Consider the following 115343-nt stretch of genomic DNA (forward strand, 5'->3'; position numbering starts at 1 on the left):
GCCTGGACGCACTCGTTGAGGAAGACCGAGTTCAGCACGACGCGGGCGGCCGGGTTGAGGCCGAAGGAGATGTTGGACAGGCCCAGCGTGGTCTGGACATCCGGGTGGCGGCGCTTGAGCTCGCGGATGGCCTCGATGGTGTGGAGGCCGTCCTTGCGGGACTCTTCCTGGCCGGTGCAGATGGTGAAGGTCAGGCAGTCGATGAGGATGTCGGACTCCAGCACGCCCCAGTTGCCGGTGAGGTCGGCGATCAGCCGCTCGGCGATCGCGACCTTGTGCTCGGGGGTGCGGGCCTGGCCCTCCTCGTCGATGGTCAGGGCGATCAGCGCCGCGCCATGCTCGACGGCGAGGGAGGTGATGCGGGCGAAACGGGATTCGGGGCCGTCGCCGTCCTCGTAGTTCACCGAGTTGAGCACCGCGCGGCCGCCGAGCTTCTCCAGCCCGGCCTGCAGGACGGCCGGCTCGGTGGAGTCCAGCACGATCGGCAGGGTGGAGGCGGTGGCGAACCGCCCGGCGATCTCCCGCATGTCGGCGACACCGTCCCGGCCGACGTAGTCCACGCACAGGTCCAGCAGGTGGGCGCCCTCGCGGATCTGCTCGCGGGCCATCTCCACGCAATCGTCCCAGCGGCCGTCCAGCATGGCCTCACGGAACTTCTTGGAGCCGTTGGCGTTGGTGCGCTCGCCGATCGCCAGGTAGGAGGTGTCCTGCCGGAAGGGGACCGTCTGGTACAGCGAGGCGGCGCCCGGTTCGGGGCGCGGGCTGCGCGGCGTGATCTCCTGGCCCTGGACCCGCTCGACGACCTGGCGCAGGTGCTCCGGCGTCGTCCCGCAGCAGCCGCCGACCAGCGACAGCCCGTACTCGCGGACGAACACCTCGTGCGCGTCGGCCAGCTCGCCGGGGGACAGCGGGTAGTGCGCGCCGTCCTTCCCCAGCACCGGCAGGCCCGCGTTGGGCATACAGGACACCGCGACCCGCGCGTGCCGGGCGAGATAGCGCAGGTGCTCGCTCATCTCGGCCGGACCGGTGGCACAGTTCAGCCCGATCATGTCGATGCCCAGCGGCTCCAGCGCGGTCAGCGCGGCGCCGATCTCCGAGCCGAGCAGCATGGTGCCGGTGGTCTCCACCGTCACCTGGACGATCAGCGGCAGGTCGGCCCCCGCCGCCTTCAGCGCATGCCGCGCCCCGGTGACGGAGGCCTTGGTCTGCAGCAGGTCCTGGGAGGTCTCCACCAGGATCGCGTCGGCGCCGCCCGCGATGAGTCCGGCGACATTCCGCTCGTAGCCGTCACGCAGCGCCTCGTAGGGGGCGTGGCCCAGCGTCGGCAGCTTGGTGCCCGGACCCACCGAGCCCAGCACCCAGCGCGGCCGGCCGTCGGCGGCGAAGCCGTCGGCGACCTCGCGGGCCAGCCGGGCGCCGGCCTCGGCCAGCTCGTGGATCCGCTCGGGGATGTCGTACTCGCCCAGCGCCGCGAGATTCGCGCCGAAGGTATTGGTCTCCACACAGTCCACGCCGACCGAGAAGTACTCCTCGTGCACCGAGCGCACGATGTCCGGGCGGGTCACGTTCAGGACCTCGTTGCAGCCTTCGAGGTCCTGGAAGTCCTCCAGGGTCGGCTCGTGAGACTGGAGCATCGTGCCCATGGCTCCATCGGCCACCACGACGCGGGTGGCGAGGGCCTCCCGGAGTGCGGCGATCCGGGACGCGCTGGTGGATGCGGGGGACGGCAAGGCCATGGAGATGCTCCCTGGAGTGCGACGGCTGTCGGCTATACGGGCCCGGGCTGACCGGGCCGCACCTGGCCAGCGTAGCCGTCAGCCCGCACATGGACAGAAGGCATTCCGAGGGGCGGACGAAAAGTGCCACACTCGACTCTGGAATGATGTGGTCGGCATCGTCCAACATCGTTCAGCATTGCCGACTCGCTTCTGACGGAGGATTTGCCCCATGCCAGGACCCATCCAGTCGCTGACGCGTGCGGCTGCGATCCTGCGCCTGCTCGCCGGTGGTGACCGGCGAATCGGCCTGTCGGATGTCGCCTCCTCCCTCGGCCTCGCCAAGGGCACGGCGCACGGGATCCTGCGCACCCTGCAGCAGGAGGGGTTCGTCGAGCAGGACCCGGCCTCCGGCAAGTACCAGCTGGGCGCCGAACTGCTGCGGCTGGGCAACAGTTATCTGGATGTGCACGAGCTCCGGGCCCGGGCCCTGGTGTGGACCGACGACCTGGCCCGCTCCAGCGGTGAGGCGGTCTACCTCGGGGTGCTGCACCAGCAGGGTGTGCTCATCGTCCACCACGTCTTCCGGCCCGACGACAGCCGCCAGGTGCTGGAGGTCGGGGCGATGCACCCGCTGCACAGCACCGCCCTGGGCAAGGCGCTCTCGGCGTACGACCCGGTGGCGCACGGCCAGGTGACCGACATGGAGCGGGCCGCCCTCACGCCGCGCACCATCACCGGCGCGGCCGACTTCGAACGCGTACTGGAACTCGTACGGGCCCGGGGCTGGGCGTCCGACCTGGAGGAGACCTGGGACGGCGTGGCATCCGTCGCCGCTCCCATCCACGACCGGCGGCGGATCCCGGTGGGCGCGGTGGCCGTCACCGGCGCCGTGGAGCGGGTGTGCGAGGACGGCGATTTCCGCGCCCAGTTGGTGGCCTCGGTACGGGACTGCGCCCGTGCCGTCTCGCGTGATCTTGGCGCCGGACGTTTCTGAGGCGCGCCTCCCGACATGTCCCTTTGTGACAACGGGTGTTTCTGTGAGTTTTCGGACTTGTGAGAGTCGTAAGTCACACACCTCTTGACGAAGTGACCGCGTGGGGCGAAAACTGCCGTTCGGCGGTCGACATTGTCGAACAGATGCCGACGGAGTCGGTATGATGCGAGGCGCAGTGTGACCGCCGAGGCCCTCCCTGAAGGGCCCGGACCGCCGGACGGCAAACCCGGGGTTCGCCCTCCCCTGGACGAAGGACAAAGGAGTCGTGGGTGTCCAGCGCCAACATTTTTTTCGGTGAGACCATAGGTACCGCCGTCCTCATACTGCTCGGCGGTGGCGTCTGTGCCGCTGTCACCCTTAAAAGCTCCAAGGCCCGTGACGCCGGCTGGCTCGCCATCGCCTTCGGCTGGGGCTTCGCGGTACTGAGCGCGGTCTACATCTCTTCCAGCCTTTCCGGTGCGCACCTCAACCCCGCGGTCACCATCGGCATAGCCGTCGAGACCGGCGAGTGGGGCAAGGTCCCGGTCTACCTCGCCGGCCAGATGCTGGGCGCCATGATCGGCGCCGCACTCGTGTGGGTCGCCTACTACGGCCAGTTCCAGGCCCACATGACCGACCCCGAGCTGATCGCCGGCCTCGACGCCGACCCGGAGGGTCCGGTCACCGGCAAGGACGCCCAGCCCGCCCCCGGCGGACCCGTGCTCGGCATCTTCTCCACCGGCCCCGAGATCCGCGTCGTCTGGCAGAACCTGGCCACCGAGATCATCGGCACCATGGTGCTGGTCCTGGCGGTCCTCACCCAGGGACTCACCAAGGGCCTGGCGCTCTCCGGCACCGGCGCCCTGATGACGGCCCTCGTGGTCGTCAGCATCGGCCTCTCCCTCGGCGGTCCCACCGGTTACGCGATCAACCCGGCCCGCGACCTCGGCCCGCGAATCGTCCACGCCCTCCTGCCGCTGCCGAACAAGGGCGGTTCAGACTGGGGCTACGCCTGGATCCCCGTGGCCGGCCCGCTCGTCGGCGCCGTCCTCGCGGGCGGCCTGTACCGTCTCGCCTTCGCGTAACCCACCCGACCGAAGACTCAACGAGGAGCACACACCGTGACCGACGCTCACACCACTGGCACTTCCTCCCACGGGCCTGGCCCGTTCATCGCCGCGATCGACCAGGGCACCACCTCCAGCCGCTGCATCGTCTTCGACAAGGACGGCCGGATCGTCTCCGTCGACCAGAAGGAGCACGAGCAGATCTTCCCGAAGCCCGGCTGGGTCGAGCACGACGCCGCCGAGATCTGGACCAACGTCCAGGAAGTCGTCGACAGCGCCGTCGCCAAGGCGGGTATCACCTCGGCCGACGTCAAGGCGATCGGCATCACCAATCAGCGCGAGACCACCCTGCTGTGGGACAAGGCGACCGGCGAGCCCGTCCACAACGCCCTGGTCTGGCAGGACACCCGTACCGACGCCCTCTGCAAGGAGCTCGGCCGCAACGTCGGCCAGGACCGCTTCCGCCGCGAGACCGGGCTGCCGCTGGCCTCGTACTTCGCCGGCCCGAAGATTCGCTGGCTGCTCGACAACGTCGAGGGCCTGCGGGAGCGCGCCGAGCGCGGCGAGATCCTCTTCGGCACCATGGACAGCTGGGTGATCTGGAACCTCACCGGCGGCCCGGACGGAGGCGTCCACGTCACCGACGTCACCAACGCCTCGCGCACCCTGCTGATGAACCTGCAGACCCTCGACTGGGACGAGAAGATCCTCGCCTCCATCGGCGTCCCCGCCGCAGTGCTCCCGGAGATCCGCTCCTCCGCCGAGGTCTACGGCTACGCCAAGAGCGGTTCGCTGGCCGGCATCCCGGTCGCCTCCGCGCTCGGCGACCAGCAGGCCGCCCTGTTCGGCCAGACCTGTTTCGCCGAGGGCGAGGCCAAGTCGACGTACGGCACCGGCACCTTCCTGCTGATGAACACCGGCGACAAGCCGGTCAACTCCTACAACGGACTGCTGACCACGGTCGGCTACCGCATCGGCGACCAGAAGCCGGTCTACGCCCTCGAAGGCTCGATCGCGGTCACCGGCTCCCTCGTGCAGTGGATGCGCGACCAGATGGGCCTGATCAAGAGCGCCGCCGAGATCGAGACGCTGGCCAGCTCCGTAGAGGACAACGGCGGCGCCTACTTCGTGCCGGCCTTCTCCGGCCTGTTCGCCCCGTACTGGCGGGACGACGCCCGTGGTGTGATCGCCGGCCTGACCCGTTACGTCACCAAGGCGCACATCGCGCGTGCGGTGCTGGAGGCGACCGCCTGGCAGACCCGCGAGATCGTCGACGCCATGACCAAGGACTCCGGTGTCGAGCTTGCCGCGGTCAAGGTCGACGGCGGCATGACCAGCAACAACCTGCTGATGCAGACCCTCGCCGACTTCCTGGACGCCCCCGTGGTGCGCCCGATGGTCGCCGAGACCACCTGCCTCGGCGCCGCCTACGCCGCCGGCCTCGCCGTCGGCTTCTGGGCAGACACCGACGAGCTGCGCGCCAACTGGCGCCGGGCCGCCGAATGGACCCCCAACATGGACGCGGCCCAGCGTGACCGCGAGTACAAGAGCTGGCTCAAGGCCGTCGAGCGGACCATGGGCTGGATCGAGGACGAGGAGTAAACAAAAGTGAGCACCCTGCAGAGCGTTCCCACCCTCGGGACGCACCCGGCCGCCGGCCGTAACCCCAGTCGTTCCGAGACCCGGGAGCTGCTCAGCCACGCCACGTACGACCTACTGGTGATCGGCGGCGGCATACTCGGGACCTCGGTGGCCTGGCACGCCGCGCAGTCCGGGCTGCGGGTCGCCATGGTGGACGCCGGCGACTTCGCCGGCGCCACCTCCTCCGCATCGTCCAAGCTCGTCCACGGCGGTCTGCGCTACCTGCAGACCGGCGCGGTCAAGCTCGTCGCGGAGAACCACCAGGAGCGGCGGGCGCTGGCCAAGGACGTGGCCCCGCACCTCGTCAACCCGCTCACCTTCTACCTGCCGGTCTACAAGGGAGGCCCGGTCGGCGCCGCGAAGCTCGGCGCGGGCGTCTTCGCCTACACCGCCCTTTCCGCCTTCGGCGACGGCGTCGGCAAGGTCATCTCCCCGGCCAGGGCGCTGGCCGGCAACCCAGGGCTGCGTACGGAGAACCTCAAGGCCGTCGCGGTCTACTACGACCACCAGATGAACGACTCCCGGGTCGCTGTCATGACGGTCCGCGCAGCGGTCGAGGCCGGCGCCGTGGTCCTCAACCACGCCGAGGTCAAGGGCCTGCGCTTCACCCACGGCCGGGTCACCGGCGCCGACCTCTCGGACCGCGTCGACGGCACCGAGTTCGGCATCGACGCCCGGGTCGTCCTCAACGCCACCGGTCCCTGGGTCGACCACCTGCGCAAGCTGGAGGACGCCGCCTCCGACCCGAGCATCCGCCTGTCCAAGGGCGCCCACGTCGTGCTCAAGCGCAAGGCCCCCTGGAAGGCCGCCATGGCCACCCCCATCGACAAGTACCGCATCACCTTCGCGCTGCCGTGGGAGGACCAGCTCCTGCTCGGCACCACCGACGAGGAGTACACCGGCGACCCGGCCGACGTGCGGGCCACCGAAGCCGATATCCAGCAGATCCTCGACGAGGCCGCGCACTCCGTACGCGCCGAGCACCTCAGCCGGGACCTGATCACCTACGCCTTCGCCGGCCTCCGGGTGCTCCCTGGCGGCCCCGGCGGCGTCGAGAAGGCCAAGCGCGAGACCGTGGTCAGCGAGGGCCGCGGCGGCATGCTCTCCGTCGCGGGCGGGAAGTGGACCACCTACCGCCACATCGGCCGCACCGTGATGGCCAAGATCGCCAAGCTGCCCGGCGGCCCGCTGAACGACGACATGGTCGCTCTCTCCCAGCTGCCCAAGCGCCCCCCGCTGCCCGGTGTCGCCAACCCCAACGCCGTCGCCCACCGACTGCTCGTCGACCACGATCTGGGCAGCCGTCTCGACCCGCTCACCGCGCGGCACCTCGCCACCCACTACGGCTCGCTCTCCTTCGACATCGCCCGGCTGGCCAACGAGGACCCGGCCCTCGCGCTGCGCATCCACCCCGACGGCCCCGAGATCTGGGCCCAGGTCGTCTATGCCCGCGACTACGAGTGGGCTGAGACCGCCGACGACGTCCTGCGCCGCCGTACCACCCTGACGGTGCGCGGCCTCGACACGGACGAGGTACGCGCCGGGGTGGAGAAGATACTGGCCAAGCGCGCCTGAGGGCTGTCCTCAAACGCCGGGCACAATCCAGTGCCCCCAGCCTTCGGCCGGGAGGTGCCCCCAGTCCGGCGTTTGTGGGGCACCTCCCGGACGGAGTCCGGGGGAGGATCGTTACGCCGCACGCCGAGAGCCAGGCGGCCGACGGAGCCACGGCCGACCCATGTGTTACCCCGCCCCCGGCCGCACCAGGCCGCTCTCGTACGCGTACACCGCCGCCTGGACCCGGTCCCGAAGCGCCAGCTTCGTCAGCATGTGCCCCACGTGCGTCTTCACTGTCGTCTCACTGACGAAAAGCTCCGCCGCGATCTCCGCGTTCGACAAGCCCCGCGCCACCAGCTTCAACACCTCGACCTCCCGCTCGGTCAAGGTGTGCAGCACCTGCGGGACCTGATCCTCCTGGGACGGCAGCCGCCCCGCGTACTTGTCGAGCAGCCGGCGCGTGATGCTGGGCGCCAGCATCGCCTCACCGGCGGCCACCACGCGGATGGCCTGCACCAGTTCATGCGCCGGCGCGTCCTTCAGCAGAAAGCCGCTCGCCCCCGCCCGCAGCGCCTCCACCACATACTCGTCAAGGTCGAATGTGGTCAGCACCAGCACTTTCGCCGGCCCGTCCCGCCCGGGACCGGTGATCTGCCGGGTCGACTCGACGCCGTCCATCCGCGGCATCCGGACGTCCATCAGCACCACATCGGGCTGTAGCGCCCGAACCTGGTCCAGCGCTTGCTGCCCGTCCCCCGCCTCACCTACCACGACAAGATCCGGCTCGGCCTCCAGAATCATCCGGAAACCGGTACGCAGCAGCGGCTGGTCGTCCACCAGCAGCACGCGAATAGCCACAGGATCCCCTCCCCCTTCACCCGAGCGCTCTCGCTCAAGATCCCTCATTCTTCCCCAATCCGGCCAGCGGATAAGGCGGGGGAGTGCCCCCGAACGACGGACAGACCGCCTGGAAATCGCACCAGTCGCACAACCGGCTCGGCCGTGGCCGCCAGTCCCCGCTGTCCGTCGCCTCCCTGATGGCCTCCCACAGGGCCTGGAGCTTGCGCTCCACCCCGCGCAGATCCCCCTCCGAGGGGTCGTACGTCAGCACATCGCCGCTGCCCAGGTAGACCAGCTGGAGCCGCCGGGGAACCACCCCGCGCAGCCGCCAGAGCACCAGCGCGTAGAACTTCATCTGGAAGAGCGCCTCGTCCGCGTACTCCGGCCGCGGCGCCTTCCCGGTCTTGTAGTCGACCACCCGCAGGTCTCCCGTCGTGGGAGCCACGTCCAGCCGGTCGACGTACCCCCGAAGCGTCAGCCCCGACTCCAGCGCCGTCTCCACGTAGAGCTCACGCTCGGCCGGCTCCAGTCGCGTCGGGTCCTCCAGCGTGAACCACCGGTCCACCAGCCGCCGCGCGCTCTCCAGCCACTCCGCCAGCTGGGCGCCCGCCTCCGCCTCCCCGTGCGCACCCGGGAAGAGCCCCGCCAGCTCCGGCCGGGCCGCGAGCAGCTTCTCCCACTCGCCCGGCACCATCGCCCGTGCCCGGTCCGCCGTACGCTCCACAGCAGGGGCGTCGAAAAGCCGTTCCAGAACGGCGTGCACCACGGTGCCCCGGGTCGCCGCCTCGCTCGGCTTCTCCGGCAGCTTGTCGATCACCCGGAGGCGGTACAGCAGCGGACAGCGCATGAAGTCGGCCGCCCGCGACGGCGAGAGCGAGGACGGCGGCCTCGGAGGGATGCGGTCAGTGCTGGTAACCATGACAGGACCCTATGGGGTACCACTGACAGCCGGTGCCCGCTGTCCACACCCGGGCAATACCATCAACCCAGACGACAGGCGAACGATGGGGAATCAGTGAGCGACAGCGGGCGGCCGCCGACGGACGACGCGCAGACCCCGGGGCCCGGCGACGGTCCCGGCAAGGGCGCCAAGGAGAGCGGCGGCGGATTCCTCATGGGCCGCATCTTCGGCGTACCCGTCTACGTCGCGCCCAGTTGGTTCCTGGTCGCCGCCCTGATCACCTGGGTCTTCGGCGGTCAGCTCGACCGCGTACTGCCCGAGCTGGGCAACCTCCGCTACCTTGTCTCGCTCTTCTTCGCCATCGCTTTCTACGCCTCCGTACTCGTCCACGAGCTCGCCCACACCGTGGCCGCCCTCCGCTTCGACCTCCCGGTGCGCCGCATCCAGCTGCAGTTCTTCGGCGGCGTCTCCGAGATCGAAAAGGAGTCCGACACGCCCGGCCGTGAATTCGTTCTGGCGTTCGTCGGGCCACTGCTGTCGCTCATCCTCGCCGGGATCTTCTACCTCGGCATGCAGGGCGTGGAACCGGGCACCGTCCCGGGTGTGCTGCTCGGTGGCCTCATGATCAGCAATCTGATCGTCGCCGTCTTCAACCTCCTCCCCGGTCTGCCCCTCGACGGTGGCCGGATGCTCCGCGCCGTCGTCTGGAAGATCAGCGGCAAACCCATGACCGGCACCGCAGCCGCGGCCTGGACCGGCAGGGCGCTGGCCATCGCGGTCCTCGTCGGCCTTCCGCTGCTGTCCTACGCCGGCGGCCTCAACGACGGCTCCAACCAGACGTCCGGCTTCAACTCCCTCACCGACGCGTTGCTGGCCGCCATCCTGGCCGCCATCATCTGGACCGGCGCGGGCAACGCCCTGCGCATGGCCCGGCTCCGTGAACACCTTCCCGGCCTCCAGGCCCGCACCCTCACCCGCAGGGCCCTCCCCGTCTCCTCCGACACGCCCCTGTCCGAGGCACTCCGGCGCGCCAACGAGGCCGGCGCCCGCGCCCTCGTCGTCGTCGACGGCCACGGTGCCCCCACCGCCGTCGTCCGCGAGGCCGCCATCGTCGGCGTCCCCGAGCACCGCCGCCCATGGGTCGCCGTCAGCGGCCTCGCCCAGGACCTCAAGCCCGGCATGAAGGTTTCCGTCGAACTCGCCGGCGAAGACCTCCTCGACACCCTCCGCGCAACCCCCGCCACCGAATACCTCGTGGTCGAACCCACCGGCGAGATCTATGGAGTCCTCTCCACCGCCGACGTCGAACGCGCCTTCCTCGCGGCCATGGCGCGGCCGTCTTCCTAAGGGCTCGGTTCGCCTCCGGTCCGCTCAGCCACTGTCGACGCTCGACCGTGCACGGTCGTTCGTACCTCACGACCTGTGCGCGCTCTCCCTTTCGACAGTGGCCGCTCCCCTTCGGCTCACTCGCCTTTCTTCTGGGGCTCGGTTCGCCTCCGGGGCGCTTGGGTCTCCGTCGAGGGTCGACCGTGCTCGGTCGTTTGTACCTCACGACCTGCGCGTGTTCTCCCTTTCGACGGCGGCGCGCCCCTTCGGCTCACTCGCCTGGGCGAGCCGGGCATCCCAAGCCGGTAGGCTGGTCACATGTCCGAACCGACCGGTGCCGCCCGTCGCCGCGGCCCCTTCCAGGTCGGGGACCAGGTCCAGCTCACCGACCCCAAGGGACGCCACTACACCTTCACGCTCGAAGCCGGGAAGCAGTTCCACACCCACAAGGGTGCCTTCCCCCACGACGAGCTGATCGGTGCCCCCGAGGGCAGTGTTGTCCGTACCACGGGAAACGTCGCCTATCTCGCGCTGAGACCCCTGCTCCCCGACTATGTCCTGTCCATGCCCCGCGGCGCCGCGGTGGTCTATCCCAAGGACGCGGGGCAGATCCTGGCCATGGCCGACATCTTCCCCGGCGCCCGTGTCGTCGAGGCAGGCGTCGGCTCCGGCTCACTCAGCAGCTTCCTGCTGCGCGCCATCGGTGATCAGGGCATGCTGCACAGCTACGAGCGCCGGGCGGACTTCGCCGAGATCGCCACCCAGAACGTGGAACGCTACTTCGGCGGCCCCCACCCCGCATGGCAGCTCACCGTCGGCGACCTCCAGGACAACCTCTCCGACACCGAGGTCGACCGCGTCATCCTGGACATGCTCGCTCCCTGGGAGTGCCTGGACGCCGTCTCCAAGGCCCTGGTCCCCGGCGGCATCGTCTGCGCCTACGTGGCCACCACCACCCAGCTCGCCCGCACCGTCGAGGCCATCCGTGAGCACGGCACCTTCAACGAGCCGGCCGCCTGGGAGACCATGGTCCGCACCTGGCACGTCGAAGGCCTCGCAGTCCGCCCCGATCACCGCATGATCGGCCACACCGGCTTCCTCCTCACCGCCCGGCGGCTCGCCGACGGCGTCGAGCCGCCGCTGCGCCGCCGCCGGCCCGCCAAGGGCGCCTATGGCGAGGACTACACCGGTCCCGGCAGCGAAAGCGGCGGCAGTAACGCCACGTAATCACCCGAAAGCCGCGACACGCCACGACACAGGCCGCAGACACCCACCCCAGGGCGTCGGCGGCCTGTGACATATGGCACGATGCCAAAGCTTCGCAGCGCCAAAAAATTCGCATCCCCCAACAGGAGACAGCCGCGTGCAGCCCTCCGCAGGCACGGTTCTTCCGCACACCCGGGCCCGCTCCGTGCACTGGATCACGACAGCCGCCGCCGTCGCGGCCGTGGTAGGGGCCGGAACACTCGTGCCCACCGCCGATGCGACGCCCAGCAGCACCGCACACACCGCCTCTGTGAAGGCGCCGGACCCCAAGGCCGCCCACTATCCCCTGGACTGCGCGGGAGCCCCCGTGGACGTCGTGGACCACGTCTCCGGGGACCTGGACGAGGACGGCCGCCCCGAGACCGTTTCGGTCGTGCGCTGCCACTCCGAGACCGGCACCCCGCCCAGCGGCGTCTACGTGCTCTCCGCCGGGGCCACCACGGGCAGTGCCCCCCGGATCATCGAGACCCTCGTGAATCCCAAGGAGAAGCGGAGCATCAAGGACCTGAAGCTCGACGGCCGTATCGTGCGGGCCACAATCCTCGGCTACTCCAGCGACAATGTCCCCCGCTGCTGCCCGGACCAGCAGCGCTCCTACGGCTGGGAGTGGCGCGCCGGTACCTTCTATGTGATCCCCGGCCCACTCGCGAACAGTGTGTGACAGATCACTCCGCAGTGGGCCCGAAAACCTCTACCCTGTCCGAAACGCGCCGAACGTGGATGCACTCACCGGGGCACTCCTTGGCCGAGTCCACCACGTCGACCAGCAGCGGCAGCGGCACTGGAGCCGTGGCGCCCCGCGCCTGCCGAAGCTGGTCGTCACCACCCTTGACATAGGCAAGCCCGTCAATATCCAGCTCGAACACCTCGGGCGCATACTGCACACAGATCCCGTCACCGGTGCACAGGTCCTGGTCGATCCAGACTTCCAGATCCTCGCCGGCCGTCTCGTTCACGGGCACCTCGCCTGTCGTTCGTAGTCCGGGATGAAACCGGGATGGAACCGCCCCTGACGGGCGTTGACCGAATCGACGATACAACCGGCCGCTTTCCGATGCTGCTGGCTGGGTATCCCCTTGGCGGGAGGACGTACGCAAGGGTGAAGATCGGACACACCCCGACCGTCTTTCGTGATCTAGGGGTTTACACCCCTACCGGCACAGGTAGGGTCTGGAAACGTCCAGCTCCCCTTGGAGGAGGTGAGGACCGTGGCGGCCCACGACGACGACATCAACCGTGGCGGCCGACCCGCTCGTGGTTCGGAAGACCCCATGAGCCAGGTCGCCTTTCTTGAGCAGGAAATCGCCGTCCTGCGACGTAAGCTCGCCGACTCTCCGCGACACACGAGGATTCTCGAAGAGCGGATCGTCGAGCTGCAGACCAGCCTGGCAGGCGTGTCCGCTCAAAATGAGCGGCTGGCGAACACTCTCCGCGAGGCCCGCGACCAGATCGTGGCCCTCAAGGAGGAGGTCGACAGGCTCGCACAGCCTCCTGCAGGCTTCGGTGTGTATCTACAGGCGAACGAGGACGGAACAGCCGACATCTTCACCGGCGGCCGCAAGCTGCGGGTGAATGTCAGCCCATCCGTCGAACTGGAAGAGCTCCGGCGAGGCCAGGAGGTCATGCTCAACGAGGCGCTCAATGTGGTGGAAGCCATGGCTTATGAGCGCATCGGGGACATCGTCACCCTCAAGGAAGTCCTTGAGGACGGCGAGCGTGCCCTGGTCGTCGGGCACACCGACGAGGAGAGGGTGGTGCGGCTCGCCGAGCCGCTCCTGGACGGCCTCCTTCGCACTGGTGACGCCCTGCTGCTCGAACCCCGTTCCGGGTACGTCTACGAGCGGGTACCCAAGAGCGAGGTCGAAGAGCTCGTCCTCGAAGAGGTCCCCGACATCGACTACCGCCAGATTGGCGGTCTCACCAACCAGATCGAGCAGATCCGCGATGCGGTCGAACTGCCCTATCTGCACGCCGAGCTGTTCAAGGAGTACGAGCTGCGCCCGCCCAAGGGCGTACTCCTCTACGGCCCGCCGGGCTGCGGAAAGACCCTCATCGCCAAGGCAGTGGCCAACTCCCTTGCCAAGAAGGTCGCCGAAGTCACCGGACGACCGCAGGGCAAAAGCTACTTCCTGAACATCAAGGGTCCCGAGCTGCTCAACAAGTACGTCGGCGAGACCGAGCGGCAGATCCGCCTGGTCTTCCAGCGTGCGAGGGAGAAGGCCAGCGAGGGCACCCCCGTCATCGTCTTCTTCGACGAGATGGAATCCCTCTTCCGGACCCGTGGTTCCGGTGTCAGCTCGGACGTGGAGAACACCATCGTCCCGCAGCTGCTCGCCGAGATCGATGGTGTGGAGGGGCTGGAGAACGTCATCGTCATCGGCGCATCCAACCGCGAGGACATGATCGACCCCGCGATCCTGCGGCCCGGCCGCCTGGACGTGAAGATCAAGATCGAGCGGCCGGACGCGGAGGCGGCGAAGGACATCTTCTCGAAGTACCTCGTGCCGACACTCCCGCTCAACAGCGAGGACCTGTCGGAACACGGCGGATCCAAGGCGGGCACCGTGGACGCCATGATCCAGGCCGTGGTCGAGCGGATGTACACCGAGACCGAGGAGAACCGCTTCCTGGAGGTCACCTATGCCAATGGTGACAAGGAAGTCCTTTATTTCAAGGACTTCAACTCCGGCGCCATGATCCAGAACATCGTGGACCGGGCGAAGAAGATGGCGATCAAGGATTTCCTCGACCAGAACCAGAAGGGTCTGCGCGTCTCCCACCTGCTCGCCGCATGTGTGGACGAGTTCAAGGAGAACGAGGACCTGCCCAACACCACCAACCCGGACGACTGGGCCCGGATCTCCGGCAAGAAGGGCGAGCGGATCGTCTTCATCCGCACCCTTGTCACCGGAAAGCAGGGCGCGGACACCGGCCGCTCCATCGACACCGTCGCCAACACAGGGCAGTACCTGTAAGGGCAGCCGTCCGGCTGCGGGCGCCCCGAGCGGGCACCCGCAGCCGGACGCTGCTTTCGCTGGAAGCAATGAGGGAAATGATCTCCCCACCGCCGCAATCCCGCTCTAGGCTCTTGGGTACCGCGCCATGCAGTGCGGCGCCGCGTCAGGGGACAGCAGCCGCACTCGGGCCATATATGCAGCGGTACTTGAGCGTCCGGCCCAGCACGGGCCGGAGCCGGGCAAGGAGGGCCGCATGACCGTACGGCGAGTAATGGGAATCGAGACGGAGTACGGGATCTCCGTCCCCGGTCACCCGAACGCCAATGCCATGCTCACCTCGTCCCAGATCGTCAACGCCTATGCGTCGGCGATGCACCGGGCGCGCCGCGCCCGCTGGGATTTCGAGGAGGAGAACCCGCTGCGGGACGCCCGCGGCTTCGACCTTGCCCGTGAGACCGCTGACTCCACCCAGCTCACGGACGAGGACATCGGCCTGGCCAACGTGATCCTGACCAACGGAGCCAGGCTCTACGTCGACCACGCGCACCCCGAGTACTCCTCGCCCGAGATCACCAACCCCCGCGACGCCGTCCTGTGGGACAAGGCCGGCGAGCGGATCATGGCTGAGGCCGCCGAGCGCGCCGCCCAGATTCCCGGTGCGCTGCCCATCCATCTCTACAAGAACAACACGGACAACAAGGGCGCCTCCTACGGCACGCACGAAAATTATCTGATGAAGCGGGAGACCCCCTTCTCGGACATCGTGCGGCACCTCACGCCTTTCTTCGTCTCCCGGCAGGTGGTGACCGGCGCGGGGCGGGTCGGCATCGGCCAGGACGGCCGTGAGCACGGTTTCCAGATCAGCCAGCGCGCGGACTACTTCGAGGTCGAGGTAGGGCTGGAGACGACCCTCAAGCGGCCGATCATCAATACGAGGGACGAGCCGCACGCCGACGCCGAGAAATACCGGCGCCTGCACGTGATCATCGGTGACGCGAACCTCTCCGAGATCTCCACGTATCTCAAACTCGGCACCACCTCGCTCGTACTCTCGATGATCGAGGACAGCTTCATCAAGGTCGACCTCGCGGTCGACCAGCCGGTCCGCACCCTGCACCAGGTCAGCCACGATCCGACCCTCCAGCAGCTCGTCACACTCCGTAACGGGCGGACACTCACCGCTGTCCAGCTCCAGATGGAGTACTTCGACCTGGCCCGCAAGTATGTCGAGGAGCGGTACGGCACCGATGCCGACGAGCAGACCAAGGACGTGCTCGGACGTTGGGAGGATGTCCTCAACCGGCTGGAGACGAATCCCATGAGCCTGTCCGGCGAGCTGGACTGGGTCGCCAAGAAAGAGGTCATGGAGGGCTACCGCCGCCGCGACGGCCTCGGCTGGGACGCGGCCCGGCTGCAACTGGTCGACCTCCAGTACGCCGACGTGCGGCCCGACAAGGGCCTCTACAACCGCCTGGCGGAACGTGGGCGCATCCAGCGCCTCCTGGACGAGCAGGATGTCCAGCGGGCCCGGACCAAGCCGCCGGAGGACACCAGGGCGTACTTCCGCGGCCGCTGCCTCGAGCAGTACGCCGATGATGTCGCCGCGGCCTCCTGGGATTCGGTGATCTTCGACCTGCCCGGTCGCGACTCACTGCAGCGGGTGCCTACTCTGGAACCGCTCCGGGGGACCCGTAATCACGTCAAGGAGCTCCTGGACCGCTGCCGTACTGCGGAAGACCTGGTCCGGATCCTGTCCGGGGGCTGAAATGGTCCGGATACGGGAATCAACCCAGTGACCCCCGGACGTTGAAGAAACCGGGGGCCGATGTCGGACCCTCCGAGTAGGGTCTGATCTTGTAAGGGCTGTACCACAGCCAGTAGCTGAACCGAGCGGCGAGCGGGGTGAGGGACATGGCAACCAAGGACACCGACGGCGGACAGCAGAAGGCCACACGTTCTACCGAGGAGGTCGAGGAGACCGCGCAGGACGCACAGGCGTCCTCGGACCTCAAGGAGCGCCAGGAGAAGCTCTCGGACGATGTGGACGACGTCCTGGACGAAATCGATGACGTGCTCGAATCCAACGCGGAGGATTTCGTACGTTCGTTCGTGCAAAAGGGCGGAGAATAGCAGGGCATGTCCGGATTGCATCGAGGGGGAAGCACTCCGGATGCGAACGGACATCGCCGCAGGATGCCTTGGCATGTGACAAGCCCAGGCGGGACGGCCCCCAGGCTTACTGCCGGGAGTGCTCTCCGGAGTACTCCCGGCAGCGCCAGGGGGACGGAAGGCCGCACGGTCCGTGTGAATGTCGTCGTGCCCCCAGGCCGGCCACCTGTACTCCCGCCGCAAGTACGGCTTGCCGCGGGAGGAATTGACCGCACTGATCCGCTCGCGGGACTCTGCTCGCTCCGATCTGTCCAGCGGCTGGGGCAGAGCATGTGGATCACGACCATGAGACGGGTAGGGTCCGTGGCGTACTGTGCTTCAGCTGCGACGCGGCACTGGGGCAGTCCAAGGATCGGCCGGACGCCATAAGGCGCGCAGCCGACTATGTGGAAGGAAACGTGTGGAAGCCAACACTCGTAGCACTGGGCGTCTACCAGCTGCCTTCCTGACGCCTGGCTCGTCCTCGTTCATCGACTTCCTGGGCGATCACTCGCCCCAGCTGCTCCCGGGCAGTCGGAGCCTGCCGCCCCTCCAGGGCGCGGTCGAGCTCCCGCACGGAACGACGATCGTGGCCGCCACCTTCCCCGGCGGGGTGGTGCTGGCCGGTGACCGGCGGGCCACGATGGGGAATGTGATCGCCCAGCGGGACATCGAGAAGGTCTTTCCGGCCGACGAGTACTCGGCCGTCGGCATCGCCGGCACCGCCGGCCTCGCGGTGGAGATGGTCAAGCTGTTCCAGCTGGAGCTGGAGCACTACGAGAAGATCGAGGGGGCCGTGCTCTCCCTGGAGGGCAAGGCGAACCGTCTGTCCACCATGATCCGGAACAATCTCGGCATGGCCCTGCAGGGCCTCGCCGTGGTCCCGCTCTTCGCGGGGTACGACACGGACCGCGAGAAGGGCCGGATTTTCTCCTACGACGTCACCGGTGGCCGCGCCGAGGAGCACGGCTACGCGGCGACCGGCTCCGGCTCGGTGTTCGCCCGGGGTGCGCTGAAAAAGCTGTACCGCAAGGATCTGACGGAGCAGCAGACCACGACGCTCGTCGTCCAGGCACTGTACGACGCGGCCGACGACGACTCGGCGACCGGCGGCCCGGATGTGGCCCGTCGTATCTATCCGATCGTCACCGTCATCACCGACGAGGGCTTCCGGAAGCTTTCGGAGGCCGAATCCTCCGAGATCGCCCGTGCCATCATCGAGCGGCGTCTCGAAGAGCCTGACGGCCCGCGGGCCTCCATCCTCTGACGGGCTCCTGAGATGCATTCGCCACTGACTGCGCCCTTGACGGAAAGGCACGGATAGACCGGTGTCAACGCCATTTTATGTCTCACCCCAGCAGGCCATGGCGGACCGCGCCGAGTACGCCCGCAAGGGCATCGCGCGCGGCCGCAGCGTCGTCGTACTGCAGTACACCGACGGCATTGTCTTTGTCGCCGAGAACCCGTCCCGTGCCCTGCACAAGGTCAGCGAGATCTATGACCGCATCGCCTTCGCTGCGGTGGGCAAATACAACGAGTTCGAGAATCTGCGGATCGGCGGCGTTCGCTATGCCGATCTGCGCGGCTACACCTACGACCGCGACGATGTGACCGCCCGTGGGCTGGCCAATGTCTACGCCCAGACGCTGGGCACGATCTTTTCCAGCGTCGGCGAGAAGCCCTACGAAGTGGAACTGATCGTCGCGGAGGTCGGTTCGGCCCCCGAAGAGGACCAGATCTACCGGCTGCCGCACGACGGCTCGATCGTGGACGAGCACGGCGCGGTCGCTGTCGGCGGCAATTCCGACCAGATCGGCAGCTATCTCGACCAGCGGCACCGCGACGACTTCTCCCTCGCGGAGGCGCTGAAGCTGGCCGTGGAGTCGCTCAGCCGGGACACCAACGGTGGCGACCGGCAGCTCACCGCCGAGCAGCTGGAGGTCGCCGTGCTGGACCGCACCCGGCCGCAGCAGCGGAAGTTCAAGCGGATCCTCGGGCGGCAGCTCACCCGCCTGCTGGAGGCGGACGGGTCCTCGCTCGCCAAGACCGACGAGCCGTCGGACACGGAGGAGGAGGGCGAGTAGCCGCAAGCGGCGTCCTTACGAGCGCGGACGGACCCGGCCGGGTCCGTCCGCGCTCGTGTTCTGCCCATCTGCGCGCTGCGAGCGTGGGGGACCGGCGGTCCGCCGGGGGAGAAGGCTCAGCCGCGCCGCGGCGCCGCTGTGGAGCCGCGTACGACGAGCTGCACGGGCAGGTCGGTGTCCTGGACGGGGCGGCCGTCCAGGACGGAGAGGAGGGCGGCCATCCCGCGGGCTCCGACCTCGTCGGCGGGGAGCCGGACGGTGGTGAGCTCGGGTTCGACGGCAGTGGCGAGGGCAATGTCGTCGAACCCGGCGACGGAGAGGTCATCGGGCACCCGCAGGCCCAGCCTCCGGGCGGCTTTGCAGGCGCCCGCCGCGAGGATGTCTCCGTCGCAGACGATGGCGGTCGGCCGGTGGTCCGGGTCGGCCAGGAGGCGTGTAGCGGCGCGGCGGCCGTCGTCGACACCGAGAGCGGCGCTCTCGGTGCGCAGGGTGGTGCCGGGAAGCCCGGCGAGGGTGTCCGCCAGCGATTCGGCGCGGGCGCGGAAGGTCCAGGAGGCGATGTCGGCCGCGATGTGCGCGATGTCGCGGTGCCCGAGGCCGACCAGGTGCCGGGCGACCTGGCGGATGCCGTCGGCGATGTCGAGGTTGATGGTGGCTGTTACGGATCCGCCGGCCTCGGCGGGGCCGCTGTCGAGCATGACGAGCGGCAGCCCCTGTGCGTCCTCCTCGCGCCCGTCCCCACTTCCGCGCAGGGCCGCGAGGGCATCGGCGGCCATGGAGGAGGCGATGACGCCGTCGATGGCGGCGCGGGCGGAGCCGAAGGGGTCGCGGGCGGGGCCGACGCCCTCGGGGGACGGGTAGAGGACGACGCCGAAGCCGTGCTCGGCGGCGGTCCGGGCTGCGCCGGCGTAGACCCGGGCGAAGTACTCGTTGGTGAGCGCGGGGACGACCAGCAGCGCGGTGCGGGTGCGGCCGAGGCGCAGATTCCGGGCGGAGAGGTTGGGCCGGTAACCGATCTCCCGCGCGGCTTCGCGGACGGTTCCGGCGGTGCGCTCCGAGACCCGGCCGCGCCATTTGTCGCCGAGGACGAGTGACACTGTGGCCTGGGAGACGCCTGCGGCGCGCGCGACGTCATGTGACGTCGGCCGGGCTGTGTCGGTCACCCTGGTCCCCTTCTCGTGTCCCACGGGTGGACCCGTGGGCTTGGCACATGGTACGTATGAGGCGGAACGTTATACGTAAAACTACAGCGGGTCCGGGGGAGAGGGACACATATGGCGACGGGGTACCTGGATCTGCTGCGCGCACGCCACGCGATACGCCTGCTCACCGGCACCCTGATCGGCCGGCTGCCCACCGCGACCGCCTCGCTCTGCATCGTGGTGCTGACCCGGTCCGAGGGTGGCGCCTACACCCTGGCGGGCATCCTCTCCGCGGTTTACGGACTCGGCACCGCCGTCGGGCAGCCGCTGCTCGGCAGGGCCGTCGACCGGTACGGCCAGGGCGTCATGCTCCCCGCCGCGCTGCTGTCGGCGGCGGGGATGTCGCTGTTCGCCGGCAGCGGCCCCGAGCCGCTGCCGGTCGCCTACGCCGGGGTGCTGGTCGCCGGGGTGTTCATGCCGCCCCTGGAGGGCGGCCTGCGGGCGCTGTGGCCGAGCGTGCTGAAGGGTGACGACCAGGTGCACGCGGTGTACGCGCTGGATGCCGCCGCACAGGAGGTGATGTTCGCGGCCGGGCCCCTCCTGGTCACCCTGCTCGCCGCGGTGTTCTCCGCGACCGCCGCGCTGTTGTGGATCGCGGCACTGGGCGTGGCCGGCGCGCTCACTGTCGTCACCGCACCGCCGTCGCGCGCCTGGCGCGCGGAGCCGCGTACGCCGGACTGGCTCGGCCCGCTGCGGGCGCCGGGGTTGCGGGCACTGCTCGGCTCGCTGTTCTTCGTCGGTATCGCGCTCAATTCGACAGCGGTCGCGGCCGTCGCCTACGCCGATGGGCACGGCGGCGGAATGGTGTCCAGTTTTCTGCTGTCGGGGCTCAGCTTCGGTGCCCTGGTCGGGGGGATCGCTTACGGCGCCCGGACCTGGTCCGGAGTGCCGGAGCGAAGGCTGCGGGGGCTGGCGGCGGGCCTCGCGCTCTGTTTCTTGCCGCTTGCGCTCGTCCCCGGCGTTGCCGCGATGACGGCTCTGGCGGTCCTGTCCGGCCTGTTCCTCGCGCCCATGCTGGCCTGCTCGTTTGTCGTCGTCGACCGCCACGCGCCGGTCGGTACGGTCACCGAGGCGTTCTCCTGGATCGTCACCACCATGGGTGTCGGTGCAGCTGTCGGCGCGGCAGTCGCCGGCGCGGCCGCGCAGTACGGTGGCGCCTGCGCCGCCTTCTCGGTGGCGGGCGCCGGAGGCCTGGCCGCGCTTGGGGTCCTGCTGGCGACCGGCCGGTTCCTGGTGCTCCGGCCACCGGCCGGACTGGCCCCCTCCGGTCCGACGGCGCGAAGCGTCGCGACCTGACCACCGCGCTGATTTGTCCGCATGTATGAGGAACTCCTATCCGGGAGTGCCGGGCCGTCCCTCTCATGACCGTGATCGAATTGCCGACGCCATAACGGTTTCAGAGCGGGCCGGAAAGCGTAAGGTCTCACCATGGACCGCCGCATTTTCGGGTTGGAGAACGAGTACGGCGTCACATGCACGTTCCGAGGACAGCGGCGTCTGTCCCCGGACGAGGTGGCGCGGTACCTCTTCCGCCGTGTTGTGTCATGGGGTCGTAGCAGCAATGTGTTTCTTCGCAACGGCGCCCGCCTCTACCTCGACGTCGGCTCGCACCCGGAGTACGCCACTCCTGAGTGTGACAACGTGACCGAACTGGTCACACACGACAAGGCGGGCGAACGGATCCTCGAAGGCCTGCTCGTCGACGCTGAACGGCGCCTGCACGAGGAGGGCATCGCGGGCGACGTCTACCTCTTCAAGAACAACACCGACTCCGCCGGTAATTCGTACGGCTGCCACGAGAACTACCTTGTCGCCCGGCACGGTGAGTTCTCCCGCCTCGCGGATATCCTCATCCCGTTCCTGGTCACCCGACAGCTGCTCTGCGGCGCCGGCAAGGTGCTGCAGACCCCGCGCGGCGCCGTCTACTGCGTCAGCCAGCGCGCCGAGCACATCTGGGAAGGCGTCAGCTCCGCGACCACCCGCTCCCGCCCGATCATCAACACCCGTGATGAGCCGCACGCCGACGCCGAGCGTTACCGGCGCCTGCACGTCATCGTCGGCGACTCGAACATGTCCGAGACGACCATGCTGCTCAAGGTCGGTGCCACCGATCTCGTGCTGCGCATGATCGAGGCCGGCACGGTGATGCGCGACCTCACTCTGGAGAACCCGATCCGGGCCATCCGCGAGGTCAGCCACGACATCACGGGCCACCGCAAGGTGCGGCTCGCCTCCGGCCGTGAGGCGTCCGCTCTGGAGATCCAGGAGGAGTATTACTCCAAGGCGGTGGATTTCTGCGAGCGCCGCGGCATCCGCAACGGCGTCATCGAGCAGGTTCTGGAGCTGTGGGGCCGGGTCCTGGAATCGATCGGCAGCGGCGACCTCGCCGCGATCGGCACCGAGATCGACTGGGTCATGAAGTACCAGCTGATCGAGCGATACCGGGCCCGCGACAACATCACCATGTCGCACCCGCGGATCGCCCAGATAGACCTCGCCTACCACGACATCCACCGCCGCCGTGGGCTCTACTACCTGCTGGAGAAGCGTGGCCAGGCCAAACGGATCTGCAATGACCTGAAGATCTTCGAGGCCAAGTCGGTGCCCCCGCAGACCACCCGGGCCCGGCTGCGCGGCGACTTCATCCGCCGTGCCCAGGAACAACGCCGCGACTTCACCGTCGACTGGGTGCATCTCAAGCTCAACGACCAGGCGCAGCGCACCGTGCTCTGCAAGGACCCCTTCCGGTCCGTGGACGACCGGGTGGAGAAACTCATCGCCGGAATGTAGAGATATCCGCACGACACCGGTAGCACACCGCCCGAAGGCGACGCGGGGCCCCGTACGTTACTCGTACGGGGCCCTTCGCACGCCGTAGAGTGGCGCGGAGTGCAGACCGCAAAGATCGATTAATGAGCTGAGGCATTCACGTGCGCCGACTAGCCGCCCTCTTCGTTGTTCCCACGCTGCTACTGGCCGCGGCCTGTGGCGGCAGCAACAACAAGGGCTCATCTTCTTCTTCCGCCTCCGGGTTGCCCGCGATCACCGCCGGTGCGAAGTTCGGCACGAAGCCGACCGTCGCGAAGGGGAAGGGGGATCCGCCCAAGACGCTTGTGACGGCGACCCCCGTCGAGGGTGACGGCGCGGTCGTGAAGAAGAGTGACTACATCACGGTGAACTACTCGGGGCAGATCTACGCCTCCGGGAAGGTCTTCGACAACAGCTACGACCGGGGCGCGCCGTTCAGCACCCAGATCGGCACCAGCCAGGTCATCAAGGGCTGGGACCAGGCGCTGGTGGGCAAGAAGGTCGGCAGCCGGGTCGAGATGACGATCCCGCCGAACCTGGCCTACGGCAGCCAGGCGCAGAGCAGCATCCCGGCCAATTCCACGCTGGTGTTCGTCGTGGACGTCGTGGCGGCGACCCAGGTGCCGACCACGGCCAAGGGCACCGTGCAGCAGCAGAACGACGCTAGCCTGCCCAAGATCGGCACCAACACCGACGGCAAGGCTCCGTCCCTCACCGTCCCCACGGCCAAGACCCCGCCGACGAAGCTCGTCTCGAACTACGTCATCGAGGGCAACGGCAAGACGGTCAAGTCCACCAACACCGTGGTCGTCCACTACGTGGGCGCGCTGTGGAAGACCGGCAAGCCGTTCGACAGCAGCTACACCAAGGGCCAGCCCGTCACCTTCACGCTGAACCAGCTCTCGGTCAAGGGCCTGTCGCAGGGTCTTGTGGGCAAGAAGGCAGGCAGCCGGGTGCTGCTGGTCATCCCGCCGAGCCTGGGCTTCGGCACCACCGCGCAGACCGGTATCCCGGCGAACTCCACGCTGGCCTTCTCCGTGGACATCCTCGCGGTCCTGTAGGGAAGCCCTGCAAGAATGATCAAGTTGTACGCAACACAATGAGGAGAAAGTACGTGAGCATCGAGAAGCCCGAGATCGACTTCCCCGAGGGTGAGGCCCCGGCGGACCTGGAGATCAAGGACATCTGGCAGGGCGACGGCGCCGAGGCCAAGGCGGGACAGAATGTCACCGTCCACTACGTGGGCGTGGCGTTCAGCACCGGCGAGGAGTTCGACGCGAGCTGGAACCGCAACTCCCCCTTCACCTTCCCGCTCGGCGGCGGCAGGGTCATCAAGGGCTGGGACCAGGGCGTACAGGGCATGAAGGTCGGCGGTCGCCGCCAGCTGACCATCCCGGCGCACCTCGCCTACGGCAACCAGAGCCCGACCCCGGCCATCAAGCCCGGCGAGACGCTGATCTTCGTCGTGGACCTGATCGCGGTCTGACGCAGACCAGAGGCTGGATCGCCGGGCGGGCTCGCAGGAGCCCGCCCGGCGATTTGCGGTACGGTCTCGGTCGAGAGCTGAAGAAAGGGGGTGTGCGGTGGCCATTGCCAAGGCGGAGCGGCTGATGAACCTGGCACTGTGCCTGATGAACACCCGGCGCCCGGTCAGCAAGCGCGAGCTGCGCACGTCCATCGAGGCGTACCACGAGCCCGGCTCCGACGAGGCCTTCAACCGGATGTTCGAGCGGGACAAGGACGACCTCCGCGAGCTCGGTCTGGTCATCGATACGGTCGAGAGCCTGGACGGCGAGATCGGCTACCAGGCCCGCCGGGACCGCAACCGGCTTCCCGAGATCGCCCTGGACGCCGAGGAGGCCGCCGCGCTCGCCCTGACCGCCAAGGTCTGGCAGCAGGCCCGGTTCGCGGAGGCGGCCAGTGGCGCGTTGCAGAAGCTGCGGGCGGCCGGGGTGCCCTTCGAAGAGGTACACAGCGCCCTGGAGCCGCGGATCCCGGTCCCCGAGCCCGCCTTCGAGCCGCTGATGGTCGCGACCCGCGAACGCCGGGCGGTGGCCTTCGAGTACCGCAAGGCCAACGCCGCCCGCCCCGAACCCCGCCAGGTAGAGCCGTGGGCCCTGGAGTGCTGGCGCGGCCACTGGTATGTCGCCGGGTGGGACCGCGACCGCGCGGCTGTGCGTGTCTTCCGGCTCTCCCGGATCACCGGCCGGGTTCGAACCAGGGCAGGCGGCCTCACCGTCAAGGTGCCCGACCATGTGGATGTGCGGGCCACCGTGGAGACCTGGGCGGGCGAGGGCGCCACCGCGACCGCCCGGATCCGGCTGCGCCGCGGCTCGGGGTATCCGCTGCGGGCCAAGGCTCTGCGGACGGTCCCGGTGGACGAGGAGTGGGAGGAGCTGGAGATCCCGTACGGGCACGGGCTTGACGCATGGCTCGTCGAGTACGGCCCCGATGCGATCGTCCTGGAGCCCGCGGAGCTGCGGGCCGAAGTGGTAGACCGGCTGCGCGCCGTCGCCAAGGGCTGACCGAGCGGAAGGGAGCGCAACTCACATGGCCAACGCGATCGACCAGACCCGCCGGATGCTGTCCCTGGTGACGTATCTGCGTGAGCGCCCCGGCGCCCACGTCAGCGATGTCGCCCGGGCCTTCGGGGTGACCGAGGCCGAGCTGATCGGGGACCTGAACGTACTGCCGCTGTGCGGCACCAGCTTCCGCGGCGGGGATCTGCTGGACATCGACACCGACGGCGAGCGGATCTGGTGGCACAACGAAGGCGCGACCGCGGTCGCAGCGCAGCCGCTGCGGCTGGCCGCGGACGAGGCCGCCGCACTGCTGGTGGCCGCCCGCGCCGTGGCCAATCTGCCGGGGCTGCGCGACAGCGACCGGCAGGCGCTGCTGCGGGCCACCGCCAAGATCGAGTCCGCGGCCGGGGAGGCCGCCGAAGCGGGCGCCAGCCTGTCGGTGAGCTTTGAGTCCGAGGGCAGCGTGTTCGCGGATGTCGACCGGGCGATCGCCGAGCGGCGCCGGCTGTGGATCCGCTACTACTCGCCGGGGCGTGACGCCCTCACCGAGCGCGAGGTCGACCCGATCCGGCTGTTCGCCGTCGGCCACACCTACTTCGAGGGCTGGTGCCGGCTCTCGGAGGACCGCCGCACCTTCCGGCTCGACCGGGTGGCCGAGATCAAGATCCTCGACGAGCCGTCCGACCCGCCGCGTACCGAGCCGCGCGATCTGTCCCTGGGCCTGGTCCAGCCCGCCGGCGACGACCCCGAGGTCGTCGTCGAGGTAGGGCCGGGTGGCCGCTGGGTCGCCGAGTACTATCCGCACGACAGCGCGCACGAGCTCCCCGACGGCGGTCTGCGGATCACCATCCGCACCCCCGACCCGGGCTCCCTGCGCCGGCTCGCCCTGCGACTGGGCCGCGACGGCCGGATCGTCTCCCCGCAGGCCCTCGCGGACAGTGCCAGGGCCGCCGCCGAGCGAGCCCTGGAGGCATACGGTGACACGGCCTAGGGCCTGTCCGGCAGAGCTTGCCGGGTGCGTCCGCAAGGTTTGCCCGACGGGCTTGATCTCGCGATGGGGAGGATGACAGATGGCGCCGACGGTGCTGTTCAAGGCCGCCTGTCCCGACTGCCACGGCCGCTTCGAGCTGGCGGCGGGTGCGCTGCGGCTGGCAATAGGCGGCACCAGCAAGACCACGTTCTACTCCTTCACCTGCCCCGACTGCGGCGCTCTGGTCCGCAAGCCGGCGGGGGAGCGGATAGTCGAGCTGCTCACCGGCGGCGGGGTCAGCACCATGCGGCTCCATTTCTCCAGCTCGTCCGGTGAATGAGGGCAGGAAAAATGTTGTGGCCTTATATCAGTCTCGGCCTGGCGACGGCGGGCATTCTTGCGCTCGGCGTGCTGAGCCTGCGGGTCTACGCCGAGGTGTCCGCCCTGGCCCGTCAGCTGGGGAAGAGCTCCGATGACCTGGCCAGAGCCGCCGAGCGGCTGCAACGGGCGGCGGAGCCCCTCGCACGGCGTTCCGGTGATTTCCCCCTCGATGATATCCCGTAGGGCCTGGCGAGGCCTGGCGCTACGCCGCGGACCCTCGTTCTTCTCATCGTCGGGAGGTACGCTGCTGACGCGGCCCCGACAGAGCGCGGCGGGGGTCGCAAAGCAGTGGACGTCGGGGGATTGCCAGGTGTTCACCCCCGCGCGTTACGATCGCTCTCAGCATGACGGTTGGATCGTTGTCCGATTCGACCGGTACACATGGACCCACGCCGCCTCGGTGAGAAGGTAAACGCTTATGTTCGGAAGGCTCGGCGCTCCCGAGATCATTCTCATTCTCGTCGTGGTCGTCCTGCTGTTCGGAGCCAAGAAGCTCCCGGACATGGCGCGATCCCTCGGCAAGTCCGCCCGCATCCTCAAGAGCGAGGCGAAGGCGATGAAGGAGGACGGCGCGGCTCCGCCCAACCCGCCCGCCGACACCGCACCGCAGCCGCCCAAGACCATCCAGGCCGCCCCCGGCGATGTCGCCAGCGCGCGCGTTGTCGACGACCAGCCGCAGCAGCAGACGACGCACACCACTCAGAGCTGACCAAAACCACGAAGATGGACCAAGCCGACGGCGACGGCGGCTGCCGCACGAGATGAGGACGTGGGTTGCTCAAGTCCGCCCGCAAGCAGGAGAAGGACGCCGAGGGGCGGATGCCCCTGGGAGATCACCTGCGAGAGCTGCGGAACCGATTGCTCAAGTCCGTCCTCGCGATCGGCGTCGTCACTGTCGTCGCCGCGCTGTACTACAACAACCTGATCGCATTTCTCGTGGATCCGGTCCTCAAGTCCGTCGGCTGCAAGGCGTCGCTCAACGACATCGCCCAGCAGGCCAAATCGGTGAAGCAGGACACCCGGTGCGCGCACATCACCATGAACGGTCTGCTCACCCCGTTCACCCTCGCGCTCAAGGTCTCGCTGATGGCCGGTGTCGTGCTCTCCACGCCGGTGTGGCTCTACCAGCTGTGGGCCTTCCTCGCCCCGGGGCTGCACAAGCATGAGAAGAAGTACGCCCTCGCGTTCGTCGGGGCCGGTTTCCCGCTGTTCCTGATGGGTGCCTTCTTCGCCTACAAGGTGCTGCCGACCACCGCCACGGTGCTCATCGGCTTCACGCCGAAGAACGTCGACAACCTCCTTCCGCTCGATGACTACCTCGACCTGGTCACGCGCATGGTCGTGGTCTTCGGTCTCTCCTTCGAGCTGCCGCTGCTGCTGGTGATGCTCAACTTCGCCGGGATCCTCAGCGGCAAGCGGATGACCGGCTGGTGGCGCGCCATGGTCATGGGCATCACGGTCTTCGCCGCCGTCGCGACGCCGAGCACCGACCCGCTGAGCATGCTCGCCCTCGCCGGGCCGATCTGGGTGCTCTACTTCATCGCCTGCGCGGTCTCGCTGCTCAATGACGCCCGCCGCCGCAAGGCGAACCCGGACGCCGCCCTCGACGACGACGAGGCCTCCCACCTCGACCTGACCCCCGAGTCGGTCTCCCCCTCGCTGCCCGAGCAGACCACCGGCCATGACGGCGGCTTTGACGACGCCACCTGATCCGCGGTCCGGGGATCGACTCCCGTGAGGTTCGGTGAGGGAAAAGATCACGCCGTGTGTCAGTCGTGGCCGGTACTCTCGGTTTCAAGATGAGAGACGAGATGTCCCCCGCCGAGCGTTACGCCGCAGCCAAGTTCCGCGCGGCCGAGCAGGCCACCGCCCTTGCGCCCTTCCGCGCTATGTACGACTTCGACCTGGACCAGTTCCAGATCGATGCCTGCCAGGCCCTGGAGGCCGGAAAGGGAGTGCTGGTCGCTGCCCCCACGGGGTCGGGCAAGACCATCGTGGGCGAGTTCGCCGTCCACCTGGCCCTCACCGAGGGCCGGAAGTGCTTCTACACCACGCCGATCAAGGCGCTGTCGAACCAGAAGTTCGCCGACCTGGTGAAGCGCTACGGCGCGGACAAGGTCGGCCTGCTCACCGGCGACAACAGCGTGAACGGCGATGCCCCGGTGGTCGTGATGACCACCGAGGTGCTGCGCAACATGCTGTACGCGGGCTCGCAGGCCCTCGACGGCCTCGGCTATGTCGTGATGGACGAGGTGCACTACCTCTCCGACCGGTTCCGGGGTGCGGTGTGGGAAGAGGTGATCATCCACCTCCCGCAGTCTGTGACCCTCGTCTCACTCTCGGCCACCGTCTCCAATGCCGAGGAGTTCGGCGACTGGCTGGACACCGTGCGCGGCGACACCGAGGTGATCGTCTCCGAGCACCGGCCTGTGCCGCTCTGGCAGCACGTTCTGGCCGGGCGGGGCATGTACGACCTCTTCGAGGAGAAGGAGGGGGTGATCGCGCCCTCCCGGCGGGAGGTCAACCCCGATCTCGTACGCCTGGCCCGGGCCGAGAGCCAGAATTCCTTCCGCGGCAATGGCCGCGGGCGTGGCCGGGAGGCCGACCGGGAGCGGGAGCGCCGCCATCGCGGCCGGGTGTGGACGCCCAGCCGGGCGGAGGTGATCGAGCGGCTCGACGCCGAGGGACTGCTGCCGGCCATCACCTTCATCTTCAGCCGGGCGGCCTGCGAAGCCGCCGTACAGCAGTGCCTGTACTCAGGGCTGCGGCTCAACAACGAGGAGGCCCGGGCGCAGGTCCGGAGCATCGTCGAGGAGCGCACCGCCTCCATCCCCGACGAGGACCTGCATGTGCTGGGGTACTTCGAGTGGCTGGAAGGCCTGGAGCGGGGTATCGCCGCGCACCATGCCGGCATGCTGCCGACTTTCAAGGAGGTCGTCGAGGAGCTTTTCGTCAGGGGCCTGGTCAAGGCGGTCTTCGCGACCGAGACACTGGCGCTGGGTATCAACATGCCGGCCCGCTCGGTGGTTCTGGAGAAGCTCGTCAAGTGGAACGGTGAGACGCACGCCGACATCACCCCCGGTGAATTCACCCAGCTGACCGGGCGCGCGGGACGGCGTGGCATCGATGTCGAGGGCCACGCGGTGGTGCTGTGGCAGCGCGGCTTCGACCCGGCCGGGCTGGCCGGCCTCGCGGGCACCCGGACGTATCCGCTCCGGTCGTCCTTCAAGCCCTCGTACAACATGGCGGTGAATCTGGTCGGCCAGTTCGGCCGGCACCGCTCGCGGGAGCTGTTGGAGACCTCATTCGCCCAGTTCCAGGCGGACCGGTCGGTGGTCGGAATCTCGCGGCAGGTGCAGCGCAACGAGGAGGGTCTGGACGGCTACAAGGAGTCCATGACCTGCCACCTCGGTGACTTCGACGAGTACATGTCGCTGCGCAGGCAGCTGAAGGAACGCGAGACCGAGCTTTCGCGGCAAGGCGCCACCCTGCGCCGGGCGGCCGCCGCCGACGCCCTGGAGAAGCTCAAGCCGGGCGACATCATCCATGTCCCGGCCGGCAAGTTCGCCGGGCTGGCCCTGGTGCTGGACCCGGGGGTCCCGGCGGGGCGCAGCCCCGGCCACTTCCGCGGCGACCCGCACCTTCAGGACGGTCCCCGCCCACTGGTGCTCACCGCCGAACGCCAGGTCAAGCGGCTCGCCTCGATCGACTTCCCGACCCCGGTCGAGGCCCTGGACCGGATGCGCATCCCCAAGACCTTCAACCCGCGCAGCCCGCAGTCCCGCCGCGACCTCGCCTCGGCGATGCGCTCCAAGGCCGGGTCCGCCGGAATCGCCGGGCCCCAACGGCACCGCAAGGAGCGTGCCGCCGCGGCTGACGACGTCCAGCTCGCCCGGCTCCGTACCGAGATCCGCGCGCACCCCTGCCACGGCTGCTCCGACCGCGAGGACCACGCCCGCTGGGCAGAGCGATACCACCGGCTGCGCCGGGACACCAAGCAGCTCGAACGTCGCATCGAGGGCCGTACGAACACGATCGCCCGCACCTTCGACCGGGTGTCCGCGGTCCTCACCGAGCTGGGCTACCTCGAGGGTGACAAAGTCACCGGTGACGGCCGTCGCCTCGCCCGTCTCTACGGCGAGCTCGACCTCCTGGCCAGCGAATGCCTCCGCGACGGCGTCTGGGACGAGCTCAACCCCGCCGAGCTCGCCGCGTGCGCCTCGGCCCTGGTCTACGAGGCCCGCCAGGCCGACGACGCGGTCGCGCCCAAGCTCCCCACCGGCAACGCCAAGCAGGCGCTGGGCGAGATGGTCCGCATCTGGGGCCGCCTCGACGCCCTTGAGGAGGACCATGGCATCAACCAGACCGAAGGCGTCGGCCAGCGCGAGCCCGATCTCGGTTTCGCCTGGTCCGCCTACCGCTGGGCATCGGGCCACGGGCTGGACGCGGTGCTGCGCGATGCCGATATGCCGGCGGGCGACTTCGTGCGCTGGACCAAGCAGCTGATCGATGTGCTCGGCCAGATCGCCGGAGCGGCGCCGGACGCCAGCCCGGTCCGCCGCAACGCCCGCAAGGCGGTTGACGGACTGCTCCGCGGGGTGGTGGCGTACTCGTCCGTGGGGTGAGCGGGGCAGGGCCCTCCGTCGCCGCATTTCCCGGCCCGTCCGGCCCTTGAGGACGGCGCCGCCGCCCCGTAGTCGAGCAGGGCCTGGGCGACGGTCTCCGGGGTGCCGGCAAGGGCGTTGGAGTTGCCGACCGCCGCCGGTCTCGGCGGCGGTCGGTGTCCACGGGCACTGGGAGCCGGATCGAACGGAGTGGTTGACACTTCGCGGACCGCCCAGTGGGTTGCGCGCTGCTGCTCGTGGTCGTTGCCGGCGGTGATGAAATGGACTGCGAGGCGGCCGTCGCTGATCCGTTTCAGGGTCGCGGAGGTCTTCGCGGCGATGTATGCGGCGGCGGGTGGTCAGCTGATTGCGTGGAACAGCCAGATCCATGCACGGCCAGGTTATGCCGGTGGGAAGTGGCGCACGACGAGCGCCGAGTTGAAGCCCCCGTAGCCGCGGGCGACCACGAGCGCGCTGCGCAGCCGGGCCGGCCGCGGCCGGTCGGTGACCAGGTCGACCGGGCAGTCGCCGGCGGGCTCGGCCACGCCGGTGGTGGGCGGGATGACCTGGTCGCGCAGCGCCAGCAGGGCGGTGGCGGTGTCGAGGGCGGCGCCGCCCGCGTAGAGGCGGCCGACCATGGATTTCGGCGCGGTGACGGGGACGCCGTACGGGCCGAATACCGCGGCGAGCGCCTGCGCCTCGGCGCGGTCGCCGGACCGGGTGCCGACGGCGTCGGCGAAGACCACGTCGATCTCGGACGGGTCCAGACGGGCGTCTGCCAGGGCGAGTTCGATGGCCCGCCGCAGGGTGGGAGGCCGGCCATTGCCCTGTGCCGGGTCGAAGGTGGCCGCATAGCCGGCGATGGCGCCGTGCACCTGGGCGCCGCGCTCGTGCGCGGCCCGCGCTGTCTCCATGACGAGCATCGCACCGCCCTCGCCGGGCACATGGCCGGCGGCGGTGGCGGCGAACGGGGTGTAGGCGGCGCGCGGGTCGGAGCCGAGATTGAGCTGTCCGTTCGGCAGTTGGGCGACGAGTGCGGCGGGGTCGAGCGGGGCCTCCGTCCCGCCGGTGACGGCCGCGCGGGCGCCGGCGCGCAGGGTGCGACGGGCCTGGGCGATGGCATCGAGGCCGCCGGCCTGCTCGGCGGCGTGGACGCTGCCGGGCCCCTTCATATCGTGCAGGATGGCGATCTGGCCGGTGGTGGCCGCGTAGAACCAGGCGACCGCCTGATACGCGCCGATCTTGCGCGGGCCCTCGCTCCACAGCCGCTGAATCGCCCGGTGGCCGAACTCGGCGCCGCCGATGGAGCTCGCGGTGGCCACCGCGAAGCCGTACTCGGGCACCTCGGCGGGGTCCAGCCCGGCGTCCTGGAGGGCCATGGCGGTGGCGGCGACGGCGAGATGAGTCATCCGGTCGGTCTGCGTCACACGGTACTGGCGGAGGAACTCGGTTGGGACAAAGCCTTCGACCTCGCCCACGACGCGCAGTGGGAAGCCGTCGGTGTCGAAGCGGCTGATGCGGCGGATGCCGAGACGTCCGGCCAGCGTCGCCTCCCAGTACGCCTCGGTGCCGGTGCCGTTGGGGGCGACGACACCGATGCCGGTGACCACGGGCTCGTCGGTGGCCTGTTCGGCGTGGATGGGCGGTCGCGTCCACGGTGCGGTCATGCCGCCACCGCCCCGGACCGGGTGAGCACCATCGCGCACTGGAAGCCGCCGAAGCCGCTGGCGGTGGTCAGCGCGACGTCGGTGCGCTGCTCGCGGGCGGTCAGCGGAACGTAGTCGAGGTCGCAGTCCGGGTCGGGGGTGCGCAGATTGGCGGTGGGCGGCAGCACGCCGTGCTCGATGGCGAGGGCGCAGGCGGCTATCTCCATCGCGCCGATGGCGCCCAGCGGGTGGCCGACCACAGACTTGATCGAGCTGATAGGGGCGCGACGGGCGTGTTCGCCCAGTGCGGCCTTGAACGCGGCCGTCTCATGCCGGTCGTTCTGCGGGGTGCTCGATCCGTGGGCGTTGATGTAGTCCACGTCCCCAGGGGCGACGCGGGCCCGTTCCAGGGCGCAGCGGATGGCCTCGGCCAGATCCAGGCCGTCGTCCTTGAGCGCGGCCATGTGGTGTGCGTTGCTGCGGCCCGCGTAGCCGGCTATCTCGCAGTAGATGTGGGCGCCGCGGCGCAGGGCGTGCCCGAGCTCCTCGACGATCAGTACGGCGGCGCCCTCGGCGAGGACGAATCCGTCGCGGTTCCGGTCGAAGGGGCGGGAGGCGTGGGCGGGGTCGTCGTTGTTCGGCGAGGTCGCCCTGATGACGTCGAAGGCGGCCACGGCGGTCGGGGTGATCGGCGCTTCGGACGATCCGGCGATCACGATGTCGGCGGAGCCCTCCTCGATGAGCGCGGCGGCATGTCCGAGGGCGTCCAGACCGGTGGTGCAGCCGTTGGACACCAGTCCGACCGGGCCTTCCGCGCCGGCCAGCCTGGCGGTCTCTGCGGCGAGGGTGCTGGGCACGAGCGACTCGTAGGCGTACGGCATCACGTAGGTGTGGTCGACCACCCACAGCTTGCCGCGATCGCTGAGCACGACGTACTCGCTCTCCATCCGGGTGGCCGGGCCGACGGCCGTGCCCATGCTCACCCCGAGCCGGGCGGGGTCACAGGCTTCGGTTTCGAGGCCGCTGTCCTCCAGCGCCTCACGGGCGGCCACCGTGCCGAGCTGTACGCAGCGGTCCATCCGGCGGATGTCGCGGGGAGTGAGGCCATACTCGGCGGGGTTGAAATCGCATTCACCGGCGATGCGCGACCGCAGGCCGGTGGGGTCGAAGAGGGTGATGCCGCGGATGGCGCTGACGCCCGAGGTGATGCGCTCCCAGAACGCCTTGCGGCCGTTGCCGCCGGGTGCGATGACGCCCAGGCCGGTAACGGCCGCCCGGCGGCGTCCTGTTGGCGTTGTGCCGGCTATTGCCATGGTTGTGGCCTCCCCGTTGTGGACCCGTAGTGAATTGCCCGGAATCAAATGATGTGCGGGATATACGGGCCGCATGAACGGTGGCAGGGCCCCGTTGAAACGGTCAAGAGTGGACGGAGGCGGACAACTGCCTGGGTGGGGCGGAGTAGGGCGCAGGGGTGTACGTGCCGGGCGGGAACAGCGGGGTCGTCCTGATCCGTACTGCGAGTGAGGGGGCGTGCGGAGGCCGGCCGCGTGCGCCGGTGGCCGCCCACCGGCGCATCGCCCGAGGCTCCGGCGACAGAGCCGAACGCCTGTCCATGTTGCGCCGGCCTGGTGGGGCCGGCCACTCGATTCATTTACCGCCGTGCAACTGATCGTTCGAACGGATCACGCCGATTTGGCTGGCCGCCCCATCAGCGGCCGCCTGCGAGGTAGCGGCGCCAGCCGCCGTGGGCGGTGATGTCGTCGGCGCCCGTGATCGCTTCGGCTTCGCAGAGGAAGCCCGCCACCTCGCTGCCGTCCGCGAGCGCGACCCTGCCGATCGCCATCGGGCTGGGCAGCGCGGCGACGAGGGCGCCCAGGCCCTCCACCGGCAGCTCCCAGACCTCGGCCTCGATGGCGGCGCCGTCCTGGGAGGTGCGTACGAGACCGGGCTTGGGCGGCGTGGTCTCCAGCGCGTACAGCCGGTACGCCGGAGCGGTGGCCGTCGTCGCGGCCAGCCGGCCGCCCAGGGCGCGGAGTTGCCCGTTGAGCGGCTGGCCCGACAGGTGCGCGCCGACCACGGCGAGCCGGACGGCCGGTGTCAGCAGCCGGGCGATCGCCGCCGCCCGCTCGTCGGTGAAGGCCCGGCCGACCAGCATCACCCCGAACGGCAGACCGTTCACCTCGCCGGCCGGGACCGCGATGCCGCACATGTCCAGCAGATTGGTGGAGTTGGTGAAGCGCCCCAGCCGGGCGTTCGCGGCCAGCGGCTCGGCGGCCACCTCGGCGATGGTCGGGTGACCGGGCGCGGTGGGCAGCAGCAGGGCGTCGGCGTCGCCGAGCTCGGCCATGGCCCGCGCATGGAGAGCGGCCAGTCGGTCCTGGTCGGCGAACAGGCGGTGCGCCGGGAGGTCGCGTGCGGCGGTGATGATGCGGGCGACGGTCGGGTCGAGATCGGACGCGTCGGCGTGCTTGTCGATAAAGCTACCTACGGCGGTGTAGCGCTCCGCGACGAACGCGCCCTCGTACAACAGCACGGCCGCCTCCGAGAAGGGGGTGAGATCGATGGGCAGCAACTCCACACCCGCGTGCGCGAGCCGCGCCACCGCCGCCTCGTACGCCTCCGCCCAGCCCGGGTCCAGCTCACCGAGCTGCTCGGCCGGCGGTACGGCCACCCGCCACGGCCCGGGCCGCCGTGCCCCGGACGCGGCGATCTCGCGGGCCGGGGGCGCGGCCAGGTGCGCCAGGGCACGCTCGGCCTCCGGGATCGTACGGGCGAATACAGTGACGCAGTCCAGGCTCGCGCACGCCGGCACCACGCCCTCGGTCGGTACCACACCCCGGGTCGGCTTGATGCCGACGATCCCGTTGAACGCCGCCGGCACCCGGCCCGAGCCCGCCGTGTCCGTGCCCAGCGCGAAATCCGCGATGCCCAGCGCCACGGCGACCGCCGAACCCGAGCTGGAGCCCCCGCTGACCCGCTCCGGGTCGCGCGCGTTCCGTACGGCGCCGTACGGGCTCCGCGTACCGACCAGACCGGTGGCGAACTGGTCCAGATTCGTGCTTCCCAGCACCACCGCCCCGGCTGCGCGCAGCCGAGCCACGGCGGGCGCGTCCGCTTCGGGCTCGTACGCGTAGGTGGGGCACCCGGCGGTTGTCGGCTGGCCGGCGATGTCGATGTTGCCCTTCACGGCAAAGACCGTGCCGGCCAGCGGCAGCGGCTCGCCTGCGGCGACGCGGGCGTCAACGGCCTTCGCCTCGGCTTCCGTTTCGGCCTGCGGGCGCAGCCCGACCCACACCTCCGGCCGGTCGACCTCCGCGATCCGCGCGTACGCTGCACGCACGCGGCCCAGGGCTGTTCCGGTCATCGTGTCTCCTTACGTTTCGTTCCGGCTGCGGTACCGGGTGCCTAGTCTGTGCGGCTGGGCCGGCGCTGTTTCGTCCCGTCTGCCGGGGTTGCCGAGCCTCCCCCAGCTACCTCCCCCAGCCTTCGGCCGGGAGGTGCCCCCAGGAGGTGCCCCCACAAGCGCCGGACGGGCTGGGTTTGTCCGGCCGGACCGGCGCGGCAGGTTGTCCCGGCTGCGGGCCTCCCGGTTCCGCCCCGTCTGCCGGGGTTGCCGATCCGTCCTCAAGCGCCGGACGGGCTGGGTTGTCGTGCTGGCCGGCACGCCGGGTTGTGGTCGGGGTCGGGGCCGCTGTGGGGTGATCTCCTCGGGGCTCGCGCGTGCGGGTCCACAGCACACTTGCCCGGGGTGCATGTGCTCGTCCTCTGCGGGGACACCCCGGCGCGTCCCCTCCCGGCCGGACAGGCGCGTGACGCCCCGCTCGTGGCGGAGACCGTAAAACCCACGCACCGCACGCCGGGGTGACCGAAGGACACCACGCACCGCAAGGCGCCGTGGCGGCCGGAGGGGGCGGTGCAGGGGTGTCCCCGCAGATTTTGTCGCCGTATGCCGGTGGCGATGGCGCATGGTGCGGGGGGTGCTGGCGACACTGTCGTGGGGGCACCTCCTGGGGGCACCTCCCGGCCGAAGGTTGGGGGAGAGTCACCCCGGAGGCGCCACCGACCCACCCCCCGAACAAAGCGCACCCCACCCCCGGCGCAGGTCACGCTGGGGCCAGCGTCAGCAGAACCGTTCCGGCGTCGACTTGGTCCCCGGGGCCGACGAGGATGTCGGCGACGACGCCATCCCCGGGGGCCTCGACGGCCGACTCCATCTTCATCGCCTCCAGGGCGACCAGCTTCTGCCCGGCGCGCACCCGCTCGCCGGGCCGCACCGCGATCTGCCAGACGCTCGCCGCGAACTCCGCCTCGACCGTCCGGCCGCCCGCAGGGACGGCGATGTCGCCCGATGGAGCGGCGGGCACCGCGACCCGCTCGGCGCGGGCGAATTCACCGGATGCCTCCCATGCGTCCCGTTCCGCCGCGAAAGCGGCACCCTGTCGAGCCCGGAACTCAGCGATCGAGTCCGCGTTCGAGGCCAGAAACCGCTTGTGGTCCGCGAGAGCGAACTCGCCCTCCTCGATCCGTAGCTCCAGCCGCCCGGCAGCCATGTCGGCCCGCATGTCAAGGAGCTCGTCAGCTTCGACCGGATACCACTTGATGCGGTCGAAGAAGCGCAGCAGCCAGGGGCGCTGCGGCTGCTGCCAGCCGGACCAGACCTGCACCGTACGCCCCACGAACTGGTAGCCGCCGGGCCCTTCCATGCCGTAGACGCAGAGATAGGCCCCGCCGATGCCGACGGAGTTCTCGGCGGTCCAGGTCCGCGCGGGGTTGTACTTGGTCGTCACCAGCCGATGCCGCGGGTCGAGCGGGGTGGCGACCGGGGCGCCCAAGTACACATCGCCGAGCCCCAGTACCAGATACTCGGCGTCGAAGACGGTCCGGTACACATCATCGACCGAATCCAGCCCGTTGATGCGGCGGATGAACTCGATGTTCCAGGGACACCAGGGCGCGTCGTCCCGAACCCCCGCCATATAGCGGGTGATGGCTTCACGTGTCGCCGGATCATCCCACGACAACGGCAGGTGGACCGTACGGCTGGGCACCACCAGCTCGTCGGCGGCCGGTAGTTGCTTCTCCGCCTCCTGTACGAAATCGAGCAGCTTGGCGGTGGGAAGGACCTGCGGGTCGACGTGGACCTGGAGCGACCGGATACCGGGCGTGAGATCCACGACGCCGGGGAGCCGTTCGGCGGCAAGCCGCTCCGCGAGCGCGTGGACACGCATGCGCAGGGCGAGGTCGAGCTGCATGGGGCCGTACTCGATGAGGAGGTTGTCGTCGCCGCTGCGCCGGTAGGTCACGGCCGGGCGTGTGTCGGACTCCGGGACACGCCCGAGCACGCCGCCGTCGCGCACTACAGGGCGCGATGTCCCGTCCTCCATGACGGGGACGAAGGAGACGGTGTCGCCGGGCCGCAGCTGGCCGAGCTTCCAGCGCTCGGCGGTGACGATCGTCGCGGGGCAGACGAAGCCGCCGAGCGACGGGCCGTCGGGGCCGAGCAGCACGGGCATGTCACCGGTGTAGTCGACGGCGCCGACGGAGTACGGGGTGTCGTGGATGTTGGAAGGGTGCAGTCCGGCCTCCCCGCCGTCACTCCGTGCCCACCGGGGTTTGGGGCCGACGAGGCGGACGCCGGTGCGTGCGGAGTTGAAGTGGACCTTCCAGGCGGCGGCGTAGAAGTCGCGTATGTCGTCCTCGGTGAAGAACTCGGGCGCGGCGTGCGGCCCTTCGACGGCACCGATTGCCCACTCGGTGCCGAAGTCCGGCCGCTGCGACCGCGGCACGGGGAAGCCCGTTGCTGTACGGCCACCGCCGTGCAGTACATCGCCCGCTCGCAGCGCCCGCCCACCGTGGCCGCCGAAGCGGCCCAGTGTGAAGGTGGCAGCGCTACCGAGGAAACCGGGCGTGTCGAGGCCGCCCGCGAAGAGGACGTAGGTCCGCAGCCCGGACCCGTCCGGTGCCGGGACGTCCAGCACCGAGCCCGCCGGGACGGTGAACGGCTCCCACTGGGGGACCGGCTGCCCGTCGACGGTGACGGCGGCCGGAGCGCCGGTCACGCACACGGTCGTGGCATGGGTGAAGCGCAGTTGCGGCCCCTGGATGGTGCACTCCAGGCCGGGCGCGCCCTCGTCGTTGCCGAGCGAGGTGTTGCCCAGCCGGAAGGAAAGGTCGTCCATCGGTCCGCAGGGCGGCACGCCGACATGCCACAGGCCCGTCCGGCCCGGCCAGTCCTGGACGGTGGTGAGGGTGCCGGGGCGGACCACTTCGATCCGGGCGGTGGGGTCGGTGATGGCGTCCAGCGAAGCAGTGGTGTGCGTGGCCGCGCGCAGCCCGGGCGTGTCGAGGGCGGCGCGCAGCAGTCCGAGGTTGGTCTCTATGCCGTCGATACGGGTGGCGTCCAGGGCCCGTGCGAGCCGGTCGAGGGCGTCGGCGCGGTCCGTGCCGTGGGCGATGACCTTGGCGAGCATCGGGTCGTACGAGGTGGTGACCTCGGTGCCGGCCGCCACCCAGGCGTCCACGCGTACGCCTTCGGGGAAGCGGACCTCGGTAAGCAGGCCCGCGCTCGGCCGGTGACCGCGGCTGGGGTCCTCGGCGTAGATCCGGGCCTCGACGGCGTGACCGCTCGGCGGGCCGGGGTCCATGTCGAAAACCTCGCCCTGGGCGAGCCGCAGCATCCACTCCACCAGGTCTGTGCCGTAGGTCTCCTCGGTGACCGGGTGCTCCACCTGGAGGCGCGTGTTGACCTCCAGGAAGTACGCCTCGCCGCGCGCGGTGTCGTACACGTACTCCACGGTGCCGGCCGACCGGTAGTCCACGGAGGCGCACAACGCGCTCGCGGCGGTGGCGAGCTGTTCGCGCACAGCGTTGGGCAGCCCGGGCGCCGGTGCCTCCTCCAGCACCTTCTGGTTGCGCCGCTGCAAGGTGCAGTCCCGGTCCCCGAGCGTGACCACACGCCCGAGACCGTCGCCGAAGACCTGCACCTCCACATGCCGGGCGCGCTCGACCAGCCGCTCCAGGAACACCCCGGCGGAGGAGAAGCTGGCGGCGGCGACCCGCTGCACCCGCTCCCAGGCGTCGGCGAGTTGAGCCGCGTCATGGCACGCCTGCATGCCGATGCCGCCGCCTCCGCCGGTGGCCTTGAGCATCACCGGGTAACCGAGTGTTCCGGCTGCCTCGATTGCGGTTTCCACATCGGCAAGGAGCCCGGTGCCGGGCAGCAGCGGCACACCGGCCGCTTCCGCGGCGGCCCGGGCGGTGTGCTTCGCGCCGAACAGCTCCAGCTGGCGCGGGGTCGGCCCGACGAAGACCAGGCCGGCTGCTTCGCAGCGCCGGGCGAACCCCGCGTCCTCGGAGAGGAATCCGTAGCCGGGGTGGATGGCGCCGGCCCCGGTCGCGCGGGCGGCCTCCAGTATCGCTTCGGCGTTGAGGTAGCTGGCCTTCGCGGGCGCCGGGCCGAGCCGTACGGCCTCGTCGGCAAGCCGCACGTGAGGTGCTGGGCGGTCGGGGTCGGAGTACACCGCCACCGTACGCAGTCCCATGCGACGGGCCGTGCGGATGACGCGGGCGGCGATCTCGCCCCGGTTGGCGACCAGCAGGGTGTCGAAGGTCATGAGGCGGCGCCTTCGGCGATCGTCATCAGCACCGGGGTCGGGTCGAAGCCGTTGCAGGGGTTGTTGATCTGCGGGCAGTTGGAGACCAGGACCAGAACATCCGTCTCGGCGCGGAGTACAACCCGCAGCCCGGGGGCGGAGATGCCGTCGACGATGCCGAGGGTGCCGTCCGCCTCGACCGGCACATTCATGTACCAGTTGATGTTGCTGACGAGGTCGCGCTTGCCGAGGCCGTACTTGGCGCCCTCGGCCAGGAAGTTCTCCACGCAGGCGTGCTGCGACCAGGTGTGGTGGCCGTAGCGCAGAGTGTTGCTCTCCTTGGAGCAGGCACCGCCGACGGTGTCGTGGCGGCCGCAGGTGTCCTCGACGACGGTCATGAGCGGGGTGTGCTCGTTCGAGAGCAGCACGCTGCCGGTTGTCAGGAAGATGTTGCCCTGGGCGTGGATGGTGTCGGGGGCGCTGTAGCGGACAGCGGTGTCATGGGCGTCGTAGAGGAGGCAGTCGACGGCCTGGTTGCCGCCGAGGTCGGTGATGGTGAGGTGCTGGCCCCTGCGAACGACGGCGGACCAGGGGGCGCGGGCGGCGACGATGGTCTCGCTCAGGGTCTCGGTCACTGGATCCCCCTGGCGGCGAGGTGGTCGGCGGTGTTCAGGAAGGCGCGGCGGCCCTCGGGCGTGGCGTCCCACAGCGGATCGCCGGGGGCGGTCGGCCGGGCGCGCCAGGCCAGCACTTCCAGCGGCGACGAGACGTACTCCGGGCGCGGGTCCACCGGGTGCGGCACATTGGCGATGAGTACCGTCAGCGGCTGCTCGGCGCGCAGTGTCACCGACGCCCCCGGTCCTGCCGAGCCTGTGAACTCCAGCTTTCCGTCCGCGACGACCCGGACCGCCTGGAAGAAGGAGAGCGACGGCGGCAGGTCGCGCGGCTCCAGGCCGTTCTTCAGCGCCGCCAGTTTCAGCAGCTCGCGCCCGGCGGGCGAGGCGCCCTGGGGGGAGCCGTCGCCGTACAGGGCTGTGTTGCGGGCGGCGGTCGATGTGCCGCAGAGGGCGTCGTGCTTCCCGCTGCTGTCCGCGACGACTGAGGCGAGCACCCGGCCCTGGTCGGAGAGGAGCAGATGGCCCTCTGCTATGTAGGCGTTCCAGAGCACCTTGACCGTGTCGGCCGCGTTCAGCCGCTCCCAGGGCCGGTCTGCCACGTACAGCAGTAGGTGTGCGCAGGCGTCTCCCGCGAGGTCGGTCAGCCGGAGTTCCGTTCCGCGCGCGAGCACCTTGTGCGTGTAGCTGCCACCGGCCACGGTCTCCGCCCATACCAGCGCGTCCGGCGCGACGCCTTCAGGCGGCGCCGGCCAGGCACTGGCGGGCAGTACGGGCATGGCGTCGGCCCGTGTGCCCTCCTGGGCACGGGCATGGTCGCGGGCTCCATACGTCGTAACAGTCCCTGTCGCCACGGCGCTCCACCTCCGGCTCGACGGCTAATTTCTATCGTTCGACAGAAATTACGGCCAGGTGACTTCGGCTCCGTTGCCCGCCTGTTTCGGACGGGTTACCGAGCGCTCACCGCGCGGGGCGTCCGGGTGTGTGTGCGACGATCGAGCTGTGACCACCACGGGACGGCGCGTCGGACGGCCGCGTGCGACAGCGCGCGCTGAGAGCGGCCTCACGGCCCGCGAGGAACTCCTCGCGGCCGCCGGCCAACTCTTCACCACGCGCGGTTATACCGCCACGACCACGCGCGCCATCGCCGAACGGGCCGGTATGCGGCAGGCGTCGATGTACCACTACTTCGGTGGCAAGGAAGACGTACTGGCCGCGCTGCTGGAGGGCACCGTCCGCCCCTCTCTGGACCTCGCCCTCGCGCTCGCCGCGCGGGACGACCTCCCGGCCGAGGCCCGGCTGTGGGCGCTGTGCCGCGCCGATGTCGCCCTGCTGTGCGGCGGCCCGCACAACCTGGGCGCGCTCTACCTCCTCCCGGAGGTGCGGGCCGAACGCTTCGCGGACTTCCGCGCCGTGCGCGACGAGCTCAAGGCCGCGTACGCGGGACTGCTCGCCGCCACCGCCGCCGGCGCGGAACTCCCCGAAGACGAGCTCGCGCTCCGCGCCGACCTCGTCTTCGGCCTCATCGAGGGCGTTATCCTCATCCGTCGCGAAGCTCCGGACCGTGACCCGGCCGACTTCGCCTCCGCCACGGCGGACGCGGCACTGCGGGTCGCGGGCTGTGCGGAGCACGTCCTGCCCAAGCTCCGCCGCGAAGGCGAGGCGCTGCACGCCGGATGACGCCGGCCTGGATGTGCGGAGCGCCTGCCGTGAGGCGCGAACGTTGCGAGGATACCCCCGGGTACCGGGCGGGGCTGATCTCCTCGCACGGCCGCCAGGTGCTCGCCGCCGGGCAGTGCCGTGGCGCAGGCACAGCCGCTTGCCCCGCGGGCGGCCGGCACCGCCAAACAGGCAGTCGTGCGCGACCTCTGGACCCCACCGCCCGCCCGTGTTGTCATGTCCACCGGAGCCCTGGGTTGCAACGTAGTAAACACCGCTTCGTGACGTGTGCTCCACACCGGGCGTCTGCAGCAGTGCCGCAGGCCGCGTCGGGTACCGGTCAGACCGCCGTTCAGGGACGAAGGAGCGTGTCGTGGTGAGGTCGGGCAGATGGTGGGGCGCGGTCGGGGCCGCAGCGTTGCTGGGCGGTCTTCTCAGCGGGCTGGGCGCGCCGCCCTCCGCGGCCGGGGTTCCGTCCGCGGCCGCCGCGTCGGCTTCGGCGGGCACGTCGTTCCTCGATCACGACGCGCTGTTGAGCGGCGTCCAGGACCCGGCGTGGTTCAAGGCGAACATCCCCTTCTTGGACGTGCCCGACCAGCAGATCCGGGACGTGTACTACTACCGGTGGCAGACGTACAAGGAGCATCTGGTCTACACCGGGCCGGAGTACGGCTGGCTGTCGAGCGAGTTCCTCCAACCGGTCGGCTACGGCGCCCCGTACGGCGGGATCTCGGCCGCGGCCGGGCACCAGATCACCGAGGGGCGGTGGCTGCGCGACCAGTCGTATACCAAGGACGACGTCGACTACTGGCTCGGCGGTCCGGGGCAGTTCCCCAAGCCGCAGACCGACGCCGTGAACGCGGACACCTCGGACTGGGCGCACGAGTACAGCTTCTGGGCGGCCAGTGCGGTGTGGCAGCAGATGCTGGCCACTGGCGACCGGGGCTTCGCGCAGTCGCAGGAGGCGTCGCTGGTCAAGCAGTACAATGGCTGGGCCAACCACTTCAACCAGTCGCTGGGCCTGTACTGGCAGGCGCCGGTGTGGGACGCGACGGAGTACTCCGCCTCGTCGTATGAGTCCTCCGACCCCTATCACGGGGGCTACGGCTATCGGCCGACGATCAACGCCTACCAGTACGGCGACGCGCGGGCGGTCGCCGCGATCGCCGCCCTTTGGGGCGACACCGGCACGGCCGACGACTTCCAGGCCCGCGCCACCGCCCTGCAGAACGCGGTGCAGGCGCACTTGTGGGACGCGGGGCGGCAGTTCTACTACGGTGTGGCCCGGGACAACAACCAGTCGCTGGGCAAGACCGGCAGCCGCGAGCTGATGGGCTACCTGCCCTGGATGTTCGACATGGCACCGGCCGCGAACGCCGGAGCGTTCGCCCAGCTCAAGGACTCCAACGGCTTCGCCGCCCCCTACGGGCCGACGACGGTGGAACGGCGCAGCCCCTGGTTCATGTACCAGGCCGGCAGTTGCTGCCACTGGGACGGCCCCTCCTGGCCGTTCGCCGCCTCCCAGACCCTGACGGCGGCGGCGAACCTGCTGGAGGACTACCCGGCGCAGTCGGTCTTCTCCAGCAGCGACTACGTCAACCTGCTGCACACCTACGCCGCCACCCAGTACCGGGGCGGCGTCCCCTACGTCGCCGAGGCCCACAACCCGGACAGCAACACCTGGCTGTACGACGCGAACGACCACAGCGAGGACTACAACCACTCCACCTACAACGACAACGTCATCTCCGGCCTGATCGGCCTGCGCGGCCAGAGCAACGACACCCTGGTCCTCAAGCCGCTCGCCCCGGCCACCTGGGACTACTTCGCACTGGAGAACACCCCGTACCACGGACACAACGTGACCGTGCTGTGGGACCGCACCGGCAGCCGCTACGGCCAGGGGGCCGGCCTGCACGTCTACGTCGACGGCAGCCAGGTCGCCTCCCAGGCGGGTCTCGGCGCGCTTACGGTCAACGTCGGCGCGCCGATCACCCAGCCGAGCACGGGCACGATGGTGGACATCGCCGCCAACGGCCAGCGCTTCGCCTCGGGTCCGCAGCCCTTCGCCTCCTACACTTCCAGCTACGACAACGTCTGGAACGGCGTCGACGGCATCATCTACCGCGAGGGCATCCCCGAGAACAGCCGCTGGACCTCATACGCCACCGGCAACGCCAGCGACTACTACGGCGTCGACTTCGGGCGCGACCAGAAGACGGGCGACGTGCGGCTGTACTTCTACGACGACGGCGGCGGGGTGCGGACCCCAGCCAGCTACGACCTGCAGTACTGGACCGGCACCGGGTGGGCCACCGTGCCCGGCCAGACCCGCAACCCCGTCGCGCCCACCGCGAACGCCCAGAACGAGATTACCTTCCCGGCCCTGACGACCAGCCGGCTGCGCGTCGTGGCGCCCAACGCCGGCGGCGGCACCGGCTGGGGCCTGTCGGAATTCCAGGTCTGGGCCGCGCCCGTCTTCCAGATCGCCAACGTCAACAGCGGCAAGCTCCTCGCGGTCGACCACGCCTCCCTGGCGGACAGCGCCAACGTGCAGCAGTACGCCGACACCGGCACACCGGACCACCTGTGGAAGCTCGTCAAGGCGGGCAGCGGCTGGTACAAGATCGTCAACGTCAACAGCGGCCTGCTGCTCGCCGTGCAGGGCGCCTCGACCGCGCTGAGCGCCCAGGTCCAGCAGTACCACGACAGCGGCACCAGCGATCACCTGTGGCGGCTGATCGACGCCGGCGGCGGCCAGTACAAGATCGTCAACCAGAACAGCGGCCTGCTGCTCGGCGTCGCCGGCATGTCCACCAGCGACAGCGCCAACGTCGTCCAGTACTCCGACAACGGCACCGCAGACCACCTGTGGACCCTGCGATCCGCCGCGACCCCCTAGACCGACAACCGTCCGAATGCCGACCGCCACCGCAGCGCCATGCCGTCACAAAGCCACACGCAACCTGCGGTGCCACCTGGGTGGGCTGTGGCCCGCCAGGACTGAGGCTCACTGGGCGGCGAGTCAAGAATCAGGTCGATACCGTGACGGGCCATGAAGCCGTTCGTCTACCAGCGAGCCGACGGCCAGCGGCCAGAAGGCGAAACGCTCCTTCATATGTGTAGGTTCGCATTTCGCGTGTCCCTTTCTCATTGACGGTGGCCTTTGTCCGGCCCAAGGGACAGGGCGGTGAGACGAACGCTGTCCTGTCGCACTGAGCCTGTCGGATTCTCACCGCTTCTCGTTCGTGCTGTCGGATTCTCATTGTGTCGCGCGCTGAGCGACGACGTTTGCCCCGTACGTGGGGTTTGATCTGATTTTCCTGGTCCGGTTCTCGCGGTACCTGTCACGGTCGTTTTCGGCAGGTGGGCGCCCCGTCAGGGGCGCGGGGTCCCTGTGATCTGCGGCTCCGCCGCGTGGGCGCGAGTGACCAGAAGCGATGCCGTAGGCCGGCAGCCGGGTCGGAAGACCACGGCTGCCCGTCCGTTCGGACGGTGTGTCAGACCATGGCGAGCCGGTCCACCAGCAGCTCCACCCTCCGCTCGGCGTCCGCCGGCGGCAGCCGTCCCGCCCGGGTCAGGGTGGCCAGCCCGTGCAGGGCCGCCCAGAACACCTCGGTGAACAGTGCCGGGTGGACGCCGTCCCCGGCGACCTCGCCGAGGCTTTCCAGCAGGGCGGCGAAGGCGTCCTTCAGCGGCTCCGGGGTGTCCTCGTGCGCGAACGCCAGGCCGCCGTCGAGCTGGAACATGGCGTCGTAGACCGCCGGGTTGCGCTCGGCGAAGTCGAGGTAAGTGCGGGCGAGGGCGGTGACCCGGGTGCGAGGGCCGTCCGCGGCGGAGGTCGCGGCCCGCAGCGCCGCGGCCATCTCGGCGGCACCCTCGAGGGCGACGGCGCCGATGATCTCGCGCTTGCCGCGGAAATGGCTGTAGAGGACGGGCTGGCTGTATTCGATGCGCTCGGCGAGCTGGCGGGTGGTGACCGCGTCCCAGCCCTGCTGCTCGGCGAGTTCGCGGGCCGTCGCCACGATGAGGCGCTCGCGGCCCGCCCGTTCGCGCTCCTTGCGTTCGTGTACCGACATGGTTCGATCCTAGCACCGCTAGACAATCGATCGCCAGTAGCGCTAGCGTTGCCTCATCGTATAGCAACACTAGATCCCAGGAGGGGTCATCATGCTCAACGCACTCGGGGTCTTCACCACCGTGGTCGTCGGCGTGATGGTGGGGGTGGAGTTCTCCGTCGCCTTCGTCATCAACCGAATCCTCAACGCCCTCCCCGGCGACAACGGCCTGATCGGCCGCGCCCACGGGGGCCGGATGCTCGGCGCCGTGATGCCGTTCTGGTACATCGGCTCGCTCGTCCTGAGCGCGGTCTGGGCCATCGCCGGATGGCATCACCACGGCGCCGGCCTCGTCGTCATCGCCGCCGCGCTGCTGATCCTCAGCGTGATCATGTCGCTCCTGCTGCTCGTCCCGATCAACAACCGGGGCAAGACGTGGACCACCGAGAACCGGCCCGAGGACTGGAAGGAGCAGATGAACCGCTGGGACCGCTTCCACTACGTCCGCGTTGCCGTCATCATCGCCGCCTTCGCCCTGCTGGCCGCCGCCCTCGCCTGAGCCCGCGGGCCGAGACCGCCGTCGGCACCTGGGGAGCGATGGGCGCGGCTGCGGCAGCGTTCGGCCCTACCTTGGGGGCGCTGCTCACCGAGTACACCGACTGGCGGTGGATCTTCCTGGTCAACGTCCCGGTCGCGGCGCTGGTCATCGTCCTCGGCGCGCCCCGGCTGCGCGAGTCGCGCGACCCGCACGCCACCGCCCAGCTGGGGCTGGTCCGACCCCCGGGTACTCGGCGGATTCGTCCTCGCGGCGCTGCTGCTGCCCGTGTTCGTATGGCGCTCCTCGACCACCGGCCGCCCGGTGATGGACCTGTCCTTGTTCAAGAACCGCCAGTTTCGGCTGACCAACGCCGCCACCGTGCTGTTCGCGACCGCCTTCTACGGCATGCTGCTCGGAAACGTCATCTTCCTGCAGACCGAGTGGCACTACTCCGTACTCCGCGCCGCCCTCGCGAGCGCGACCGGCCCGTTTGTGGTCACCGTCGTCGCCCGCCCCGCCAGCCGACTGGCCGCCGCCGTCGGCCACCGCCGCGTGCTGATGGCCGGAGCGGTGTTCTGGGCCGTCGGCTCTGGGGCGTTCGCGATGCTGGTCGGCAGTTCCCCGCAGTGGGCCACGCACTGGCTGCCGTGCACCCTCGTACTCGGCCTGGGCATAGGGCTGACACTCCCGGTCCAGTCCGGCGCGGCCGTGGCCTCGCTGCCACCGGCTCGCTACGCACTCGGCTCCGCAGTGAACTCCAGCTTCCGGCAGCTGGGCGCTGTCCTCGGGATCAGCGTCTTCGTCGCGCTGCTGCGAACCCCGACCCCGGCGACGGCGCTGGGCGACTTCCGCCGCATCTGGTGGGTCTTCGCGGCGGTGGGCCTGGCCAGCGGAGCCGTGCAGCTCATCCCACGGCTCCGGAGCACCCCCGCCGGGGAGGAACCGTCAACGAGCACCGGTATGCCGCTTGAACTGCGGCGATGAACATATGAGCCCCACAGGGGGCGCATCCGTGCGGATGCCGAGAAGCTTCTCGTGGCGAGCGGGACAGACGTGCGTGTCCCGAATAAGTGCACGCTTCACAGTCTCCGGGACTTTTACGCCACGACGTTGATCACGAAGCGGGAGAACGTGAAGTTGGTTCAGGTCCGCCTCGGGCATTCGAAGCCGTCGATCACTCTCGACAAATACGTCGGCTTCTGGCCGACCGAGGAGGACACGACCGCGGCGGCTATCGAATCGGTTCTGGGAGAGCCGGAGCGGGTTCTTCGGCCGAGTGCACGCGTTGTGCACTCCGCCACCGGTACAGGGCCCCGGCGCCTACGGTGACCAGGAGGAACAGCACAGTGAACCACTGGAAGTACCAGTGGCCGCCGGCCGGGTCGTAGACGGCCGCACGGGGCCAGGACAGGTTGACGGTCATGACCAGGCCGTAGACCAGTGCCAGAGCGTTGACCGGGACGCCCCAGCGGCCGAGCGAGAACAGCGGACGGCCGCTCTCGTCCGTACCGTCGGCGGTGCCGTCGGCGTACGTGCCGCGCAGGCGGCGCAGCAGCTGCGGGCCGGTCACCATCGCGTACGCGATGTAGAGCATCGCGATGCAGGTGGTGCCGATGGCCAGGAAGGCGTCCGGGGACAGCAGGTTCAGCAGGCCGAGTGCCGCAGCGCCCACGCCGACCACCAGCACCGGGCCGGCCGGCATGCCGGTGCGCGGTGAGACCTTGGCGAGCCGGGCGGAGAAGGGCAGTACTCCGTCGCGCGCCATGGAGAAGAGCATTCGAGAACCGGCGGTCTGGATGGCCAGTGTGGCCACCGCGATGGCCACCGTTACGTCCGCGAGCAGAGCCTTGCCGACGCCGTTGCCGAGGCTGCTGGTGAGCACATAGCTCAGCCCCTCGCTCGCCAGCCGTCCGTTGGCCAGGCTGGGCGCGGCCAGCAGACCGGCCAGCAGGAGGAGACCGCCGAGCACGCCCGCCGCGGCGAGCGCGGTGAGGATGGTGCGCGGCGCGGTGCGCCGGGGAGCGCGGGTCTCCTCGCTCATCTCGCCCGCGCTGTCGAAGCCGATCAGGACGTACGCGGCGGTGAACGAGCCGACCAGCAGCGCGCCGATCGCGCCGCCCTGACCGCCGGTGTGCAGGGTGACCCCCGGGCCGCGTTCGGCGTGGGTGAACAGCAGCACGATGATCAGACCCGCGCCGATGATCTCGGCGGTGACGCCGATCCGGTTGATGGCGGACATGATGCGGATGTCCAGCAGATTCACGACAGTGGTGAGCACCAGCAGGATCAGGCCGAGCAGCGCCGCGTTGGCCGCGCCGGTGGAGGTGACGGGCGACGGGTCGCCGCCGGTCAACTGGAAACCGGACCAGATCGCGGGCAGCACGACCTGGAGCGCGAGCGCTGCCGCCGCGACGACGACGACCTGACCGATCACCATGATCCATCCGGCGAACCAGCCGAACGCGGGTGTACTGAGCCGGGTCGACCACTGGTAGATCGCGCCGGAGATCGGGTATCGGGCGGCGAGCTCGGCGAAGCACGCCGCGACCAGCAACTGCCCGAGCAGTACCGCAGGCCAGGTCCAGAAGAACGCCGCCCCGCCGAAGGAGTAGCCGAAGGCGAAGAACTGGAAGACGGTGGTCAGCACGGAGATGAAGGAGAAGCCCGCCGCGAAGGAGGCGTACCGCCCCATGCTCCGGTGCAGTTCCTGTCGGTAGCCGAACCCGGCGAGTTCGGCGGCTTCGGTGGCCTCGGCGTTGTGCGGCGGTGCGGTGGCGGCCATGGAGGACCCCTGTCGCTGGATTCCTGTCGGATGACAGAAATTAGGGGCGGCCCGTTTCGCCCGCATGACGCATCCGTATCGGCCGCGATCCGAATTCCTCACCGCTGGATTCCCGCGCTGTGCCGGGCCGCTCCGCGACGCACCCGGCCCCGGCCGAGGTGATGTCCTCAGCCGGGGCGGCGGCTACTTGTGTCGGCGGGTCAGGAGGAGGCGGCCGGAGCGGCCGCTTCCTGCTCCTGCTCCACGCTGCGGTTCCACTCGCCCTTGGAGGCCTGCCAGCCGTCCTCGTCGTGACCGGCGCGCCAGTAGCCGGAAATGGAGAGCCGCTCTCGCGGTACCCCGCGCTCTATCCGCAGCAAGCGGCGCAGCTCCTTCACGAAACCGGCCTCGCCGTGCACAAAGGCGTCCACGGTGCCGTCCGGGAATTCCAGCCCCGAGACTGTCCGCACCAGCGCCTCGCCGATCCGGCCGTCCCGCCGGTGGAGCCAGACGATCTCGGCGTCGGCGGCGTGCTCGATCTTCTGCTCCTCGGCCTCGTCACCGACCTCGATGAAGGCATACGCCCGAGAGCCGGCCGGCAGCCGCTCCAGTGAGGCGGCGATCGCGGGCAGCGCGCTCTCGTCGCCGGCCAGCAGGTACCAGTCCGCGTCCTCGGCCGGCGCATACGCCCCGCCGGGGCCGCCGAACAGGACTTCATCGCCCGGTTGCACCCCGGCGGCCCACGGGCCGGCCAGGCCCTCGTCGCCGTGGTACACAAAATCCACCCACAGCTCGCGCGTCGTCTCGTCCCAGCGCCGCACCGTGTACGTACGGGTCCGGGGCCACTGGTCGCGCGGGATTTCGGCCCGTATCCGCTGGAGGTCGAACGGCTCCGGGTAGGCCACGCCCTCCAGCGGGAACTGCAGCTTGATGTAGTGGTCGGTGTACCGGCCCGCGGAGAAATTCGCCAGCCCCTCACCGCCCAGCACGACCCGGATCATATGCGGTGTCAGCCGCTCGACGCGCTGCACGCGTGCGCGGTGGAGCTGCGGCGGCTTCCGCGCCGGACGGTCTGCCATGACGGTCCTCCAGAATTGTGAGTTAGGTAAGCCTAACTCAAGGTGGTGAGCAGCCGTTGCAAAGATCCGCCCAAGCCCCACCGCTCCGCCAGTGCCTCCAGTACCTCGGGATCGTGCGGCTCGCGCGGCAGTTCAGGGTCGTACGACGGCAGCGGTACGTCGCCGGCCACCCGGACCACCTTCGGGGCGACGGCGACGTAAGCGCGCGCCTCGTCCAGCCGCTTGCGTTGCGAGGGGGTGAGCTTCGACGCCGGGTCACCGGCCGCGGCCATGATCCCGGCCAGGTCACCGTACGCGTCCAGCAGCTTCGCGGCCGTCTTCTCGCCGATGCCGGGCACCCCCGGCAGCCCGTCGCTGGGGTCGCCGCGCAGCAGTGCCAGATCCGCGTACCCCGAACCATCCACCCCGTACTTGCCCCGCAGCCAGGCGCCGTCCACGATGTCCAGGCTGCCCACACCCTTGAGCGGGTAGAGCACCCGCACCTCGCGTGCGTCGTCGACCAGTTGGAACAGGTCCCGGTCGCCCGTGACGATGTCCACCGGCCCGGCCGCCAGGCCGGCCAGGGTGCCGATCACATCGTCGGCCTCGTAGCCGGGCACGCCCACCCGGGCGATGCCGACCGCGTCGAGTACCGCCTCGATCACCGGCACCTGCGGCGAGAGGGTGTCCGGAACCTCCTCGATGTCCGATCCCTCAGAGATCTCCTCCGCCACCCGGTGCGCCTTGTAGGAGGGGATCAGGTCCACCCGCCACTGCGGGCGCCAGTCAGCGTCCATACACGCGACAAGATCGTCGGGGGAGTGGTCGGCCACCAGCCGGGAGATGAAGTCGAGCAGCCCGCGCACCGCGTTCACCGGAGTGCCGTCGGGCGCCCGCACCGAATCCGGCACGCCGAAGTACGCGCGGAAATAGAGGCTGGCCGTATCGAGAAGCATCAGACGTCGAGTCACAGCCCGATCATGCCGCACCCCCGCTGCTCAAGGGGCCCATGTGGCTTCGGTCACGGTTCCGTTTGCACCGGACGATCGCGGGCAGCAGCCGCCCTCGGAGCGCGCCCGACGGCAACCCGATGTCGCGGGAAGGCACCACAGGCATCCCCGGGCCGATCCCGGAGCGCTCCACGACCCGCCAGCGGGGGCGGCGGGTCGTCCTCAGTACGACCCGAGAGGTTTATGTGTCCAGGCTGCAAGCCGAGCATCTGTACAAGGTGTTCGGGCGACGACCCGAAGACGGAGTGCGCAGAATCAAGGAAGGCGCCGACCGTGACGAACTGCGCGAGGACGGTACGACGGCGGCGGTGATCGACGCCACCTTCGACGTGCGCGAGGGCGAGATCTTCGTCGTCATGGGACTGTCCGGGTCAGGGAAGTCCACCCTGCTGCGCACACTCAACGGACTACTGGCACCAACCGCCGGCCGGGTGCTCCTCGACGGCCAGGACCTGACGTCGCTGGACGCACGCGAGCTGCGCCGGGTGCGCTCGCACGGCATCAGCATGGTCTTCCAGCACTTCGCGCTCTTCCCGCACCGCAGCGTGCTCGAGAACGCCGCCTACGGCCTTGAGGTGCAGGGCGTTTCCCGTGCCGAGCGCGAGCGCCGGGCCGCCGAGGCACTGGAGACCACCGGGCTCGGCGGCTGGCAGAAGTCGTGGCCCGACGAGCTCTCGGGCGGCATGCAGCAGCGTGTCGGCCTCGCCCGCGCGCTGGCCACCGACGCCGATGTGCTGCTCATGGACGAGTCCTTCAGCGCGCTCGACCCGCTGATCCGCCGTGACATGCAGGATCAGCTTCTCGAACTGCAGCAGGAGCTGCACAAGACCATCGTGTTCATCACACATGACCTGAACGAGGCCATGCGCCTCGGCGACCGCATCGCCGTCATGCACGACGGCCGGATCGTCCAGATCGGCACGGCCGAGGACATCCTCACGCAGCCGGCCAATGACTACGTGGCCCGCTTCGTCCAGGACGTCGACCGCGCACGGGTGCTCACCGCGAGGTCGATCATGGAGAAGCCGCACCGCCTCGACGCCGGGAACGGCGAGGGCGAGACCGTGTCCCCCGAGCTCCCCATCGCCGACCTGTGTACCGTCAGCGCCCATTCGCCCCACCCCGTCGCGGTGAAGGACGAGGCGGGGAAGCTGCTCGGAGTCGTATCGCAGTCCCGGCTGCTCGCCGCGCTCGGCGAGGACGCGCCCGGTGACGACGGGGGCAGCGGCGCCGTCGACCGGGGCGGCAACCCGAGCGAGGAGGCCCTCAGTGCCTAGGCTCGGCATCGGCACGTGGGTGGAGCACGGCGTCAACTGGCTCCAGTCGCACCTCGGATGGCTCTTCGACTTCATCAACACCGTACTCACCGGGATGTACGACGCGGTCAACGCGTGTCTGGGCGCCCCCGGCCCGCTGCTGATGGCCGGCATCCTCACGGTGCTCGCCTGGTGGCTGCGCGGGCTGCTCGCCGCCGTACTCGCCTTCGCCGGATTCCTGGTGATCGACTCCGTCGGGCTGTGGGACCAGGCGATGGCCACGCTGTCGCTGGTGGTCGTCGCGAGTGTCATCACGATCCTGGTGGCCGTTCCGCTGGGGGTCTGGGCTGCCCGAAGCGGCACCGTCAGCGCCACCCTGCGGCCGGTCCTGGACTTCATGCAGACGATGCCCGCCTTCGTCTACCTGATCCCCGGTGTGGTCTTCTTCAGCATCGGCATCACCCCCGGCCTCATCGCGACCATCATCTTCTCGATGCCGCCCGGTGTACGGATGACGGAACTCGGCATCCGCCAGGTCGACCCCGAACTCGTGGAGGCCGCCGAGGCCTTCGGCACCAGCCCGCGTGACACCCTCTTCCGGGTGCAGTTCCCGCTGGCGCTGCCCACCGTCATGGCCGGCGTCAACCAGGTCATCATGCTGGCGCTGTCCATGGTGGTCATCGCCGGCATGGCGGGAGCCGCCGGGCTCGGCCAGTCCGTCTACTCCGCGGTCACCCAGGTCGACATCGGTCTCGGCTTCGAGAGCGGCCTCGCCGTCGTGATCCTCGCCATGTACCTGGACCGGATGACCGGCGCCCTCAACCAGCGGGTCTCCCCGCTCGGCCGCCGCGCCCTCGCCAAGGCCGCCGCCTCGCCGCGTGGGCCGGGGTTCCTGAACTACCGGCCCGGCACCGCCGTCACGGTCGTCGGCGTCATCGTCCTCGCGCTCGTCGCGAGCGGCCTGAACCTCACCTCCGGCGGTTCCCGGAGCAAGGTCTCCGGGGCCGACGACGTCGGACACGGCAAGCAGGTCAGCATCGGCTACTTCCCCTGGGACGAGGGCATCGCCGCTACGTACCTGTGGCAGAACGTCCTGGAGGACCGCGGCTACAAGCCCAAGCTGCAGCAGCTCGACCCGGGGCCGCTCTACACGGCCCTGGCCAACGGGCAGATGGACGTCCAGTTCGACGGCTGGCTGCCGACGACGCACAAGACCTACTGGGACAAGTACGGCAAGGACCTCACCGACGTCGGGGCCTGGTACGGGCCGACATCACTCGAGCTCACGGTGCCGTCGTATGTGAAGGACGTCAACTCCCTCGCGGACCTCAAGGGCAAGGCCTCGACCTTCAACGGCCGGATCATCGGCATCGAACCGAGCGCCGGAATGATGGGCACCCTCAACAACAAGGTTCTCGGGGCCTACGGCCTGAACGGCGAGTACAAGGTCGTCGCCTCCAGCACCGCGTCGATGCTCGCGGAACTGGACCGGTCCATCAAGAAGAAGGAGCCCGTCGTCGTCACCCTGTGGTCCCCGCACTGGGCCTACGGCAAGTACGACCTGAAGAAACTCAAGGACCCCAAGGGGGCCTGGGGCAAGGGAGACCAGATCCACACGGTCGCCAAGAAGAACTTCGCCACGGACTTCCCGAAGTTCAACGGCTGGCTGAAGAACTTCCACCTCACGGAGAAGCAGCTCGCCTCCCTCGAACTGGAAATCCAGAAGGGTGGCAAGGGCAGCGAGAAGGAGTCCGCCCGCCGCTGGCTGGACGCCAACCCGGGCGTCGAGGCCAAGATGGCGCCCGTGGCCTCCTGAGCCCCGAGCGGACCCTTCCCCGTCTCCGTGTCCGAGGCGGTGCCGAGATCGGCGGCTTCAGCGACAGGGTCTTCACCATGGCCGACCCGCGGAGCACCGGCCGTACGGTGGTGGGGTGACGAACCCCTCCGCCGTGTCGCGCGTGGTCTGCCTCGTGCCTTCGCTCACCGAGGCCGTGGCGGCCACCGCGCCCGGTCTGCTCGTCGGCGCCACCGACTGGTGCAGCCACCCGCCCGGCCTGGACGTGAAGCGGATCGGCGGCACCAAGAACCCCGACACCAAGGGCATCATCGCCCTCGCGCCGGACCTGGTGATCGCCAACGAGGAGGAGAACCGTGAGCCCGACCTCGCCGCCCTGCGGCAGGCCGGGCTCACGGTCATGGTTACCGAGGTTCGATCTCTGGAGCAGGCCTTCGCCGAACTGCACCGCGTCCTGGTGCACGGCTGCGGGCTGCCCCGTCCCGGCTGGCTGGACGCGGCCGAGGCCGCCTGGCGGGACGTACGGTCTCCAAGGCGCCGCCTGCGGGCAGTCGTGCCCATCTGGCGGCGGCCCTGGATGGTGCTGGGCCGCGACACCTTCGCGGGCGACCTGCTTGCCCGTCTCGGCATCGACAATGTGTACGCCCAGCACGCCGAGCGGTATCCGCGGGTCCCGCTCAAGGAGCTCAACGCCTCCCAGGCCGAGCTCGTCGTCCTGCCCGACGAGCCTTACCGCTTCACGGCCGAGGACGGCCCCGAGGCCTTTCCGGGCCTGCCTTCCGCGCTGGTCGGCGGCCGCCACCTGACGTGGTACGGCCCGTCGCTGGCGGAGGCGCCCGGCGCACTGGGCGCTGCGCTCGGCTGCTAGGGCGGGCCCGGCGGGGATGGGGCGGGGGGTGGGGGTCGCCTGCGGCGCTGTCCCCTCCCCGCCCCTTCCCGACTCCGTCCGATTTGCGGCTGGCGCCGCGTGGGGGGCTCCGCCCCGGACCCGCCTCCTACGCCCTGGCGGGCGTGGGAGGGACCCCCGGTCCCCAAACGCCGGACGGCTGGATTTTGCCCCCCCGTTGTGGGCACCCCGGTCAGGGCAGAGCCCCGCGCCGTCAGACGCCAGTGCCGCTCGTCGTGCCCGAAACCTTGATGCCCTTGGTGATCTCGTCCATGACGGACAGCTTCGGCGCCTTGGCGTTGATGTCGAAGCCGTAGCGGACCACGACGAGGTTGCTGGAGCTCGCGGGGGACGGGAAGACCACCGACTGGACGTAGCCGTCGTCGCCCAGCTTGGTCACGACCTGCCAGCGGACGAGGTAACCCTGCTGGCCGGCGACGGTGACCTTCTGCGACTTCAGCACCTTGTGGGAGGTGATGCCGCCGTACGTCGCCTTGCTGTAGGACTCCGCGGCGTTCTGCGAGATGTCCTGCTTGGCGGCACCCTCGGCCGTGGTCGCTGTGATCTTGACCGCTGCGGCGGGCACCGAGAACGCGCCGCCGCGAGAGCACTTCTGGGTCGCGTCGCCGGGGCAGGCGTAGGTGCCGATCTCCACATTGGCCAGGCCGTCCGTGGTCGTCTGGCCCGTCCAGCCGGCCGGGACGGGCAGGCTGATCCCGTCGAGGGCGTCCACGGCGAAGCCGGGGTCCGTGGTCGACGGGGCGCTCGGCTGCGCGCTGGGGCCTCCGAAGCCGCCGCCCGATCCGCCGAGGCCGCCGTTGCCCCCCTCCTGGCCGGGGCCGAGGCCACCCGGGGCGGTGGCCGAGGCGGACGGACCGGGGTCGGCGGTGGTGCCGCTGCTGTTGCCGCTGTTGAGGGCGATCACGCCGCCGACCACGCCGCCCACGACCACGAGGGCGGCGATGATGCCGATGGCGACCTTCCCACGCTGCCGTCCGGGCCCGCTGGACCCGCCGGCCACCACGTCGCCGGAATAGCCGGGATAGCCGGGGTAGTCGGGGTACCCGGCGCCGCCGGGGCCGGGTATCCCGGCCTGGGCGGTGCGGGTGTACTCGGTCCACTCGTTCCCGTCCCACCAGCGTTCCAGGGCCGGGCCGTTGCCTTCGTGCCCGGGCTCTGGATACCAGCCGGGCGGGGTCGCTGTCGTCACGCGCGTCACCTTAGGGCCAGAGGATGAGAATCCTGTGAATCGTTGGCTATTAGAGCGGGGTCACGTAGGCACCCGCAATCCCTCCATCCACCAGGAATTGCGATCCGGTGATGAAGGAGGAGTCGTCGCTGGCAAGAAAGGCCACGGCCGCCGCGATCTCGTCCGCCTCGGCGAACCGCCCCAGCGGGATGTGCACCAGACGGCGGGCGGCCCGCTCGGGGTCCTTCGCGAAGAGTTCCTGGAGCAGCGGGGTGTTCACCGGCCCCGGGCACAGGGCGTTGACGCGGATACCCTCCCGCGCGAACTGCACACCCAGTTCACGTGACATCGCCAGGACCCCGCCCTTGGACGCGGTGTACGAGATCTGCGAGGTCGCGGCGCCCATGACGGCGACAAAACTCGCCGTGTTGATGATCGAGCCCCGGCCCTGGCGGCGCATATACGGAAGCGCCGCCTTGCAGCACAGGTAGACGGACGTCAGGTTCACGTCCTGGACCCGCTTCCAGGCCTCCAGGCCGGTGGTGAGGATCGAGTCGTCGTCCGGCGGGGAGATGCCGGCGTTGTTGAAGGCGATGTCGACTGAGCCGTAGGTGTCGTACGCGGCTTTGAAGAGCCCCTCCACCTGCTCCGGGTCGGTCACATCGACCTTGACGAAGAGCCCGCCGACCTCATCGGCCGCGGCCTTGCCGGAGCTCTCGTCGATGTCGCCGCACACCACTCGCGCGCCCTCGGAGGCGAACCGGCGCGCGGTGGCGAGGCCGATCCCGCTGCCCGCCCCGGTGATCACCGCGGTGCGGCCCACCAGACGGCGGCACACTGCTGCTGTTTCGGTCATGGATCAGTCCTCCGTGCTGATGAATACGTTCTTGGTCTCGGTGAAGGCCGCGAGTGCGTCGGGGCCCAGTTCGCGGCCGAGCCCGGACTGCTTGAAGCCGCCGAACGGCGTCCAGTACCGGACCGAGCTGTGCGAGTTCACCGACAGGTTCCCGGCCGCGGTGCCCCGGGCCAGCCGCAGGGCGCGGCCGATGTCACGGGTCCAGACCGAGCCTGCCAGGCCGTAGGGGGTGGCGTTGGCCAGCCGCAGGGCGTCGGCCTCGTCGGTGAAGGGAAGGACGACGGCGACCGGGCCGAAGATCTCCTCGGTGGCGCTGCGGTCCGCCTCCCCGGTGGGGGCCAGGACGGTCGGCGGGTACCAGAAGCCCTTCCCGGCGGGAGCGGTGCCCCGGATGGCCACCGGGGCGGTTTCCGGGACGTAGGACCGTACCCGGCCCAGCTGTACGGCGGAGATCAGCGGGCCCATGGCGGTGTGCGGGTCGGCGGGGTCGCCGACGGTGACGGACCGCACGGCCGGTTCCAGGAGCTCCAGGAAGCGGTCGTAGACCTCGCGCTGCACCAGAAGGCGACTACGGGCGCAGCAGTCCTGGCCGGCGTTGTCCAGGAAGGACATGGGGGCGGTGGCCGCGGCTTTTTCGAGGTCGGCGTCGGCGAAGACGATGTTCGGGGACTTACCGCCGAGTTCCAGGGTGATCCGCTTGAGGCTGTCCGCGCACTTGGCCATGATCCGCTTGCCGACGGCCGTGGACCCGGTGAAGACGATCTTCGCGACGCCGGGGTGCTCCACGAGCGCCGCGCCCGCCACCGGCCCGGTGCCGGGCAGCACCTGGAAGAGGTCTTCGGGCAGCCCCGCCTCCAGGGCGAGCCGGGCCAGCCGGAGCGCGGTGAGCGGGGTGGTCTCGGCGGGCTTGAGAATCACCGCGTTGCCCGCCGCGAGGGCGGGCGCGATGCCCCAGGCGGCGATCGGCATGGGGAAGTTCCAGGGCGCGATGACGCCGACCACGCCGAGAGGTTCGAGGAAAGTGATGTCGATACCGCCGGGGACCGGGATCTGGCGGCCGCTGAGCCGCTCCACTCCTCCGGCCGCGTAGTCGAGCAGATCGCGGACATTGCCCGCCTCCCAGCGGGCGTTGCCGATGGTGTGGCCGGCTTCCTGGACCTCCAGCCGGGCCAGTTCCTCGATGTTGCCGTCGACGACGGCCGCGAAGCGGCGCAGCAGCCGGGCCCGGTCGGCGGGGGCCAGGGCCGCCCACCCCGTCTGGGCCCGCGCGGCCCGCACCACGGCCGCGTCGACATCGTGCGGCCGCGCCGCGGGCACAGTGGCGACCACCTCTTCGGTGGCCGGATTCAGCACTTCCAGGCTCAGCACTTCCACGTCGGGCACGGACAGTTCCTCACATGCGTTCGAAGGAGCGGTACCGCTCCCAGTCGGTCACGGCGGTGTCGTAAGCGTCCTGCTCCACGCGGGCCGTGTTCAGATAGTGCGCGACGACCTCGTCGCCGAAAGCGGCCCGTGCGACGGTGCTCGCCTCCCACAGTGCGGCCGCCTCCCGGAGCGTTGCGGGGACATGCTCGACGCCTTCGGCGGTGTAGGCGTTGCCGGTGACCGGCTCGGCAAGGGTGAGCTTGTGCTCGATCCCGTACAGCCCGGCCGCGACCATCCCGGCGACGGCGAGGTACGGGTTCACATCGCCGCCCGGGACCCGGTTCTCGAAGCGGAGCGCTGCGGGGGAGTGGCCGACGACGCGCAGCGCGCAGGTGCGGTTGTCATGGCCCCAGGCGACGGCGGTGGGGGCGAAGGAGCCCGGCCGGAACCGTTTGTAGGAGTTGATGTTCGGCGCGTAGAGCAGTGCGAAGTCGCGGAGCGCGGCGAGTTGTCCGGCCAGGAAGTGCCGCATCGTGTCGGACATTCCGCCGGGGCCGTCGCCCGCGAAGACCGGGGTGCCGTTCTCGTCCCGCAGGGACAGGTGGATGTGGCAGGAGTTGCCCTCCCTGGCGTCGTACTTCGCCATGAAGGTGAGCGCCGTGCCCTCCTGGGAGGCGATCGCCTTGGCACCGGTCTTGTAGACGCTGTGCTGGTCGCAGGTGGTCAGCGCCTCGTCGTAGCGGAAAGCGATCTCGTGCTGCCCGAGATTGCACTCGCCCTTCGCGGACTCCACGCGCATGCCGGCCGCGCCCATCTCGTTGCGGATCCGGCGCAACAGGGGCTCGATCCGGCCGGTGCCGAGGAGCGAGTAGTCCACGTTGTACTGGTTGGCCGGGGTGAGATCGCGGTAGCCGCCGGTCCAGGCCTGCTCATATGTGTCGCGGAAGACGATGAACTCCAGCTCGGTGCCGACGTGCGCCGACCAGCCGAGTTCGGCCAGACGGTCCAGCTGGCGGCGGAGGATCTGGCGCGGCGAGGCCACCACCGGTCCGCCGTCCGGCCAGGCGAGGTCGGCGGTGACCAGAGCGGTGGCCGCGTCCCAGGGAGTACGGCGCAGGGTGACGAGATCGGGATGCATGGCGAAGTCGCCGTAGCCGCGCTCCCAGGACGACATGGCGTAGCCGTCGACGGTGTTCATGTCGGCGTCAACGGCCAGCAGGTAGTTGCACCCTTCCGTGCCGTGTTCCAGAACGTCGTCGAGGAAGTGGCGGGCGGCGAATCTCTTGCCCTGGAGACGGCCCTGCATATCGGTGAAGGCGACGACAACGGTGTCGATCTCCCCGGTCTCGACCAGGTCGCGCAGCGCGTCGACGGTCAGTGGTGGCGTGCGGTCTGCCACGGAAGTGCCTCCTGTCAGCCCGAGAATGATCCAAAGTTATGGGTTCGGAGGATGGTTTGGGTACGGTTACGTCGCAGAAGAGCCCAGGAGGTTTCTGTGCCGCGCGTGTCGCGACCACTGATCGGAATCAGTACATACCTGGAGCAGGACGTGCGCTGGGGCGCCTGGCGGCTGCCCGCGGCACTGCTGCCCGACGGCTATCCGCGTCTCGTACAGCGCGCGGGCGGCCTGGCCGCGATGCTCCCGCCGGACGTTCCGGCCGCCGCCGCGCAGGTCGTGGCGCGGCTGGACGGGCTGGTCATCGCGGGCGGCCCGGACGTCGAGCCCGTACGGTACGAAGCCGTGCCCGATCCACGGACCGGGCCGCCCGCACCGGAGCGGGATGCCTGGGAGCTCGCGCTCATCGACGCCGCGCTGGCGGCCGGCATTGCGCTGCTGGGCATCTGCCGAGGCCATCAGCTGCTCAACGTCGCGCTCGGCGGGACACTCGTCCAGCACCTTGACGGGCACGCCGGGACCCCCGGCGTCTTCGGTGAGCACACCGTCAAGCCCGTGTCCGGCACCCGCTACGCGGCCATCGAGCCCGAGGCCGTATCCGTCCCGGCTTTCCACCACCAGGCGGTGGACCGCCTCGGGCGCGGGCTGGTGGTGAGCGCCCACGCCGAGGACGGCACTCCCGAGGCCGTCGAGCTGCCCGGCGAGCGCTTCGTCCTGGGCGTGCAGTGGCACCCGGAGATGGGCGAGGACGAACGGGTGATGCGCGCGCTGGTCACAGCTGCAGCTTGAAGCCGATGTGCGAACCGGAGAAGCCGAGCCGCTCGTAGAAGCGGTGCGCCTCGGTGCGGGCCGTGTCCGAGGTCAGCTGGACCAGGGTGCAGCCCAGGCGGCGCGACTCCTCGATGGCCCACTCCATCAGCCGCGTACCGAGACCGGTGCCGCGTGCGTCGCGGTGTACCCGGACCGCCTCGATGATCGAGCGGGTCGCGCCCCGGCGGGAAAGTCCCGGGACGACGGTCAGCTGCAGTACGCCGACGAGCCGGCCGTCCCGCTCGGCCACGGTGAGATGTTGGCCCGGGTCGGCGGCGACGCGCTCGTATGCGGCGTAGTACGGCGCCAGGTCGTCGGGCGTCTCGCGGCCCCTGCCGAGCCCGTCGTCGGCGAACATGGCGACGATCCCGGGTATGCCGGCCGCGGTGGCCCGCCGGAACTGAAGATCACTCATGGCCGCAGCCTATGCTCCAGCCACGCCAAGGCCGCGTCCCCCTGAGCCTGCTGGAAGGCGCGCAGGGTCGGCAGGCCTGGCGGCGGGGGCTGGCGGGCGCCGTCCAGGAACATGCCGGTGAGTGCCGCCAGCGCGCACGTCACATGGGCGGGGTCGGCGCCCTTGGACACCGGGTGGGCGGTGAACACCTCCTCCGGGTCCGGGCCGCCCCGCATCGCCACACTGGGCAGCATCCCGAGCAGGTCGAACCACGGTGCGGCCACGCACGCCCAGGGCCAGTCAACGACCACGACCCGGCCGTCCGGCGTGAGGAGGAGGTTGTCGGCCCTCAGGTCGCAGTGGGCCAGCGTGGTCCCGGCGAGCGCCTCCGGCCAGCCGGACTCCAGGTCCGCGAGGCGGTCGAGGCGGAGCACGGCCCACGGGTCGAGGCCGGTGAGGTCGTCCGCGCCGCCGTTCCGGGCCGCGACGAGCCTCCGCCAGCCGCGGAAGGACTCCTTGAGCCGCGCCGCCACGGGCGGGGCGGCCACGGGTGTGGGCGTCAGGCTCTCCGCCAGCTCCGCGAGCGCGTGCAGGACCCGGTCCAACTCGGCCGGGACCCAGGGCTCTTGCGGCATCCGGCCCTCGACGTCCTCGAAGAGCAGCACGACCCAGCCGTCCTCGTCGAAGGAGGCCAGGAGGCGGGGCGCGGGTGCGGTGGGCGGGAGTGCCGAGGAGATCCACACCTCGTCGCGGTAGATCCCGGGCGACTCGGGATTCTGTGCCGGGCTCACGGCCTTCACGAACGCCCGCCGCCCGTCGGCCAGCCTCAGCCGCGCCGCCACGCCCGGGGAGAACCCGCCGCTCTGGTTCGCCGCCTCCACCACCGGCGCCCCCAGGCGCGCCTCGGCCTTCGCCCGTACGTCGGCGGGCACGGCGGCCCAGAGCATTCGCACGCCCGCGGCGGGCGTGCCGCTCATCGTCCCACCCCGAAGAGGGCCAGGCACGGCTCCAGCCCGTGCACCTCCACCGGGACGGTGCGGTGCGCCTCCCAGCCCGCGCGGTCCAGGCGCAGCCGCTGCACCGTACGGGCCTGTCCGCGTACGGAGTGCACCATGAGGCCGTCCGGCCGGTAGCCGAGCTTCCGCGAGACGCCGAGCGAACGCGGGTTGTCCGTCATCGCGCCCGAGGTGGCGCATCGTGCGCCCAGTCCCTCGAACGCCAGATGCAGCACAGCGGCCCGCATCTCCGTGCCGATGCCCAGTCCCTGGTGGGCCATGCCGAGCCACGAACCGCTGTCGGTCTCGCGGGTCACCGCGAAGTCGGTCGCGCTGAGGTCCTGCCGCCCGACGACCTTGCCCTCGGACGACACAGCGAGGCTCAGCGCCCATTTCTCCGGCCGCCACTCGCCGATCGTACGGAGTACGTGCTGGAAGACCCCACGGCCGCGCTCGGCGGAGCCGACATCGGTCCACGGGAAGCTGAACGGCGTCCACGACGGATCGTGAATGCCGTCCGCGGCGACTGCCGCCAGCTCATCGAGCAGCCCGACGTCCGGCAGCCGCAGCTCCAGCCGAGGTGTCGTGATGCGCAGCCCGTACAGGGGCCAGTGACGCGTCTCCATGAAGAGAGCCTGCCGGAGGCCGCGACCTGCGGTCGAACGAATTAAGAGGCCGCGCGAACAGGCGGGGCGGCGTCGCGTGCCGATGGGCGGCGCCTGGCCCCGCTCCTTCCTCCAATTCACCTTATTCGCACGGCCTCTGAGCAGTCAAAGGAACGTCTTGCCCTCGCCCCGGTACGTCGGCACCGAGGCGGTCACCCGGTCACCCTCGACCAGTTGCAGCGCCTCGAACCGCTCGCACAGCTCACCCGCCTTCGCGTGCCGGAACCACACCTTGTCGCCGATCAGCAGGTCGTCGGCAGGCGCGCCGATCAGCGGCGTCTGCACCTCGCCGGGGCCCTCTTGCGGGTCGTAGCGCAGCCCCTCCGGCAGATACGGCACCGGCAGCCGGTCAGGACCCGCCGCGCCCGACGCCGGGTAGCCGCCGCCCAGCACGGTGACGATGCCGACGCCGGGCCGGCGCACCACCGGCTGGGCGAAGAGCGCGGCCGGGCGCCCCCGGAATGACGTGTAGTTGTCGAACAGCCGCGGTACGAAGAGCCCCGACCCGGCGGCGATCTCCGTGACCGCGTCCTCCGCCGCCGTGTGTTGCACACTGCCGGTGCCGCCGCCGTTGACGAATTCCAGGTCGGGCGCTACCGCTCGCACCGCCTTCACCACCTCGGCCCGCCGCGCCGCCAGCTCCTTGCGCGCCGCGGCCTGCATCAGCCGGATCGCCCGGGAGCGGAAGGGCCGCCCAGCGACGGAGTCGCCGACCCCGGCCACATGGCCCTCGTACGCCATGATCCCCACCAGCCGGAACCCGGGCCGCCGCGCCACCGACCTGGCCAGCCCGGCCAGCTGGGCCGGGTCGCGCAGCGGAGAGCGCAACGCCCCGATCCGCACCCGGCCACCCAGCATCCGCAAAGAGGTGTCCAGTTCGAGGCAGACCCGGACGATCTCCGAGCCGCCCCCGCGGGCCGCGTCGATCAGGTCAAGCTGCGCCACGTCGTCGACCATCACCGTCACCGCGGCCGCGAGCTTGGGGTCGGCGGCCAGTTCCGCGAACGCCGCCCGGTCCGCCGACGGATAGGCCAGCAGTACGTCCTCGAAGCCGGCCCGCGCCAGCCACAGCGACTCCGCCAGGGTGAACGACATGATCCCGGCGAAGCCGTCCCCCGCCAGCACCCGCTCCAACAGGGCCCGGCAGCGCACGGACTTGGAGGCCACCCGTATCGGTTTGCCGCCCGCCCGCCGCACCAGGTCGGCGGCGTTGGCGTCGAACGCCTCCAGGTCCACGATGGCCACGGGAGCGTCGAGATGGGCGGTGGCGCGGTCGTACCGGACTCTGTCAGCTGCTCGTTCAGGCATGCGCGCAGCTTGTCACCGTGCTTTCGAAAGAGACAACCCCCAAATGCGCGGCGGGAGGTGCCGAAGGCCCGAGCAGTTCCTCCCCCAAGCTCTCGGCTTCGCTCGAGCAGGGGGGACCCCCATCGAGAGCCTGCGGCCGCCTTGCGATCGTACGCAGCGGACGCCGCTCCCCGACGGCAGACATCCCCGGTAGCGGGTAGGGCCTGTCCAGGCCCTACCCGCTACCGGGGGACAAGAGCAAGTGATCAGCGCTACACGGGCGGTTGGTGCGCCGAAACCCGTAGAGTGGCGCGCAAGCTGCGCCAATACATCTGACGAGGGGGCGCCGGGTGAGCACCGGAGTCGACAGCGGGGGAGTCGGGCCGCGCCCGGCGCCACCGCACCCGGGCTTCGTAACACAGCGACGGCATCCCATACCGCCGCCCGCGTCCGCCTACCCGCCCCCGGAGGCGCACCCGGGGCAGGCGCCGCCGGGCCGTCACGGCCCGCCGGGACCGCCGTACCCGCCGCGGTCAGAGGCACCTTGGTCAGAGGCCTCCGGGACCGGCGCGGGCGATCCGGAGCCCTGGGGGCCGCCCGCGTGGGCGGCCGAACCGCCCGACCGCGACCCGGCCCCGGGTCATCACGCGGCGTCGCCGCGGCCCCGGAGCGCGGCCGCCGCCCTGTGCCTGGTGCTCGGCCTCGGGCTGCTGGGCGGCGCCGCGGCAGGCGAGTGGATCAACCACGAACCCGGCACTCCCCAGCTGACGGCCGCCGAGCAGTCGGCCCGCACGTTCGGCCTCAGCCGTGGCCTGTGGCACAGCACCCCGGTCAACACGTTCTTCCCGGCCACGCTGCACAGCGCCGCCGCGGGCCCCGGCGGCGCTGCCCGCACCTGGACCCGGGTGGGGGTCGCCCCGGCCGGAAACTGCGCCGACGCGTTCGATCCGCTGCTGGCCAAAGTGCTCGCCCCGGCCGGCTGTGTGCGGCTGCTGCGCGCCACCTACACCGACGCGACCTCCAGCAGTGTCACCACGGTCGGGCTGCTCGTCACCAGCACTGATGCGGCCGGTATGCGCAAGCTGAGTGCCCGTTGGAGCTCCCAGCACCTGGACTCCCGGGCCGATCTGATCCCCCGTTCGGTGGCCTTCGCCGGGACCCCCGCCGCCGGGTTCGGCGACAAGCAGCGTGCCAGCTGGACCGTTGGCATAGCGACCGATCTTCCCGTCATCGTCTACGCGGTGAGCGGCTTCGCCGACGGCCGTGCTGTCCCGGTCCCGCAGCCCGTGTCCGCCGCCACCGCGAAGGGCGCCACCACCGCTCCCGGGCAGTCCGGCCTGGGCAATGACGCGCTCGCCCTCGCGAACTCGCTCGACACCCGCGCCCGCGCCGCCGCCGAATCCCTCACCGTCACCCCTTCGGGGGCGCCGCGATGAGTCCCTCGCGCCGGCCGGCCGCCTTCGCCGCCGCTGCTGCCGCGGCCCTCGCCCTCGCGCTGCTGTCGGCCGCCCCCGCGCAGGCCGACGCCGTGCGGGACGCCGACTGGGCCCTGGACGCTCTCCACGCCCAGCATGCCTGGCGCACCACGCAGGGCAAGGGCATCACCGTCGCGGTGCTCGACACCGGGGTGGACGGCACGCACCCCGACCTCACCGGGCAGGTGCTGCCCGGCAAGGACATGGTCGGGTTCGGGGCGAAGCGTGGCGACAGCTCGTGGGCTCGGCACGGGACCGGGATGGCCGGGATCATCGCCGGGCACGGCCACGGCCCGGGCAACTCCGATGGGGTGCTGGGCATCGCGCCGGAGGCGAAGATCCTGCCGGTAAGGGTGATCCTGGAGGACAAGGACCCGCAGCGGAAGAAGGCCCGCACCACGCGTGGCGGCGCGCTGGCGGAAGGCATCCGCTGGGCCGCGGACCACGGGGCGGACGTCATCAATCTCTCGCTCGGCGACGACAGCAGGACCGCTCACCCCGAGAAGCTGGAGGACGAGGCGGTCCAGTACGCGCTGAGCAAGGGCGTGGTCGTGGTCGCCTCGGCCGGCAACGGCGGCGAGAACGGCGACCGGGCCTCGTACCCCGCCGCCTACCCCGGTGTGATCGCGGTCGCTGCGGCGGACCGTTACGGCAATCACGCGTCCTTCTCCACCCGCCGCTGGTACGCGGCCGTGTCCGCGCCCGGCGTGGATGTGGTCATAGCCGACCCCGACCGGAGCTATTACGAGGGCTGGGGCACCAGCACAGCCTCCGCATATGTGTCGGGTACGGCCGCGCTGATCCGCTCGGCCTACCCGAAACTGAGCCCGGCGCAGATCAAGCGGCTGCTGGAGGACACCACCCGCGACACGCCAGCCGCGGGCCGCGACGACTCCCTGGGCACCGGCTTCGTGGACCCGGCGGCCGCTCTCAAGGCGGCCGCGAGTCTCAAACCGGAGAGCCCGGTGCCCTCGCCGTCGCCTTACTCGGGTACGTACTTCGGCTCGGGCCCGGCCATCCTGCGCGCCACGGGAGGTCAGCGCGGCGGCGGGATGGGCGATGGCCTGGCGCTGGCCTGCGCCGCGGCTGGAGCCGGGTTGGTGGCGGTGGCGTGCGCGCTGTGGCCGCGGCCCAGACGGCGGCTCAGGAAGTCGCTTCCTCCGCAGCCTTCGTGAAGCCCTTCACCGCGGCCTGCGCGGCCTCCTCGACCAGTGCGATGCCCTTGGCCTGTGTCGTACTCCCCTTGGAGACCACGGCCACGAGGTAGGTGTGCCCGTCGGCCGTCACCCGGCCGATGCTGTTTATGTCCCACAGCAGGGTCGTGGTCCGCTGCAGCCAGCCGTTCTTGACGGCGTAGTCGCCGGTGGCCGCGCTGGGGACGCCCCAGTCCTGGTCGGTCTCGACCTGGCCCATCAGCGTCTGGATGTACGCCTGCGAGGCGTTGCTCAGCACCGAACTGTCACCGAACACCGCCTTCAGCAGCTTGAGTTGGTCCGCGGCCGTGGTCTGGGTGAGGCCCCACAGAACGCCGCTGCCGCCTGCGGTCTCGGTCAGTCCGAGGCGCTTGTTCGCCGCCTCCAGGCCGTCCGCGTAGCCGATCGACTTCCACAGGGCCGTGGCGGCCGTGTTGTCGCTGTTCTGGATCATCACCTTGGCGTACGCGTTCTCCTGCGTCGTCAGATGCCGGTTGTCGTCCTGCGCCTGCAGCAGCAGGGAGGCGAGGATGTCGACCTTGACGATGCTCGCGGTGTCGTACGAGCCGTCACCGTGCACCGCGCTCTTACCGGACTTGGTGTCCAGGATCGCCACGGAGTAGCGGGCGTCAGCGCCGCCGGTCACATTGTCGAGCGCGTCGCTCAGCGCTTTGTCCCAGTCCACAGCGGGCTCCGTACTCACCTTCGCGGCCACGGCGTGCGAGACGCCGCTGGAGGAGGCGGCACTGGTGGTGGAAGAGGCGGAGGGGCCGGCAGTCGTGGTGTCCGCCACGGACTGCGACTCGTTCGAGCCGTGCGACCGCGTCTTCGTATAGGCGGCGGTTCCGACTCCGCCACCCACCAGCACCGTTGTGGCGAGCGCCACATATATGACGGTTCTGCGCTTGCGACGGGCGCGGGCGCGAGAGCGGGGCCGTGCGGCCTGCCGTGGCCGTGAGCTGGGTCTTTCAGGTGTCTCGGACTCCATGCCCGTGGACGCTAGATATCGAACCTACGTGCCCGGTGAGAGCCGTCTTAAGGGCCCGTAAGAAAATTCACCCGCGGTGCCCGGATACCCTCGCCCCGTGGCGCTCAAGAACATTCCGGACCCCGGTTTCTCCGACGACGACGGTTCGGCCGACCCACGGCTCACCGCCGCTCTCGCCGCCTACGCGGCCGACCCCGCGGCCGAGCCGGACGTACTGACAGCTCTGCGGGACGTGCGTCTGCTGGTGCCCGTGGTCGCGATCCTCGGTGAGACGGAGGAGGTGGCGGAGGCAGCCGGAAGGGCGGGCGGAAGCCTGCGGCGCGAGAAGAGCAGCGACATGGCCGTGCCGACCATCCAGGCAGCGGACGGCCGCCGGGCCCTCCCCGCGTTCACCTCCACCGGCACGTTGGCCCGCTGGCGCTCCGACGCCCGCCCGGTGGCCGTGCCCCTCCGGCAGGCGCTCCAGGCGCTCGCCCACGAGAAGGCCGACACTCTTCTCATCGACATGTCAGGACCCGTGCCCTTCGCCCTGGCCGGGGCCGCCCTGCGGGCGCTCGCCGAGGGCCGCGACCGTGTCGACCCGCTGGCCGACCCCGCCGTCCTGCGGGCGGTGCGTGACGCGGTCGCCGCCGAGCCGGGGGTGCTGCGTGCCCATCTGTCCCGCGCCGCCGGCTCCGACGGCACCCTCGGCCTGGTCATCGCCCCGGGCATCCCCGTCCGCGAGGCTGCCCAGCGCGTCGCTACGGCGCTCGCCGCCGACGACACCCTGCGCGCGGGCCTCGTCCGGGGCCTGGACCTCGCCCTTCTGCCGCCGGAGGCCGTGCTGCCGGGGGAGCCCCTCTTCAGCCGCTGAAGCTGGAAAGCAGGCTCAGCCGATGACCGGCCCGGTGAATTTCTCGCCCGGCCCCTGGCCCGGCTCGTCCGCCACCACGGAGGCCTCCCGGAAGGCGAGCTGGAGGGACTTCAGGCCGTCACGCAGCGGAGCCGCGTGATAGGAGCCGATCTCGGGCGCGCCGGCGGTGACCAGGCCGGCGAGGGACGTGATGAGCTTGCGGGCCTCGTCGAGGTCCTTGTGGGCGGTGCCCTCCTCGGCGAGACCCAGATTGACCGCGGCGGCGCTCATGAGGTGGACGGCGACCGTCGTGATCACCTCGACCGCGGGGACATCCGCGATGTCGCGGGTCATGGTGTCGAAGTCAGGGCTGTCGTTCTTGTCGTGCTCGTCATGCTCGTCATGACGAGGGATCGCGTCGCTCATGTCCCACACGATAGGCCCCGTCCGGACGATTACGGTCTGCGGTCAGACGCTGGTATGCTTGGAGATCGACCGGCCGGACACACATGTGACCGGCCCACAAGTGGAGGCTCCGATCTCCCACCTGGCCGACCGAAAGGTCTGCAGGTTCCGGTCAGGTAGCGCTGCGGCGTTGCCCGATGCGCCCCGCGGAATAACGCGGCGGTGCTCCCGGTTGTGAGGAGCCCCGCCTGTGACCCGTACGGGGCGTTTTTTGCGCCTTCGCTACGGGGTCGATGACAGACGTTACGTGGCTGTCGGCCAGTCAGCCGCGTGGTGCAACCGAGGAGGCCCCATCAGCGCCGAGCCCCGCATCAACGACCGGATTCGCGTCCCCGAGGTGCGACTCGTCGGTCCCAGCGGCGAGCAGGTCGGCATTGTGCCGCTTGCCAAAGCCCTGGAGCTTGCGCAGGAGTACGACCTGGACTTGGTCGAGGTCGCGGCGAACGCACGTCCGCCCGTGTGCAAGCTCATGGACTACGGAAAGTTCAAATACGAGTCGGCCATGAAGGCCCGTGAGGCGCGCAAGAACCAGGCGCACACGGTCATCAAGGAGATGAAGCTCCGGCCGAAGATCGACCCGCACGACTACGACACCAAAAAGGGTCACGTCGTCCGGTTCCTCAAGCAGGGCGACAAGGTCAAGATCACGATCATGTTCCGCGGCCGTGAGCAGTCGCGGCCGGAGCTCGGTCACCGGCTGCTCCAGCGGCTGGCTGGCGACGTCCAGGAGCTGGGCTTCGTGGAGTCCGCGCCGAAGCAGGACGGCCGAAACATGATCATGGTCCTCGGTCCGCACAAGAAGAAGACCGAGGCGATGGCCGAAGCCCGCGAGGCGCAGGCCGCTCGCAAGGCCGGTCGCCTGCCGCAGGATCCGTCCGACGTGGAAGTGGAGCAGTACGAGCAGCACGAACGTGAGCAGCTCGAGCACGACGCTCCCGCCGAGGACAGCTGACGGCGACGTCAGGTCCCGGAGCGCCGCTCCGGGTCATGCAATGAAGTACTGACGCTCTCCGTCCGCTTCCGAGCGGACGGGAGGGCCAGCGACGAGGAGACTACGGCGCCATGCCGAAGAACAAGACGCACAGCGGTGCGAGCAAGCGGTTCAAGATCACCGGCTCCGGCAAGGTGATGCGCGAGCGCGCCGGCAAGCGTCACCTGCTTGAGCACAAGCCGTCGAGCAAGACCCGTGCCCTGACCGGCATCGTCGAGCTGGCCCCGGGCGACGCCAAGAAGATCAAGAAGCTTCTCGGCAAGTGACGGCCGCGCCTCCTGGACCAGGAGGCGCGAGTTACGACCGGGACCCATTCGCTTTCGGTCCGCGTGATTACCACCGCGGTCCCCTAGAAGGAGTTATCAAGTGGCACGCGTCAAGCGGGCAGTCAACGCCCAGAAGAAGCGCCGGGCGATCCTCGAGCAGGCCAGCGGCTACCGTGGGCAGCGCTCCCGCCTGTACCGCAAGGCGAAGGAGCAGGTCACCCACTCCCTCGTCTACAACTACAACGACCGCAAGAAGCGCAAGGGCGATTTCCGCCAGCTGTGGATCCAGCGCATCAACGCCGCTGCCCGCGCCAACGGCATCACCTACAACCGCTTCATCCAGGGCCTGAAGGCCGCCCAGGTCGAGGTCGACCGCAAGATCCTCGCCGAGCTCGCGGTCAACGACGCCGCTGCGTTCGCCGCCCTGGTCGAGGTTGCCCAGAAGGCCCTTCCGGCTGACGTCAACGCGCCGAAGGCAGCCTCCGCGGCCTGACCCGCGCTGAGCCGCACGACCGGCACCGGACCCGCAGGCGGATCGCCTGCGGGTCCGCGCGCGTCCCGGTCCCGGCACGGTCCGGCGCCGGACCGTGCCGGGCGTTCATCCCACCCGGAAGTGAGTGCACCACACCCCATGGCGAGCCCCGAGCTGACCTCCCTGCGATCGCCGCGCGTCACCGCGGCCCGCCGCCTGGCGAAGCGCGGCTTCCGGGGGAAGGAGCGGCGCTTCATCGCCGAAGGCCCTCAGGCGGTGCGCGAGGCCGTCGCACACCGTGGCGGCGAGGAGCGCACGCTCATCGAGCTCTATGCGACGCCGGAGGCGAGTGAGCGGCACGCCGACATCATCGCCGCCGCCCGCGCCGCGGGAGCGCCCGTTCTCACCGCGACCGACGAGGTCGTCGCCGAGATGTGCGACACCGTCACGCCGCAGGGCATCGTCGGCCTCTGCCGCTTCCTGGACGTACCGTTCGAGGACATCCTGCGCGCGCGCCCGAAGCTGGTCGCCGTACTCGCGCATGTCCGCGACCCCGGCAACGCCGGCACCGTGCTGCGCTGCGCCGATGCCGCCGGAGCGGACGCGGTGGTACTCACCGACGCCTCCGTCGACCTGTACAACGCGAAATCCGTGCGGGCCTCGGCGGGCAGCCTCTTCCACCTGCCGGTCGCCGTCGGGGTGACGGTCGAGCAGGCCGTCGCGGGCCTGCGGGAAGCCGGCGTACGCCTGCTCGCGGCCGATGGGGCGGGGGAGCGGGACCTGGACGCGGAGCTGGACGAGGGCACGATGGGCGGCCCCACCGCGTGGATCTTCGGCAATGAGGCCTGGGGCCTTCCGGCGCAGACCCGCGCTCTGGCCGACGAGGTGGTGCGGGTGCCGATCCACGGCAGGGCGGAGAGCCTCAACCTCGCCACGGCCGCCGCAGTGTGCCTCTACGCGTCCGCACGGGCGCAGCGCGCATCCGGAGGGTGCCGTTCCGTCACATTCAGCTAGTAGGGTGGCGCTCCGGGGGCCCTGAGAGGGGGATACGGGGATGGACGGCAGCATGGCCGGCAGCGCGGCTCCGGCTGCCTCGGGGGGCCGGGATCCGGTCCCACAGGGAGCCGACGGTTTCGACGGGCTCGGGCTGAGGCCCGACGACCTGCCGGACGGGCTGGTGGTCGCCGACGAAAGCGGCAGGGTGATCTGCTTCAATGCCGCCGCTGCCCGGATCACCGCGCTGCACCCCGCCGAGGCCCTTGGTCTGCCGATCGACCGGGTGCTGCCGCTGGAGGACATCGAAGGCCACCGCTGGTGGCCGCTCACCGACCCGTACCACGGCCTGGCCATCCGCACCGGCCAGCCCGAGCGGAATCTGCTGCTGCCCGGCGGCCGTGAGGTGCTGGTCTCCGCGCGATACGTACGCGACCACCCCACCGGACCGGTGCGGCGGCTCATCGTCGCGCTGCGCGGCACCGAGGCGCGGCGCCGCACCGAGCGCAGCCACGCCGAGCTGATCGCCACCGTCGCGCACGAGTTGCGCTCCCCGCTCACCTCGGTCAAGGGCTTCACGGCCACGCTGCTCGCCAAATGGGAGCGGTTCACCGAGGACCAGAAGAAGCTGATGCTGGAAACCGTCGACGCCGACGCCAACCGCGTCACCCGGCTGATCGCCGAGCTGCTCGACATCTCCCGGATCGACTCCGGCCGGCTGGAGGTGCGCCGCCAGCCCGTCGACATCGCCGCGGCGGTGAAGAAGCACGTCGACGCGCATGTCGCGGCCGGGCAGCCCGCCGACCGCTTCGCGCTGCGGGTCGCCGACGCGCTGCCCGCGCTCTGGGCGGATCCCGACAAGATCGACCAGGTTCTCGGCAATCTGCTGGAAAACGCGGTGCGGCACGGTGGGGGTACTGTCACCATTGAGGTCTCATCCGCACCGTCCAAGGACGGCACCGAAGGAACGGCAGTCACCGTGAGCGACGAAGGCCCCGGTATCCCCGAGGAGTCGGTGGGCCGCGTCTTCACCCGCTTTTGGCGGGGCAGCAAGCGCGGTGGCACCGGCCTGGGCCTCTACATCGTCAAGGGCATCGTCGAGGCCCACGGCGGGTCCATCGCGGTCGGCCGTGCGCCCGGCAGCGGCGCTCAGTTCCGATTTATCCTGCCCGTCGGGGCGCCGGCCTACCTGGCCTGAGCAGTTGCGCTGAGCAACCCCCGACGGGCGTGGCAGCACCCATCAGACCAGTGCCCGCGAGCCCAGTAGACTCGGCCTTTGGCATGTTTGGCATGTGCGGAGTCGGGCAGGCCGCGCAACGCGCACCAGAATCGGAACGGAAGAGATGTCGGCACCCAACAAGTCGTACGACCCTGTCGAGGTCGAGGCACTGAAACCGGAAGAGATCGAGCGCAGGCGCGACGAGGCGCTCACCGCGATCGCCGAAGCCGCCGATCTGGACGCGCTGCGCGAGGTCAAGATCGCACACATCGGCGACCGCTCGCCGATCGCTCTGGCCAACCGCGAGATCGGCGCGCTGCCGCCGCACGCCAAGGCCGACGCCGGCAAGCGCGTCGGCCAGGCCCGCGCCGCGGTCAACAAGGCGCTTGCGGCCCGCCAGGAGGTGCTGGAGGCCGAGCGCGACGAGCGCGTGCTGGTCGAGGAGGCGGTGGACGTCACCCTCCCCTACGACCGCCGCCCGGCCGGTGCCCGGCACCCGATGACCACCTTCGCCGACCGGATCGCCGATGTCTTCGTGGCCATGGGCTACGCGGTCGCCGAGGGCCCCGAGGCCGAGGCCGAGTGGTTCAACTTCGACGCGCTGAACTTCCCGCCGGACCACCCCGCCCGGGAGATGCAGGACACCTTCTTCGTGCAGGGCGCCAAGGGCGAGCCTGAGTCGGGCGTCGTGCTCCGTACGCACACCTCGCCCGTGCAGATCCGCTCGATGATCGACCGCGAGCCCCCGGTCTACGTGATCTGTCCCGGCCGGGTCTACCGCACCGACGAGCTGGACGCCACCCACACCCCGGTCTTCAACCAGGTCGAGCTGCTCGCCATCGACGAGGGCCTGACCATGGCCGACCTCAGGGGCACCCTCGACCACATGGTCCAGGCGCTCTTCGGTGACGACATGAAGACCCGGCTGCGGCCGAACTTCTTCCCGTTCACCGAGCCGTCCGCCGAGATGGACATGGTCTGCTACGTCTGCCGCGGCGAGTCGGTCGGCAACCCCGACCGCCCCTGCCGGACCTGCGGCAGCGAGGGCTGGATCGAGCTCGGCGGCTGCGGCATGGTCAACCCCAGAGTGCTGACCGCCTGCGGTGTCGACCCCCAGAAGTACAGCGGTTTCGCCTTCGGCTTCGGCATCGAGCGGATGCTCATGTTCCGCCACAACGTCGAGGACATGCGGGACATCGTCGAGGGTGACATTCGCTTCACCCTTCCGTTCGGGATGGAGATCTGATGCGGGTCCCGCTTTCTTGGCTGCGGGAGTACGTCGAACTGCCCGCCGGTGAGACCGGCCGCGACGTCCAGGCCAAGCTCGTTTCCGTCGGCCTGGAGGTCGAGACCGTCGAGCAGCTCGGCGCCGGTCTCAAGGGCCCGCTGGTCGTCGGCAAGGTCCTCACCATCGAGGAGCTGGAAGGCTTCAAGAAGCCCATCCGCTTCTGCACCGTCGACGTCGGCGACGCCAATGGGTCCGGCGCGCCGCAGGAGATCGTCTGCGGCGCCCGGAACTTCGCCGTCGGCGACAAGGTCGTCGTCATCCTCCCCGGCGGTGTGCTGCCCGGAAACTTCGAGATCTCCGCGCGCAAGACCTACGGCCACAACTCGCACGGCATGATCTGCTCCGCCGCCGAGCTCGGCATCTCCGGCGACCACGACGGCATCATCGTGCTCCCGCCGGAGTACGAGACCGGCACCGACGCCATAGAGCTGCTGGAACTCGTCGACGAGGTCCTCGACATCGCCGTCACCCCCGACCGCGGCTACTGCCTGTCGATGCGCGGCGTCGCCCGCGAGACCGCCATCGCCTACGGGGTGCCGCTGGGCGACCCGGCGCTGATCGACGTCCCCGGCCCCAACGCCTACGGCTACCCGGTCAAGGTCTCCGACCCGGCCGGCTGCGACCGCTTCACCGCCCGTACGGTGACCGGCCTCGACCCCGAGGCACAGTCCCCGATCTGGCTGCAGCGCCGACTGCAGAAGGCCGGGATGCGGGCCGTCTCGCTCACCGTCGACATCACGAACTACGTGATGCTGGAGCTCGGCCAGCCGCTGCACGCGTACGACCGCAGCCGCGTCGAGGGCACCATCGGTGTGCGCCGCGCCGAGCCCGGCGAGCACATCACCACCCTCGACGGCGCCAAGCGCGCTCTCCACCCCGAGGATCTGGTGATCACCGACGACCGAGGCCCGATCGGCCTGGCAGGGGTGATGGGCGGCGCCAACACCGAGATCGACGGCAGTGGCGCGACTCCCACGACGGACGTCGTCATCGAGGCCGCGCACTTCGACCCGGTCGCCATCGCCCGCACCGCCCGCCGTCACAAGCTGTCCTCCGAGGCGTCCAAGCGCTTCGAGCGCGGGGTCGACCCGCAGGCCGCGTCGGCAGCCGCACAGCGGACCGTCGACCTGCTGGTGCTGCTTGCCGGAGGCACCGCCGAGGCCGGGGTCACCGAGATCGCCGCCCCGTCCGTGCCGCACACCATCGCCGTCCCGGCGGACCACCCGGACCGCGTCGCGGGCACCGAGTACGGCCGGGAGACCGTGGTGCGCCGCCTGCAGCAGATCGGCTGCCATGTCGACGGCTCCGACGAGCTGATCGTCACCGTACCGAGCTGGCGCCCGGACCTCACCGACCCGAACGACCTCGCCGAAGAGGTCATCCGGCTGGAGGGCTACGAGAACCTGCCGTCCACCCTGCCGAAGCTGCCGTCCGGGCGCGGGCTGACCGAGTCGCAGAAGCTGCGCCGCCGGGTCGGCCGGGCGCTCGCCGGAGCCGGGTATGTAGAGGTCGAGAACTACCCCTTCGTCGGCGATGCCGCCTTCGACGAACTCGGTCTCGACGCGGACGACCCGCGCCGTCTGACCGTCAAGCTGGCCAACCCGCTCTCCGACGAGGAGCCCGCGCTCCGCACGACGCTCCTGCCGGGGCTGCTGGGCGCGCTGCGGCGCAATGACCGCCGGGGCAACCATGACCTGGCGCTCTTCGAGACCGGACTGGTCTTCCGGCCTTCCGGTGAGGAACCGGCGCCGCCGCGACTGCCGGTCGACCGCCGCCCCACGGACGAGGAGATCGCCGCGCTCGACGCCGCACTGCCGCGCCAGCCGCGCCAGGTCGCCGTCGTGCTCTCCGGCGCCCGCGAGCAGGCCGGCTGGTGGGGCAACGGGTACCCGGCCGGCTGGGCCGACGCCGTCGAGGCGGCCCGCGTCATCGCCCGCGAGGCCGGGGCCGAGCTGACCGTCCGCAAGGACCAGCACGCTCCCTGGCACCCGGGCCGCTGCGCGGCGCTCTACGCCGGGGACGCCCTCGTCGGCCACGCCGGTGAGCTCCACCCCCGCGTCACCAAGGCGCTCGGCCTTCCGGGGCGCACCTCCGCCATGGAGCTCGACCTCGACCGCTTGGAGCGCGCCTCTTCCGGCCCGGTCCTGGCACCCAAGGTCTCCACCTTCCCCGTGGCCACCCAGGATGTCGCCCTTGTCGTCGACTCCTCCGTCCCGGCCGCCGATGTCGAATCCGCGCTGCGCTCCGGCGCGGGCGAGCTCCTGGAGTCCCTCCGGCTGTTCGACATCTTCACCGGCGACCAGATCGGTGAGGGCAGGAAATCCCTCGCCTACGCCCTGCGCTTCCGGGCTCCGGACCGCACCCTCACCGCGGAGGAAGCCTCGGCGGCGCGTGACGCGGCTGTCTCCGCTGCCTCGACGCGCACCGGCGCGGTGCTGCGGGGCGCGTAGCACCGCACCATCCCCGTGGGGCGCGTCCGGTGATCCGGACGCGCCCCACGGGGATTCCGCCCGGAGCGCCGTGCCGCTGATGACGGCCCCCTCTTGATAGAGCTGGTCCATACAAGGGCAAACCGCTCATTTCGAGAAGGGTGGACCGCCATCCCAAAGGACCCGAAAGAACTGTTCGCCGTCATCGGGCCGCACGGCGTGGCGCGTACGTCGCTCCTCCAGGCGTTGGCGCACGCCTTCGGCGGCGGCCCCGGCACCGTGATCACCGCCGTCGTCGACGGTCCCCCCGACACCCCCGCCCGCGATCTCGCCTGGGCCGAGCTACGCCGCACCGCAGACTCCGGCACCACCGTCGTCGCCGCGTCCGACAGTGCCGACGGTGCCGGGCGGTACGCCCACCGCGTTGTGCTGCTCCCGCTCTTCTGACCCTCCGGTTTGACCATCCGGCGCCGGGAACCCGGCGCCTGCGCCCCTGGACCCGTGGTCATGTGCGGGCCGGTGGTCGGTGTTGTGCCCACCCTCCCCCCCAGCTACCTCCCCCAGCCTTCGGCCGGGAGGTGCCCCCATCTCGCTTTGCTCGGCCCTGCGTCACGCCTGCCCACAACCCGGTAACCATCCAGCCCGTCCGGCGTTTGAGGACTGGGTGGGTCCCTCCCACGCCCGCCAGGGCGTAGGAGGCGAGTCCGGGGCGGAGCCCCCCACGCGGCGCCAGCCGCAAATCGGACGCGGTCGGGAAGTGGCGGGGAGGGGGAAACGCCGCAGACGCCAACGGGCGCCCTGGTGGGTGACCGGCGTCATTGACAACGCGCAGCGCTGACGTTGTCATGTGCACATGTCGTCCCTGGTCTCCCTGATCGGGCGCCGAGAACTGCTCGACCAAGCCCGGCAACAACTCGGCGCCGCTCCTGGCGTGCTGTTATACGGGCCGGCGGGGATCGGCAAATCCACCCTGATCGCCGCATTGGAGGATGGAACCCCGCCGGACTGCACGGTGCTGCGATGCTCGCCGGCGGAAGAGGACGCGAAGCTGCCGTTCGTGGGCCTGATCGACCTGTTCGCGGGGGTACCGGAGGAGTACGTGGACGGGCTGCCCACCGAACCCAGGGCGGCACTGCGAGCGGCGCTGCTCCGTGGGCGTGAACCGGGGGGCGCGCAGAGCCGGCTGGCGGTGCGGATCGCGGTACTGGAGGCGCTGCGGGCGCTCGCCGCTGCCGGGCCCGTACTGCTCGCCATCGATGACCTGCAGTGGCTCGACGACCCCAGCGCGCAGGTGCTGGCGTTCGCGGTGCGCCGCCTCGGGGAGCCGGGCCCGCCCGGAGTGCGGCTGGTGGCGGCGGAGCGGGTTCCGGAGGGCGAGCAGCCGGGCCGGCTGAGCTGCTGCCCGCCGGGCACGGTGGAGATCGCCGTACCGCCGCTGCCCGACCGCGAGGTCGCCGAACTCCTGCTGAGCGACACCGGCGTAGGGCTGCCGCCGCCGGCGGTGCAGGCCGTCCAGCGGACAGCCGCGGGCAATCCGCTGTACGCGCTCGAACTCGGCAGGGCGATCGTGCGCGACGGTATGCCGGCGTCCCCCGGCGGACCGCTGCCGGTGCCGCGCCGGCTGCGTACCCTGTTGCTCGACCGGGTCCGGCGGCTGCCGGCATCCGCCCGGCGCACATTGCTGGTCGCGGGGGCCGCCGCCCGGCCGACGCTCACGCTGCTGCGGGCCGTCGGGGTGCCGGACCCGGCGCGGGACCTGCGGGTCGCGGAAGTGCTCGGGGTCGCGGTGGCTGACGCCGAGGGCGCCGTACGGTTCCGGCACCCGCTCATCCGGGCGGCCGTATATGCCGACGCCCCGGAGCACAGTCGCCGCGAGGCGCATGAGCTGCTGGCCGGCGCGGTCACGGAACCCGTGGAGCAGGCCCGCCACCTCGCACTCGCCCGCCCGCACGAGGACGAGACGACCGCCGCGACCCTCATCGCGGCCGCCGGGTCCGCCCGGCAGCGGGGAGCCCCCGGCACCGCCGCCGAACTCGCCGAACTCGCCGCCGGCCGCACCCCGCAGGACCGCCCCGAGGACCGCGCCGACCGGCTGCTGGCCGCCGCGGAGTACGCCTGCGACGCCGGGCTCAGGGAGGACGCGGGCCGGATGGCCGACAGGGTCCTCGGCGAGTCCGGCTCCGCCCGGCAGCGCGTGCGGGCCAGACTCATCCTCCTCAGCAACGCCGGTCAGGCCCTCGGCGGCACCCAGCGGCTCATCGAGGCCGGCCTGCGGGACGCAGCCGGGGACCCCGCGCTGGAGGCGCGCCTTCACCACTGGGCCGCCGTCCGCGATCTGCTCGGCGGCGAGCCCGCCCGGGCCGCCGACCACGCCCGCCGCTCCGCCGACCAGGCCCGCCTCGCGGGGCCCGCAGCCGCCCACACCCGCATCGCCGCCCTGGCCCTGCTGGCCCGGCTGCGCGCCCTGCACGGCGATCTCGCCGCCGCCGACAGCGCGCTGCGCGAGGCGCTGGCGCTCCTGGGCCCGGCGCGACGTGCCCGCGAGGAAAGCGCACACGCGGAAAACACCGACGCGAGCCCCGCGGCCTGGGGCCTGATCCGCACCGGCGCCCTCCTCGCCGCCGAAGCCGACCGGGTGGTCGACGCGCAGGAGGAGGTCGCCGAACTCCTCACGAGGATCGCCGAGTACGCGGGCGTCGAGGAGAGCGTCGCCACCCTCGTGGCGCTCACCCGCATCCAGGTCCGGGCCGGACGCTGCGGGGAGGCCATGGAGAGCGCCGCCCGCTGCGCCGGGCTGCCGGCCGAGGCGGGCAGCGCGTCCCCGCCCGCCCTGTACGCGGCCGCGCTGGCGGAGACGGCGGGCGGATCCGTGCCGGAGGCGCTGCGGCTGGCCCGGCGGGCGGTGGACGCGTGCGAGGCCGACGGGGACCGGCTCTTCCTGCTGCGCGCCCTGGCGGTACTGGGCCAGGCGCAGTTGCTGGCCGGGGGCACCCAGGGGGTGTCGGCTGCGGTCGAGGCGTTGCAGCGGGTCCGGTTGATGGGCGAGGAGATGGGCATCGCCGATCCCGCGCTGCTGCGCTGGTACGCCGACCTGGCGGAGGCGTTGGTGACGCTGGGGGAGACGGAGGCGGCGGCGGAGGTGCTGCAGGCGGCCCACCGGCGGACGACCCGGCAGACCCCGGCCAGCGTGCTGGCAGCGCTGGAATGCGCGGAAGGGCTCCGGGAGGCCGCCGTCGGCCGGGCGAAGAAGGGCGTGTCCCGGTTGCAGGCAGCGGCCGACCGGCTGCGCAGGCTGCCGCTCCCGGTGGATCTGGCACGTACGCTCATCGCCCTCGGCGCGGTCGAGCGCCGTTCGCGCCGCCGCACGGTGGCCCGGGCCGCTCTCGCGGAGGCGCTGGCGATCTGCTCGGCCGCCGGGGCGGAGCCGTTGGCGGCCAAGGCCCGGGAGGAGATCGCCCGGCTCGACGCGATGGAGCGCGGCGGCGGGGGCGGCCCCGAATTGACGGCCAGCGAGCAGCGGGTGGCCCAGCTGGTCGGCGGCGGGGCCACCAACCGGGAGGTTGCCGCCGAGCTGTTCATCAGCGTCAAGACGGTGGAAGGGACGCTGTCGCGGATCTACCGGAAATTCGGGGTGCGCTCACGCACCGCCCTGGCCCACACGATGGCGGCGGCCGTCATCGCCTCCAGCAGCGGTTTCGCACCCGCCGAGGTGGACGACGCGGCAACGCCGGCCGCCGTGGTGACGGTGGACCAGGATCTGGGGATCCGGCTCCATCGCCCGTTGGACGTACGCCGGCTGTAGTCGTATCAGCTGTAGTCGTAGAAGCCGTGGCCGCTCTTACGGCCGAGCCGCCCCGCGTCGACCATGCGCAGGAGCAGCGGGGGAGCGGCGTACAGCGGCTCCTTGTACTCCTCGTACATGCTGAAGGCGACCGAGGCGACGGTGTCCAGGCCGATCAGGTCGGAGAGCTTCAGCGGGCCCATCGGGTGGGCGCAGCCGAGCTCCATGCCGTTGTCGATGTCCTCGCGGCTGGCGATGCCGGACTCGAACATCCGGATCGAGGAAAGCAGATACGGGATGAGCAGCGCGTTGACGACAAAACCGGAGCGGTCCTGGGCGCGGATGGCGTGCTTGCCCAGCACATCGGTGACGAGCTTCTCGGCGCGCAGCAGCGTCTGGTCGCCGGTGGTGAGCGCGGGGATCAGCTCGACGAGCTGCTGGACCGGCGCCGGGTTGAAGAAATGGATACCCAGCACCTGGCCGGGGCGGGAGGTGGCGACCGCGAGCTTCACCAGGGGGATGGAGGAGGTGTTGGAGGCCAGGATCGCGTCCGGGCGGGTCACCACCTGGTCGAGCACCTGGAATATCTCGGTCTTGACCTGCTCGCTCTCCACGACGGCCTCGATGACCAGGTCCCGGTCGGCGAACTCGCCGAGGTCGGTGGTGAAGCTCAGCCGGGCGAGCGTCGAGTCCCGCTCCGCCTCGCTGATCTTGCCGCGTTCGGCGGCCTTGCCGAGTGAGTTCGTCAACCGGCTACGGCCCAGTTCCAGCGCCTCGCCGGTGGTCTCCGCGACCTTCACGTCCAGTCCGGAGCGGGCGCACACCTCCGCTATGCCGGCGCCCATCAGGCCGCAGCCCACTACCCCGACGTACTGGATGTCGTTCAACGCCTTGCCTCTTCCTGCAGATGTCCGTCAGCGACAGTACACCCGTGATGACGGACGACCGGATGTGCCCGGTCCTCCGGGAAAAGGCGCCGGTTCTGCGTAACGGTGCAGGCGGAGCCGTTGAGCGTGAACGCCGTGGGCCCGCCGTTGGTGCCGGACCGGCTGCCGGTGAAGCCGAGGGAGACGGCGGCCCCGGCGTCGGTGAGCGGTGTCCACTGCTTACCGGTCCGCTCCCAGCGGTAGGCGCCGCCGCCTGCGCAGGCGAGAAGAGTGCGGGCCCTCTGGCGGGGGACACGCCGTAGCGCCGGGGAGGATTGCCCCGGCGCGGCCGGACGCCTCATCATCGACAGGGCTGACGCACGGTCAGCGGCACGGTTGGCACGGCCAGTACGGTCACCAGGGGGAACACATGGGCCAGATCACGCGCAGGGTCTTCGCGGCGGCCGCCGCGGGGGCGGTCACCACGATGCTGGCGTCCGGCGACACCCTCGCCGCCGCCCCGGCCCCCGTAGCCGGGCCCGAGCAGCTGCGCGGCATGTGGATCGCGACCGTGTCCAACCGCGACTGGCCCTCAACCCGCGGTCTCTCCGCCACCCGCCAGCGGCAGGAACTGCTCGACTTCCTCGACGCCGCAGTCGGGCGCCGGCTCAACGCTGTGGTCCTCCAGGTCCGCCCCACCGCCGACGCGCTGTGGCCGTCACCCTACGAACCCTGGTCCGAATACCTCACCGGCACGCAGGGCGAGGACCCGGGCTGGGACCCGCTGGGCACCGCCGTCCGCGAGGCGCACCGGCGCGGCCTGGAGCTGCACGCCTGGTTCAACCCGTACCGCGTCGCGAACAACACCGACCCCGCCCGGCTGGCCGCCGGCCACCCCGCGAGGCTCCATCCCGACTGGGTCGTCCCGTACGGCGGCAAGCTGTACTACAACCCGGGTCTACCCGAGGTCCGCCGCTTCGTCCAGGACGCGATGCTCGACGCCGTAAAGCGCTATGACATCGACGCCGTTCACTGGGACGACTACTTCTACCCCTATCCGGTGGCCGGTCAGGCCTTCGCCGACGACGACGCATACGCCCGCTACGGCACCGGCTTCCCCGACCGTGCGGCCTGGCGGCGTAACAACACCGATCTGCTGGTCCGCGAGACCGCCGCCCGGCTCAAGCGGATCCGCCCCCGCACCCGCTTCGGTATCAGCCCCTTCGCAGTCTGGCGCAACCGCGCCACCGATCCGCTCGGCTCGGACACCCGCGCCGGTGTCCAGACCTACGACGACCTGCACGCCGACACCCGCAAATGGGTCCGGGAGGGATGGATCGACTACATCGCTCCGCAGGTCTACTGGAACATCGGCTTCGCCGCCGCCGACTACGCCGAACTCATCCCCTGGTGGGCACGGACCGTCCACGGCACCGGCGTCCGCCTCTACATCGGCGAGGCCCTCTACAAGGCCGGCGCCGCCGGCCAGCCCGCGGCGTGGCAGGATCCGGCTGAGCTCTCCCGCCACCTCGCCTTCGACCGGGACTACCCGCAGGTCGGCGGCAATATCTTCTTCGCCGCGAAGGATGTGGTGGCCGACCCGATCGGCGCGATGAGCAGGGTCGTGGCCGACCACTACGGCGCGCGCGAGGCAAGGCCAGCCGGCGTCTGAGGACGAAAACCGGCCTCCCCTCGCCCTGCGGCGGCACCTCGGTCAAGTGATCGTCGGTGTCCCCGCCTTGTGCTGGACGACGCAATCCGGGCCCGGCGTCATTACCGTCTCGTGCCCGTCGCCGTACCGCACGCGGTACGGCGGTTCGCCCTGATCGCCTATGACTTCTACGATTTCGACGACGTGGTCGTGCTGCCCGACGATGCGGCCGTGCACAAGCAGCCCGTCGCCCTTGGTCGCGTGCATCAGAGGTGCCCTCCTGCCCGGAGTGGACTGACCCCCCGCTCTGCATCAATCCTATGGAGGAGCCGCGGCTGTCGCAGCCCCGGAGGCGTACAAAATTGCGATCCCCCACTGCGATCGTCGCTCATGGCGAGGGAGCGGCGGCGGCCCCCACCTTGTTCGATCACCCGCGTCGAGAATCCGTTGGGGCGGGGGTTCACGCATTGACAGGCGATGCTGCCCGCATTGTGGGCGTTGGACGAGATGGTGACGACGCGGTCGCGGATGGGCAGCAGCAGATTGTTCAGCGCGAAATGGCCGAGATGGTTGGTGCCGATCTGAAGCTCGAAGCCCTGCTGGGTGCGCCGGAGCGGTGTGGCCATGACTCCCGCGTTGTTGATCAGCACCTCGAGGCTGCCGCTCCAGGTTTGCTCGACGCGGCGGACCGACTCGAGGCCGGACAGGTCCAGTGGGCGCACCTCGGTGTGACCGTGGACGGCGGAAGCGGCCTGCTCGCCCTTGCGGACGTCCCGTACGGCCAGGACGACGCGGGCCCCCGCATCGGCCAGGGCGTGAGCGGTCGCCAGGCCGACACCGCAGTTCGCACCCGTGAACGCCCCCCCCGCTCGTTGGCCGGCCGGCGCTCTCGGCCTTATCCCTTCAGCCCGGTGACGCGCATGGTGATGTTGAGGCGGCCGGAGGCCAGGCCGGTGGCGGGGTCGCCGGTGCCCGGGAGAACTCTGGGGACGCCGTGGTAAGCGAAGCGGGAGGGGCCACCGAAGACGAAGAGGTCGCCGGAGGCGAGCTCGATGTCGGTGTAGGGCCGGTTACGGCTTTCGGTGTTGCCGAAGCGGAAGACGCAGGTGTCGCCGATGCTCAGCGAGACGACCGGGTCGCCGGACTGCTCGTCCTTGTCCTGGTGCATGCCGAGCTTGGCCTGGCCGTCGTAGAAGTTGATCAGCGCGGTGTCCGGGGTGTAGCCGTCGCCGGCGGCCGGGTCCTCGTACGCGTCGGCCAGGGCGCGGCGGCCGAGGCCGACCATCCAGTCGGGGAAGCCGGCGACCCGGCGGCCGTTCACGTCGCCGGCGGTGCGTGTGTACGTGTACGGCTGCCAATGCCATCCGATGCAGACGGTCTGCACCGACATGACGCCGCCCCGGGGCAGCCTGGTGTGCCGGATCGGGACCGGGCCGGAGGCCCAGCCACGGCAGGCGGCGACCAGCTCCCGCTGCTGGTCCGGGGTGAGCCAGCCGGGGACGTGGACGGCGCCGGGGGCGGGCCGCATCCGGGGCCGGGGGATCAGCGCCGCCATGTCAGGCACCTCCCGTTCGCGGGCAGGCGGTGGGCGACCCGGTCGCGGGTCGGGTTCATGCCGTGCATTCTCGTGCCGCTTTCCGTCGCGCGTCATTCTCGGGCAGCCACACCGCCCGCGGCGGCATCCGCCGAGCGGCCCCGGTCAGGGTGTGCGTCAGGCGGCGTCGTGGAAGACCAGGCCCAGGGTACGGCGGGTTCCGGAACGCACCGTGCTGACCCCGTGGCGGACGGGGGAGGCCGACCAACCGCGTGCCGACCGTACGGGGCGGTCGCGGGTGGTGAAGATCAGGCCATGGCCCTGCGGCAGCAAGGTCACGGTGCCCCGGGACTGGGCCCGGGGGCGCTGTTCCACGAGCAGGAACTCGCCACCGGCGTAGTCCGCGCCGGGCTCGTCGAGGCCGATGACGACCTGAAGAGGGAAGACCAGGTCGCCGTACAGGTCGCGGTGGAGGGCGTTCCAGTCCCCTTCTCCGTAGCGCAGCAGGATCGGGGTCGGCCTGGTCTGCCCGGCCTCGTGGCACATGTCCAGCCATTCCTGAAGGGTGTCCGGCCAGGGAGCGGGCTGCCCGAGCTTGTCGGCCCAGTCCCGGGCGATGGGCAGCAGGCGCGGGTAGAAGGCCTCGCGCAGCTCCGCGATCGGCCTGGGGAACGGACTGTCGAAGTAGCGGTACTGGCCGGAGCCGAAGCGGTAGCGGGCCATGTCGATGGTGGAGCGGAACAGCTCGGCCTTGTCGTACAGCTCCGCGACGCTCCGGCACTGCGCCGGGGTCAGGACAGGGCCGGTGAGGGCGCACCCGTAGTCGTTGACCTCGGCGGCCAGGGCGGTCCAGTCGGCCGCCGGGCGGCTTTTGGTGGCGGGGTGGTTCATGGCGCCGAGTCTGGTCCGGATCCGTCGCGAGAGCTGGCGTGAATCGGACATCGCGTTCGCACCGGCAGGCGGGTTGCCGTGTCTGTGGCTCCGGCGCTCGTCGGCCCTTGAGAGCGACGGCTAGCCTGAGGGCACAATGAACTGTTTCACGACGTCATCGGGCAAGTTCGACCTCGCCCGCTACCCCGAGGACCCTCGCGACAGGCTTCGCGCCTGGGACGCTGCCGACGAGTACCTGCTGCGGCATCTCCAGGGAATCGATGCCGAGCCGGTGGACCTGTCCGGCACCGTCGTCGTCATGGGCGACCGGTGGGGGGCTCTGGTCACCGCGATCGCCGACTGCCGCCCCGTGCAGATCACCGACTCCTTCCTCACCCAGGCGGCGACCCGGGTGAACCTGCGGCGCAACGGGATCGACGCGGAGAAAGTGCGGCTCCTGTCGAGCAGGGACAACCCGCCGGACCGGATCGACGTGCTGCTGATCCGAGTACCCAAGAGCCTCGCGCTCCTGGAGGACCAGCTGCATCGCCTCGCACCCCTTGTTCACGCGGGCACCGTCATCGTCGGCACCGGGATGGTCACCGAGATCCACACCTCGACGCTGAAGCTGTTCGAACGGATCCTCGGGCCGACCCGCACCTCGCTGGCGGCGAAGAAGGCACGGCTCATCTTCTGCTCGCCGGACCTTCGGCTCGCCCGGGTCGCCAGCCCGTGGCCGCGCCGCTACGAGCTGCCCGGCGACGTCGGAGCGGTCTCGGGCCTGACGGTCACCAACCACGCGGGTATCTTCTGCGCCGAACGACTCGACATCGGCACCAGGTTCTTCCTGCGAAACCTTCCGCGGCGCCACGGCCCCGAGCGGATCGTGGACCTGGGATGCGGCAACGGGGTGATCGGAACGGCCGCGGCGCTGGCCAACCCCGAAGCCGAGGTGATGTTCGTCGACGAGTCCTACCAGGCGGCGGCGTCGGCGGAGGCCACGTTCCGGCTGAACGCCGGCGCGGACACCACGGCGGAGTTCGTGGTGGGCGACGGCCTGTCGGGCGTACCGGCCGGGACGGTGGACCTGGTACTGAACAATCCGCCGTTTCACACCCACCGGGCGACGACCGACGCGACGGCCTGGCGCATGTTCACCGGCTCGCGCGACGCGCTACGCCCCGGCGGCGAGCTGTGGGTCGTCGGCAACCGGCACCTCGGATACCACGTGAAGCTGCGCCGGATCTTCGGCAATTGTGAGGTCGCCGCGAGCGACCCGAAGTTCGTCATCCTGCGCGCCGTCAGGCGGTGACCGAACAGCGGCCCTGGGACCATCGGTCTGAGAGTCGACTCTCACATATTATGAGAGAATACTCTCACGTCATGGACTCCGGTAATCGCCTGGGCGATCTCGAAATCACCGATCCGAAGACGATGCGGGCACTGGCGCATCCCGTGCGACTGTCGATCCTCGAACGCCTGCAGCGGCACGGGCCGGCGACCGCGACGCAGCTCGCACCTGATGTGGGAGCGACCCCGTCGGTGACCAGTTGGCATCTACGGCATCTGGCGGGCTTCGGGCTGGTCCGTGACGCCGAGTCCGGACCGGATCGCCGGCAGCGGCGGTGGGAGGCCGTGGCGCGCGGCTTCCGGTTCGAGGTGCCTGCGGACCCTGCTGACGAGGAGGGCCGGTCGGCGGCGCGGGTGCTGTCCCGGGAGATGTTCCTGCGCTCCGCGGACCTGCCGCATCGCTGGGTGGCCGAGGTCGAGCCCGGACTCGATCCGGTCTGGCGCAGGCTCGCCACTGTGGCCAACACCCGCGTCGTCGTGTCCGCCGAGGAGCTCGCCGCCATCGACGACGCGATCGAGAGCGTGATCGCGCCCTACGTGACGCGTGACCCGTCCCGGCGGCCCGCCGGCAGCCGCGGTGTCCGGCTGGTGCGTTATGCCCTGCCGGAGAGCGCCGACGAGCGGACGGGAGAGACGCCGTGAGCGCCCCGGAGGAGATCGCCCCGTTATCGCTCTGGTGCGATCGACGGTTCGTTCGCTTCTGGGCAGGTCAGTCGGTCTCGCAGTTCGGTGACCGGATCTCCGAGCTCGCCCTGCCCCTGATCGCCGTAGGGGCGTTGCATGCGTCGGCCAACCAGGTGGCATGGCTGACCGCGCTCATCTGGACGCCGAACCTGCTCGCAATCGTCCTGGGGGCCTGGGTCGATCAGCGGACCCAAACGCCGCCTGATGGTTCTCGCCGATCTGATACGTGCCTGCGTACTGCTGACTCTGCCGGCCGCGTACCTCTCAGGGACCGTGACGCTCGGCCAGCTGTATGCGGTGGCATTGCTGACCGGCGCCGCAGGGGTGCTGTTCAACACCGCCTATCCGCCCTTCTTCGCTCACCTCGTGCCGCGCTCGTCCTACGTCGACGCGAACAGCAAGCTCAACGCCAGCCGGTCCGCGTCCTATGTCGCCGGCCCTGCCATCGGCGGTGCTCTCGTCCAGGCCCTCACCGCGCCGGTCGCCGTCGTCGCCGACGCCTTGTCCTTCGTGGTATCCGCACTCCTGGTCGGACCGATCCCGATCCACGAACCACCGACCGCCGCCGCCACCGCTGACGCGCCGGAGCGGTCGCTGCTGCAGCGTGCCCGAGAGGGACTGGTGTTCGTGGTTCGTCATCCGGTGCTGCGGGCCGGCCTCGGCTGCGCGACGACCGTCAACTTCTTTACCTTCGTCTCCGGCAGCGGACTGGTCGTGCTGTTCGCCAGCCGCCACCTCGGGCTGACCGCGGGAGCCATCGGACTCGCGTTCGGCGTCGGATCGACCGGCGCTCTCCTCGGCGCGGTGATGGCCCCGAAGATCTCGCGACAGATAGGGGTAGGACGCAGCATCGCCGTGGGCGCCGTGCTGTTCCCGGCCCCCATCGCCATCGCCGCTGCTGCGGGCGGCCCTGTCTGGGCCCGTCTCGGGGCGCTGGCCGGGGCCGAGTTCCTTTCCGGCATCGGCGTCATGCTTTTCGACGTCAACCTCAACTCCCTGCAAGCCGCGGTGATCCCTGACGGCATGCGCAGTCGCGTGGCCGGCGCCTACAGCACCGTGAACTACGGGATACGCCCCGTCGGCGCCATCGTCGGCGGCCTGCTCGCCACCCTCGTCGGTCTCCGGGCAACCCTGCTCGTCGCAGCCATCGGCGGAGCGCTGTCGCTGCTCTGGCTACTGCCCTCACCGATACCGCGCATACACGCTCTGACCCCGCACAACCCGACCGGGACAGGCGACGCGGCCGCCGACAACCAACCAGCACACCACTGAATCGCAAGCGGTCGGCCAGGTTCGGCCTCGCCCGCCTCCTGGGAGGAGCCCCCGCCCAGGTCACGCGCTCGGTATCCGGCTCGTGCGAGCCACTACAAGCGATGCCAGCGCCGGATCAACGCCTGTCAGCGCGTGCACCCACGCCACAACGCCACCCTCAGTCCGTAGGCGCGGCCGAGCGGGCCGAGGGCACGGCGCGTCCCGGGGTGGTCCCGCAGCCGGACGGGCGCCGGCTCGGGGTCGCGCCGTCGGGGCTACGACCGGCGGCGAGACTCGCCGCGCTTGCCGCCTTTGGGGCCACCGGAACCGCCCCGTGGGCTCTTGCCGGCCGACTTGCCGGCTGCGGGTTTCCGCTGTGCGCCGCCCGTGTCGGGACGCTTGGTTTTCGGCTGTGCCGGGGTTGGGGCGCGTCCCCGTGTGCTGTTGACGGTCCGCCCGCGGACGATCCCGATGAATTCCTCCACCAGCTCGGTGGTTTTGTCCTGCGGCCATGACAGCGCGATGCGTGACTCGGGGGCGTCCGAGACCGGCCGGTACGTGAGGTCCTTGCGGTGGTGCAGGCGGGCGAGTGACTGCGGGACGACGAGTAGTCCCACTCCTGCCGCCACCAGTTCGACGGCGTCCGCCGTCGTGGCGGGGCGCTCGATCGCGGGCAGTCCCGGCCGGCGCTCCCATTCGAGGGTGTCGTCGAGAGGATGCAGCACGACGTCGTCGGCGAGATCCTCGGCGGACACCTCGTCGACCGCCGCAACGATGTGGTCCTTCGGGATCACGACCACCGTCGTCTCGGTGTAGAGGGGGATCGCGCTGAGGTCCGTCCGGTCGACCGGCAACCGCACGAAACCCGCGTCGGCGCCCCCACCCAGCAATACGTCGGATGCTTCGGCGGCGGACATCGCGATGAGGGTCAGTGGGACGTCGGGCAGCCGCTCGTTCCAGGTCCGCACCCACTTGGTGGGCGTGACACCCGGGACATACGCGAGCCGGAATGAAGGGGATGCTTCCGAGCCTGTCACTCCGCCAGATTACCGGCCGTGGTCGGAGGTATCGCACACGCTCGATACTCTTGAGACCATGACGTCGCACCAGACCATCCAGACGATGAAGCCCGCAACCGCGGCGAAGAAGCTGGGTGTGTACCTTGAGGCCACCCCCGCCGAGTTCCAGGACAGTGTCGTTTCGCGCAACGAATTGAGTGCGCTGCAGGCCGATCCGCCCGAGTGGCTGCTGGAACTGCGACGCAACGGCCCGCATCCTCGGCCGGTGGTCGCGGCGAAGCTCGGAATCTCCATCGCGGGTCTCGCGCGCGGCGGAGTCACAGACGCCCTCACTACGGAGCAGATCGACGCGTTGAAGAGGGACAGTCCCGAGTGGCTGCAGCAGGAGCGCGCCACCCAGGCCGAGGTCAGGAAAGAAGCGGTGCGCATCAAGGAGAAGAACGCGGCGCGAGGCGATCAATCCCGCCGACCGCGTTCCTGACCTCTGTCCCCCGACGATGCCGAGTCCGAGTTCGTCGACAGAGACAGCCTGAAGCGCCTTGCCCGTGGCACCGGGCCGCGTGGCCGGTTCTGCCGTGCGGCCATTCCGTCCAGGACCTTGTCGGTGATGGCGCAGCCGGTCCGAGCCGACGGACTCATCGACTACCAGTACCGCCGCGAAGCCCTCCGCGGCTGGTCCCTCGACCCCAGCACCTGGCAGGAACTGACCAGCCGGCTGGAGCCTCCGCACGGCAAGCAACCCGTCCTCGACGATCGCACGCGCCAGGACGCGTCCCTCTGGGTCCACGTCACGCGTGGTGAGCACCTGTTCGCGCCTCGCACCATCGAAGCCGAGCAGCCACTGGACATCCAGCAAGACTGGGCGCGACGCCGGAACACCACATGGTTCCAGCTCACCCGCGATCCGATGCGTCACTACGCTGACCTGCGGAAAGCACTCATCGATTACGCTCGCCAGTTCGCCGCAGACATCGAAGCCGGAGCCGTTCCCGCTCGGGAGGCCAGGACTGAGCGGGTGCGACTTTTCGGGGTAGATGACACTGAAGGTGCTGGGCTGACCAGGGCCCCTGGCTGGCCACTATGCGTGGCCAGGTTCCACCTATCGTGTCCCGGCTCACCGGTACGGCTTCGGCGTTTCCCAGGGTGGTGTCAACCACCAAGACCAGGTGTCACCTATCTCGAAAAGTCGCAGCGGGCCAACAACGACGCTCGGCCGGGCCAGCTCAAGCACTAAAGGGCCAACTCAGCCGCTCAGCCTCAACACACGAACCGGCCGCCACCTCTATTCATTGCATAAAACTTCGACTCACCGTATAGTCATGCCATCGACGAGGAGGATTCGATGGTATTCCGGGTAGCGGTGGCAGGGGCGAGCGGGTACGCGGGCGGCGAAGTCCTGCGAATTCTGCTCGCCCACCCCGAGATCGAGATCGGCGCACTCACCGGCAACTCCAACGTAGGCCAGGAGCTGGGTGGGCTCCAACCGCACCTGCTGCCGCTCGCCGGCCGGGTCCTGGAGCCGACCTCCGCCGAGGTTCTCGCCGGGCACGATGTCGTCTTCCTCGCCCTGCCGCACGGCCAGTCCGCCGCCGTCGCCCAGCAGCTCGGCGACGCCGTCCTGATCGTGGACTGCGGCGCCGACTTCCGCCTCCACTCCGCCGCCGACTGGGAGAAGTTCTACGGCTCTCCGCACGCCGGCACCTGGCCCTATGGCCTGCCCGAGCTGCCCGGCGCCCGGGCGGCGCTGGAGGGGTCCAAGCGCATCGCGGTCCCCGGCTGCTTCCCCACCGGCGTCTCCCTCGCCCTCTTCCCGGCGTACGCGGCCGGGCTCGCCGAGCCCGAGGCTGTGATCGTCGCCGCGTCCGGCACCTCCGGTGCGGGGAAGGCGCTCAAGCCGCATCTGCTCGGCAGCGAGGTGATGGGCTCCGTCAGCCCGTACGGTGTCGGCGGCGTCCACCGGCACACCCCCGAGATGAGCCAGAACCTCTCCGCCGTCGCGGGGGAGAAGGTCACCGTCTCCTTCACTCCCACCCTCGTCCCGATGCCCCGCGGCATCCTCGCCACCTGCAGTGCCAAGGCCAAACCCGGCGTGACCGGCGACCAGGTACGAGCCGCGTACGAGAAGGCCTTCGCCGACGAGCCGTTCGTCCACCTGCTCCCCGAGGGCCGGTGGCCGTCCACCGCCGCTGTCACCGGCTCCAACGCCGTACAGCTCCAGGTCGCCTACGACGAGAGCGCGAATCGCGTCATCGCCATCAGCGCGATCGACAACCTCACCAAGGGCACCGCCGGTGGCGCGGTGCAGAGCATGAACGTAGCCCTCGGCCTCCCCGAGGAGCTGGGGCTTTCCACGAGCGGAGTGGCCCCGTGAGCGCCCGCCGCGCGCTCGCCGTGCTGCTGGCCAAGGCTGTGCCCTGCGACACCGCAGCCCGCCCGGCGGCTGCCCGGCCGCAGACCAGGACGCCGCCCGCGCCTCAGCGCCGGGCAGACAGCGAACGGAACGAGGAGAAAGCGTGAGCGTCACCGCAGCAAAGGGATTCACGGCGGCCGGGATCGCCGCCGGGATCAAGGCAGGCGGCAACCCGGACCTGGCCCTGGTGGTGAACAACGGCCCGCGGCTCGCCGCCGCGGGTGTCTTCACCTCCAACCGGGTCAGGGCCGCGCCCGTCGTCTGGTCCGAGCAGGTGGTGCGAGGCGGTCAGATCTCGGCTGTCGTCCTCAACTCCGGCGGCGCCAACGCCTGTACCGGCCCGCTGGGCTTCCAGGACACCCACGCGACCGCTGAGAAGGTCGCCGAGGCGACCGGCGGCAACGCCAGCGAGGTCGCCGTCGCCTCCACCGGCCTGATCGGCATCAGGCTGCCGATGGACAAGCTGCTGCCCGGCATCGACAAGGCTGTGGCGCAGCTGTCGGAGCACGGCGGTGAGAAGGCCGCCATCGCCATCAAGACCACCGACAGCATCCACAAAACCTCTGTCGTGGGGGGCGAGGGCTGGACTGTCGGGGGGATGGCCAAGGGCGCCGGGATGCTCGCGCCCGGTCTCGCCACGATGCTCGTCGTCCTCACCACCGACGCCGATCTGGACTCCGTGACGCTCGACAAGGCGCTGCGCTCCGCCACCCGTACGACCTTCGACCGGGCCGACTCCGACGGCTGCATGTCGACCAACGACACAGTGCTGCTGCTCGCCTCCGGAGCGTCCGGGACCGCTCCCGCCTATGACGACTTCGCCGCAGCCGTGGAGAAGGTCTGCGCGGATCTCGCCCGCCAGCTGATCGGCGACGCCGAGGGCGCGTCCAAGGACATCAGGATCGAGGTCATCAACGCGGTCACCGAGGACGACGCCGTCGAGGTCGGCCGCTCCATCGCCCGCAACAACCTCCTCAAGTGCGCTCTCCACGGCGAGGACCCCAACTGGGGCCGCGTCCTCTCCGCCATCGGCACCACCTCCGCCGCCTTCGAGCCCGACCGGCTCAATGTCGCCATCAACGGAGTCTGGGTCTGCAAGGGCGGCGCCGTCGGTGAGGACCGAGACCTGGTCGACATGAGATACCGCGAGATCCACATCATCGCCGACCTCAGCGCCGGTGACGCGACCGCCACCATCTGGACCAACGACCTGACCGCCGAGTACGTCCACGAGAACAGCGCGTACAGCTCATGACCTCTGGCCCCACCGCCCGCAACCACACAGCGCTACCCAAGGCCCGCATCCTTGTCGAGGCGCTGCCCTGGCTCACCCGCTTCCACGGCAAGACCGTCGTCATAAAGTTCGGCGGCAATGCCATGGTCGACGAGGCGCTGAAAGCTGCCTTCGCCCAGGACGTCATCTTCCTGCACCACGCCGGCCTCAAGCCGGTCATCGTGCACGGTGGCGGCCCGCAGATCAACGCCCACCTCGACCGGCTCGGCATCGAGTCGTCCTTCACCGCAGGGCTGCGCGTCACCACCCCGGAGACCATGGACATCGTAAGGATGGTGCTCGCCGGGCAGGTCCAGCGCGACCTCGTCGGGCTGCTCAACCAGCACGGCCCCTTCGCCGTAGGCATGACCGGCGAGGACGCGCACACCATGACGGCCGTCAAGCACTACGCGACCGTCGACGGCGAGCAGGTCGACATCGGCCGGGTCGGCGAGATCACCGCGGTCGACGCGGGCGCCATCCAGGCCCTGCTCGACGACGGCCGCATTCCGGTGGTCTCCTCCATCGCCCGTAGTGCCGACGACGGCCACGTGTACAACGTCAATGCCGACACCGCCGCAGCCGCGCTCGCGGCCGCACTGGACGCCGAGATGCTCGTCGTACTCACGGATGTGGAAGGCCTCTACGCCGACTGGCCCGACAGCGACGAAGTGATCAGCCAGCTCACCGCCAGCGAGCTGGAGAAGCTGCTGCCCGAGCTGGCCAGCGGCATGGTGCCCAAGATGGAGGGCTGCCTGCACGCCGTGCGCAACGGAGTTTCCACCGCCCGGGTCCTCGACGGCCGGGTCCAGCACTGCATTCTGCTGGAGATTTTCACCGATGACGGGATCGGCACGATGGTCGTGCCGGACGCCGTAGTAGAAGGGGCCGAGTGATGACCAACCAGGAGTTCACCCAGCGCTGGCAGGGCTCCCTGATGGAGAACTACGGCACTCCGAGGCTTCCCCTCGTCCGTGGCGAGGGCGTCAAGCTCTGGGATGCCGACGGCAAGGCCTACCTCGACTTCCTCGGCGGCATCGCGGTCAACGCCCTCGGCACCGGCCACCCCGCCGTCGTGACCGCGGTCTCCGAGCAGGTCGCCAAGCTCGGCCACATCTCCAACTTCTTCATCGCCGAACCCACCGTCGCCCTCGCCGAGCGGCTGCTCCAGCTCTCCGGCCGGCCCGGCCGGGTCTTCTTCTCCAACTCCGGCGCCGAGGCCAACGAGGCCGCGTTCAAGATCGGCCGGCTCACCGGCCGTACCCACATGGTCGCCACCGAGGGCGCCTTCCACGGCCGCACCATGGGCTCCCTCGCCCTCACCGGCCAGCCCGCCAAGCAGGCCGCCTTCCATCCCCTCCCCGGCGACGTCACCCATGTCCCGTTCGGTGACGTGGACGCTCTGCGCGCCGCGGTCACCACCGACACCGCCCTCGTCATCCTGGAGCCCATCCAGGGCGAGAACGGCGTCATCGTGCCCCCCGCCGGCTACCTCGCCGCCGCCCGCGAGATCACCCGCGCCACCGGCGCCCTCCTCGTCCTCGACGAGGTCCAGACCGGTATCGGCCGCACCGGCCACTGGTTCGAGCACCAGGCCCAGGGCGTCGAGCCCGATGTCGTCACCCTCGCCAAGGGCCTCGGCGGCGGCCTCCCCATCGGTGCCACCATCGCCTTCGGCGCGGCGGCCGGGCTGCTGACCCCGGGTCAGCACGGCACCACCTTCGGCGGCAACCCCGTCTCCTGCGCCGCCGCCCTCGCGGTCCTGGACACCATCGCCGCTGACGGCATTCTCGACAACGTCAAGCTCCAGGGCGAGAAGCTTCGCCAGGGCATCGAAGGTCTCGGCCATCCCCTGGTCGATCACGTGCGCGGTTCCGGCCTCCTCCTGGGTATCGTGCTCACCGAGCCGCTCGCCCCCCAGGTACAGAAGGCGGCTCAGGACGCCGGACTCCTGGTGAACGCCGCCGTACCAGGCACCGTACGGCTCGCGCCTCCGCTGATCCTTGGTGACGCCGAGGTCGAAACGTTCCTGCAGGCGCTCCCCGGCATCCTCGACGAGGCAGCCACAGCACGATGACCCCGATCCGGAGACGACGACGATGACCGAGGCGCACAGAGACAGCGGCCAAGCCGGGCAGGCCGTGCCGCAGACCCGCACGGCACGCCACCGCCGGATCGTGGACATCCTGAACCGGCAGGCCGTACGGTCCCAGAGCCAGCTCGCCAAGCTGCTCGCCGACGACGGGCTGAGCGTCACCCAGGCGACGCTCTCCCGCGACCTCGACGAACTCGGCGCCGTCAAAATCCGCACCAACAACGGCGAACTCATCTACGCAGTCCCCTCCGAAGGCGGTTTCCGTACCCCCCAGGCCCCCCTCGGTGAGTCCGTCAAGGAGGAACGCATGCGCCGCCTGGCCACCGAACTCCTCATCTCCGCCGAGGCCTCGGCCAATCTCGTCGTCGTCCGCACCCCGCCCGGCGCCGCCCAGTTCTTCGCCTCGGCCATCGACCAGGCCGAGGGGTACGACATCCTGGGCACCATCGCCGGTGACGACACCGTGATGCTGATCAGCCGCGACCCCAGCGGCGGCCAGGCAGTCGCCGATCACCTGCTGCGCCTGGCGGCGGGGGAGCGCTGAGCGCAGCGGACCGTGGTGCCTCGCGTGGCACCGAGCCCCAGGTGGCGACCACCGCGAGCAGGGCGAAGGCGCTGATGGCGTTGAGGCCGGCCGTCAGCCCGAGGCCGGTGACGAGGGCGGGGCCGCACAGGGCGCCGACGATGGCGGCGAGGGAGTCCACAGCGTAGAACAATGCGCCGACGCGGCCGAGCATCCAGGGCGGGGCGGGGCGGTGGACGTGGGTCTCCACAGAGACCGGCGGAATGCTCCCGGGGATGCCGAGCAGGGCCGCGGCGAGGACGGCAACCGGCAGGTCCGGTGAGTTGAACAGGGCGAAGAAGGAGCCGCCGATGGCGAGTTGGGCGGCGCCGAGCACATTGCGGACGCCGAACCGGGCGAGGGCGTGGCGGCCGACGGCGGCGCCGATGAGGTAGCCGGCGCCGAGGCCGGAGGCCAGGTAGCCCACGGCGTAGCCAGGGGCGGCGCGAACTCACCGAGCGCGATCCGGACCGGCTACTGGATCTGCTCCTGTTGTCGCGGACATGAGCGGAACCCGAACCGGAGTTCGGCCGTCCCATAAGCGCCCGGTGGCCGACCGGGAGCCGGACGGAGAGGATTCTCAGATGCCCAAGACGGTGTTGTCCCTGGTGGCGGTCGGTGCGGCCGCGCTGCTGGTAGCAGGTTGCGGGAGCGATACGGGCGGTGCGCACACATTGCCCGCCAAGGCGCAGTCCCCGTCGTCCGCCGCCTCGACGGGCCCGACGGCTTCGGCCTGCGCGGCAAGCGCCGAGGTGACGGTGACGGCGGCCGACAGCGGCCATGAGGTGTGCGTGAAGACGGGCGGCCGGGTGACTGTGCAACTGGCCGCGGGCTGGGCTCCGGTGACCGCGTCCGGTACGGCGCTGGCCAAGGCGTCCGGCACCGAGTTCAACGGCGCCAAGGCGGGGCGGGCGGAGCTCACGTCCTCGGAGCGGGTGTGCCCCAAGCCGACCGGCAAGGGCATGATGGGCTGCGGAGCGCTGCGCGGCTGGAAGGTGACCGTGGTCGTACGGTGAGGAGCCCGAGCCGGGTCAGGAGCCGAACCCTGTCGTCTGCCAGGTCGCGCCGTCAGCCGTGACGGCGAAGGCCTCCGCGCCGGGGAGCCGCTCCAGCCAGTCGCGGGCGCGATCGCCCATCGCGAAGGCGGCGGTGGCCCAGGTGTCGGCGTCGGTGAGGCTTCGGGAGACGACCGTGATCGAGGCGAGCGCGCTTTCCGGCGGCATGCCGGTGCGGGGGTCGAGGATGTGGCAGCCGCGTTCGGCCGGGCCTGAGGTGGCGATGGCGAGCTCACCGGAGGCCGCCTCGACGACGGTCGCCAGCTCACCGGGCCGGAGCGGGTGCGCGATCCCCACTCGCCAGGGTCCGCCGAGGAGCTGGATGTCGCCGCCCCCGTTGAGGCAGACGGCGTCGGCGCCGGCCGAGGCCATCATGCGGGCTGCGCGTTCCACGGCCCAGCCCTTGACCAGGCCGGTGGGGTCGAGCGGGCCGGCGTAGCGGGCGCTGAACCAGCCGTCGGTGAGGCGCTCGGCGTTGTCGCAGAGCGCCAGCACCTCCCGTACTTCCGGGTCGCAGTCCGCGAGGCCGAGATCGCCGCGGACCAGCCGGCTGAGCTGGCTGTCACTGCGGTACGCGGAGAAGACCTCGTCCGCGCGGTGCAGCGAGGTGACGGCCGCTTCGAGGGCCGCCCGGCTCCGGGGGGTCCCGGCTTCGGGGCCGCGTACGTCGAAGGAGAAGACCGTCCCCATGGCGTCCTCGACGTGGCGGAGCCGGGTGGTGGATTCTTCGGACACGGATGCCTCAGACACCGGCTTTGTCCAGAGCGCTCTGCAGCGACTGCTTGTACCCCGCGCTGGTGTAGCTGGCGCCGGAGACGGCGTCGATGGAGGCGCTCTGGGCGGTCACCGCCTCCTGGTTGAGCTTGGGCACCGCGTTGGCGTTGATCTGGTCGCTCTGGCCGCCGGTCGGGTGTTGTAGGGCGGTGGCGGCCGTGATCTTCGTACCGGTCATGGTGATCTCGACCTGTACGGGTCCGTACTGCGTCTGGGCGGTGTCCCCGGTGACGGAGCGGGTCACGTTCGCGGCAGCCGGAGCGGAGCTCTTCGCCGCCGCGGGTGCCGAGGCGGGTGCCGAGGCGGGTGCCGAGGCGGAGGCCGAGGCGGAGGCGGAGCCCTGGACCGAGCCTGCCGACCCCGTCGCGGCCGCGGACGCTGTCGGCGAGCCGGCCACAGCGCCGACCTGCACCGGCGCGGTGGCCGCGGCGGTGCCCGGCGCCGGTTGCTTGAGAGCGAGCATCAGGACGATGCCGGAGACGGTGGCAGCGGTGCAGAGCACCATGCGGCGGAGCGGATGCTTCTTCTTCACGGTACTCACACACTCACATTTCGAAGGACTCGTGGTGGATACGTGAGGACGGCACCCCGGCCTCACGCAGTACGGAGTACATCTCCTCCGCCATGCCAGGCGGCCCGCACAGGTACACGTCGTGCTGGTTGAGGTCGGGCACGCGCTTCTTCAGCCCGTCGGGGGTGATCTCCGGGCGGGAGCCGTCCGGCCCGTTGACGGCGTACATCAGCCGGGCGCCGCGGTCGTCGGCGATCGCCCGCAGCTCGTCCCACAGAGCCAGGTCCTCGGTCTTCTTGGCCCGGTACAGCAGCGTCAGGTCGCCGCGGTCCGCCGGCATCGTCTCGAAGAGCGCCCGCAGCGGGGTGATCCCGGCTCCGCCGGCGAGCAGCAGCACCTTGCCGCCCCTGCGCCGGGCGGCGGTCATCGCGCCGTAGGGCCCCTCGGCCCAGACCCGGGTGCCGGGCTTGAGGGAGGCGAGCGCCGAGCTGTGGCCGCCGACGGCCTTGACGGTGATACGGAGCAGCCCCGGCCGGGGCGCGGCGGACAGTGAGTACGGGTTCGAGCTGAAGCGCATCCCCGGCGCGAGGAACCGCCAGCGGAAGAACTGCCCCGCCTGCGCACCCAGCCGGTGCAGCTTCCGGCCCGTGATCAGGACCGAAACGATGCCCGGGGCCTCCTCGACCGTCGCCTCGACCCGCATCTGGTGCTTGAGGTTGAGGCGCACCGGCACCAGCAGCCGGTACCAGACCAGCAGCACGGTGACAGTGCCGTACATCACGTACCAGACGGTGCGGGCGGTCTGGTTGCCGATGAACTCCGCACCGGTGGCCAGCTGGTGCCAGAAGGTGAGGAAGACCGCGAGGTAGGTGAGAAGGTGCAGGTAGTACCAGGTCTCGTACTTCATCCTGCGGCGCACGGCACCCGCCGACACCAGGCCGATGATGATCAGCAGCACGGTGCCGATGGTCGCCTTGATCATGTCGGGGAAGGTCGTGACGACGGTCACAGTCTCACCGATGATGGCGGTATTGGCCTGGAGCGAGTACGCCCAGATCGTCAGCACGACATGGGCGACGACAAGACAGATCGCGTAACGGCCGCTCATGGCGTGCCAGCGTGCGACCCGGTCCGAGCCGACCCGTCGTTCCAGCGCGGGGATCCGGGCCATCTGGGCGATCACCAGGGCGATGGTGTAGCCACCGAGCAGGCCGGTGAGCCGCCCCGCGCCGAGCAGCCAGTCGTTGGTCCCGAGGGCGACGCGCGGGGTGTTGTTCCACCACATCCACAGCACCGCGACGGCTCCGGCCCAGGTCAGTGCCAGAAGCGGTACCGCGGGTGACCGCCGGGGGCGGATCGCCCTCTTGGTGGCCCGGCGTCCGGCCCGGGTGTTCTGCATCATCGTCACTGGTCTGCTTCCCTTCCCTCACCTGCCTCCCTGGACCCACCCATACGGCTCTCGCACGGGAATTGCTCAATCTCAGGCCTTGTCCAACGCACTTTGCAGCGATTGGACGTAGCCCTCGCTCGTATAGGTCGCCCCAGAGACGGTGTCGATGCTCGCGCTCTGTGCGGTTATCGCTTCTTGGGTGAGCTGCGGAACGGCGTACTGGGCGATCTCCTGGTCCCTGGGGTTCTCGGTGGGCACCTGGAGCACAGTCACCGCGCTGATCCTGGTGCCGGTGAGCGTAACCTGCACCTGCACCGGTCCGAAGCGGGTCTGGACGGTGTCACCGGTCACTTTTCGGGTGGCTTTCGTCTTCGACGAGGAGGACGAAGAGGGCGAAGAGGATGAAGAGGATGACTCGGACGGGGCTGCCGAAGAGGACACCGAGGCCGAAGGCGGCGTGGCCGACTGGATCTGCGCCACCACCGCCGGATGGCTGTGCGGCTTCAGGGCCAGCAGCAGGACGGCACCGGAGACGGTGGCGACGGTGCTCAGCAGGATGCGGCGCAGCGGACGCGTTCTCATCGGGTTCATCGGGGCTCACAGTTCGAAGGACTCGTGGTGGATACGGGATGCCGGCACCCCGGCCGCGCGCAGCGCGTCGTACGACGACTCGGCCATACCGGGCGGCCCGCACAGGTACACGTCGTGCCGGTCGATGTCCGGCAGGACCTCACGGAGCCCGGCCGCGGTGATCGGGGAGCGGGCGCCGTCCGGGGCGTTGACGGCGTAGTACAGCCGTGCGCCGCGGGCGGCCGCGATCGACTCCAGCTCGCCGCGCAGTGCGAGGTCCTCCGAGGTCCGCGCCCGGTACAGCAGGGTGAGGTCGCCGGGCCGGGCGGGCAGTGTCTCGAAGAGCGCCCGCAGCGGGGTGACCCCGACGCCGCCCGCGAGCAGCAGCACCTTCGGCCGGGTCCGGCGGGCGGCGGTCAGTGCCCCGTACGGCCCTTCGGCCCAGACCCGGGTGCCGGGCCGCAGCATCCCCAGCGCCGCGCTGTGGTTGCCGTTGGCCTTGACGGTGATCCGCAGCAGTCCGGGCCGGGGCGCGGCCGACAGTGAGTACGGACTCGACGTCCACCACAGCCCGGACTCCAGGAATCGCCAGCGGAAGAACTGCCCCGATTCGGCGGCCAGCTGTTCCGGCCGCCTCCCGCGCATCAGGATCGAGTACACCCCCGGCGCCTCCCGCACAACGGCCTCGACACGCAGCCGGTGCCGCATGTTCAGCCTCACGGGTACCAGCACCCGGAACCACAGCACCAGCGCCGCGACCCCGAGATACATGGCGTACCAGGCGTACTGGGCGGTTGTGTTCCCGATGAAGTCCGCGCCGTCGGCCAGTTGGTGGCCGAAAGCCAGGAAGATCGCCGCATAGGTCAGCACGTGCAGGTAGTACCAGGTCTCGTACGACACCTTGCGCCGGACCGTCCGCGCGGAGACGATCGCGACCGCGAGCAGGATCAGCGAGCCGATTGTCCCCTTGAGCATCTCCGGGTAGGTCAGCACGATCGTCTTCGTCTCGTGCACGAGGGAGGCGCGGTCCTGCACCGAGTAGCCCCACAGGATCAGCACGACATGCGCGGTCAGCAGGCTCAGCACATACCGGCCGCCCATGGCGTGCCAGCGCGCGACGCGGTCGCTGCCGATCCCGCGCTCCAGCGCCGGCACCCGCGCCATCAGGGCGACGAGCACAGCGCAGCCGTAGCCGGTGAGCAGCCCGGCCATCCGGCCCGCCCCGATCAGCCAGTCCGCGGGGCCGACCACGGACGCGGTACTGGTCCACCACAGCGCGAGTACGACGGCGGCGCCGCCGTAGATCAGCGCGAGCACCGGTCCGGCGGGCGTGCGAGGGGCACGCTGCGTGGGCGGTGCGGCGTGCTGTCGGGCCGCCGTGCCGCCGCGGGTGGTGGCCAAGATGTTTCCCCTTCCGGTCCTGCGGGAGCCTCACTGTGCCAACCGAACCTCTGAACCGGCTCTCAGCGCGGCCCGCCGCCCCTGGCCCGTACGCACCCGCCCGGGCGGCGCCCGCCACCGGCCTCGACGCCGCCCAGCCCACACCCCCCGCCGGGTCCGCCGGGACCGGACCCGCACTCAGGGGAAACTCAGAGGGACCGGAGGTCTACGCCACTCCCCTGGTAGTGGATCCTGTACGGACCATGGAAATCCGCCGCGCCGCATCCGCCCGCCCCCTGCACGCGCTCACCCGCCCCGACGGCACCCCGGTCCGGGTGCTCGTCGTGGACGATGAACCTGACCTCGCCGAGGTGCTCTGCGGCGTGCTTCGCTACGAGGGCTGGCTGGTGTGCGGTGCCACCGACGGCGCCTCCGCGATCGCCGCCGCCCGCGACTTCCGGCCGGACGCGGTGCTCCTCGACGTCATGCTGCCGGACTTCGACGGACTCCAGGTGCTGCGCAAGCTCCGTGCCGAGCAGCCACACGTCTGTGTGCTCTTCCTCACCGCGCGCGACTCCGTCGAGGACCGCATCGCCGGAATCACGGCGGGTGGCGACGACTACGTCACCAAGCCGTTCAGCCTGGAGGAGGTCCTGGCCCGGCTTCGCGGGCTGCTCCGCCGGGCGGGCATGACCCGCGCGCTCACCGACGAGTCGCTGCTGGTCGTCGGCGGCCTGGTGATGGATGAGGAGGCCCGCGAGGTCACCCGCGACGGCGAAGCGGTGGAGCTGTCGCCGACCGAGTTCGAGCTGCTGCGGTTCCTGATGCGCAACCCCCGGCGGGTGCTCAGCAAGGCGCAGATCCTGGACCGGGTCTGGTCCTACGACTTCGGCGGCCAGGCCCATGTCGTGGAGCTCTACATCAGCTACCTGCGCAAGAAGATCGACGCCGGACGGACCCCGATGATCCACACGGTGCGCGGCGCGGGCTACGTACTGAAACAGGCGGCCCAGTGAAGCCCGGCAGGGCGACCATCGCGCGACTGCGCCCGTTCACCCTGCGCTCCCGGATCACGGTCGGCATCGTGGTGCTGCTCGCGGTCAGTTGCGCGGCGGTCGGCGTCGCCGCGTTGCTCACCCTGCGCAGCACCCTCGCAGAACGGCTCGACGAGCAGCTCGCCGACGGCGGCGGCCGCTTCCCGGCCAGCCTGGAACACCGCGCTCCCGTCAATTCCGGCCACCACGAACCCGACGGCGATGAGCATCCCGACACCCGCAACCAGGCCCCCGGCACCTTCGGCGCCCGGCTGCTGGACGGCCGGGTCACCGACGGCGCCGTGGTCCGCTCCGGCACCGACACGAGCGTCACCCTGACCGGCGCCGACAAGGCCGTGCTCGCCGCCGTCCGCGTCGACGGGCGGTCCCACAACATCGAGCTGTCCAAGCTCGGCGACTACCGGGTCCGCGCGGTGGACGGCGCCGACGGGGACGTACTGATCACGGGCCTTCCGCTGAGCGGCGTCGAGGAGGCGGCGCACCGGCTCGAATGGGTCGAGGCCGCGGTCTTCGGCATCGCTCTGGCCGCCGCCGGCATCGCCGGGGCGTTCTGGGTCAGCTGGTCACTGCGGCCGCTGCGCCAGGTGGCCGCCACCGCGGTCTCCGTCACCCGGCTTCCCCTGGACAGCGGTGAGGTCGCACTCCCGGCGCACGCCCCCGACACCGACCCGCGCACCGAGATCGGCCAGGTCGGCACCGCGCTCAATCTGATGCTCGGCCATGTCGAGGACGCCCTGTCCAAGCGCCATACCAGCCAGGAGCGGCTGCGCCGCTTCGCCGCCGACGCCAGCCATGAGCTCCGTACGCCGGTCGCGTCCATCCGCGGCCACACCGAGCTCGCGCTGCGCCATCCCGGGCCGGTGCCACCCGAGGTGGCCCGGGCTCTGGAGCGGGTGGCCGCCGAGTCAGCCCGCATGGGTGAGATGGTGGACGACCTCCTCCTGCTGGCCCGCCTCGACGCCGGGCGCCCGCTGGAGCGCGAGCCCGTGGACCTGACCCGGCTCGTCCTGGACGGCGTCGACGACGCCCGGGCGGTCGGCCGCGACCACCGCTGGCTGCTCGATCTGCCCGAGGAGCCGGTCATCGTGCCCGGCGACGAGCACCGGCTGCGCCAGGTCGTCGGCAATCTGCTGGCCAACGCCCGGCTGCACACCCCGGCCGGGACCAGGGTGACCGTCCGGCTGGCGGACGGTCCCGGTTCAGTGGTCCTCACGGTCGGCGACGACGGCCCAGGGGTGCCGGAGGAGATCCGGGCGACGGTCTTCGAGCGATTCACCCGAGCCGACCGCCGCCGCCCCGGCCACCCGGGTGGCGGCGCGGGTCTTGGCCTTTCCATCGTGTCCGGCGTGGTCGCGGCGCACGGCGGCACGGTGCGCCTGGACAGCCGTCCCGGCGCCACGGAATTCACCGTGATCGTGCCGAGTGGGTGACATGCCCTTACAAATGGCGGGCGGATACGGGTGCCGTGCGGGCGGCAGTGGGCCGACACGATTGACGAACCATGCGGCGGAGTGCATACTTATGCCAATCAGCGTATGCACCTGAAGGAGAGCCCCGTGACCGAGCGCGTCGTACTCGCCTACTCCGGCGGTCTGGACACGTCCGTCGCCATCGGCTGGATCGCCGAGGAGACCGGCGCCGAGGTCATCGCCGTCGCGGTCGACGTCGGCCAGGGCGGCGAGGATCTGGACGTCATCCGCAAGCGCGCGCTCGCCTGCGGCGCGGTCGAGGCGGAGGTCGCGGACGCCAAGGACGAGTTCGCCGACGAGTACTGCCTGCCGGCGCTCAAGGCGAACGCGCTCTATATGGACCGTTACCCGCTGGTCTCCGCGCTCTCCCGGCCGACCATCGTCAAGCACCTCGTCGCCGCCGCCCAGAAGCACGGCGCGTCCGTCGTCGCCCACGGCTGCACGGGCAAGGGCAATGACCAGGTCCGCTTCGAGGCGGGTATCTCCTCCCTCGCCCCCGAGCTGAAGTGCATCGCCCCGGTCCGGGACTACGCCATGACCCGCGACAAGGCGATCGCCTTCTGCGAGGCGAAGGACCTCCCGATCGTGACCACCAAGAAGTCTCCGTACTCCATCGACCAGAATGTTTTCGGCCGCGCCGTCGAGACCGGTTTCCTCGAGGACATCTGGAACGCTCCGATCGAGGACGTCTACGAGTACACCGAGAACCCGGCCACCCCGCGTGACGCCGACGAGGTGGTCATCAGCTTCCGCAAGGGCGTCCCGGTCGCCATCGACGGTCAGCCCGTCACCGTCCTCCAGGCCATCCAGCAGCTCAACGAGCGGGCCGGCGCCCAGGGCATCGGCCGGATCGACATGGTCGAGGACCGGCTCGTCGGCATCAAGTCCCGGGAGATCTACGAGGCCCCGGGCGCGATCGCGCTGATCACCGCCCACCAGGAGCTGGAGAACGTCACCGTCGAGCGCGAGCTGGCCCGCTACAAGCGGCAGGTCGAGCAGCGCTGGGCCGAGCTGGTCTACGACGGCCTGTGGTTCTCCCCGCTCAAGCGGGCGCTGGACGGCTTCATCAACGAGGCCAACGAGCACGTCTCCGGTGACATCCGGATGGTCATGCACGGCGGCCGTGCGGTCGTCAACGGCCGGCGCTCGGAGGAGTCGCTGTACGACTTCAACCTGGCCACGTACGACACCGGCGACACCTTCGACCAGTCGCTGTCGAAGGGCTTCATCGAGATCTTCGGCATGTCGTCGAAGATGGCCGCCAAGCGCGACCTGGCGAAGTAGGCCGCCCGGCAGCAGCGCTGTCACGCACATCCGTCGCCTCCCTGCCTCGCCGGCCGGGAGGCGGCCGTACATCACCCAGTCACGAGGAGCAGCAGTGAGCAACGGCAACACCGGCGACGTCCGGCTCTGGGGCGGCCGTTTCGCCGACGGACCGTCCGAGGCGCTGGCCAGGCTCTCGGCCTCTGTCCACTTCGACTGGCGGCTCGCGCCGTACGACATCGCCGGCTCCCGGGCCCACGCGCGCGCCCTGCACAAGGCGGGCCTGCTCACCACCGACGAGCTGGAGCGCATGGCGGCCGGGCTCGGCCTGCTCGAAGCCGATGTCGCCGCCGGCACCTTCACCGGCACCGTCGCCGACGAGGACGTGCACACCGCCCTGGAACGCGGCCTGCTGGAGCGGGTCGGCCCCGACCTGGGTGGCAAGCTGCGGGCCGGCCGGTCCCGCAACGACCAGATCGCCACCCTCTTCCGGATGTACCTGCGCGACCACGCCCGCGTCATCGGCGGCCTCATCGCCGAGCTGCAGGACGCCCTGGTCGGCCTCGCCGAGGCCCACCCGGACCTCGCCATGCCCGGCCGCACCCACCTCCAGCACGCCCAGCCGGTGCTCTTCGCCCACCATGTCCTCGCGCATGTCCAGGCCTTCTCCCGGGACGCGGAGCGGCTGCGGCAGTGGGACGGGCGAACAGCTGTCTCGCCCTATGGTTCCGGCGCGCTGGCCGGGTCGTCGCTCGGCCTGGACCCGGAGGCGGTCGCCGCCGACCTCGGCTTCGAGCACGGCTCGGTCGGCAACTCCATCGACGGTACGGCCTCCCGGGACTTCGCCGCCGAGTTCGCCTTCATCACGGCGATGATCGGTGTGAACCTCTCCCGTATCGCCGAGGAGGTCATCATCTGGAACACGAAGGAATTCTCCTTCGTCACCCTGCACGACGCCTTCTCGACCGGCTCGTCGATCATGCCGCAGAAGAAGAACCCCGACATCGCCGAGCTGGCCCGGGGCAAGTCCGGCCGCCTCATCGGCAACCTCACAGGTCTGATGGCCACGTTGAAGGCCCTTCCGCTCGCCTACAACCGCGACCTCCAGGAGGACAAGGAGCCGGTCTTCGACTCCTGCGACACCCTGGAGGTCCTGCTTCCCGCCTTCACCGGCATGATGGCCACCCTCACGGTCAACGGCGAACGCATGGAGGCGCTCGCTCCGGCCGGTTTCTCCCTCGCCACCGACATCGCCGAATGGCTGGTCAAGCAGGGCGTCCCCTTCCGGGTCGCCCATGAAGTCGCCGGCGAGTGCGTCAAGGTCTGCGAGTCCGAGGGCATTGAGCTCGACCGGCTCACCGATGACCAGTTCGCCAAGATCTCCCCCCACCTCACGCCCGCCGTACGCTCCGTTCTCAACGTACCCGGCGCGCTCGCGTCCCGCGACGGGCGCGGTGGGACGGCGCCTTCGGCTGTCGCCGTGCAGATTGCCGAGGTCAAGGCCGACTTGGCGGTCCAGCACGGCTGGGCTGCGGCCAAGCGCAACGCGTAGCCCCGCGGGCCGGCGGCCGGCGTTGTGCCCACTCTCCCCCATAGCCTTAAGGGCATGGGAGGTGCCCCCATCGCCCTGCGGCACGCCTGCCCACAACCAGGTGACAATTAATTTCAGCCCGCCGGGCGCCTGCGGACCGGGGCCCGGGGCGGAGCCCCGGCAACACCGCCAGCCGTCCGGCGTTCGAGGACTGGGGGTCCCCCTACGCCCTGCGGGCGTGGGGGCGGGTCTGGGGCGGAGCCCCCACGCTCGTACGGCCGAGCCCTCAGCCGGGCACCCGGAAAACCCAGGGCCACCCCGCCTACTGCCGGGCCCTCTAAGCTCATCGGAGACGCTGAAGCTGCCCCCCGAGCTGGAGGCGGACCTCTCGGCGGCCATCGGCCAGATTTCCCCCGGCCCGAACGGCCGGTCCTTATCGCCTATGACCCGCCCGGCACCATCAACTCCCCGGCCGCCCCAACCCCGGCATGACCGAGTGGGGCGGCCAGCACCCGCCGAGGCCTGTCGCCGGGTTCGGCGCCTGCCCGCAAGCTCATGGCGGTAGCGGGGCCCGGCCCAGGCCGGAAGCGTGTCGCAGGGTTCAACGGGTGAGTGGGTGGGTGGGAAAAACGGCGCCCGGCCCAGCGCAGCGTCAGGCGGCCTTGGCGTGTTCGGCGGTGGCGGCAGCGGCAGCCGACTTGGCCTTGGTGGCGTACACGTCGACGTACTCCTGCCCGGAGAGCCGCATGACCTCGCTCATGACCTCGTCGGTCACCGCGCGCAGCACGTAGCGGTCGCGGTCCATGCCCTCGTACCGCGAGAACTCCAGCGGCTTCCCGAAGCGCACCGTCACCTGGCTGATGCGCGGCCTGCCGCTGCCGCCCGGCTGCACCCGGTCGGTGCCGATCATCGCGCAGGGCACGACGGGCGCGCTGGTCATCAGGGCCAGCCGGGCGACACCGGTGCGGCCCCGGTAGAGGCGGCCGTCGGGGGAGCGGGTGCCCTCGGGGTAGATGCCGAAGACCTTGCCCTCGTCCAGCACGCGGCGGCCGGTCATGAGCGCGGCGACGCCGCCCCGGCCGCCGTCGCGGTCGACGGGGATCATGCCGGCGGTGGTGAAGAATGCGGCCATCAGCCGCCCCTTGAGCCCGGGGGTGGTGACGTACTCGTCCTTGCCGATGAAGAAGACCTGCCGTTTGACGACCAGCGACAGGAACAGCGAGTCGAGGAAGGTGAGATGGTTCCCGGCCACGATCACCGGACCGCTCTCGGGGATGTTCTCCGCGCCCTCGACCTTTGGGCGGAACAGGACGCGCATGAGGAGCCCGAGGATCGCCTTGAGGATGATGCGGGACAACGGGCCCTCCGGTCGTGGTCGGCGAAACACCTGAACACCTGAAACACCTGGACACTGAGGACCATACTTCCGCCGACCGGTCGAACGCACGCCGGGTTCACGCGATCGGTACGCAGTGTTGACCCGAGTTTCCGCCGCATTCCGGCCAACGACACCTGCCTGAAAGCCGTACTCGCCTACGATGCGCGGGTCGTTGACAGAGGCCCGACACCCGTTCGGCCGAACCCCGGGAGCGCGCATGACGCATGACCAGCAAGGGACCCGGGAAGGGACCCCGAGGGGGACCCGGCAAGGGACGGCGACGGCCGTGGGACGCCGGGCGCTCCTTGGCACCGCGGCTGCGGCGGGCGGGGCGGTGCTGGGGCTGCCGGGCACGGCGAGAGCAGCATCACACGGGGACACGTACAAGCTGCCGGTGCCCGCGATCATCGGACACCGGGGCGCGAGCGGCTACCGCCCGGAGCACACCTTCGGCTCGTACCAGCTGGCGCTGGACCTCGGGGCGGACGTCATCGAGCAGGACCTGGTCCCCACCAAGGACGGCCACCTGGTCTGCCGTCATGAGCCCGAGATCGGCGGCACGACCGACGTCGCGAGCCACCCGGAGTTCGCGGACCGCAAGACCACCAAGACGATCGACGGCATAGTGGCCACCGGGTGGTTCACCGATGACTTCACCCTCGCCGAGCTCAAGACACTGCGTGCCGTGGAGCGCGTCCCGTCCATACGTCAGCGCAATACGCTCTATGACGGCCGCTGGGAGATCCCGACCTTCGAGGAGGTCCTGAAGTGGGCCGACGAGCAGGGCCGCAAGCGCGGCAAGGCCGTCTGGCTGTACTCCGAGACCAAGCACCCGACCTACTTCCGGAAGGCCGGCCTCGGCCTGGAGGAGCCGCTCGCCAAGCTGCTGCGCCGCTATGGGCGGGACCGTGTGAACTCCCCGCAGTTCCTGGAGTCCTTCGAACCGGGCAGCCTGCGCCGGTTCGGCGCGCTCGGTGTCGGCGCCCCCAAGATCTTCCTCCTCGACGTGGCCACCAGCCGTCCGTACGACTTCGTGGACTCCGGCGACCCGCGCACCGTCGCCGACCTGATCACGCCGGAGGGGCTGAAGTGGACCGCGGGCTTCGCCCAGGGCATCGGGCCGACACTGCTGCTGATCATCCCGCGCGACGCGGCGGGCAAGCTGGGTACGCCCACCAAGCTGGTGCGTGACGCCCACGCCGCCGGGCTGGTGCTGCACCCGTACACGATGCGGAACGAGAACGTCTTCCTGCCCGCCGACTTCGTCAAGGGCACCGACGCGAACGCCTATGGTGACGCTTTCGGGGCGTTCAAGGTCTACTTCGAGCAGGGTATCGACGGGATCTTCTCCGACAACGCCGACACCGCGCTCCTCGCCCGCGAGGACTTCGTCAACAGCAAGTGATCCGGGTACCGCGCACGGGTGGTTACCCCGGCCGGTAGCAACCGCCTGGCGTGGCCCACACGTCCCGCCGGGCATGCTGTACGACGACGAACTCACCCGGCTCCGCCCGTTATTGGCCGCAGAGGCCGCCGCGGAAGCCGTCCCCGGCGGTATCGAGGCCGCCGATCTCGAACAGGCCGTCTGGCTGCGGCTGCTCGAACTCCCCGGTAGTACGCCGCCGTCGGACACGGCGGCCTGGCTGCGCGCCGCGGTCCGGGCGGAGGCCCGCCGGGCCGCCCGGCGGGTCCGGCGGGAGGTGCGGTACCCACCGGGCCGCGATCCGGTGGCCGAACACGGGCGGACAGCGGAGGAAGCAGCGCTCGACGCCGAGCGGCTGCGGGCGGTTCGGGCCGCCGTGCGGCGGCTGCCCGGCCGGTGTCCACAACTGGTTATAGCGCTTATGTCCCATTCCGATCCCACATACCGGGAAATCTCCATGGAGTTGGGAATCTCACAGGGCAGTCTGGGGCCGATGCGCTCGCGTTGTCTGGGATGTCTGCGTTCGATGCTCGTGCCGGAGGTTGCATCGCACGTACGACGGGGTAAGGCACGGTAAACACTTGGCGGCAAAGCGCGCGTGGCGCGTTCGGAAACGGTTGCATGCGGGTATCGCACCCCATACTCCATCTCCGGGCGGTTGTGCGATCATCGGCGCCACGGAGGCGGCGCGGAGCTGCGTCGGCTCCAATTCAGGGCACACGTCCCGGGCGCAACCCTCACCCTCCCGCGCCCGGGCGGACTCGAAGGGGAGGCCTGCGCACATGGGCATGAGCGTGACCATCTCTACGGCGAAGTCGGACGACGCCGAGAACATCCTCAAACTCCAATACCTCTGCTATCAGACCGAGGCCGAGCTGTACGGCGACTACAGCATCGAACCACTCACCCAGACCCTCGAAACGCTGCGTGCGGAGCTCGACGGGGGCACGGTACTGGTGGCCCGGCTCGGCGACGAGATCGTCGGCTCGGTACGCGGCGCCGTGGACGACGACGGCACCGCACGCATCGGCAAGCTGATCGTCCATCCACGCATGCAGCGGCACGGCCTCGGCGGCCGGCTGCTGCGGGCGCTGGAGGAGCGGCTGGCCGACGAGAGCGAAGCCAAGCGGTACCGGCTCGCGACCGGCCATCGCAGCGAGATCGGCCTGCGGCTGTACCGCAAGCTCGGCTACACCCAGATCGGCACCGCGGAGCACGTCAGCCGCCGACTGAGCATGGTCACGCTGGAGAAGTCGGCCTCGGTCTACGCGGCCAGCGCCTGAGTGACCCGCGTGCGACGCCCGGCCGGTGCTCCGGGCACCGGCCGGACGGCTGCCGTCGTGGCGGGGAGTGTCGTTCCCGCCGCGACGGCGAGAAACCACCACGGCTCCGCCCGGCGGTCCGCCGCGCCTGCTACTGCTGCCGCCCCGACCGGCGCAGCCACAGCAGTCCGCTGATCGGGACCACCACGGGCAGGAAGAGATAGCCCATGCCGTAGTCCGACCACACGGTCTGGTCGGGGAATGCGGACGTGTCGACGATGGTCAGCGTCCCCACGAGGAGCACCCCGAGCAGCTCGGCCGAGCAGCTCACCAGGGCGACTTTGCGGGCCGCCTCGCCGCCGCGCCACAGCGCGACCGTGATCACCGCATAGACGATGCCGGCCACCAGGGACAGCACATACGCCAGCGGGGCCTCGCTGAACTGCATGATGATCTGCACGATCGACCGCGAGAGCGCGGCAACCGTGAACACCCCGTAGAGCGAGAGCAGCAGCCGCCCCGGCCCGCGGCCGATCCCGGTCTGTTGCACTGCCGGTGCGGTCTCAGGCACTTATGCCTCCCCAGATGTCGAACAGCCGTACTTCCAGTACGGCCAGGATCACCCCGCCGGCCGCGACGATCGCCGAACCCCAGCGGGTGCGCTCGGTCAGCGACATGAAGGCTGCCGCCGGAATCGTGCACGCGGCCCCGACCAGATACGCGACGAAGATCACTGTGCCGTCGTGGGGTTTCTCGCCCGCCGCCAGCTTCACCACGCCGATCACCGTCTGGACCAGGGCGAGCACGGTCACGACGGCCATGCCGATGAAGTGCCAGTCCTTGGTCGGCTGGTCGCGGAAGGTCGCGAAGCCGCACCACGCTGCGAGCAGCAGCGCGGCGACGGAGACCGTGATGGTGACTGCGTCGAGCATGCCCCGACTCTATTACGGGTAAGGATGCCCGCCGCGACCGGCCGGGCCGGCCGCCCTCTCTGTCACCGTGTCCCGCATCGCGTCCGGAATCCGGACAGTCTGACCGGATATTGGGACGTCAGTGACGGAAGGTGCCGGCGCGGGCCGAGCCGGCGCGGCGCCGCGTGCCGCCCGCAGCCGTATCGGCATGGTCTTCCAGCACTTCAACCTGCTGTCCTCACGCACCGTGCAGGGCAATGTCGAACTGCCGCTGGAAATCCTCGGCCTCTCCGGCAGGGGCCTCTACTCGCACAGGATCAAGTCCGCGGACCCGCGGACGCTCTCAAGAGCGGCGCTACCGTCGCCCTCGCCGACGACGCCGTCAACGAGGGCCACGGCCTGAAACTGCTCGCCGCCAACGGCCTGATCACCCTCAAGAACGGCGTCGGCGACGACGCCACACCGGCCGACATCGCCAAGAAAGAACTACCAGGGCTCGGTCCTGCCGGTCGTCCCCGGCAGCTAGTGCCTGTCCGGCCGGACAGGCACTAGGACGGCTTCCGGGACTTCGTACGCCGCACCCAGTACACATCGGTCGTGTAAGGCATTTCGATGTCGCCGTGACCGCGCGTCGCGTCGTGCGCGCCGAGGACCGTACCGACCTCGGCGCGCACCCGTTCCTGCTCCGCCGCGCTCAGCACCGCGATATGGCTGGACGACATCATCCGCTCCACCACATCGGTGACCGTCGTCGAATGCGGGTTCGGCCAGTGCCGCTCCTCGATCCGCGACCAGCCCGGCCGGGCCCGGAAGGCCTCGCGCCAGCCGCCGTCCAGCGGACTCGGCAGATCGCGCGGCGCCAGCCGGAACACGATGTCCTGGTAATCGCGCACCCACGGCACCGAGGTGTCGTACGTATTCCACACGAGCGCCAGCGCGCCGCCCGGCCGTAGCAGCCGCTCGACCTCCGCCAGCGCCTCCGCCTCCTGGAACCAGTGCCAGGACTGCGCCGCCACCACCGCGTCCGCACAGCCGTCCGGCAGTCCGGTCGCCTCCGCGGTGCCGGCCGTCACCGAGATCCCCGGCAGCAGCTCGGCCAGCCGCTCGCGCATCTCCACCACCGGCTCCACGGCGGTCACCTCGGCTCCGGTCAGCGCCAGCAACCGGGTGAACTTGCCCGTGCCCGCGCCGAGGTCCACCACGGTGCGCCCGGCCTGCAACGGCAGCGCGTCGGCGAGCTCGGCGAGCGCCGCCATGGGGTACGAGGGGCGGGAGCGCTCGTACACGCCCGCGGCCTTCTGGTATCCGACTCCTGCTGCGTGGTGCACCGTCACGCGGGCTGACGGTAGCAGGAGAGTATGACATCAGTAGTAACGGACCTGCGGAAAGAGAAGGAACAGGCCGCCAACTTCAGGCCGGACAGGAACGCTTACCCGTACTCTTGAGCGATGGCCGCGGCGTCCTTGCCGCGCCCCTGCCCCGCAGGTGACCCGGCCGATGTTGCATGCTGTGCTCACACACGTGCCCTGGCTACGGAGCGTCGAATGACCACCTTTCCGGACATCTCCATCAGTACGGAGCGGCTGGTGCTGCGCGCGTACGAGGACACGGACATCCCCGAGCTCACGGACATGATGAACGACGACCTCGTCACCGCCTGGACCCCCGTGCCACAGCCCTACACCGAGGCCGACGCCCGCGCGTTCGCCACCGAGTTCGCGCCCGCCGAGCGAGCCGAGGGCCACGGCATCGTCTTCGCCGTAACCGAATTCCTCACCCAGCGGCTGGTCGGGACCGTCCATCTCCAGCACACCGACTGGCGGACAAGGGCCAGCACCATCGGTTACACGACGGCCGCCTGGGCGCGCGGTGAGGGATACGCCTCCGAGGCCGTGCTCGCCGTCGCCCAGTGGCTCTTCGACGACCAGAAGTTCGAGCGGCTGGAACTGCGCACCGCCGCCGACAACACCGCCTCCCAGCAGGTCGCCCAGAAAATCGGCTGCATCAGTGAGGGCGTGCTCCGCAATGCCGGGATCGTACGCACCCGGCCGGACGAGGAGCCGGCCGGCCGCTGGGCGGAGGCCCGGACCGACCTCATCGTCTGGAGCCTCCTCCCCGAGGACCTCGACGGCCCCGGCGACCGCAGCACGGGCGGCACCGACTACGCCTTCGCCGACTGGCGCTGACCGGGGGCCGTTGTCCGGCCGGTACATGATCCTGGGTAGGGTGCTCTCCCCGGGGGCTTCTGTTCCATGCCCCGGCACCTATGCGACACGCCCAGGAGGCTGACGACGATGGCCGACCGGGTCACGGTGATCGGGTGGGACGGCTCACCCCCGACCGAGGGCGCGCTCTCCGCGCTCGGCGCGGCCACCCTGGTGGCCGGCACCCGGCACCATCTGGCGCTGCCCCAGGTGCCGCCGCACGCCGAGCGGATCGTCCTCGGCTCGATCGAAATCGTCGCCCGCCGGATCGCCCAGCACCGGGGGAGCGCGGTGGTCCTCGCCGACGGTGACCCCGGCTTCTTCGGCGTCGTACGGGCCCTGCGTGCTCCCGAGCACGGGCTCGAGGTCGAAGTCGTCCCGGCCGTCTCCTCCGTCGCCCAGGCCTTCGCGCGGACCG

General features: G+C 70.5%; 107 protein-coding genes and 3 pseudogenes (2 of these 110 only partly in view). 69 read left to right on the top strand and 41 right to left on the bottom strand.

The window, feature by feature from the left end; translation table 11 throughout:
• Positions 1-1736 carry the beginning of a methionine synthase gene (gene metH, locus FCI23_RS05835; RefSeq protein WP_136722368.1) on the bottom strand. The gene continues 1771 nt to the left of window position 1, outside the view, so 1736 of the gene's 3507 nt are visible here — the first part of the coding sequence; its start codon is at positions 1734-1736; its stop codon lies beyond the left edge, outside the window.
• Positions 1737-1947: 211 nt separating this feature from the next.
• On the opposite strand from metH, the gene FCI23_RS05840 reads away from it, so the two are divergent.
• The 4 genes from FCI23_RS05840 to FCI23_RS05855 all read left to right on the top strand — a co-directional run bounded on the left by FCI23_RS05840 (position 1948) and on the right by FCI23_RS05855 (position 6974).
• A complete protein-coding gene (locus FCI23_RS05840; protein ID WP_136722369.1) occupies positions 1948-2712 on the top strand; it encodes an IclR family transcriptional regulator in 765 nt (254 codons plus the stop codon).
• A 269-nt stretch (positions 2713-2981) separates the two neighbouring features.
• A complete protein-coding gene (locus FCI23_RS05845) occupies positions 2982-3776 on the top strand; it encodes an MIP/aquaporin family protein (protein WP_136722370.1) in 795 nt (264 codons plus the stop codon).
• Between the two features lie 36 nt (positions 3777-3812).
• Positions 3813-5360 (top strand): glycerol kinase GlpK, encoded by a 1548-nt coding sequence (glpK, locus tag FCI23_RS05850; protein ID WP_136722371.1) that lies wholly within the window; start codon positions 3813-3815, stop codon positions 5358-5360.
• Positions 5361-5366: 6 nt separating this feature from the next.
• Entirely contained in the window at positions 5367-6974 is a 1608-nt protein-coding gene (locus tag FCI23_RS05855; RefSeq protein ID WP_136722372.1) for a glycerol-3-phosphate dehydrogenase/oxidase, read from the top strand.
• 165 nt (positions 6975-7139) lie between these two features.
• Here FCI23_RS05855 and FCI23_RS05860 read toward each other — a convergent pair whose 3' ends face one another.
• Together FCI23_RS05860 and FCI23_RS05865 are read right to left on the bottom strand one after the other, a co-directional pair.
• Entirely contained in the window at positions 7140-7811 is a 672-nt protein-coding gene (locus FCI23_RS05860; RefSeq protein WP_136722373.1) for a response regulator, read from the bottom strand.
• A 34-nt stretch (positions 7812-7845) separates the two neighbouring features.
• Positions 7846-8712 (bottom strand): RecB family exonuclease, encoded by an 867-nt coding sequence (locus FCI23_RS05865; RefSeq protein ID WP_136722374.1) that lies wholly within the window; start codon positions 8710-8712, stop codon positions 7846-7848.
• Positions 8713-8808: 96 nt separating this feature from the next.
• Between FCI23_RS05865 and FCI23_RS05870 the strand changes: the two genes are divergently transcribed.
• The 3 genes from FCI23_RS05870 to FCI23_RS05880 all read left to right on the top strand — a co-directional run bounded on the left by FCI23_RS05870 (position 8809) and on the right by FCI23_RS05880 (position 11947).
• Positions 8809-10041: a site-2 protease family protein gene (locus FCI23_RS05870; RefSeq protein WP_246143409.1), complete on the top strand. Its 1233-nt coding sequence runs from the start codon at positions 8809-8811 to the stop codon at positions 10039-10041.
• A 297-nt stretch (positions 10042-10338) separates the two neighbouring features.
• A complete protein-coding gene (locus tag FCI23_RS05875) occupies positions 10339-11247 on the top strand; it encodes a tRNA (adenine-N1)-methyltransferase (RefSeq protein ID WP_136722375.1) in 909 nt (302 codons plus the stop codon).
• A 136-nt stretch (positions 11248-11383) separates the two neighbouring features.
• Positions 11384-11947, top strand: coding sequence for a hypothetical protein (locus FCI23_RS05880; protein WP_246143410.1), 564 nt, complete (start codon positions 11384-11386; stop codon positions 11945-11947).
• Positions 11948-11951: 4 nt separating this feature from the next.
• On the opposite strand, the gene FCI23_RS05885 is transcribed toward FCI23_RS05880, so the two are convergent.
• Complete coding sequence (locus FCI23_RS05885; protein ID WP_136722376.1) at positions 11952-12248, bottom strand: ferredoxin; 297 nt, start codon at positions 12246-12248, stop codon at positions 11952-11954.
• A gap of 246 nt (positions 12249-12494) precedes the next feature.
• On the opposite strand from FCI23_RS05885, the gene arc reads away from it, so the two are divergent.
• The 6 genes from arc to prcA all read left to right on the top strand — a co-directional run bounded on the left by arc (position 12495) and on the right by prcA (position 18475).
• Entirely contained in the window at positions 12495-14261 is a 1767-nt protein-coding gene (arc, locus tag FCI23_RS05890) for a proteasome ATPase (protein ID WP_136722377.1), read from the top strand.
• Positions 14262-14496: 235 nt separating this feature from the next.
• On the top strand, positions 14497-16008 hold the full coding sequence (dop, locus tag FCI23_RS05895) for a depupylase/deamidase Dop (protein WP_136722378.1): 1512 nt from the start codon (positions 14497-14499) through the stop codon (positions 16006-16008).
• A 146-nt stretch (positions 16009-16154) separates the two neighbouring features.
• A complete protein-coding gene (locus tag FCI23_RS05900) occupies positions 16155-16373 on the top strand; it encodes a ubiquitin-like protein Pup (protein ID WP_127356619.1) in 219 nt (72 codons plus the stop codon).
• Between the two features lie 311 nt (positions 16374-16684).
• Positions 16685-16861, top strand: coding sequence for an endonuclease domain-containing protein (locus tag FCI23_RS05905; RefSeq protein WP_246143412.1), 177 nt, complete (start codon positions 16685-16687; stop codon positions 16859-16861).
• The gene (gene prcB, locus FCI23_RS05910) at positions 16813-17658 is read left to right on the top strand and encodes a proteasome subunit beta (protein ID WP_136722379.1); all 846 of its coding nucleotides are present in this window, start codon (positions 16813-16815) and stop codon (positions 17656-17658) included. The genes FCI23_RS05905 and prcB overlap by 49 nt, the downstream gene beginning before the upstream one ends.
• 61 nt (positions 17659-17719) lie before the next feature.
• Positions 17720-18475, top strand: a complete 756-nt coding sequence (gene prcA / locus FCI23_RS05915) for a proteasome subunit alpha (RefSeq protein WP_136722380.1) — start codon at positions 17720-17722, stop codon at positions 18473-18475.
• A 116-nt stretch (positions 18476-18591) separates the two neighbouring features.
• Here prcA and FCI23_RS05920 read toward each other — a convergent pair whose 3' ends face one another.
• Positions 18592-19638: a LacI family DNA-binding transcriptional regulator gene (locus FCI23_RS05920; RefSeq protein ID WP_136722381.1), complete on the bottom strand. Its 1047-nt coding sequence runs from the start codon at positions 19636-19638 to the stop codon at positions 18592-18594.
• A gap of 111 nt (positions 19639-19749) precedes the next feature.
• On the opposite strand from FCI23_RS05920, the gene FCI23_RS05925 reads away from it, so the two are divergent.
• The 11 genes from FCI23_RS05925 to FCI23_RS05975 all read left to right on the top strand — a co-directional run bounded on the left by FCI23_RS05925 (position 19750) and on the right by FCI23_RS05975 (position 30983).
• A complete protein-coding gene (locus FCI23_RS05925) occupies positions 19750-20973 on the top strand; it encodes an MFS transporter (RefSeq protein ID WP_136722382.1) in 1224 nt (407 codons plus the stop codon).
• A gap of 132 nt (positions 20974-21105) precedes the next feature.
• On the top strand, positions 21106-22467 hold the full coding sequence (pafA, locus tag FCI23_RS05930) for a Pup--protein ligase (protein ID WP_136722383.1): 1362 nt from the start codon (positions 21106-21108) through the stop codon (positions 22465-22467).
• A gap of 140 nt (positions 22468-22607) precedes the next feature.
• Positions 22608-23546, top strand: a complete 939-nt coding sequence (locus FCI23_RS05935; RefSeq protein ID WP_136722384.1) for an FKBP-type peptidyl-prolyl cis-trans isomerase — start codon at positions 22608-22610, stop codon at positions 23544-23546.
• 53 nt (positions 23547-23599) lie between these two features.
• Positions 23600-23971, top strand: coding sequence for an FKBP-type peptidyl-prolyl cis-trans isomerase (locus FCI23_RS05940; protein ID WP_136722385.1), 372 nt, complete (start codon positions 23600-23602; stop codon positions 23969-23971).
• A 97-nt stretch (positions 23972-24068) separates the two neighbouring features.
• Entirely contained in the window at positions 24069-25010 is a 942-nt protein-coding gene (locus FCI23_RS05945; RefSeq protein ID WP_136722386.1) for a helix-turn-helix transcriptional regulator, read from the top strand.
• A gap of 25 nt (positions 25011-25035) precedes the next feature.
• Positions 25036-25998: a helix-turn-helix transcriptional regulator gene (locus FCI23_RS05950; RefSeq protein WP_136722387.1), complete on the top strand. Its 963-nt coding sequence runs from the start codon at positions 25036-25038 to the stop codon at positions 25996-25998.
• A gap of 79 nt (positions 25999-26077) precedes the next feature.
• Positions 26078-26317 (top strand): hypothetical protein, encoded by a 240-nt coding sequence (locus tag FCI23_RS05955; RefSeq protein ID WP_136722388.1) that lies wholly within the window; start codon positions 26078-26080, stop codon positions 26315-26317.
• 11 nt (positions 26318-26328) lie between these two features.
• Entirely contained in the window at positions 26329-26541 is a 213-nt protein-coding gene (locus tag FCI23_RS05960; RefSeq protein ID WP_136722389.1) for a hypothetical protein, read from the top strand.
• Between the two features lie 235 nt (positions 26542-26776).
• Positions 26777-27067 carry a Sec-independent protein translocase subunit TatA gene (gene tatA / locus FCI23_RS05965; protein ID WP_136722390.1) on the top strand — a complete coding sequence of 97 codons (291 nt, stop codon included), beginning with the start codon at positions 26777-26779 and terminating at the stop codon, positions 27065-27067.
• Positions 27068-27132: 65 nt separating this feature from the next.
• Positions 27133-28068: a twin-arginine translocase subunit TatC gene (gene tatC, locus FCI23_RS05970; RefSeq protein ID WP_136722391.1), complete on the top strand. Its 936-nt coding sequence runs from the start codon at positions 27133-27135 to the stop codon at positions 28066-28068.
• Positions 28069-28157: 89 nt separating this feature from the next.
• Positions 28158-30983: a DEAD/DEAH box helicase gene (locus tag FCI23_RS05975; protein WP_136722392.1), complete on the top strand. Its 2826-nt coding sequence runs from the start codon at positions 28158-28160 to the stop codon at positions 30981-30983.
• A gap of 380 nt (positions 30984-31363) precedes the next feature.
• Here the strand turns inward: FCI23_RS05975 and FCI23_RS05980 are convergent, their stop codons facing one another.
• The 6 genes from FCI23_RS05980 to FCI23_RS06005 all read right to left on the bottom strand — a co-directional run bounded on the left by FCI23_RS05980 (position 31364) and on the right by FCI23_RS06005 (position 41668).
• On the bottom strand, positions 31364-32629 hold the full coding sequence (locus tag FCI23_RS05980; RefSeq protein WP_136722393.1) for a ketosynthase chain-length factor: 1266 nt from the start codon (positions 32627-32629) through the stop codon (positions 31364-31366).
• Positions 32626-33921, bottom strand: coding sequence for a beta-ketoacyl-[acyl-carrier-protein] synthase family protein (locus tag FCI23_RS05985; protein ID WP_136722394.1), 1296 nt, complete (start codon positions 33919-33921; stop codon positions 32626-32628). The genes FCI23_RS05980 and FCI23_RS05985 overlap by 4 nt, the downstream gene beginning before the upstream one ends.
• Positions 33922-34316: 395 nt before the next feature.
• Positions 34317-35972: an allophanate hydrolase gene (gene atzF, locus FCI23_RS05990; RefSeq protein ID WP_136722395.1), complete on the bottom strand. Its 1656-nt coding sequence runs from the start codon at positions 35970-35972 to the stop codon at positions 34317-34319.
• A gap of 739 nt (positions 35973-36711) precedes the next feature.
• Positions 36712-40221: a 5-oxoprolinase/urea amidolyase family protein gene (locus FCI23_RS05995; protein WP_136722396.1), complete on the bottom strand. Its 3510-nt coding sequence runs from the start codon at positions 40219-40221 to the stop codon at positions 36712-36714.
• On the bottom strand, positions 40218-40835 hold the full coding sequence (locus tag FCI23_RS06000) for an urea amidolyase associated protein UAAP2 (RefSeq protein ID WP_246143414.1): 618 nt from the start codon (positions 40833-40835) through the stop codon (positions 40218-40220). The genes FCI23_RS05995 and FCI23_RS06000 overlap by 4 nt, the downstream gene beginning before the upstream one ends.
• Positions 40832-41668 carry an urea amidolyase associated protein UAAP1 gene (locus FCI23_RS06005; protein WP_136722397.1) on the bottom strand — a complete coding sequence of 279 codons (837 nt, stop codon included), beginning with the start codon at positions 41666-41668 and terminating at the stop codon, positions 40832-40834. The genes FCI23_RS06000 and FCI23_RS06005 overlap by 4 nt, the downstream gene beginning before the upstream one ends.
• A gap of 148 nt (positions 41669-41816) precedes the next feature.
• Here FCI23_RS06005 and FCI23_RS06010 point away from each other — a divergent pair, with 148 nt between their 5' ends.
• Complete coding sequence (locus FCI23_RS06010) at positions 41817-42494, top strand: TetR/AcrR family transcriptional regulator (RefSeq protein ID WP_136722398.1); 678 nt, start codon at positions 41817-41819, stop codon at positions 42492-42494.
• 355 nt (positions 42495-42849) lie between these two features.
• Positions 42850-45375: an MGH1-like glycoside hydrolase domain-containing protein gene (locus FCI23_RS58150; protein ID WP_136722399.1), complete on the top strand. Its 2526-nt coding sequence runs from the start codon at positions 42850-42852 to the stop codon at positions 45373-45375.
• Positions 45376-45973: 598 nt separating this feature from the next.
• On the opposite strand, the gene FCI23_RS06020 is transcribed toward FCI23_RS58150, so the two are convergent.
• Positions 45974-46552: a TetR/AcrR family transcriptional regulator gene (locus tag FCI23_RS06020; protein ID WP_136722400.1), complete on the bottom strand. Its 579-nt coding sequence runs from the start codon at positions 46550-46552 to the stop codon at positions 45974-45976.
• Positions 46553-46643: 91 nt separating this feature from the next.
• Between FCI23_RS06020 and FCI23_RS06025 the strand changes: the two genes are divergently transcribed.
• The 3 genes and pseudogenes from FCI23_RS06025 to FCI23_RS06035 all read left to right on the top strand — a co-directional run bounded on the left by FCI23_RS06025 (position 46644) and on the right by FCI23_RS06035 (position 48053).
• Positions 46644-47090, top strand: a complete 447-nt coding sequence (locus FCI23_RS06025; RefSeq protein WP_136722401.1) for a DUF1772 domain-containing protein — start codon at positions 46644-46646, stop codon at positions 47088-47090.
• Positions 47087-47269, top strand: a pseudogene (locus tag FCI23_RS63590) (MFS transporter); the annotation flags it as partial. The gene FCI23_RS06025 and the pseudogene FCI23_RS63590, both read left to right, overlap by 4 nt.
• An 85-nt stretch (positions 47270-47354) precedes the next feature.
• Complete coding sequence (locus FCI23_RS06035) at positions 47355-48053, top strand: MFS transporter (RefSeq protein ID WP_136722402.1); 699 nt, start codon at positions 47355-47357, stop codon at positions 48051-48053.
• A gap of 247 nt (positions 48054-48300) precedes the next feature.
• On the opposite strand, the gene FCI23_RS06045 is transcribed toward FCI23_RS06035, so the two are convergent.
• From FCI23_RS06045 to FCI23_RS06055, 3 genes are all read right to left on the bottom strand, one after another.
• The gene (locus tag FCI23_RS06045) at positions 48301-49851 is read right to left on the bottom strand and encodes an amino acid permease (protein WP_136722403.1); all 1551 of its coding nucleotides are present in this window, start codon (positions 49849-49851) and stop codon (positions 48301-48303) included.
• A gap of 200 nt (positions 49852-50051) precedes the next feature.
• The gene (locus FCI23_RS06050) at positions 50052-50909 is read right to left on the bottom strand and encodes a siderophore-interacting protein (protein ID WP_136722404.1); all 858 of its coding nucleotides are present in this window, start codon (positions 50907-50909) and stop codon (positions 50052-50054) included.
• A 32-nt stretch (positions 50910-50941) separates the two neighbouring features.
• On the bottom strand, positions 50942-51844 hold the full coding sequence (locus FCI23_RS06055; protein ID WP_136722573.1) for a 5'-3' exonuclease: 903 nt from the start codon (positions 51842-51844) through the stop codon (positions 50942-50944).
• Between the two features lie 239 nt (positions 51845-52083).
• Between FCI23_RS06055 and FCI23_RS06060 the strand changes: the two genes are divergently transcribed.
• The 3 genes from FCI23_RS06060 to FCI23_RS06070 all read left to right on the top strand — a co-directional run bounded on the left by FCI23_RS06060 (position 52084) and on the right by FCI23_RS06070 (position 55817).
• Entirely contained in the window at positions 52084-53175 is a 1092-nt protein-coding gene (locus tag FCI23_RS06060; protein WP_136722405.1) for a quaternary amine ABC transporter ATP-binding protein, read from the top strand.
• Positions 53168-54970 carry an ABC transporter permease/substrate binding protein gene (locus FCI23_RS06065; protein ID WP_136722406.1) on the top strand — a complete coding sequence of 601 codons (1803 nt, stop codon included), beginning with the start codon at positions 53168-53170 and terminating at the stop codon, positions 54968-54970. Before FCI23_RS06060 ends, FCI23_RS06065 begins: the two co-directional genes overlap by 8 nt.
• Before the next feature lie 142 nt (positions 54971-55112).
• Positions 55113-55817, top strand: a complete 705-nt coding sequence (locus FCI23_RS06070; RefSeq protein ID WP_136722574.1) for a helical backbone metal receptor — start codon at positions 55113-55115, stop codon at positions 55815-55817.
• A 232-nt stretch (positions 55818-56049) separates the two neighbouring features.
• On the opposite strand, the gene FCI23_RS06075 is transcribed toward FCI23_RS06070, so the two are convergent.
• Genes FCI23_RS06075 through FCI23_RS06090 form a run of 4 tightly spaced genes read right to left on the bottom strand, consistent with a single transcriptional unit; the run spans position 56050 to position 60644 of the window.
• Positions 56050-57045: a DUF2510 domain-containing protein gene (locus tag FCI23_RS06075; RefSeq protein WP_136722407.1), complete on the bottom strand. Its 996-nt coding sequence runs from the start codon at positions 57043-57045 to the stop codon at positions 56050-56052.
• A 49-nt stretch (positions 57046-57094) separates the two neighbouring features.
• The gene (locus tag FCI23_RS06080) at positions 57095-57880 is read right to left on the bottom strand and encodes a 3-oxoacyl-ACP reductase (protein WP_136722408.1); all 786 of its coding nucleotides are present in this window, start codon (positions 57878-57880) and stop codon (positions 57095-57097) included.
• Between the two features lie 3 nt (positions 57881-57883).
• A complete protein-coding gene (locus FCI23_RS06085) occupies positions 57884-59263 on the bottom strand; it encodes an aldehyde dehydrogenase family protein (RefSeq protein ID WP_246143416.1) in 1380 nt (459 codons plus the stop codon).
• Between the two features lie 10 nt (positions 59264-59273).
• Complete coding sequence (locus tag FCI23_RS06090) at positions 59274-60644, bottom strand: glutamine synthetase family protein (RefSeq protein WP_136722409.1); 1371 nt, start codon at positions 60642-60644, stop codon at positions 59274-59276.
• Positions 60645-60695: 51 nt separating this feature from the next.
• Here FCI23_RS06090 and FCI23_RS06095 point away from each other — a divergent pair, with 51 nt between their 5' ends.
• Complete coding sequence (locus FCI23_RS06095; RefSeq protein WP_136722410.1) at positions 60696-61430, top strand: gamma-glutamyl-gamma-aminobutyrate hydrolase family protein; 735 nt, start codon at positions 60696-60698, stop codon at positions 61428-61430.
• On the opposite strand, the gene FCI23_RS06100 is transcribed toward FCI23_RS06095, so the two are convergent.
• From FCI23_RS06100 to FCI23_RS06115, 4 genes are all read right to left on the bottom strand, one after another.
• Entirely contained in the window at positions 61414-61866 is a 453-nt protein-coding gene (locus FCI23_RS06100; RefSeq protein WP_136722411.1) for a GNAT family N-acetyltransferase, read from the bottom strand. The two genes, FCI23_RS06095 and FCI23_RS06100, sit on opposite strands and share 17 nt — an antisense overlap.
• Positions 61863-62822, bottom strand: coding sequence for an aminoglycoside phosphotransferase family protein (locus FCI23_RS06105; RefSeq protein WP_136722412.1), 960 nt, complete (start codon positions 62820-62822; stop codon positions 61863-61865). The genes FCI23_RS06100 and FCI23_RS06105 overlap by 4 nt, the downstream gene beginning before the upstream one ends.
• A complete protein-coding gene (locus FCI23_RS06110; protein WP_136722413.1) occupies positions 62819-63466 on the bottom strand; it encodes a GNAT family N-acetyltransferase in 648 nt (215 codons plus the stop codon). Before FCI23_RS06110 ends, FCI23_RS06105 begins: the two co-directional genes overlap by 4 nt.
• 144 nt (positions 63467-63610) lie before the next feature.
• Entirely contained in the window at positions 63611-64813 is a 1203-nt protein-coding gene (locus tag FCI23_RS06115; protein WP_136722414.1) for an amino acid deaminase/aldolase, read from the bottom strand.
• 671 nt (positions 64814-65484) lie between these two features.
• Here FCI23_RS06115 and FCI23_RS06120 point away from each other — a divergent pair.
• A complete protein-coding gene (locus tag FCI23_RS06120; RefSeq protein ID WP_246143418.1) occupies positions 65485-66228 on the top strand; it encodes a hypothetical protein in 744 nt (247 codons plus the stop codon).
• Complete coding sequence (gene mycP, locus FCI23_RS06125) at positions 66225-67442, top strand: type VII secretion-associated serine protease mycosin (protein ID WP_136722415.1); 1218 nt, start codon at positions 66225-66227, stop codon at positions 67440-67442. The genes FCI23_RS06120 and mycP overlap by 4 nt, the downstream gene beginning before the upstream one ends.
• Here the strand turns inward: mycP and FCI23_RS06130 are convergent.
• Positions 67411-68346 (bottom strand): serine hydrolase, encoded by a 936-nt coding sequence (locus tag FCI23_RS06130; RefSeq protein WP_246143420.1) that lies wholly within the window; start codon positions 68344-68346, stop codon positions 67411-67413. The two genes, mycP and FCI23_RS06130, sit on opposite strands and share 32 nt — an antisense overlap.
• A 199-nt stretch (positions 68347-68545) precedes the next feature.
• Here FCI23_RS06130 and FCI23_RS06135 point away from each other — a divergent pair, with 199 nt between their 5' ends.
• Positions 68546-69301, top strand: a complete 756-nt coding sequence (locus FCI23_RS06135; RefSeq protein WP_136722417.1) for an SseB family protein — start codon at positions 68546-68548, stop codon at positions 69299-69301.
• Positions 69302-69316: 15 nt separating this feature from the next.
• On the opposite strand, the gene FCI23_RS06140 is transcribed toward FCI23_RS06135, so the two are convergent.
• Positions 69317-69706, bottom strand: a complete 390-nt coding sequence (locus FCI23_RS06140; RefSeq protein ID WP_136722418.1) for a DUF1844 domain-containing protein — start codon at positions 69704-69706, stop codon at positions 69317-69319.
• 286 nt (positions 69707-69992) lie between these two features.
• Between FCI23_RS06140 and infC the strand changes: the two genes are divergently transcribed.
• From infC to FCI23_RS06185, 9 genes are all read left to right on the top strand, one after another.
• A complete protein-coding gene (gene infC / locus FCI23_RS06145) occupies positions 69993-70697 on the top strand; it encodes a translation initiation factor IF-3 (RefSeq protein WP_136722419.1) in 705 nt (234 codons plus the stop codon).
• A gap of 110 nt (positions 70698-70807) precedes the next feature.
• On the top strand, positions 70808-71002 hold the full coding sequence (rpmI, locus tag FCI23_RS06150; RefSeq protein ID WP_136722420.1) for a 50S ribosomal protein L35: 195 nt from the start codon (positions 70808-70810) through the stop codon (positions 71000-71002).
• 100 nt (positions 71003-71102) lie between these two features.
• Positions 71103-71495 (top strand): 50S ribosomal protein L20, encoded by a 393-nt coding sequence (gene rplT, locus FCI23_RS06155; RefSeq protein ID WP_136722421.1) that lies wholly within the window; start codon positions 71103-71105, stop codon positions 71493-71495.
• A gap of 138 nt (positions 71496-71633) precedes the next feature.
• Complete coding sequence (locus tag FCI23_RS06160; protein WP_136722422.1) at positions 71634-72488, top strand: TrmH family RNA methyltransferase; 855 nt, start codon at positions 71634-71636, stop codon at positions 72486-72488.
• Positions 72489-72528: 40 nt separating this feature from the next.
• Positions 72529-73665 (top strand): sensor histidine kinase, encoded by a 1137-nt coding sequence (locus tag FCI23_RS06165; protein WP_246143422.1) that lies wholly within the window; start codon positions 72529-72531, stop codon positions 73663-73665.
• A 145-nt stretch (positions 73666-73810) separates the two neighbouring features.
• Positions 73811-74932, top strand: coding sequence for a phenylalanine--tRNA ligase subunit alpha (pheS, locus tag FCI23_RS06170; protein ID WP_136722423.1), 1122 nt, complete (start codon positions 73811-73813; stop codon positions 74930-74932).
• The gene (gene pheT, locus FCI23_RS06175) at positions 74932-77424 is read left to right on the top strand and encodes a phenylalanine--tRNA ligase subunit beta (RefSeq protein ID WP_136722424.1); all 2493 of its coding nucleotides are present in this window, start codon (positions 74932-74934) and stop codon (positions 77422-77424) included. The genes pheS and pheT overlap by 1 nt, the downstream gene beginning before the upstream one ends.
• A 198-nt stretch (positions 77425-77622) precedes the next feature.
• Positions 77623-77850, top strand: coding sequence for a hypothetical protein (locus FCI23_RS06180; RefSeq protein WP_136722425.1), 228 nt, complete (start codon positions 77623-77625; stop codon positions 77848-77850).
• Between the two features lie 406 nt (positions 77851-78256).
• Complete coding sequence (locus FCI23_RS06185; protein ID WP_136722426.1) at positions 78257-81205, top strand: helix-turn-helix transcriptional regulator; 2949 nt, start codon at positions 78257-78259, stop codon at positions 81203-81205.
• A 5-nt stretch (positions 81206-81210) separates the two neighbouring features.
• On the opposite strand, the gene FCI23_RS06190 is transcribed toward FCI23_RS06185, so the two are convergent.
• Complete coding sequence (locus FCI23_RS06190; RefSeq protein ID WP_136722427.1) at positions 81211-82071, bottom strand: 3-hydroxybutyryl-CoA dehydrogenase; 861 nt, start codon at positions 82069-82071, stop codon at positions 81211-81213.
• A 409-nt stretch (positions 82072-82480) separates the two neighbouring features.
• Between FCI23_RS06190 and FCI23_RS06200 the strand changes: the two genes are divergently transcribed.
• On the top strand, positions 82481-83722 hold the full coding sequence (locus FCI23_RS06200; protein WP_136722429.1) for a glycoside hydrolase family 10 protein: 1242 nt from the start codon (positions 82481-82483) through the stop codon (positions 83720-83722).
• Positions 83723-83764: 42 nt separating this feature from the next.
• On the opposite strand, the gene FCI23_RS06205 is transcribed toward FCI23_RS06200, so the two are convergent.
• The 4 genes and pseudogenes from FCI23_RS06205 to FCI23_RS06220 form a co-directional block, all read right to left on the bottom strand.
• Positions 83765-83968 carry a DUF1918 domain-containing protein gene (locus FCI23_RS06205; protein WP_136722430.1) on the bottom strand — a complete coding sequence of 68 codons (204 nt, stop codon included), beginning with the start codon at positions 83966-83968 and terminating at the stop codon, positions 83765-83767.
• A gap of 224 nt (positions 83969-84192) precedes the next feature.
• Positions 84193-84600, bottom strand: a pseudogene (locus tag FCI23_RS59305) (SDR family NAD(P)-dependent oxidoreductase); the annotation flags it as partial.
• Positions 84597-85256 carry an alpha-ketoglutarate-dependent dioxygenase AlkB family protein gene (locus tag FCI23_RS06215; protein WP_136722432.1) on the bottom strand — a complete coding sequence of 220 codons (660 nt, stop codon included), beginning with the start codon at positions 85254-85256 and terminating at the stop codon, positions 84597-84599. The pseudogene FCI23_RS59305 and the gene FCI23_RS06215, both read right to left, overlap by 4 nt.
• A gap of 156 nt (positions 85257-85412) precedes the next feature.
• Positions 85413-86126 (bottom strand): 2OG-Fe(II) oxygenase, encoded by a 714-nt coding sequence (locus FCI23_RS06220; protein ID WP_136722433.1) that lies wholly within the window; start codon positions 86124-86126, stop codon positions 85413-85415.
• Between the two features lie 136 nt (positions 86127-86262).
• On the opposite strand from FCI23_RS06220, the gene FCI23_RS06225 reads away from it, so the two are divergent.
• The 3 genes from FCI23_RS06225 to FCI23_RS06235 all read left to right on the top strand — a co-directional run bounded on the left by FCI23_RS06225 (position 86263) and on the right by FCI23_RS06235 (position 89411).
• Positions 86263-87417: a methyltransferase gene (locus FCI23_RS06225; protein ID WP_136722434.1), complete on the top strand. Its 1155-nt coding sequence runs from the start codon at positions 86263-86265 to the stop codon at positions 87415-87417.
• 71 nt (positions 87418-87488) lie between these two features.
• Positions 87489-88097, top strand: coding sequence for a helix-turn-helix domain-containing protein (locus tag FCI23_RS06230; RefSeq protein WP_136722435.1), 609 nt, complete (start codon positions 87489-87491; stop codon positions 88095-88097).
• A gap of 246 nt (positions 88098-88343) precedes the next feature.
• Positions 88344-89411: an MFS transporter gene (locus tag FCI23_RS06235; RefSeq protein WP_246143424.1), complete on the top strand. Its 1068-nt coding sequence runs from the start codon at positions 88344-88346 to the stop codon at positions 89409-89411.
• Between the two features lie 254 nt (positions 89412-89665).
• Here FCI23_RS06235 and FCI23_RS06240 read toward each other — a convergent pair whose 3' ends face one another.
• Complete coding sequence (locus FCI23_RS06240; RefSeq protein WP_136722436.1) at positions 89666-90427, bottom strand: LysR family substrate-binding domain-containing protein; 762 nt, start codon at positions 90425-90427, stop codon at positions 89666-89668.
• Positions 90428-90485: 58 nt separating this feature from the next.
• On the opposite strand from FCI23_RS06240, the gene FCI23_RS06245 reads away from it, so the two are divergent.
• The 8 genes from FCI23_RS06245 to FCI23_RS06275 all read left to right on the top strand — a co-directional run bounded on the left by FCI23_RS06245 (position 90486) and on the right by FCI23_RS06275 (position 96731).
• Positions 90486-90890 (top strand): DUF5997 family protein, encoded by a 405-nt coding sequence (locus FCI23_RS06245; protein ID WP_136722437.1) that lies wholly within the window; start codon positions 90486-90488, stop codon positions 90888-90890.
• A gap of 126 nt (positions 90891-91016) precedes the next feature.
• The gene (locus tag FCI23_RS06250; protein WP_136722438.1) at positions 91017-91643 is read left to right on the top strand and encodes a hypothetical protein; all 627 of its coding nucleotides are present in this window, start codon (positions 91017-91019) and stop codon (positions 91641-91643) included.
• A gap of 108 nt (positions 91644-91751) precedes the next feature.
• Entirely contained in the window at positions 91752-92780 is a 1029-nt protein-coding gene (gene argC, locus FCI23_RS06255) for an N-acetyl-gamma-glutamyl-phosphate reductase (RefSeq protein WP_136722439.1), read from the top strand.
• The gene (locus FCI23_RS56175) at positions 92777-92926 is read left to right on the top strand and encodes a hypothetical protein (RefSeq protein WP_169316694.1); all 150 of its coding nucleotides are present in this window, start codon (positions 92777-92779) and stop codon (positions 92924-92926) included. Before argC ends, FCI23_RS56175 begins: the two co-directional genes overlap by 4 nt.
• Positions 92923-94074 carry a bifunctional glutamate N-acetyltransferase/amino-acid acetyltransferase ArgJ gene (gene argJ, locus FCI23_RS06260; RefSeq protein ID WP_136722440.1) on the top strand — a complete coding sequence of 384 codons (1152 nt, stop codon included), beginning with the start codon at positions 92923-92925 and terminating at the stop codon, positions 94072-94074. The genes FCI23_RS56175 and argJ overlap by 4 nt, the downstream gene beginning before the upstream one ends.
• Positions 94071-94988, top strand: a complete 918-nt coding sequence (gene argB, locus FCI23_RS06265) for an acetylglutamate kinase (protein ID WP_136722441.1) — start codon at positions 94071-94073, stop codon at positions 94986-94988. The genes argJ and argB overlap by 4 nt, the downstream gene beginning before the upstream one ends.
• On the top strand, positions 94988-96169 hold the full coding sequence (locus FCI23_RS06270) for an acetylornithine transaminase (protein WP_136722442.1): 1182 nt from the start codon (positions 94988-94990) through the stop codon (positions 96167-96169). The genes argB and FCI23_RS06270 overlap by 1 nt, the downstream gene beginning before the upstream one ends.
• Before the next feature lie 22 nt (positions 96170-96191).
• Entirely contained in the window at positions 96192-96731 is a 540-nt protein-coding gene (locus FCI23_RS06275; RefSeq protein WP_136722443.1) for an arginine repressor, read from the top strand.
• Here the strand turns inward: FCI23_RS06275 and FCI23_RS06280 are convergent.
• Positions 96661-97176: an MFS transporter gene (locus tag FCI23_RS06280; protein WP_136722444.1), complete on the bottom strand. Its 516-nt coding sequence runs from the start codon at positions 97174-97176 to the stop codon at positions 96661-96663. The two genes, FCI23_RS06275 and FCI23_RS06280, sit on opposite strands and share 71 nt — an antisense overlap.
• A 157-nt stretch (positions 97177-97333) precedes the next feature.
• On the opposite strand from FCI23_RS06280, the gene FCI23_RS06285 reads away from it, so the two are divergent.
• The gene (locus FCI23_RS06285; RefSeq protein WP_136722445.1) at positions 97334-97765 is read left to right on the top strand and encodes a hypothetical protein; all 432 of its coding nucleotides are present in this window, start codon (positions 97334-97336) and stop codon (positions 97763-97765) included.
• A gap of 15 nt (positions 97766-97780) precedes the next feature.
• Here the strand turns inward: FCI23_RS06285 and FCI23_RS06290 are convergent, their stop codons facing one another.
• The 5 genes from FCI23_RS06290 to FCI23_RS06310 all read right to left on the bottom strand — a co-directional run bounded on the left by FCI23_RS06290 (position 97781) and on the right by FCI23_RS06310 (position 102450).
• Positions 97781-98494: an FAD:protein FMN transferase gene (locus FCI23_RS06290; protein WP_136722578.1), complete on the bottom strand. Its 714-nt coding sequence runs from the start codon at positions 98492-98494 to the stop codon at positions 97781-97783.
• A 52-nt stretch (positions 98495-98546) separates the two neighbouring features.
• The gene (locus FCI23_RS06295) at positions 98547-99119 is read right to left on the bottom strand and encodes an FMN-binding protein (protein WP_322973808.1); all 573 of its coding nucleotides are present in this window, start codon (positions 99117-99119) and stop codon (positions 98547-98549) included.
• Positions 99120-99123: 4 nt separating this feature from the next.
• Positions 99124-100491, bottom strand: coding sequence for a ferredoxin reductase family protein (locus FCI23_RS06300; protein WP_136722580.1), 1368 nt, complete (start codon positions 100489-100491; stop codon positions 99124-99126).
• Between the two features lie 78 nt (positions 100492-100569).
• On the bottom strand, positions 100570-101061 hold the full coding sequence (locus FCI23_RS06305) for an FMN-binding protein (protein ID WP_407645933.1): 492 nt from the start codon (positions 101059-101061) through the stop codon (positions 100570-100572).
• A gap of 15 nt (positions 101062-101076) precedes the next feature.
• Positions 101077-102450, bottom strand: a complete 1374-nt coding sequence (locus FCI23_RS06310) for a ferredoxin reductase family protein (RefSeq protein ID WP_136722447.1) — start codon at positions 102448-102450, stop codon at positions 101077-101079.
• Positions 102451-102692: 242 nt separating this feature from the next.
• Here FCI23_RS06310 and FCI23_RS06315 point away from each other — a divergent pair, with 242 nt between their 5' ends.
• From FCI23_RS06315 to argH, 4 genes are all read left to right on the top strand, one after another.
• The gene (locus FCI23_RS06315; RefSeq protein WP_136722448.1) at positions 102693-103445 is read left to right on the top strand and encodes a response regulator transcription factor; all 753 of its coding nucleotides are present in this window, start codon (positions 102693-102695) and stop codon (positions 103443-103445) included.
• A complete protein-coding gene (locus FCI23_RS06320; protein WP_246143426.1) occupies positions 103442-104914 on the top strand; it encodes a sensor histidine kinase in 1473 nt (490 codons plus the stop codon). Before FCI23_RS06315 ends, FCI23_RS06320 begins: the two co-directional genes overlap by 4 nt.
• 126 nt (positions 104915-105040) lie before the next feature.
• Positions 105041-106237 (top strand): argininosuccinate synthase, encoded by a 1197-nt coding sequence (locus tag FCI23_RS06325; RefSeq protein ID WP_136722449.1) that lies wholly within the window; start codon positions 105041-105043, stop codon positions 106235-106237.
• A 94-nt stretch (positions 106238-106331) separates the two neighbouring features.
• Positions 106332-107768 (top strand): argininosuccinate lyase, encoded by a 1437-nt coding sequence (gene argH / locus FCI23_RS06330; protein WP_136722450.1) that lies wholly within the window; start codon positions 106332-106334, stop codon positions 107766-107768.
• Between the two features lie 631 nt (positions 107769-108399).
• Here the strand turns inward: argH and FCI23_RS06335 are convergent.
• Entirely contained in the window at positions 108400-109104 is a 705-nt protein-coding gene (locus FCI23_RS06335) for a lysophospholipid acyltransferase family protein (RefSeq protein ID WP_136722451.1), read from the bottom strand.
• Between the two features lie 238 nt (positions 109105-109342).
• On the opposite strand from FCI23_RS06335, the gene FCI23_RS06340 reads away from it, so the two are divergent.
• The 3 genes from FCI23_RS06340 to FCI23_RS06350 all read left to right on the top strand — a co-directional run bounded on the left by FCI23_RS06340 (position 109343) and on the right by FCI23_RS06350 (position 111831).
• A complete protein-coding gene (locus FCI23_RS06340; RefSeq protein ID WP_136722452.1) occupies positions 109343-110530 on the top strand; it encodes a glycerophosphodiester phosphodiesterase in 1188 nt (395 codons plus the stop codon).
• Positions 110531-110603: 73 nt separating this feature from the next.
• Positions 110604-111125 (top strand): sigma-70 family RNA polymerase sigma factor, encoded by a 522-nt coding sequence (locus FCI23_RS06345; RefSeq protein WP_136722453.1) that lies wholly within the window; start codon positions 110604-110606, stop codon positions 111123-111125.
• 205 nt (positions 111126-111330) lie between these two features.
• On the top strand, positions 111331-111831 hold the full coding sequence (locus FCI23_RS06350; protein ID WP_136722454.1) for a GNAT family N-acetyltransferase: 501 nt from the start codon (positions 111331-111333) through the stop codon (positions 111829-111831).
• 130 nt (positions 111832-111961) lie between these two features.
• Here the strand turns inward: FCI23_RS06350 and FCI23_RS06355 are convergent, their stop codons facing one another.
• Positions 111962-112381, bottom strand: a complete 420-nt coding sequence (locus FCI23_RS06355) for a hypothetical protein (protein WP_136722455.1) — start codon at positions 112379-112381, stop codon at positions 111962-111964.
• Positions 112374-112742 (bottom strand): hypothetical protein, encoded by a 369-nt coding sequence (locus FCI23_RS06360; protein ID WP_136722456.1) that lies wholly within the window; start codon positions 112740-112742, stop codon positions 112374-112376. Before FCI23_RS06360 ends, FCI23_RS06355 begins: the two co-directional genes overlap by 8 nt.
• A gap of 121 nt (positions 112743-112863) precedes the next feature.
• Between FCI23_RS06360 and FCI23_RS63595 the strand changes: the two genes are divergently transcribed.
• Together FCI23_RS63595 and FCI23_RS63600 are read left to right on the top strand one after the other, a co-directional pair.
• A complete protein-coding gene (locus tag FCI23_RS63595; RefSeq protein WP_407645935.1) occupies positions 112864-113124 on the top strand; it encodes a hypothetical protein in 261 nt (86 codons plus the stop codon).
• A pseudogene (locus FCI23_RS63600) lies at positions 113118-113273 on the top strand (hypothetical protein); the annotation flags it as partial. The gene FCI23_RS63595 and the pseudogene FCI23_RS63600, both read left to right, overlap by 7 nt.
• Here FCI23_RS63600 and FCI23_RS06370 read toward each other — a convergent pair.
• Positions 113270-114055, bottom strand: a complete 786-nt coding sequence (locus FCI23_RS06370) for a class I SAM-dependent methyltransferase (protein ID WP_211265226.1) — start codon at positions 114053-114055, stop codon at positions 113270-113272. The pseudogene FCI23_RS63600 and the gene FCI23_RS06370 sit on opposite strands and share 4 nt — an antisense overlap.
• 210 nt (positions 114056-114265) lie before the next feature.
• Here FCI23_RS06370 and FCI23_RS06375 point away from each other — a divergent pair, with 210 nt between their 5' ends.
• Positions 114266-114907 (top strand): GNAT family N-acetyltransferase, encoded by a 642-nt coding sequence (locus tag FCI23_RS06375; RefSeq protein WP_136722457.1) that lies wholly within the window; start codon positions 114266-114268, stop codon positions 114905-114907.
• 108 nt (positions 114908-115015) lie between these two features.
• On the top strand, positions 115016-115343 hold the start of the coding sequence (gene cbiE, locus FCI23_RS06380; protein ID WP_136722458.1) for a precorrin-6y C5,15-methyltransferase (decarboxylating) subunit CbiE. 890 nt of this gene lie beyond the right edge of the window; 328 of the gene's 1218 nt are visible here — the first part of the coding sequence; it begins with the start codon at positions 115016-115018; its stop codon lies off the right edge, out of view.

The organism is Actinacidiphila oryziradicis, from assembly GCF_005047355.1.
Taxonomy (GTDB): Bacteria; Actinomycetota; Actinomycetes; order Streptomycetales; family Streptomycetaceae; genus Actinacidiphila; species Actinacidiphila oryziradicis.

Coding starts and splice junctions, on each gene's coding strand:
- FCI23_RS05840 (WP_136722369.1), top strand. CDS start 1,948: ATGCCAGGACCCATCCAGTCGCTGACGCGTGCGGCTGCGATCCTGCGC.
- FCI23_RS05865 (WP_136722374.1), bottom strand. CDS start 8,712: ATGGTTACCAGCACTGACCGCATCCCTCCGAGGCCGCCGTCCTCGCTC.
- FCI23_RS05875 (WP_136722375.1), top strand. CDS start 10,339: ATGTCCGAACCGACCGGTGCCGCCCGTCGCCGCGGCCCCTTCCAGGTC.
- dop (WP_136722378.1), top strand. CDS start 14,497: ATGACCGTACGGCGAGTAATGGGAATCGAGACGGAGTACGGGATCTCC.
- FCI23_RS05900 (WP_127356619.1), top strand. CDS start 16,155: ATGGCAACCAAGGACACCGACGGCGGACAGCAGAAGGCCACACGTTCT.
- FCI23_RS05925 (WP_136722382.1), top strand. CDS start 19,750: ATGGCGACGGGGTACCTGGATCTGCTGCGCGCACGCCACGCGATACGC.
- pafA (WP_136722383.1), top strand. CDS start 21,106: ATGGACCGCCGCATTTTCGGGTTGGAGAACGAGTACGGCGTCACATGC.
- FCI23_RS05950 (WP_136722387.1), top strand. CDS start 25,036: ATGGCCAACGCGATCGACCAGACCCGCCGGATGCTGTCCCTGGTGACG.
- FCI23_RS05955 (WP_136722388.1), top strand. CDS start 26,078: ATGGCGCCGACGGTGCTGTTCAAGGCCGCCTGTCCCGACTGCCACGGC.
- FCI23_RS05960 (WP_136722389.1), top strand. CDS start 26,329: ATGTTGTGGCCTTATATCAGTCTCGGCCTGGCGACGGCGGGCATTCTT.
- tatA (WP_136722390.1), top strand. CDS start 26,777: ATGTTCGGAAGGCTCGGCGCTCCCGAGATCATTCTCATTCTCGTCGTG.
- FCI23_RS05975 (WP_136722392.1), top strand. CDS start 28,158: ATGAGAGACGAGATGTCCCCCGCCGAGCGTTACGCCGCAGCCAAGTTC.
- FCI23_RS05980 (WP_136722393.1), bottom strand. CDS start 32,629: ATGACCGCACCGTGGACGCGACCGCCCATCCACGCCGAACAGGCCACC.
- FCI23_RS05985 (WP_136722394.1), bottom strand. CDS start 33,921: ATGGCAATAGCCGGCACAACGCCAACAGGACGCCGCCGGGCGGCCGTT.
- atzF (WP_136722395.1), bottom strand. CDS start 35,972: ATGACCGGAACAGCCCTGGGCCGCGTGCGTGCAGCGTACGCGCGGATC.
- FCI23_RS05995 (WP_136722396.1), bottom strand. CDS start 40,221: ATGACCTTCGACACCCTGCTGGTCGCCAACCGGGGCGAGATCGCCGCC.
- FCI23_RS06020 (WP_136722400.1), bottom strand. CDS start 46,552: ATGTCGGTACACGAACGCAAGGAGCGCGAACGGGCGGGCCGCGAGCGC.
- FCI23_RS06025 (WP_136722401.1), top strand. CDS start 46,644: ATGCTCAACGCACTCGGGGTCTTCACCACCGTGGTCGTCGGCGTGATG.
- FCI23_RS06045 (WP_136722403.1), bottom strand. CDS start 49,851: ATGGCCGCCACCGCACCGCCGCACAACGCCGAGGCCACCGAAGCCGCC.
- FCI23_RS06050 (WP_136722404.1), bottom strand. CDS start 50,909: ATGGCAGACCGTCCGGCGCGGAAGCCGCCGCAGCTCCACCGCGCACGC.
- FCI23_RS06055 (WP_136722573.1), bottom strand. CDS start 51,844: ATGCTTCTCGATACGGCCAGCCTCTATTTCCGCGCGTACTTCGGCGTG.
- FCI23_RS06080 (WP_136722408.1), bottom strand. CDS start 57,880: ATGACCGAAACAGCAGCAGTGTGCCGCCGTCTGGTGGGCCGCACCGCG.
- FCI23_RS06095 (WP_136722410.1), top strand. CDS start 60,696: ATGGTTTGGGTACGGTTACGTCGCAGAAGAGCCCAGGAGGTTTCTGTG.
- FCI23_RS06100 (WP_136722411.1), bottom strand. CDS start 61,866: ATGAGTGATCTTCAGTTCCGGCGGGCCACCGCGGCCGGCATACCCGGG.
- FCI23_RS06105 (WP_136722412.1), bottom strand. CDS start 62,822: ATGAGCGGCACGCCCGCCGCGGGCGTGCGAATGCTCTGGGCCGCCGTG.
- FCI23_RS06110 (WP_136722413.1), bottom strand. CDS start 63,466: ATGGAGACGCGTCACTGGCCCCTGTACGGGCTGCGCATCACGACACCT.
- FCI23_RS06115 (WP_136722414.1), bottom strand. CDS start 64,813: ATGCCTGAACGAGCAGCTGACAGAGTCCGGTACGACCGCGCCACCGCC.
- mycP (WP_136722415.1), top strand. CDS start 66,225: ATGAGTCCCTCGCGCCGGCCGGCCGCCTTCGCCGCCGCTGCTGCCGCG.
- FCI23_RS06140 (WP_136722418.1), bottom strand. CDS start 69,706: ATGAGCGACGCGATCCCTCGTCATGACGAGCATGACGAGCACGACAAG.
- rpmI (WP_136722420.1), top strand. CDS start 70,808: ATGCCGAAGAACAAGACGCACAGCGGTGCGAGCAAGCGGTTCAAGATC.
- FCI23_RS06160 (WP_136722422.1), top strand. CDS start 71,634: ATGGCGAGCCCCGAGCTGACCTCCCTGCGATCGCCGCGCGTCACCGCG.
- FCI23_RS06165 (WP_246143422.1), top strand. CDS start 72,529: ATGGACGGCAGCATGGCCGGCAGCGCGGCTCCGGCTGCCTCGGGGGGC.
- pheS (WP_136722423.1), top strand. CDS start 73,811: ATGTCGGCACCCAACAAGTCGTACGACCCTGTCGAGGTCGAGGCACTG.
- pheT (WP_136722424.1), top strand. CDS start 74,932: ATGCGGGTCCCGCTTTCTTGGCTGCGGGAGTACGTCGAACTGCCCGCC.
- FCI23_RS06185 (WP_136722426.1), top strand. CDS start 78,257: ATGTCGTCCCTGGTCTCCCTGATCGGGCGCCGAGAACTGCTCGACCAA.
- FCI23_RS06200 (WP_136722429.1), top strand. CDS start 82,481: ATGGGCCAGATCACGCGCAGGGTCTTCGCGGCGGCCGCCGCGGGGGCG.
- FCI23_RS06205 (WP_136722430.1), bottom strand. CDS start 83,968: ATGCACGCGACCAAGGGCGACGGGCTGCTTGTGCACGGCCGCATCGTC.
- FCI23_RS06215 (WP_136722432.1), bottom strand. CDS start 85,256: ATGGCGGCGCTGATCCCCCGGCCCCGGATGCGGCCCGCCCCCGGCGCC.
- FCI23_RS06220 (WP_136722433.1), bottom strand. CDS start 86,126: ATGAACCACCCCGCCACCAAAAGCCGCCCGGCGGCCGACTGGACCGCC.
- FCI23_RS06225 (WP_136722434.1), top strand. CDS start 86,263: ATGAACTGTTTCACGACGTCATCGGGCAAGTTCGACCTCGCCCGCTAC.
- FCI23_RS06230 (WP_136722435.1), top strand. CDS start 87,489: ATGGACTCCGGTAATCGCCTGGGCGATCTCGAAATCACCGATCCGAAG.
- FCI23_RS06235 (WP_246143424.1), top strand. CDS start 88,344: ATGGTTCTCGCCGATCTGATACGTGCCTGCGTACTGCTGACTCTGCCG.
- FCI23_RS06245 (WP_136722437.1), top strand. CDS start 90,486: ATGACGTCGCACCAGACCATCCAGACGATGAAGCCCGCAACCGCGGCG.
- FCI23_RS06250 (WP_136722438.1), top strand. CDS start 91,017: ATGGCGCAGCCGGTCCGAGCCGACGGACTCATCGACTACCAGTACCGC.
- argC (WP_136722439.1), top strand. CDS start 91,752: ATGGTATTCCGGGTAGCGGTGGCAGGGGCGAGCGGGTACGCGGGCGGC.
- argB (WP_136722441.1), top strand. CDS start 94,071: ATGACCTCTGGCCCCACCGCCCGCAACCACACAGCGCTACCCAAGGCC.
- FCI23_RS06270 (WP_136722442.1), top strand. CDS start 94,988: ATGACCAACCAGGAGTTCACCCAGCGCTGGCAGGGCTCCCTGATGGAG.
- FCI23_RS06275 (WP_136722443.1), top strand. CDS start 96,192: ATGACCGAGGCGCACAGAGACAGCGGCCAAGCCGGGCAGGCCGTGCCG.
- FCI23_RS06285 (WP_136722445.1), top strand. CDS start 97,334: ATGCCCAAGACGGTGTTGTCCCTGGTGGCGGTCGGTGCGGCCGCGCTG.
- FCI23_RS06290 (WP_136722578.1), bottom strand. CDS start 98,494: ATGGGGACGGTCTTCTCCTTCGACGTACGCGGCCCCGAAGCCGGGACC.
- FCI23_RS06300 (WP_136722580.1), bottom strand. CDS start 100,491: ATGATGCAGAACACCCGGGCCGGACGCCGGGCCACCAAGAGGGCGATC.
- FCI23_RS06305 (WP_407645933.1), bottom strand. CDS start 101,061: ATGAGAACGCGTCCGCTGCGCCGCATCCTGCTGAGCACCGTCGCCACC.
- FCI23_RS06315 (WP_136722448.1), top strand. CDS start 102,693: ATGGAAATCCGCCGCGCCGCATCCGCCCGCCCCCTGCACGCGCTCACC.
- FCI23_RS06340 (WP_136722452.1), top strand. CDS start 109,343: ATGACGCATGACCAGCAAGGGACCCGGGAAGGGACCCCGAGGGGGACC.
- FCI23_RS06345 (WP_136722453.1), top strand. CDS start 110,604: ATGCTGTACGACGACGAACTCACCCGGCTCCGCCCGTTATTGGCCGCA.
- FCI23_RS06350 (WP_136722454.1), top strand. CDS start 111,331: ATGGGCATGAGCGTGACCATCTCTACGGCGAAGTCGGACGACGCCGAG.
- FCI23_RS06360 (WP_136722456.1), bottom strand. CDS start 112,742: ATGCTCGACGCAGTCACCATCACGGTCTCCGTCGCCGCGCTGCTGCTC.
- FCI23_RS06375 (WP_136722457.1), top strand. CDS start 114,266: ATGACCACCTTTCCGGACATCTCCATCAGTACGGAGCGGCTGGTGCTG.